At 34.2% G+C, this 115,343-nt stretch carries 110 protein-coding genes, 4 tRNA genes, 1 rRNA gene and 13 pseudogenes (2 of these 128 running past the window's edge); 71 read left to right on the top strand and 57 right to left on the bottom strand.

The features are described 5' to 3' along the window. Together thrS and nuoI are read right to left on the bottom strand one after the other, a co-directional pair. On the bottom strand, window positions 1–1,836 hold the 5' portion of the coding sequence (gene thrS, locus OM962_RS02210; protein WP_264330666.1) for a threonine--tRNA ligase. The gene continues 66 nt to the left of window position 1, outside the view; only the first 1,836 of its 1,902 coding nucleotides appear in the window; the start codon lies at window positions 1,834–1,836; the stop codon falls past the left edge of the window. Window positions 1,837–2,021: 185 nt separating this feature from the next. After that, entirely contained in the window at window positions 2,022–2,504 is a 483-nt protein-coding gene (nuoI, locus tag OM962_RS02205; RefSeq protein ID WP_039950622.1) for an NADH-quinone oxidoreductase subunit NuoI, read from the bottom strand. 181 nt (window positions 2,505–2,685) lie between these two features. Here nuoI and mnmE point away from each other — a divergent pair, with 181 nt between their 5' ends. From mnmE to OM962_RS02155, 10 genes and pseudogenes are all read left to right on the top strand, one after another. Further along, window positions 2,686–4,014: a tRNA uridine-5-carboxymethylaminomethyl(34) synthesis GTPase MnmE gene (gene mnmE / locus OM962_RS02200; protein WP_264330665.1), complete on the top strand. Its 1,329-nt coding sequence runs from the start codon at window positions 2,686–2,688 to the stop codon at window positions 4,012–4,014. 47 nt (window positions 4,015–4,061) lie between these two features. Next, window positions 4,062–4,149: transfer RNA gene (locus OM962_RS02195), tRNA-Ser, on the top strand. Window positions 4,150–4,317: 168 nt separating this feature from the next. Continuing rightward, a complete protein-coding gene (locus OM962_RS02190) occupies window positions 4,318–5,322 on the top strand; it encodes an NAD(P)/FAD-dependent oxidoreductase (RefSeq protein WP_264330664.1) in 1,005 nt (334 codons plus the stop codon). 650 nt (window positions 5,323–5,972) lie between these two features. Then, window positions 5,973–7,088 (top strand): annotated as a pseudogene (locus OM962_RS02185) (phage terminase large subunit); the annotation flags it as partial. A gap of 51 nt (window positions 7,089–7,139) precedes the next feature. Continuing rightward, a pseudogene (locus OM962_RS02180) lies at window positions 7,140–7,487 on the top strand (IS630 transposase-related protein). Window positions 7,488–7,497: 10 nt separating this feature from the next. Then, window positions 7,498–7,998, top strand: a complete 501-nt coding sequence (locus OM962_RS02175) for an IS630 family transposase (protein ID WP_319606738.1) — start codon at window positions 7,498–7,500, stop codon at window positions 7,996–7,998. 19 nt (window positions 7,999–8,017) lie between these two features. After that, on the top strand, window positions 8,018–8,326 hold the full coding sequence (terL, locus tag OM962_RS07675; protein WP_405196971.1) for a phage terminase large subunit: 309 nt from the start codon (window positions 8,018–8,020) through the stop codon (window positions 8,324–8,326). A 121-nt stretch (window positions 8,327–8,447) separates the two neighbouring features. Further along, window positions 8,448–8,651 (top strand): hypothetical protein, encoded by a 204-nt coding sequence (locus OM962_RS02170; protein ID WP_264330662.1) that lies wholly within the window; start codon window positions 8,448–8,450, stop codon window positions 8,649–8,651. Window positions 8,652–8,674: 23 nt separating this feature from the next. Beyond that, a complete protein-coding gene (locus OM962_RS02160; RefSeq protein ID WP_405196970.1) occupies window positions 8,675–9,337 on the top strand; it encodes an ankyrin repeat domain-containing protein in 663 nt (220 codons plus the stop codon). Between the two features lie 170 nt (window positions 9,338–9,507). Continuing rightward, complete coding sequence (locus OM962_RS02155) at window positions 9,508–10,749, top strand: IscS subfamily cysteine desulfurase (RefSeq protein WP_264330661.1); 1,242 nt, start codon at window positions 9,508–9,510, stop codon at window positions 10,747–10,749. Between the two features lie 43 nt (window positions 10,750–10,792). Here OM962_RS02155 and rodA read toward each other — a convergent pair whose 3' ends face one another. Continuing rightward, window positions 10,793–11,896: a rod shape-determining protein RodA gene (rodA, locus tag OM962_RS02150; RefSeq protein WP_264330660.1), complete on the bottom strand. Its 1,104-nt coding sequence runs from the start codon at window positions 11,894–11,896 to the stop codon at window positions 10,793–10,795. A 45-nt stretch (window positions 11,897–11,941) separates the two neighbouring features. Further along, window positions 11,942–13,390: a proton-conducting transporter transmembrane domain-containing protein gene (locus tag OM962_RS02145; protein WP_264330659.1), complete on the bottom strand. Its 1,449-nt coding sequence runs from the start codon at window positions 13,388–13,390 to the stop codon at window positions 11,942–11,944. Between the two features lie 64 nt (window positions 13,391–13,454). Between OM962_RS02145 and OM962_RS02140 the strand changes: the two genes are divergently transcribed. From OM962_RS02140 to OM962_RS02130, 3 genes and pseudogenes are all read left to right on the top strand, one after another. Continuing rightward, window positions 13,455–13,760: an NADH-ubiquinone oxidoreductase subunit NDUFA12 family protein gene (locus OM962_RS02140; protein WP_264330658.1), complete on the top strand. Its 306-nt coding sequence runs from the start codon at window positions 13,455–13,457 to the stop codon at window positions 13,758–13,760. 2 nt (window positions 13,761–13,762) lie between these two features. After that, entirely contained in the window at window positions 13,763–14,218 is a 456-nt protein-coding gene (gene mlaD, locus OM962_RS02135) for an outer membrane lipid asymmetry maintenance protein MlaD (protein WP_006014110.1), read from the top strand. A gap of 244 nt (window positions 14,219–14,462) precedes the next feature. Next, window positions 14,463–15,705: pseudogene (locus OM962_RS02130) on the top strand (IS256 family transposase). Here the strand turns inward: OM962_RS02130 and OM962_RS02125 are convergent. Then, window positions 15,682–16,097, bottom strand: a pseudogene (locus OM962_RS02125) (transposase); the annotation flags it as partial. The pseudogenes OM962_RS02130 and OM962_RS02125 overlap by 24 nt on opposite strands. Before the next feature lie 52 nt (window positions 16,098–16,149). Between OM962_RS02125 and OM962_RS02120 the strand changes: the two are divergent. The 20 genes and pseudogenes from OM962_RS02120 (at window position 16,150) to OM962_RS02025 (ending at window position 30,203) form a co-directional block, all read left to right on the top strand. Next, window positions 16,150–16,329, top strand: a complete 180-nt coding sequence (locus OM962_RS02120) for a transposase (protein ID WP_264330453.1) — start codon at window positions 16,150–16,152, stop codon at window positions 16,327–16,329. Then, entirely contained in the window at window positions 16,317–16,496 is a 180-nt protein-coding gene (locus tag OM962_RS02115) for an IS630 transposase-related protein (RefSeq protein ID WP_319606739.1), read from the top strand. Before OM962_RS02120 ends, OM962_RS02115 begins: the two co-directional genes overlap by 13 nt. A 10-nt stretch (window positions 16,497–16,506) precedes the next feature. Further along, the gene (locus tag OM962_RS02110; RefSeq protein WP_319606738.1) at window positions 16,507–17,007 is read left to right on the top strand and encodes an IS630 family transposase; all 501 of its coding nucleotides are present in this window, start codon (window positions 16,507–16,509) and stop codon (window positions 17,005–17,007) included. Beyond that, window positions 17,008–17,502: pseudogene (locus tag OM962_RS02105) on the top strand (hypothetical protein); the annotation flags it as partial. It abuts the gene before it with no gap. 6 nt (window positions 17,503–17,508) lie between these two features. Next, entirely contained in the window at window positions 17,509–18,066 is a 558-nt protein-coding gene (locus OM962_RS02100) for a hypothetical protein (protein ID WP_264330657.1), read from the top strand. Between the two features lie 15 nt (window positions 18,067–18,081). Continuing rightward, window positions 18,082–19,242, top strand: coding sequence for a phage tail sheath subtilisin-like domain-containing protein (locus tag OM962_RS02095; protein ID WP_264330656.1), 1,161 nt, complete (start codon window positions 18,082–18,084; stop codon window positions 19,240–19,242). A gap of 137 nt (window positions 19,243–19,379) precedes the next feature. Further along, window positions 19,380–20,399 carry an IS110 family RNA-guided transposase gene (locus OM962_RS02090; RefSeq protein ID WP_264330655.1) on the top strand — a complete coding sequence of 340 codons (1,020 nt, stop codon included), beginning with the start codon at window positions 19,380–19,382 and terminating at the stop codon, window positions 20,397–20,399. Between the two features lie 509 nt (window positions 20,400–20,908). Then, window positions 20,909–21,415: a phage major tail tube protein gene (locus OM962_RS02085; RefSeq protein ID WP_319606749.1), complete on the top strand. Its 507-nt coding sequence runs from the start codon at window positions 20,909–20,911 to the stop codon at window positions 21,413–21,415. Between the two features lie 150 nt (window positions 21,416–21,565). Continuing rightward, a complete protein-coding gene (locus OM962_RS02080) occupies window positions 21,566–22,075 on the top strand; it encodes a phage major tail tube protein (protein ID WP_319606748.1) in 510 nt (169 codons plus the stop codon). Window positions 22,076–22,136: 61 nt separating this feature from the next. Continuing rightward, entirely contained in the window at window positions 22,137–22,337 is a 201-nt protein-coding gene (locus tag OM962_RS02075) for a hypothetical protein (protein WP_264330653.1), read from the top strand. Between the two features lie 91 nt (window positions 22,338–22,428). Next, window positions 22,429–22,602 (top strand): type II toxin-antitoxin system RelE family toxin, encoded by a 174-nt coding sequence (locus tag OM962_RS02070; RefSeq protein WP_237357345.1) that lies wholly within the window; start codon window positions 22,429–22,431, stop codon window positions 22,600–22,602. 83 nt (window positions 22,603–22,685) lie between these two features. Then, window positions 22,686–22,943, top strand: a complete 258-nt coding sequence (locus OM962_RS02065) for a phage tail assembly protein (RefSeq protein ID WP_010405430.1) — start codon at window positions 22,686–22,688, stop codon at window positions 22,941–22,943. A gap of 109 nt (window positions 22,944–23,052) precedes the next feature. Beyond that, a complete protein-coding gene (locus OM962_RS02060) occupies window positions 23,053–25,326 on the top strand; it encodes a phage tail tape measure protein (RefSeq protein ID WP_264330652.1) in 2,274 nt (757 codons plus the stop codon). Further along, window positions 25,326–25,673, top strand: a complete 348-nt coding sequence (locus OM962_RS02055) for a phage tail protein (protein ID WP_039950887.1) — start codon at window positions 25,326–25,328, stop codon at window positions 25,671–25,673. The genes OM962_RS02060 and OM962_RS02055 overlap by 1 nt, the downstream gene beginning before the upstream one ends. Next, window positions 25,670–25,879 carry a tail protein X gene (locus OM962_RS02050; protein ID WP_006015620.1) on the top strand — a complete coding sequence of 70 codons (210 nt, stop codon included), beginning with the start codon at window positions 25,670–25,672 and terminating at the stop codon, window positions 25,877–25,879. Before OM962_RS02055 ends, OM962_RS02050 begins: the two co-directional genes overlap by 4 nt. Further along, window positions 25,880–26,824, top strand: coding sequence for a contractile injection system protein, VgrG/Pvc8 family (locus OM962_RS02045; protein WP_264330651.1), 945 nt, complete (start codon window positions 25,880–25,882; stop codon window positions 26,822–26,824). A gap of 52 nt (window positions 26,825–26,876) precedes the next feature. Beyond that, window positions 26,877–27,365, top strand: a complete 489-nt coding sequence (locus OM962_RS02040; RefSeq protein WP_264330650.1) for an ankyrin repeat domain-containing protein — start codon at window positions 26,877–26,879, stop codon at window positions 27,363–27,365. A gap of 163 nt (window positions 27,366–27,528) precedes the next feature. After that, a complete protein-coding gene (locus OM962_RS02035) occupies window positions 27,529–28,401 on the top strand; it encodes an IS982 family transposase (RefSeq protein WP_264330502.1) in 873 nt (290 codons plus the stop codon). Window positions 28,402–28,561: 160 nt separating this feature from the next. Then, window positions 28,562–28,948 (top strand): annotated as a pseudogene (locus OM962_RS02030) (patatin-like phospholipase family protein); the annotation flags it as partial. A gap of 235 nt (window positions 28,949–29,183) precedes the next feature. Beyond that, window positions 29,184–30,203, top strand: a complete 1,020-nt coding sequence (locus OM962_RS02025) for an IS110 family RNA-guided transposase (protein WP_264330649.1) — start codon at window positions 29,184–29,186, stop codon at window positions 30,201–30,203. Between the two features lie 468 nt (window positions 30,204–30,671). Here the strand turns inward: OM962_RS02025 and OM962_RS02020 are convergent, their stop codons facing one another. After that, window positions 30,672–31,904, bottom strand: coding sequence for an IS256 family transposase (locus OM962_RS02020; protein ID WP_264330447.1), 1,233 nt, complete (start codon window positions 31,902–31,904; stop codon window positions 30,672–30,674). A gap of 29 nt (window positions 31,905–31,933) precedes the next feature. Then, the gene (locus tag OM962_RS02015) at window positions 31,934–32,119 is read right to left on the bottom strand and encodes a hypothetical protein (RefSeq protein ID WP_264330648.1); all 186 of its coding nucleotides are present in this window, start codon (window positions 32,117–32,119) and stop codon (window positions 31,934–31,936) included. Window positions 32,120–32,213: 94 nt separating this feature from the next. On the opposite strand from OM962_RS02015, the gene OM962_RS02010 reads away from it, so the two are divergent. Together OM962_RS02010 and OM962_RS02005 are read left to right on the top strand one after the other, a co-directional pair. Further along, window positions 32,214–32,936, top strand: a complete 723-nt coding sequence (locus tag OM962_RS02010; RefSeq protein WP_017531931.1) for a Bax inhibitor-1/YccA family protein — start codon at window positions 32,214–32,216, stop codon at window positions 32,934–32,936. Further along, on the top strand, window positions 32,937–33,473 hold the full coding sequence (locus OM962_RS02005) for a cytochrome c oxidase assembly protein (RefSeq protein WP_264330647.1): 537 nt from the start codon (window positions 32,937–32,939) through the stop codon (window positions 33,471–33,473). Window positions 33,474–33,508: 35 nt separating this feature from the next. Here the strand turns inward: OM962_RS02005 and OM962_RS02000 are convergent, their stop codons facing one another. Then, entirely contained in the window at window positions 33,509–34,039 is a 531-nt protein-coding gene (locus tag OM962_RS02000) for a hypothetical protein (RefSeq protein WP_264330646.1), read from the bottom strand. A gap of 281 nt (window positions 34,040–34,320) precedes the next feature. Between OM962_RS02000 and OM962_RS01995 the strand changes: the two genes are divergently transcribed. Together OM962_RS01995 and OM962_RS01990 are read left to right on the top strand one after the other, a co-directional pair. Further along, window positions 34,321–35,298: a quinone oxidoreductase family protein gene (locus tag OM962_RS01995; protein ID WP_264330645.1), complete on the top strand. Its 978-nt coding sequence runs from the start codon at window positions 34,321–34,323 to the stop codon at window positions 35,296–35,298. A gap of 604 nt (window positions 35,299–35,902) precedes the next feature. Then, window positions 35,903–36,511 (top strand): hypothetical protein, encoded by a 609-nt coding sequence (locus OM962_RS01990; protein ID WP_264330644.1) that lies wholly within the window; start codon window positions 35,903–35,905, stop codon window positions 36,509–36,511. Window positions 36,512–36,576: 65 nt separating this feature from the next. Here the strand turns inward: OM962_RS01990 and dapA are convergent, their stop codons facing one another. The 9 genes from dapA to elbB all read right to left on the bottom strand — a co-directional run bounded on the left by dapA (window position 36,577) and on the right by elbB (window position 43,358). Then, window positions 36,577–37,464, bottom strand: coding sequence for a 4-hydroxy-tetrahydrodipicolinate synthase (gene dapA, locus OM962_RS01985; protein WP_264330643.1), 888 nt, complete (start codon window positions 37,462–37,464; stop codon window positions 36,577–36,579). Between the two features lie 9 nt (window positions 37,465–37,473). Beyond that, the gene (gene ssb, locus OM962_RS01980; protein ID WP_264330642.1) at window positions 37,474–37,956 is read right to left on the bottom strand and encodes a single-stranded DNA-binding protein; all 483 of its coding nucleotides are present in this window, start codon (window positions 37,954–37,956) and stop codon (window positions 37,474–37,476) included. Window positions 37,957–38,024: 68 nt separating this feature from the next. Then, window positions 38,025–38,098, bottom strand: a tRNA-Arg gene (locus OM962_RS01975). Window positions 38,099–38,110: 12 nt separating this feature from the next. Next, window positions 38,111–38,899, bottom strand: coding sequence for a hypothetical protein (locus OM962_RS01970; RefSeq protein WP_264330641.1), 789 nt, complete (start codon window positions 38,897–38,899; stop codon window positions 38,111–38,113). Continuing rightward, complete coding sequence (locus tag OM962_RS01965) at window positions 38,896–39,504, bottom strand: hypothetical protein (protein ID WP_264330640.1); 609 nt, start codon at window positions 39,502–39,504, stop codon at window positions 38,896–38,898. Before OM962_RS01965 ends, OM962_RS01970 begins: the two co-directional genes overlap by 4 nt. Window positions 39,505–39,508: 4 nt before the next feature. Continuing rightward, window positions 39,509–40,948, bottom strand: a complete 1,440-nt coding sequence (locus OM962_RS01960) for a hypothetical protein (protein ID WP_264331003.1) — start codon at window positions 40,946–40,948, stop codon at window positions 39,509–39,511. Between the two features lie 280 nt (window positions 40,949–41,228). Continuing rightward, window positions 41,229–42,155, bottom strand: coding sequence for a 4-hydroxy-3-methylbut-2-enyl diphosphate reductase (gene ispH / locus OM962_RS01955; RefSeq protein WP_264330639.1), 927 nt, complete (start codon window positions 42,153–42,155; stop codon window positions 41,229–41,231). 58 nt (window positions 42,156–42,213) lie between these two features. Beyond that, window positions 42,214–42,522: a hypothetical protein gene (locus tag OM962_RS01950; RefSeq protein ID WP_264330638.1), complete on the bottom strand. Its 309-nt coding sequence runs from the start codon at window positions 42,520–42,522 to the stop codon at window positions 42,214–42,216. Between the two features lie 137 nt (window positions 42,523–42,659). Continuing rightward, window positions 42,660–43,358 carry an isoprenoid biosynthesis glyoxalase ElbB gene (gene elbB, locus OM962_RS01945; RefSeq protein WP_264330637.1) on the bottom strand — a complete coding sequence of 233 codons (699 nt, stop codon included), beginning with the start codon at window positions 43,356–43,358 and terminating at the stop codon, window positions 42,660–42,662. A gap of 128 nt (window positions 43,359–43,486) precedes the next feature. Here elbB and OM962_RS01940 point away from each other — a divergent pair, with 128 nt between their 5' ends. Continuing rightward, window positions 43,487–44,560: a hypothetical protein gene (locus OM962_RS01940; protein WP_264330636.1), complete on the top strand. Its 1,074-nt coding sequence runs from the start codon at window positions 43,487–43,489 to the stop codon at window positions 44,558–44,560. Between the two features lie 561 nt (window positions 44,561–45,121). Here OM962_RS01940 and OM962_RS01935 read toward each other — a convergent pair. The 7 genes and pseudogenes from OM962_RS01935 to OM962_RS01905 all read right to left on the bottom strand — a co-directional run bounded on the left by OM962_RS01935 (window position 45,122) and on the right by OM962_RS01905 (window position 49,868). Then, window positions 45,122–45,673 (bottom strand): annotated as a pseudogene (locus OM962_RS01935) (5-formyltetrahydrofolate cyclo-ligase). Next, window positions 45,657–46,286 (bottom strand): ferredoxin reductase domain-containing protein, encoded by a 630-nt coding sequence (locus tag OM962_RS01930; RefSeq protein WP_264330635.1) that lies wholly within the window; start codon window positions 46,284–46,286, stop codon window positions 45,657–45,659. The pseudogene OM962_RS01935 and the gene OM962_RS01930 overlap by 17 nt, the downstream one beginning before the upstream one ends. Before the next feature lie 33 nt (window positions 46,287–46,319). After that, window positions 46,320–47,447, bottom strand: coding sequence for a SurA N-terminal domain-containing protein (locus tag OM962_RS01925; RefSeq protein ID WP_264330634.1), 1,128 nt, complete (start codon window positions 47,445–47,447; stop codon window positions 46,320–46,322). A 118-nt stretch (window positions 47,448–47,565) separates the two neighbouring features. Then, a tRNA-Ser gene (locus tag OM962_RS01920) sits at window positions 47,566–47,656 on the bottom strand. 339 nt (window positions 47,657–47,995) lie between these two features. Then, window positions 47,996–48,502: an inorganic diphosphatase gene (gene ppa / locus OM962_RS01915; RefSeq protein WP_264330633.1), complete on the bottom strand. Its 507-nt coding sequence runs from the start codon at window positions 48,500–48,502 to the stop codon at window positions 47,996–47,998. A gap of 59 nt (window positions 48,503–48,561) precedes the next feature. Further along, window positions 48,562–49,461: a WD1261 family protein gene (locus OM962_RS01910; RefSeq protein ID WP_458694675.1), complete on the bottom strand. Its 900-nt coding sequence runs from the start codon at window positions 49,459–49,461 to the stop codon at window positions 48,562–48,564. Window positions 49,462–49,472: 11 nt separating this feature from the next. Then, the gene (locus OM962_RS01905) at window positions 49,473–49,868 is read right to left on the bottom strand and encodes a hypothetical protein (RefSeq protein WP_264330631.1); all 396 of its coding nucleotides are present in this window, start codon (window positions 49,866–49,868) and stop codon (window positions 49,473–49,475) included. Window positions 49,869–49,978: 110 nt separating this feature from the next. On the opposite strand from OM962_RS01905, the gene OM962_RS01900 reads away from it, so the two are divergent. Next, complete coding sequence (locus OM962_RS01900) at window positions 49,979–50,851, top strand: IS982 family transposase (protein WP_264330502.1); 873 nt, start codon at window positions 49,979–49,981, stop codon at window positions 50,849–50,851. 98 nt (window positions 50,852–50,949) lie between these two features. Here the strand turns inward: OM962_RS01900 and mnmA are convergent, their stop codons facing one another. From mnmA to OM962_RS01885, 3 genes are all read right to left on the bottom strand, one after another. Next, entirely contained in the window at window positions 50,950–52,062 is a 1,113-nt protein-coding gene (gene mnmA, locus OM962_RS01895) for a tRNA 2-thiouridine(34) synthase MnmA (RefSeq protein ID WP_264330630.1), read from the bottom strand. 226 nt (window positions 52,063–52,288) lie between these two features. Further along, a complete protein-coding gene (locus tag OM962_RS01890) occupies window positions 52,289–53,356 on the bottom strand; it encodes a rod shape-determining protein (protein WP_264330629.1) in 1,068 nt (355 codons plus the stop codon). A gap of 20 nt (window positions 53,357–53,376) precedes the next feature. Further along, window positions 53,377–54,795: a gluzincin family metallopeptidase gene (locus OM962_RS01885; RefSeq protein WP_264330628.1), complete on the bottom strand. Its 1,419-nt coding sequence runs from the start codon at window positions 54,793–54,795 to the stop codon at window positions 53,377–53,379. Window positions 54,796–55,069: 274 nt separating this feature from the next. On the opposite strand from OM962_RS01885, the gene OM962_RS01880 reads away from it, so the two are divergent. The 4 genes and pseudogenes from OM962_RS01880 to tnpC (OM962_RS01865) all read left to right on the top strand — a co-directional run bounded on the left by OM962_RS01880 (window position 55,070) and on the right by tnpC (OM962_RS01865) (window position 60,315). Next, window positions 55,070–55,549 (top strand): OmpA family protein, encoded by a 480-nt coding sequence (locus OM962_RS01880; RefSeq protein ID WP_264330627.1) that lies wholly within the window; start codon window positions 55,070–55,072, stop codon window positions 55,547–55,549. A gap of 139 nt (window positions 55,550–55,688) precedes the next feature. Next, on the top strand, window positions 55,689–56,984 hold the full coding sequence (tilS, locus tag OM962_RS01875) for a tRNA lysidine(34) synthetase TilS (protein WP_264330626.1): 1,296 nt from the start codon (window positions 55,689–55,691) through the stop codon (window positions 56,982–56,984). Between the two features lie 12 nt (window positions 56,985–56,996). After that, window positions 56,997–58,826 carry an ATP-dependent zinc metalloprotease FtsH gene (gene ftsH, locus OM962_RS01870; protein ID WP_006013250.1) on the top strand — a complete coding sequence of 610 codons (1,830 nt, stop codon included), beginning with the start codon at window positions 56,997–56,999 and terminating at the stop codon, window positions 58,824–58,826. 137 nt (window positions 58,827–58,963) lie between these two features. Continuing rightward, window positions 58,964–60,315 (top strand): annotated as a pseudogene (gene tnpC / locus OM962_RS01865) (IS66 family transposase). A 96-nt stretch (window positions 60,316–60,411) separates the two neighbouring features. On the opposite strand, the gene OM962_RS01860 reads toward tnpC (OM962_RS01865), so the two are convergent. Further along, window positions 60,412–61,413, bottom strand: a complete 1,002-nt coding sequence (locus OM962_RS01860; RefSeq protein WP_264330625.1) for a hypothetical protein — start codon at window positions 61,411–61,413, stop codon at window positions 60,412–60,414. A 236-nt stretch (window positions 61,414–61,649) separates the two neighbouring features. Here OM962_RS01860 and OM962_RS01855 point away from each other — a divergent pair, with 236 nt between their 5' ends. Next, window positions 61,650–62,144 (top strand): WBM0748 family T4SS-associated protein, encoded by a 495-nt coding sequence (locus OM962_RS01855; RefSeq protein ID WP_264330624.1) that lies wholly within the window; start codon window positions 61,650–61,652, stop codon window positions 62,142–62,144. 285 nt (window positions 62,145–62,429) lie between these two features. Then, on the top strand, window positions 62,430–63,692 hold the full coding sequence (locus OM962_RS01850; RefSeq protein WP_264330623.1) for a pyruvate dehydrogenase complex dihydrolipoamide acetyltransferase: 1,263 nt from the start codon (window positions 62,430–62,432) through the stop codon (window positions 63,690–63,692). Between the two features lie 802 nt (window positions 63,693–64,494). On the opposite strand, the gene tnpC (OM962_RS01845) is transcribed toward OM962_RS01850, so the two are convergent. Together tnpC (OM962_RS01845) and OM962_RS01840 are read right to left on the bottom strand one after the other, a co-directional pair. After that, a complete protein-coding gene (gene tnpC / locus OM962_RS01845) occupies window positions 64,495–65,847 on the bottom strand; it encodes an IS66 family transposase (RefSeq protein WP_264330459.1) in 1,353 nt (450 codons plus the stop codon). 77 nt (window positions 65,848–65,924) lie between these two features. Continuing rightward, window positions 65,925–66,149 (bottom strand): hypothetical protein, encoded by a 225-nt coding sequence (locus tag OM962_RS01840; RefSeq protein ID WP_264330622.1) that lies wholly within the window; start codon window positions 66,147–66,149, stop codon window positions 65,925–65,927. A 45-nt stretch (window positions 66,150–66,194) separates the two neighbouring features. Here OM962_RS01840 and OM962_RS01835 point away from each other — a divergent pair. From OM962_RS01835 to OM962_RS01825, 3 genes and pseudogenes are all read left to right on the top strand, one after another. Further along, window positions 66,195–66,626, top strand: a pseudogene (locus OM962_RS01835) (hypothetical protein); the annotation flags it as partial. Between the two features lie 112 nt (window positions 66,627–66,738). Continuing rightward, entirely contained in the window at window positions 66,739–67,086 is a 348-nt protein-coding gene (locus tag OM962_RS01830; protein ID WP_213864026.1) for an IS630 transposase-related protein, read from the top strand. A gap of 10 nt (window positions 67,087–67,096) precedes the next feature. Further along, window positions 67,097–67,597: an IS630 family transposase gene (locus OM962_RS01825; RefSeq protein ID WP_319606747.1), complete on the top strand. Its 501-nt coding sequence runs from the start codon at window positions 67,097–67,099 to the stop codon at window positions 67,595–67,597. A 77-nt stretch (window positions 67,598–67,674) separates the two neighbouring features. Here the strand turns inward: OM962_RS01825 and ccmE are convergent, their stop codons facing one another. From ccmE to OM962_RS01785, 9 genes are read right to left on the bottom strand one after another with little or no spacing between them, the layout of a single operon-like run. Beyond that, window positions 67,675–68,076 carry a cytochrome c maturation protein CcmE gene (ccmE, locus tag OM962_RS01820; RefSeq protein WP_264330621.1) on the bottom strand — a complete coding sequence of 134 codons (402 nt, stop codon included), beginning with the start codon at window positions 68,074–68,076 and terminating at the stop codon, window positions 67,675–67,677. Beyond that, the gene (locus OM962_RS07825; protein ID WP_214303159.1) at window positions 68,060–68,197 is read right to left on the bottom strand and encodes a CcmD-like small membrane protein; all 138 of its coding nucleotides are present in this window, start codon (window positions 68,195–68,197) and stop codon (window positions 68,060–68,062) included. The genes ccmE and OM962_RS07825 overlap by 17 nt, the downstream gene beginning before the upstream one ends. Continuing rightward, entirely contained in the window at window positions 68,194–69,186 is a 993-nt protein-coding gene (locus OM962_RS01815) for a biotin--[acetyl-CoA-carboxylase] ligase (RefSeq protein ID WP_264330620.1), read from the bottom strand. Before OM962_RS01815 ends, OM962_RS07825 begins: the two co-directional genes overlap by 4 nt. Window positions 69,187–69,214: 28 nt before the next feature. Next, complete coding sequence (locus tag OM962_RS01810) at window positions 69,215–70,480, bottom strand: hypothetical protein (RefSeq protein WP_264330619.1); 1,266 nt, start codon at window positions 70,478–70,480, stop codon at window positions 69,215–69,217. A gap of 48 nt (window positions 70,481–70,528) precedes the next feature. Next, a complete protein-coding gene (locus tag OM962_RS01805) occupies window positions 70,529–71,917 on the bottom strand; it encodes an NADH-quinone oxidoreductase subunit N (RefSeq protein ID WP_264330618.1) in 1,389 nt (462 codons plus the stop codon). After that, window positions 71,914–73,356: a complex I subunit 4 family protein gene (locus OM962_RS01800; protein WP_264330617.1), complete on the bottom strand. Its 1,443-nt coding sequence runs from the start codon at window positions 73,354–73,356 to the stop codon at window positions 71,914–71,916. The genes OM962_RS01805 and OM962_RS01800 overlap by 4 nt, the downstream gene beginning before the upstream one ends. Window positions 73,357–73,359: 3 nt before the next feature. After that, window positions 73,360–75,207: an NADH-quinone oxidoreductase subunit L gene (gene nuoL, locus OM962_RS01795; RefSeq protein ID WP_264330616.1), complete on the bottom strand. Its 1,848-nt coding sequence runs from the start codon at window positions 75,205–75,207 to the stop codon at window positions 73,360–73,362. 4 nt (window positions 75,208–75,211) lie between these two features. Then, window positions 75,212–75,520 (bottom strand): NADH-quinone oxidoreductase subunit NuoK, encoded by a 309-nt coding sequence (gene nuoK, locus OM962_RS01790; protein WP_264330615.1) that lies wholly within the window; start codon window positions 75,518–75,520, stop codon window positions 75,212–75,214. Then, entirely contained in the window at window positions 75,511–76,098 is a 588-nt protein-coding gene (locus OM962_RS01785; protein WP_264330614.1) for an NADH-quinone oxidoreductase subunit J, read from the bottom strand. The genes nuoK and OM962_RS01785 overlap by 10 nt, the downstream gene beginning before the upstream one ends. Before the next feature lie 206 nt (window positions 76,099–76,304). Between OM962_RS01785 and OM962_RS01780 the strand changes: the two genes are divergently transcribed. Both OM962_RS01780 and OM962_RS01775 read left to right on the top strand, forming a co-directional pair. Further along, on the top strand, window positions 76,305–76,715 hold the full coding sequence (locus OM962_RS01780) for a WD_0964 family protein (protein WP_264330613.1): 411 nt from the start codon (window positions 76,305–76,307) through the stop codon (window positions 76,713–76,715). A 121-nt stretch (window positions 76,716–76,836) separates the two neighbouring features. Next, window positions 76,837–78,750, top strand: a complete 1,914-nt coding sequence (locus tag OM962_RS01775; protein WP_264330612.1) for an ATP-dependent helicase — start codon at window positions 76,837–76,839, stop codon at window positions 78,748–78,750. A gap of 42 nt (window positions 78,751–78,792) precedes the next feature. Here OM962_RS01775 and OM962_RS01770 read toward each other — a convergent pair whose 3' ends face one another. Beyond that, the gene (locus tag OM962_RS01770) at window positions 78,793–79,548 is read right to left on the bottom strand and encodes an alpha/beta hydrolase (RefSeq protein ID WP_264330611.1); all 756 of its coding nucleotides are present in this window, start codon (window positions 79,546–79,548) and stop codon (window positions 78,793–78,795) included. Window position 79,549: 1 nt separating this feature from the next. Continuing rightward, window positions 79,550–80,074, bottom strand: coding sequence for a c-type cytochrome (locus OM962_RS01765; protein ID WP_264330610.1), 525 nt, complete (start codon window positions 80,072–80,074; stop codon window positions 79,550–79,552). A gap of 292 nt (window positions 80,075–80,366) precedes the next feature. Here OM962_RS01765 and ruvA point away from each other — a divergent pair, with 292 nt between their 5' ends. From ruvA to OM962_RS07670, 4 genes and pseudogenes are all read left to right on the top strand, one after another. Beyond that, window positions 80,367–80,939 (top strand): Holliday junction branch migration protein RuvA, encoded by a 573-nt coding sequence (ruvA, locus tag OM962_RS01760; RefSeq protein WP_264330609.1) that lies wholly within the window; start codon window positions 80,367–80,369, stop codon window positions 80,937–80,939. Further along, window positions 80,936–81,925, top strand: coding sequence for a Holliday junction branch migration DNA helicase RuvB (ruvB, locus tag OM962_RS01755; RefSeq protein ID WP_264330608.1), 990 nt, complete (start codon window positions 80,936–80,938; stop codon window positions 81,923–81,925). The genes ruvA and ruvB overlap by 4 nt, the downstream gene beginning before the upstream one ends. Before the next feature lie 268 nt (window positions 81,926–82,193). Continuing rightward, window positions 82,194–82,805: pseudogene (locus tag OM962_RS01750) on the top strand (hypothetical protein); the annotation flags it as partial. Between the two features lie 436 nt (window positions 82,806–83,241). Then, window positions 83,242–83,595: pseudogene (locus tag OM962_RS07670) on the top strand (phage terminase large subunit); the annotation flags it as partial. Between the two features lie 9 nt (window positions 83,596–83,604). On the opposite strand, the gene OM962_RS01740 reads toward OM962_RS07670, so the two are convergent. After that, window positions 83,605–83,904, bottom strand: a complete 300-nt coding sequence (locus OM962_RS01740) for a transposase (RefSeq protein ID WP_264330606.1) — start codon at window positions 83,902–83,904, stop codon at window positions 83,605–83,607. A 212-nt stretch (window positions 83,905–84,116) separates the two neighbouring features. Beyond that, window positions 84,117–84,464, bottom strand: coding sequence for an IS630 transposase-related protein (locus OM962_RS01735; protein ID WP_213864026.1), 348 nt, complete (start codon window positions 84,462–84,464; stop codon window positions 84,117–84,119). A 47-nt stretch (window positions 84,465–84,511) separates the two neighbouring features. On the opposite strand from OM962_RS01735, the pseudogene terL (OM962_RS01730) reads away from it, so the two are divergent. Next, a pseudogene (gene terL / locus OM962_RS01730) lies at window positions 84,512–84,883 on the top strand (phage terminase large subunit); the annotation flags it as partial. Between the two features lie 36 nt (window positions 84,884–84,919). Here the strand turns inward: terL (OM962_RS01730) and OM962_RS01725 are convergent. The 4 genes from OM962_RS01725 to OM962_RS01710 all read right to left on the bottom strand — a co-directional run bounded on the left by OM962_RS01725 (window position 84,920) and on the right by OM962_RS01710 (window position 89,393). Beyond that, window positions 84,920–86,005 carry a hypothetical protein gene (locus OM962_RS01725; RefSeq protein WP_264330605.1) on the bottom strand — a complete coding sequence of 362 codons (1,086 nt, stop codon included), beginning with the start codon at window positions 86,003–86,005 and terminating at the stop codon, window positions 84,920–84,922. Then, entirely contained in the window at window positions 85,950–87,494 is a 1,545-nt protein-coding gene (locus tag OM962_RS01720; protein WP_264330604.1) for a hypothetical protein, read from the bottom strand. Before OM962_RS01720 ends, OM962_RS01725 begins: the two co-directional genes overlap by 56 nt. 21 nt (window positions 87,495–87,515) lie before the next feature. Beyond that, a complete protein-coding gene (locus tag OM962_RS01715) occupies window positions 87,516–87,695 on the bottom strand; it encodes a hypothetical protein (protein ID WP_264330603.1) in 180 nt (59 codons plus the stop codon). 276 nt (window positions 87,696–87,971) lie between these two features. Then, complete coding sequence (locus OM962_RS01710; protein WP_405196969.1) at window positions 87,972–89,393, bottom strand: DNA topoisomerase 2-like domain-containing protein; 1,422 nt, start codon at window positions 89,391–89,393, stop codon at window positions 87,972–87,974. A 591-nt stretch (window positions 89,394–89,984) separates the two neighbouring features. Between OM962_RS01710 and OM962_RS01705 the strand changes: the two genes are divergently transcribed. Then, a complete protein-coding gene (locus OM962_RS01705) occupies window positions 89,985–91,088 on the top strand; it encodes an ankyrin repeat domain-containing protein (RefSeq protein WP_264330602.1) in 1,104 nt (367 codons plus the stop codon). Here the strand turns inward: OM962_RS01705 and OM962_RS01700 are convergent. Continuing rightward, window positions 91,072–91,155 (bottom strand): annotated as a pseudogene (locus OM962_RS01700) (Rpn family recombination-promoting nuclease/putative transposase); the annotation flags it as partial. The gene OM962_RS01705 and the pseudogene OM962_RS01700 overlap by 17 nt on opposite strands. A 71-nt stretch (window positions 91,156–91,226) precedes the next feature. On the opposite strand from OM962_RS01700, the gene OM962_RS01695 reads away from it, so the two are divergent. Beyond that, window positions 91,227–92,459 carry an IS256 family transposase gene (locus OM962_RS01695; protein ID WP_264330447.1) on the top strand — a complete coding sequence of 411 codons (1,233 nt, stop codon included), beginning with the start codon at window positions 91,227–91,229 and terminating at the stop codon, window positions 92,457–92,459. Between the two features lie 134 nt (window positions 92,460–92,593). On the opposite strand, the gene OM962_RS01690 is transcribed toward OM962_RS01695, so the two are convergent. Together OM962_RS01690 and OM962_RS01685 are read right to left on the bottom strand one after the other, a co-directional pair. Beyond that, window positions 92,594–94,132: an actin-bundling T4SS effector WalE1 family protein gene (locus tag OM962_RS01690; RefSeq protein WP_264330601.1), complete on the bottom strand. Its 1,539-nt coding sequence runs from the start codon at window positions 94,130–94,132 to the stop codon at window positions 92,594–92,596. A 193-nt stretch (window positions 94,133–94,325) separates the two neighbouring features. Next, a complete protein-coding gene (locus tag OM962_RS01685; RefSeq protein WP_264330600.1) occupies window positions 94,326–96,185 on the bottom strand; it encodes a coiled-coil domain-containing protein in 1,860 nt (619 codons plus the stop codon). A gap of 129 nt (window positions 96,186–96,314) precedes the next feature. Here OM962_RS01685 and OM962_RS01680 point away from each other — a divergent pair, with 129 nt between their 5' ends. After that, a complete protein-coding gene (locus OM962_RS01680) occupies window positions 96,315–97,640 on the top strand; it encodes a phosphomannomutase/phosphoglucomutase (protein WP_264330599.1) in 1,326 nt (441 codons plus the stop codon). A 131-nt stretch (window positions 97,641–97,771) separates the two neighbouring features. Here OM962_RS01680 and OM962_RS01675 read toward each other — a convergent pair whose 3' ends face one another. From OM962_RS01675 to OM962_RS01665, 3 genes are read right to left on the bottom strand one after another with little or no spacing between them, the layout of a single operon-like run. Further along, window positions 97,772–98,359, bottom strand: coding sequence for a CvpA family protein (locus OM962_RS01675; RefSeq protein WP_264330598.1), 588 nt, complete (start codon window positions 98,357–98,359; stop codon window positions 97,772–97,774). A 57-nt stretch (window positions 98,360–98,416) separates the two neighbouring features. Next, window positions 98,417–99,013 carry a riboflavin synthase gene (locus tag OM962_RS01670; RefSeq protein ID WP_264330597.1) on the bottom strand — a complete coding sequence of 199 codons (597 nt, stop codon included), beginning with the start codon at window positions 99,011–99,013 and terminating at the stop codon, window positions 98,417–98,419. Window positions 99,014–99,053: 40 nt separating this feature from the next. Continuing rightward, the gene (locus OM962_RS01665; RefSeq protein ID WP_264330596.1) at window positions 99,054–100,436 is read right to left on the bottom strand and encodes a hypothetical protein; all 1,383 of its coding nucleotides are present in this window, start codon (window positions 100,434–100,436) and stop codon (window positions 99,054–99,056) included. Window positions 100,437–101,230: 794 nt separating this feature from the next. Here OM962_RS01665 and pheS point away from each other — a divergent pair. From pheS to OM962_RS01650, 3 genes are all read left to right on the top strand, one after another. Next, window positions 101,231–102,274, top strand: coding sequence for a phenylalanine--tRNA ligase subunit alpha (gene pheS / locus OM962_RS01660; protein WP_264330595.1), 1,044 nt, complete (start codon window positions 101,231–101,233; stop codon window positions 102,272–102,274). Next, complete coding sequence (locus OM962_RS01655) at window positions 102,275–103,510, top strand: NTP transferase domain-containing protein (protein WP_264330594.1); 1,236 nt, start codon at window positions 102,275–102,277, stop codon at window positions 103,508–103,510. A 78-nt stretch (window positions 103,511–103,588) separates the two neighbouring features. Beyond that, window positions 103,589–104,149: a P44/Msp2 family outer membrane protein gene (locus OM962_RS01650; protein ID WP_264330593.1), complete on the top strand. Its 561-nt coding sequence runs from the start codon at window positions 103,589–103,591 to the stop codon at window positions 104,147–104,149. 241 nt (window positions 104,150–104,390) lie between these two features. On the opposite strand, the gene OM962_RS01645 is transcribed toward OM962_RS01650, so the two are convergent. Then, window positions 104,391–105,263, bottom strand: coding sequence for an IS982 family transposase (locus OM962_RS01645; protein WP_264330502.1), 873 nt, complete (start codon window positions 105,261–105,263; stop codon window positions 104,391–104,393). A gap of 90 nt (window positions 105,264–105,353) precedes the next feature. Here OM962_RS01645 and OM962_RS01640 point away from each other — a divergent pair, with 90 nt between their 5' ends. The 9 genes from OM962_RS01640 (at window position 105,354) to ruvC (ending at window position 110,758) form a co-directional block, all read left to right on the top strand. Then, window positions 105,354–105,830 (top strand): outer membrane protein, encoded by a 477-nt coding sequence (locus tag OM962_RS01640; protein ID WP_264330592.1) that lies wholly within the window; start codon window positions 105,354–105,356, stop codon window positions 105,828–105,830. A 216-nt stretch (window positions 105,831–106,046) separates the two neighbouring features. Beyond that, window positions 106,047–106,349: a 50S ribosomal protein L21 gene (rplU, locus tag OM962_RS01635; RefSeq protein ID WP_015588327.1), complete on the top strand. Its 303-nt coding sequence runs from the start codon at window positions 106,047–106,049 to the stop codon at window positions 106,347–106,349. 10 nt (window positions 106,350–106,359) lie between these two features. Next, window positions 106,360–106,629 (top strand): 50S ribosomal protein L27, encoded by a 270-nt coding sequence (rpmA, locus tag OM962_RS01630; protein ID WP_006012184.1) that lies wholly within the window; start codon window positions 106,360–106,362, stop codon window positions 106,627–106,629. An 8-nt stretch (window positions 106,630–106,637) separates the two neighbouring features. Next, a tRNA-Ile gene (locus OM962_RS01625) sits at window positions 106,638–106,714 on the top strand. 39 nt (window positions 106,715–106,753) lie between these two features. After that, a complete protein-coding gene (metK, locus tag OM962_RS01620; RefSeq protein WP_264330591.1) occupies window positions 106,754–107,920 on the top strand; it encodes a methionine adenosyltransferase in 1,167 nt (388 codons plus the stop codon). Window positions 107,921–108,029: 109 nt separating this feature from the next. Next, entirely contained in the window at window positions 108,030–108,695 is a 666-nt protein-coding gene (locus tag OM962_RS01615) for a TenA family protein (RefSeq protein WP_264330590.1), read from the top strand. A 39-nt stretch (window positions 108,696–108,734) separates the two neighbouring features. Then, window positions 108,735–109,394: a TenA family protein gene (locus OM962_RS01610; RefSeq protein WP_264330589.1), complete on the top strand. Its 660-nt coding sequence runs from the start codon at window positions 108,735–108,737 to the stop codon at window positions 109,392–109,394. A 47-nt stretch (window positions 109,395–109,441) separates the two neighbouring features. Continuing rightward, window positions 109,442–110,269: a cytochrome c oxidase subunit 3 gene (locus tag OM962_RS01605; RefSeq protein ID WP_006012165.1), complete on the top strand. Its 828-nt coding sequence runs from the start codon at window positions 109,442–109,444 to the stop codon at window positions 110,267–110,269. Further along, window positions 110,270–110,758, top strand: a complete 489-nt coding sequence (gene ruvC, locus OM962_RS01600; RefSeq protein WP_006012163.1) for a crossover junction endodeoxyribonuclease RuvC — start codon at window positions 110,270–110,272, stop codon at window positions 110,756–110,758. A 25-nt stretch (window positions 110,759–110,783) separates the two neighbouring features. Here ruvC and ruvX read toward each other — a convergent pair whose 3' ends face one another. From ruvX to OM962_RS01585, 3 genes are all read right to left on the bottom strand, one after another. After that, on the bottom strand, window positions 110,784–111,251 hold the full coding sequence (gene ruvX / locus OM962_RS01595) for a Holliday junction resolvase RuvX (RefSeq protein ID WP_264330588.1): 468 nt from the start codon (window positions 111,249–111,251) through the stop codon (window positions 110,784–110,786). A 358-nt stretch (window positions 111,252–111,609) separates the two neighbouring features. Continuing rightward, window positions 111,610–113,394 carry a ribonucleoside-diphosphate reductase subunit alpha gene (locus OM962_RS01590; RefSeq protein ID WP_006012160.1) on the bottom strand — a complete coding sequence of 595 codons (1,785 nt, stop codon included), beginning with the start codon at window positions 113,392–113,394 and terminating at the stop codon, window positions 111,610–111,612. Window positions 113,395–113,442: 48 nt separating this feature from the next. Continuing rightward, a complete protein-coding gene (locus OM962_RS01585) occupies window positions 113,443–114,513 on the bottom strand; it encodes a methyltransferase domain-containing protein (RefSeq protein WP_264330587.1) in 1,071 nt (356 codons plus the stop codon). 331 nt (window positions 114,514–114,844) lie between these two features. Here OM962_RS01585 and OM962_RS01580 point away from each other — a divergent pair. After that, window positions 114,845–115,343, top strand: a 23S ribosomal RNA gene (locus OM962_RS01580) (it continues 2,266 nt past the right edge of the window).

Genomic DNA, 115,343 nt, shown 5'->3' with positions numbered 1-115,343 from the left:
TTCCGATCCTAAATTTCTCACTGACACAGTTTTATTTGTAACTTCATTTTTGCCTATGATCCATAATATAGTTACCTTACTTGAACTATGCAAACGTATCTTATAGCTAATTTTTTCATTGGTCAAATCAGTTTTGATTCTCACACCTTGTTCTTTTAAAACGTTGCTGATTTCTGTAGCATAACCGTCAGCCTCATTTGTAATGGTCAGAATAGCAAGCTGTGTTGGAGCAAGCCAAACTGGAAATTTTCCTGCATAATTTTCTATTAAAATTCCAATAAAACGCTCAAAAGTTCCAAGAATTGCCCTATGTAACATGACAGGGTGATGCTTGTGCCCGTCTGCTCCTATATAAAAAGCTCCAAGCCGCTCCGGTAAAATAAAATCAACTTGCAACGTTCCACATTGCCAATTTCTACCTATTGCATCTTTCAAAACAAACTCTAACTTTGGACCATAAAATGCACCTTCACCAGGATTAAGTTCATAACTAAGCCCTGCTTCTTTAACTGCTTCAAGCAGTGCTCTTTCAGCTCTATCCCACACTTCATCATTACCTGATCTAGTATCTGGACGGTCTGAAAATTTCACAGAAATTTCATTGAACCCAAGTTCTGAATATACTTCTTTTAAAAGGTCACAAAACTTTACAGTTTCAGAATTCACTTGTTTTTCCATACAAAAAATATGTGCATCGTCTTGCGTAAAACCACGCACTCGCATCAGTCCATGCAATGAGCCTGAGCTTTCATTTCTATGGCATGTGCCAAACTCTGCCATACGTATCGGTAAATCACGATAGCTTCTGATGTGAGAATTAAAAATCTGCACATGACAAGGGCAATTCATGGGTTTTATTGCTAGCTTTTTACTTTCAGATTCATCAATAATGAACATATTTTCACGAAACTTATCCCAATGTCCCGATTTTTCCCACAGCTCTTTGCTTACTAAAATAGGTGTTTTTACCTCAAAGTAGCCATTGTTCATTAACTTTTTTCTGATGTAAGACTCAAGAACATTATATAAAGTATATCCCTGTTCATGCCAAAAAATCTGCCCAACAGCTTCCTCTTGAATGTGAAATAAGTCCATATCCTTAGCAATTTTGCGGTGGTCGCGTTTTTCTGCTTCCTCCAGACGTTTAAGATAAGTATTTAATTCATCCTTATTTCTCCACGCGGTGCCATATATTCTTTTCAACATTGGGCCCTTAGAATTGCCACGCCAGTATGCACCTGCTACTTTCATAAGTTTAAACGCTTTAACTCTGCCAGTTGATGGTGAGTGCGGACCACGACATAGGTCTACAAAGTTGCCTTGTTTATAAACAGTTAGATTTTCGTTTTCTGGTATTGATGAGACAATATCAACCTTGTATCTTTCACCTATATCACTAAAGAAATCAATTGCCTGCTTACGAGTCCAAACTTCTCGGACGAATCTGTGGTTACTTTTTATAATTTCCTTCATTTTTTTTTCTATTGCAGTAAGATCGTCCGTGGTAAAGGTACGATCTGTAGCAAAATCATAGTAGAAACCATCTTGAATTGTTGGCCCGATAGTAATCTGAGTATTAGGAAAGAGCTCTTTTACTGCCTGCGCCATTATATGAGCAGCATCATGCCTTATTATATCTAAACCCGCTTCGTCACTCAGTTGTATTACCTCTATCTCTGTATCAGATTCAATTTCACGTGAGAGATCATACAACTCACCATTTACCTTAAAGGCAATTGCTTCTCTCAAAGCATCCGGTTGTAATATATCAAAGCCAGTGACTCTACCACTGTATTCTTTTACTTTTTGTTCGGCTAAAAAGGTAACTTTTATCATTCATTAGACCTTTTGTCATCCCAATGCTTGACACTGGGATCCATGTTTCTTTCTTTTCTAGATTCCAGCGTCACGCGCTGGAATGACACCAAAAGGTGAGCTACTGATCTTTCAGTTAAATAACAGTTGTACAAGAGATCTATTACATACTTGCTGTAAGAAATTTTAATTGTTGACATACCTAGTTAATAATACGGCCTATTCTTTTTTAACCTGAGTGCAATTGCTTCTTCCCAAACTTCACCATTACGCAATAGCTTTTCTTTATTGTACATTAGCTCCTCTCTTGTTTCAGTAGCAAATTCAAAGTTAGGACCCTCCACAATTGCATCAACTGGACATGCTTCTTGGCAAAATCCGCAATATATGCATTTTGTCATGTCAATATCATAGCGTGTGGTGCGGCGACTACCGTCTTCTCTTTCCTCTGCTTCAATAACTATTGCTTGAGCAGGGCAGATAACTTCGCATAACTTACAAGCTATGCATCGTTCTTCACCATTTGGATACCTACGCAACGCATGCTCACCACGAAACCTTGGACTTAAAGGGCCCTTCTCTATAGGATACCTCAAAGTAACCTTTGGCTTAAACATATATTTTAATGTAATAACAAACCCTTTAATTAACTCTACAAAAGACCAGTACCAAGCTAATTTCTTGAGCATAAAATATTTAAAACTTGTGTCAGTCATTATAAATCATATTATCAGTTTTCAAAATAAATATTTTTACCTGACAGTTTTTCTATACAATATGTTTACTAATACTGCATTAATATAAATTAGCAAAATAAGTCAAAATCTTTTAGATTAAGTCTTTTAAATTGCTAAGTAGTTTATATAAATAATGACAAACACAAATGAAACTATTTTCGCTTTGTCGACCGTATTTGGTAAGTCAGGAGTTGCAGTAATCAGAATTTCAGGCAACTACGCGCTTAAAGCTTTAAATCATTTTCATATTAAGAAAGAAATTAAACCAAGATTTGCTACTTTAGTTGATCTATATGATGATTCCAGTCAATTGATAGATAATGGAATAATCATCTATTTCCCTACTCCAAACAGTTTCACTGGCGAGGATGTTATAGAGTTACAAGTGCATGGAAGCAAGGCCGTCATAAAAATCATCTTGGAGGAATTATCAAAAATTTTCGTTATGGCCAGGCCTGGAGAATTCTCACTTAGGGCTTTTCTAAATGGTAAATTTGACTTAACGCAAATAGAAGGGATTGCAGACTTAATTGATGCTGAGACGAAAATGCAAGCTAAACAAGCGATTAAGCAGATATCAGGAGAATTGGAGAGACTATACAGCAATTGGAGGCAAAGATTAATAACGATACAATCCAAAATCGAAGCATATATAGACTTTCCAGAGAACATTTGGGCAGAAAAAAGTGAATTGGAAAAAATTAATAATAAAGTGCAATCTCTCGTGCAGTTGATACAAGAGCATTTAAATGATAATAGACGGGGCGAAAGGTTGCGTGAGGGTTTACATATTGTAATAACTGGTGAACCAAATGTCGGTAAATCAACTCTGTTTAATTTCTTAGCCAAGCGTGATATTGCTATTGTTTCTGAATATGCAGGCACAACAAGAGATATACTTGAAGCTCATATTGACATTGGCGGATACCCAATCATTCTCTCTGATACTGCTGGAATTCGTGAGAGTTCAGATCCAATAGAATCAGAAGGTATAAGTCGAGCGAAAAAAAGGTCTTTTGAAGCTGATTTAAGAATAGAACTATTTCCTTTTGAACAGCGTCATAATATCAATTGCAACGTTGTAAATAGCGATACTATTTATGTATTGAGCAAAGCTGACGATGTTATCAATGATCACAATATAAAAGTTAATGGCATAGATCTTTTACCCATTTCTATTCTAAAGGGAATAGGTACAAACAAATTGATCTCTCTCATAAAAGAGAAGGCAAAGGAAAAATTTGGGCATGATAGAGACACTCCTGTGATTACTCGGCAAAGACATAGGAATCACATGCAGAAAGCACTGGAACATTTACAGCGTTTTAATATCGATAATCCAATTGAGTTGATATCTGAAGACTTGAGGCTTGCTGCATTTGAACTTGGTGCAGTGATTGGAATTATTAATGTTGAGGAAATATTGGACAGTATATTTAGCAACTTTTGCGTGGGCAAGTAAAGCTTTTATAGATTGCTTAAAATCAAATATTGTGATAGAAAAGAAATGGACGGATGGCCGAGCGGTTTAAGGCACCAGTCTTGAAAACTGACGTACGTGATGAGCGTACCATGGGTTCGAATCCCATTCCGTCCGCACATCATCTCGCTACGATAGCTGATTTTTAGAGCTTATTTGGACTATGTGGTTCATAACGCTGGAAATCTTATCTAATCTAGCCACATCTTTTAAAAATACATCCCTTTGTAAATTGACCTTGTTAGCAAAGAAAGCTAATATCTATAAATAGATCACCATCTGAATATGGAAACCGATATCGTAATAATAGGTGCAGGGCCTGTTGCAATATTCACTGCTTTTCAAGCGGGAATGCTTGATATGAGATGTCATATAATAGATGTTTTGGATCAAGCAGGAGGACAATGCACAGCTCTTTACCCAGAAAAGCCAATATATGATATACCTGGTTATCCTGTAATTACTGCCCAAAAATTAATTGAGCGACTAATGGAGCAAGCTTCACCATTTGAGCCTGTTTACCATTTAAGTCAAAAAGTGGAAAAGATTTCAAATAACGAAGGTGAAAACTTTACTATCATAACGAACATAGGTACAGAGGTAAAATGCAAAGCCGTTATCATTGCTGCAGGTAATGGAATGTTTGAACCTAACCGTCCACCCTTAAGGGGTATATTAGAATATGAAAATAAATCTGTATTTTATAGTGTAAATAAAATTTCTGATTTTCAGGACAAAACTATAGTCATTGCAGGGGGGGGTGATTCTGCGGCTGATTGGACTGTAGAACTTTCTAAGGTTGCGAAGAAAATTTATGTGATACATAGGAGAAAGGAATTTCGCTGCACTCCTGAAACTAGAAATAAATTAGAATCACTTGAAAATGATGGAAAGATAGAACTGGTAGTGCCATATCAATTACACGAACTAGCAGGAGGTAATGGGCAGTTGAGAGCAGTGATAGTAAAAAACATTGCCTCTAAGGAAGAAAAAGAAATATCCGCTAATTTTTTGCTGCCATTTTTTGGACTGTCAATGAATCTTGGTCCAATAAACAATTGGGGTATACAGTTAGAACATAGCCGCATAGTTGTTAATTCAGCTACGCTTAGAACTAGTAGAGATAGAATATATGCAATCGGAGATATAGCTACTTATCCAGGCAAACTAAAATTGATACTAAATGGTTTTGCTGAGAGCGCCATGGCTTGTTATGACATATACAAAGTAATTCACAATTCTCCAGTTAATTTTCAATATTCAACTTCAAAGGGAATTCATGGAAATTAAAGAGTAAGGAGATCCATGAACCTACATGGAGTTATCTCAAGCATAAGGGAACACAAACGAAAAAGATTACTTTACAAATTTCTCCAACTCCCTTATCATGACAATAAGAGTATTTATCCTTGTTTTTGACCTGCAGGCTCAATGACAAAATTCAGTAAAAAAACTCAGGTATTTATTGGCAAATTACACAAAAATTATAGCGGCTGCATGTCTTTTTTATTTTTTCTACATTCAGCCAAAACGCGCTTTAAATAAGCGTTAGCACATTATTACAATGCCAATTTACATTATTATAGGGTCAAAACTCGTCACACGGGGATTCTTTTTCCTTTTTTTTTACTTGGTAAATTTCTTAATACTTATAACTAAAGCTTCAGGCCAGCACTTGATGCTGGAATCCAGAAATCTTTTGAGCACAAAAGTTATGCTAGGTTTTGTTGGTAAGAAACCAGTGTCAGCTACTCGGATGACACCAAAGGGGCACTTGGATAGAGGCTACTTGAATAACACCATCATAAGGTGAACCAGTGTCAAGCACTGGAATGACAAGGAAAGGGCTACTTGGATGACAAGAAAAAGGACGCTGATATGACACCAAAGAGGCTGACACCACCATAAAGTAAATTCCACTAACACTATAGGAGACTAACATGAACTTTTTAAAATTTATCGAACTATGCTTTCAAACGGTGATGCCGGGATGTGAGTATAACAATTATCAGTATATAAAAATTATAGCAGACAGGCTTGAAGCAGCAAGCACTGGTGAAGTGAAGCGAATAATATTCAATATGCCTCCGCGCTCGATGAAGTCTATGTGCGTGAGTGTTGCATGGCCCGCATGGATACTTGGTAATCAGCCAACCGCAAGAATAATAGTTGCAAGCTATTCTCAGCGGCTTAGCGAAAAGCATTCGCTTGACACCAGGTGCGTGATGCAGTCTAGTTGGTATAGAGTGCTATTTCCAGAGGTAGAACTATGCAAAGACCAGAACACTAAATATAAATTTCAAACAGTGCAGAGAGGATGTAGGATTGCAACATCTGTTGGTGGAACACTGACTGGTGAAGGTGGAGATTTTATCGTCGTGGATGATCCACTGAGTTCCTCTCAAGCTTTGAGCGAGACGTTTAGAAAACGTGCCACAAACTGGTTCGATCAGACTCTAATAACCAGGCTCAATGACAGGAAAAAAGGAGTTATCGTTGTTGTAATGCACAGACTACATCAAGAGGATTTGACTGGGCATCTTCTCTCCAAACCAAGAAATATATGGCATCATATTTGTTTGCCAATGATCTCTGAAAATAAGGAAATTATCTATTCAATCAAAAGATCAATTCTCCCTTCTCCTGTTCCTATTATTCAAGTAACTACAAATGAGTGCAAAAGCTCAACAGGCGCTACATCTTCAAGGATTTTATACTTAAAAAAGGAAGGTCAGCTGCTATATCCCCTAGATGTAGGAGAAATTGAAATGATAAAGGCTGAACTTGGGAGTTACGCTTTTGCTGCTCAATATCAACAAAATCCTCTGCCACTTTCAAGTGGTATAATTAAGCAAGAATGGTTGAAACGCTATAGAAATTTTCCTGACAATCTCTCACATATAACTCAGAGCTGGGACACTGCTGTTTCAACAAACGATTCTAGCGGCTTTAGTGTCTGCACTACCTGGACAAAGGTGAATAATAAGTTTTATTTACTCGATGTGTACCGTGCGAAGCTTGAGTATCCAAAACTTAAAGAACAAGTTCTGTCACTATAGTATTTCCTAAAGTAAATGATAAAGGTATAATAAAGTATTTGAGTTATAATGGCATATAGTGTGGATTTAAGGGAAAAGGCAGTATTGATGATAGAAAAAGGTAAGACAAAGGTTGAGGTAGCAGAGCTTATGGAGATAGGAATAGCAACTCTTGTACCGTTGGTTAAAAAAGAAAGCTGCTGGTGAAAGCCTCAAGCCATCTAAAACGGTAGCTTTATTCGAAAAATAGACCCCAAAATACTCGAAGAATATGTTACAAAGAATCCAGATCATACTCTGGCAGAGATGAAACAAAATCTTGGATTTGGAATAAACTCAATTTGGTATAGACTAAAACAGCTAAAAATTACTTTAAAAAAAAGTCACACTATATCAAGAGCGCAATCAAGAAGATAGGGAGCAATTTATTGATAAAATCTCAAAAATAGACCATTCCAGCATCTTATATATAGATGAAGCAGGAGTTGATAATAAGTTATACCGAGAATATGGACGCGCTCCAAGAGGAAAGAAAATTTATGCAGATATTCCAGGGAGAACTCGAGAGAGAATCAGTATAGTAGCCGGGTGGATTGGAAAGAGATTTATTGCACCAATGACTTTCAAAGGTGGGTGTGACAAAGAGGTATTCAATACATGGTTGGAGAAGATGTTATTACCTAAATTGCCACTTGGCACAACTATAGTTATGGATAATGCTACATTTCATAAGACCACTAAAACAAAATCATTAATAGAGTCTTTTGGCTGTCATTTGCTGTATCTTCCAACATATTCACCAGATTTGAATCCTATAGAATACTGTTGGCATACCATCAAAAGCCGCCTCAGACCTCTCATGTATAAATATACAGACTTACAGCTTTTGGTTGGTAATACCATAATGGAACTTTATCATCCATTTTAGAAAATACTATAGCTGCAAGATGGAAGCCACACTCAATTTTAATCGAAGCAAAAACAAGCGGTCAGCAATTGATTCAAGAGCTCAAGGCAATACCTATTATCGGGATAGTGCACACGGTGGCAAACTTGCTCGATTCCACCAGATTGTTCCGATAATAGAATCTGGCAAGGTTTTTCTGCCACACCAAGCAGTATGGCTCAGCGACTTTGAGTATGAGATTTTAATGTTTCCAGAAACCCGCCACGACGATCAAGTAGATAGCGCTGTGCAATACCTTCAGTGGATGAGAGATAGTAGCTTCAGGGTTGCAGCTATACGAACATTGTGATTCAAGAGGCAATAATTTGCTACCCACAATTTCGATTATAAGCTCATTTAAAATAAATATTGATTTCTTATTTTAATTATTTAAAAATTAAAATAAATTATTTAAGATTAGGGTAAAAATTATGACAATAAATTATCAGCAGTGGCGGGAAGTATTAAGTACGGTTAATAGTGATAATAAATTAGATAAAAGGAACGTAATTGAAAAAGTAAAAGAAGAGCTAAAGGCAAGCAATGAAGAGGTATTTAAACAGTGGGAAGAGAGTAATTTTTATGTAAATTATAATTTGAAGTTGGAGATAATGAATTCACATTATTACATTTAACTGCTAAGTTAGGCTATACGAGCTTGACAAAGGCTTTAATAGTAACAAAAGGGATAGATGTTAATATAAAAGATAAAAATAAAAAGACACCTTTACATTTAGCTGCTGAAAATGGTTATAAAGAGGTAGTAGATGCTCTGTTGGAAAAAGATGAAATCAGGATTAATGAACAAGAAGATAAGGAGGGATGGACACCTTTACATTTAGCTCTTATGAATGGCCATGCAGACGTGGTATACTCTCTCGTAAGAAACGGTGCGGATGTTAATATACAAGATGAATATGGAATGCCACCTGCATTTTTGGCTATTCGAAGAGATTATGTATTTACTTTGCCAAAAAAACGTGAAGGCTCCTATGTTAATGTGAAAAATCATGCTAGAACTGCTTCTAGGAATTTAGCTAAAGAGGAAAAACAACGTACATCAGCAATTGCGAAAGGTTTTTTTGCCGGTAGTACAACTGCATTATCAGGTGTTTTAATAGCGAAAGCACTTTCTGCAACTGGAATAGTTACAGCTGAGTCAAAACCCTCTACACCAATAGCAGTGGTTGCAGTTATAGCAACAGGACTAGCAGTTGGTGGTGCTACATATATGATGTTAAAGCCCAGTACTAAAGTTGATGGAGTAGCAGTCTTAATGGATGGGCGTCAAGAAGCTGCTAGCACTAGTAGGGTTACCTAGCGCGTATTCGACCTAGCTGCATAAATACTGATCATAGAAAATGACATTACAGGGACAGTGGAATAACGTAGGAGAGAGCGCTGACAACTTTCGTTTAGGCAAGATTATATCTTGAAAAAATTAAGCTTTAGTGCTACTAAATATTGTAACTTCTATGCTGAAACCTGACTATGAATATGGAAAAAATACGCAATGCTAAAATAAAATTACCAATATTTCTCGATTATCAATCTACTACTAAAGTAGATCCTCGTGTTTTGGAGGTGATGATACCTTATTTTGGTGAGTTTAGTAATGCACACTCTCGTAGTCATTCATTTGGTTGGACAGCTGAGGAAGCAGTAGAAAAAGCAAGGAAGCACATTGCTGATTTAGTGAATGCAGACAGCAAAGAAATCGTCTTTACCTCGGGTGCAACCGAATCAAATAACATGGCTATCAAAGGTGTTGCTCATTTTTATAAGAATAAGGGAAATCATATAATAACTGTCTGCACGGAGCATAAGTGCGTTTTAGATTCTTGTCGACATCTGGAAAATGAAGGCTTTAAAGTTACATATTTGTCCGTTAAGCAAAACGGAATTATAGATTTGTTGAAACTTGAGAAGGCAATCACTGATAAAACAATTCTGATTTCAGTGATGATGGCAAATAATGAAATCGGAGTAATGCAACCTGTCAAAGAAATTGGTGCAATGTGTAGAAAGCATAATATATTTTTTCATACAGACGCTGCCCAAAGCTTTGGAAAAGTTCCAATAGACGTAAATGAAATGAACATTGATCTTATGAGCCTTTCTAGCCATAAAATTTATGGACCTATGGGAATAGGTGCATTATATGTCCGTAGAAAAAATCCTCGTGTTAGGTTGACGCCACTAATTAGTGGTGGTGGACAGGAGAGAGGCATGCGCTCTGGAACAGTTCCTACTCCCCTTGCAGTTGGTTTTGGTGAAGCAGCACGTATCGCTAAAAAAGAAATGGAAATAGAAGCAAGCAAATTAGAAGAGTTGAGAGATATTTTGTACAACAAAATAAAAGAGGCATTTCCTGATGTTGTTTTAAATGGTGACTACGAAAATAGGATTCCAGGTAACCTTAACTTAAGTTTTCCTTATGTTGAGGGTGAGTCTCTTATCATGGCAATCAAGGATTTAGCAGTAAGCTCTGGTTCTGCATGCACATCTGCATCCCTTGAGCCTTCTTATGTTATAAGATCACTAAACAATGGCCACGATCTTGAGCATTCATCAATTAGATTTGGCCTTGGCCGATTTACAACTAAAGATGAAGTTCTATACGCAGCAGATCTTGTTACTAAAAATGTTGGACGGCTAAGAGAGATGAGCCCACTTTTGGAAATGGTACAAGAAGGAATAGATTTAAGCACCGTAAAATGGGATTCTCATTGAAGAACGTTAACCATTAGCAGAGTGATGGTTGTCTAAGCTCTTTCTATGGGTGAAATCGGAAACTTAGCTTTAAGTTCTTTGTAGATGCCACGGAACTAAGTAGCAATCCTATACATATTAAGCTCGCAGCAGTTGTGCTTCCGCCATAGGATAGAAATGGAAGTGGGTCACCTATTATAGGTAAGAAGCCTATTGTCATTCCAATGTTTATAAAGAAATGAGCACTAAAAAAGGCAAAAACCCCGATAGATATTAACTTAGAAAAGTAATTTTTTGACCTGTAAGCAATGGAGAATATTATAGCAAGCAATGTGGTATAGAGTAAAATCAAAGCCATGCTGCCTAAGAACCCCCATTCCTCACTAAGTACCGCAAAAGCAAAATCTGTGCGTTTCTCTGGCAAAAATCCAAGTTGAGTTTGACTCCCATTAACAAATCCCTTACCAAATAAACCTCCTGAACCAATAGCTATTTGAGATTGCTGTGCATTATAACCTATTCCAAGTGGATCTACTGATGAATCCAAAAATGATAATATCCTTTGCTTGTGATAAGGGCGCAAAAAAGGCCAAATAGCTGGTATTGCGAAAATGCCAAGAGTTCCAAAAATTATTAAATGAGGTCTTTCCATTATTGCTGTGAATATAATTGATGCTCCTATAAACAATATTATTACAGCTGTTCCTAAATTAGGTTGCTTCAATACAAGGAATACAGGTAAGAAAATAATTATAAGTGGCTTAAATAAACTTTGAAATTTCATCATTTTATACACACTTTGTTTATTAAAATAATGAGCAAGTGCAAGTATTAAGCCCACTTTTACAAATTCTGATGGTTGTAAACTAATTGACCCAATTCTTATCCATCTCGTTGCACCCATTATATGCGAGCCAAAAAAATTTACTGCTAACAGCGCAATTACTGCTGCTATGTAAAAAAAATAAGCGTGCTTCAAATAAAAATCTAGCTCTATAAATGACATAGCTATAGCAAGCAAAAGGAAGAAAGAGAATATGACCAATTGGTGAATTGCAAATGGAGCCCACTTTCCTCCAGCAGAAGAATATTGAATAACAATGCCAACGCAAAACAGAGCTATTACGTTAATGACTAATAATAAGTGAATCTTCTTCAGCTTATCCATAGCGAAAACTTTACAGACTTTTAGATACAATAAAACATAAGAAAATCAAAAAGCAAATTTATTAATTACCAACCGAATTGGACTACTATATATCCCAGTTATTACCGTTAAAATTGCCATAAATAATAGACAAAAGAGCATAAGTAATGGTACCTCATTAAGTGTCATTCCAGCGTTTGATGCTGCGCTATTTTCAAAATACATTTTCTCTACCACCCTCCACATATATATTAGTGCAAGAAAAGAGCCAGCAGCAAAAACTGCAAGGGAAATCCATGCATGAGATTCGATAATTGCTTTCATCATATACCACTTACTTACAAAGCCATTTGTCAAAGGTACACCGATTAATGCGAAACTAAGTAGAGTAAATGCAAGTGTTGTATAGGGCATTGACTTTTTTAGTCCTGATAAATTTTCTATTTTTGTCATACCAAACTTATAAGAAATACACCCTGCAGTCATGAATAAAGACGTTTTTATCATGCTATGATTTACTATGTGAAGAACTGCTGAAAACAAACCTGCTTTTGAATTTAAACCCAGCATTAAAATTATATAGCCAATCTGACTGATACTGGAGTGAGCAAACAGTCTTTTTATATCTTTTTCGATCATTGCAGATATTGATCCAAATACAACAGCACAAAGCGCAAGGATGATCATCACGTTGCTTAGTGGTAAGAAAAAATTTTGCTGAAAAACAGTGTAAAAGATTCTGATAAAAACATATATCATCACTTTGGTTACTGTACCTGAAAAAAATATGCTAATGAAGCTAGGTGCTTCACTATATGCGTTAACCAGCCATCTGCTGAGTGGAAACAGTGCCATTTTGATTGAGAGACCAACAAAAATGAATAATGTACCAAGTCTTATGATGTTATTATCGTATAATGGTACTATTCTTTCAGCCATGTCAGACATGTTGAGCGTTCCGGTCATAGAGTATAAAAGGCCGATGCCAAACAAGTAAAATGTTGCTCCTAGAGTACCACTAATGAGGTATTCAAATGCTGCAACTAAAGCTTTCTTATCCCTTCCCATTGAAACTAAAACATAAGAAGAAAGAGATGAAATTTCTAAAAAGACATAAAGATTGAATATGTCATTTGTGACTAAAATCCCAAGTAATCCACTTAGGCACAGTAGAAATAGAGAGTAAAAACCAGAGATTTTGTTTTTGCTAATCTCTTTTTCATTAATATGAAAGCTATAAAGCACACTAATCAGCGCTATAAAATTCACCAAAGTTAGAATCAAGGAGTTCAATATGTCAATTCTCAACTCTATTCCGTATGGAGGAGCCCAATCTCCAAGATAATAAGTTATAATTTCACCATTGTATGTTTTCACTAGCAACATTAATGAAATAAAGAAAGTAGCTGCCGTTGTAAAAAAAGAGATAAACCAGGACACCCTATGTTTCCTGGTAAGAAAGCAGAACATCGATGCAATTATTGGTATAATAACTTGTAGAATTGGTAATTGCATTAAACTGTTGTTAATACATCGTTAAAGTATTAGTATATATAATACTTTTTGTTTTAATACCTTTATGTTATCTAAAATTTATAATGCAGTAACAAACTTATTAAGGAGAAAAGGTAAACTTATAGGTAGGGATGAAAACGGAAATTCTTACTATGAGTCAAGTAAAGGGAAAAGATGGGTAATATATGGTAATGTTTCTGAGCCCACAACAATTCCTCCAGAATGGCATATATGGCTGCATTATACTAATAATGAAGTACCAGTTAATAATAACAAAAGAAAAACTCCTAATTTAACAGGTACGAAAGGTGCATACTACCCAAATCAAAAGGTGAAAAACTACTATGAAAGCTGGAATCCTAATAATTAAAGATGCGAAGGTCAAATATACTTGAAATAATTGCTGGATCATTTGTATTAATTTTCACTATTTTTCTTGTCTTCTTCGCTATTAATAAGCTATCTTACATAAAGAGAAACTATAAGGATTGCTATAAAATACATGGCCTTTTTACTGATGCTAACGGTGTAGGGGTTGGTGATAGTGTCAAGATCTCTGGTGTAGAAATCGGAAGCATAACTGGTGTATCGCTTGACAAAGCTACCTACATAGCACGAATCGATATGTGCATAAGCAGAGACATAAAGTTGCCAATTGATAGTTCAGCTCTAATCGCTAGCAGTGGAGTTGTTGGTAGTAAATTTGTTAATATATCACCTGGTGCAGATCCTAAATTAATTTCACACGGTGGTAAAATAGCGCATACTCAAGCTGAAGCAAATATGGGTGGAATAGTGGATAAAATTATTGGCATGTTTACAAAGTGAGAATAAGAACACATAAGCCAACTTGGCCTATGTACAATTAAGGGATTTTTCTATCAATAGCTTGAAGTTGTTCAGCGTTTGAATTATCAAGATTTCTGCTAGGTTTTACATTCCTAATAATCTCAACAAATGCTTGTACTTTCAGTATAGGAGTGTTTTTTTTACGTACTTAGGGAAGTGTTAAATAAACTGTATCAAACCGAGAAGTAAAAATAAAATAGAAACAAAAAATGGAGGTTTGACAATGAGTCAAGCAAACAGAACTACCGGTTTGGTAGACTATAAAGAATTAGAAACAAATATCTTATCGTCTATACGAGAAGGAACACCATTGACGGAAAGAGATGGTGCATTAACACCGTTTGTAAAAAGGCTACTGGAAGCGAGTCTGGAAGGTGAAATAAAAAAATCACTTGTCGGCTAAAAGCGAAGAAAATAACCGAAGAAATTCAAAGACTTTACGGACAAGTGCAGGTTCATTTGAGTTATTGACACCAAGAGATAGGGAAGGAAGCTTTGAGCCACAAGTAGTCAGAAAAAGGCAAACAAGACTACACCTCGAACTTGAAGCAAAGGTTTTAAGTACATATGCCAGTGGCATGGTATATAGAGATATAGCGTCGCATGTAGAAGAGATATAAAATATCTGTAGCAGAGATATCAAGTATTACTGATAAATTATTGCCTGTAATCAATGAGTGGCGTAGTCGTCCACTGCAATCAGTGTATCCAATAGTGTTTATGGTTTTTTAAGGTCAAAGAAGACGGTCATTGCGTAAGTAAATATATGTAGAATATATTAGCAGAATGAAAGGAAAGAAGTTTTAGGTTTTTATATAGCAGAAAGTGAGGGAGCTAACTTTTGGCTAGGGATGTTAAATGACTTAAAAGAGAAAGGAGTAGAAGATATCCTGATTGTATGTGTAGATGAGCTAAAAAGCTTTCCTAAATAAACAGTGTATTTCCTAAAGCAGAAATACAACTATGTATTGTACATCAGATAAGAAATTCACTGAAATATGCATCGAGCAAAGATGTGAAAATTTTCATGAATGATTTGAAAAAAATATACCGTGCTGCAAGTAGAGAAATTGCCGAAAATTATTTGCTTGAGCTAGAGGAAAAATGGGGAGAAAAATATACTTTAGTTTTGGGAGAATAATTGGGAAAATCTGTCTAGTTATTTTAAATATTCCGGCCCTGTAAGAAAATTAATTTATACCACAAACCCTATTGAAGGGTTACATAGACAGATCAGAAAATTTACTAAAACTAAGGGCTCATTTACTAGCACAAATGCCTTGTATGAACAGGTATATTGTGCTATAAAAAAGGTAGGAGAAAAATGGGCTATGCCTATACATGATTGGGCTTTGACTATGTCTCAACTTGATATCTTTTTTTCTTATAGAGTTGAATTAAAAATGCGGTTTGACACAGTTTATTTAACCATACGTGTCAAGTTAAAAGATTGTGAGCAAATTTAGAGAAGTTAAGGTAGATACCCTAGTTTTTCTGTACTTGTCTTTTAATGAAAATTGCAACCAAGTTATGGTAAGCTTTTTGAGAAAAATATTTAAGCTTTTAATTTTATTATTTAGTGCTAAAAATAACTCTCTAACCCGTCTTTTTAGCTCAATAAATGCCTTTGTTAAGCTAAGCTCCGTATTTTTTTCAGTTCTGTGCAACCCACTATTCCATGAAATATAAGAATTGCACACAATTTGGCATATAGCTCACATAATACTCTGTATGGCTTTCCTCTCAGCTTATCAAGCCTTATATTACTCTTATATAATTTGAACAATAATTCAATTTGCCATCTTATTCGGTAAACTACTAGTATTTGCTCAGCATTAATCTTACTTTTTGGAACATTATAGTATTTCCTAAAGTAAATGATAAAGGTATAATAAAGTATTTGAGTTATAATGGCATATAGTGTGGATTTAAGGGAAAAGGCAGTATTGATGATAGAAAAAGGTAAGACAAAGGTTGAGGTAGCAGAGCTTATGGAGATAGGAATAGCAACTCTGTACCGTTGGTTAAAAAAGAAAGCTGCTGGTGAAAGCCTCAAGCCATCTAAAACGGTAGCTTTATTCGAAAAATAGACCCCAAAATACTCGAAGAATATGTTACAAAGAATCCAGATCATACTCTGGCAGAGATGAAACAAAATCTTGGATTTGGAATAAACTCAATTTGGTATAGACTAAAACAGCTAAAAATTACTTTAAAAAAAAGTCACACTATATCAAGAGCGCAATCAAGAAGATAGGGAGCAATTTATTGATAAAATCTCAAAAATAGACCATTCCAGCATCTTATATATAGATGAAGCAGGAGTTGATAATAAGTTATACCGAGAATATGGACGCGCTCCAAGAGGAAAGAAAATTTATGCAGATATTCCAGGGAGAACTCGAGAGAGAATCAGTATAGTAGCCGGGTGGATTGGAAAGAGATTTATTGCACCAATGACTTTCAAAGGTGGGTGTGACAAAGAGGTATTCAATACATGGTTGGAGAAGATGTTATTACCTAAATTGCCACTTGGCACAACTATAGTTATGGATAATGCTACATTTCATAAGACCACTAAAACAAAATCATTAATAGAGTCTTTTGGCTGTCATTTGCTGTATCTTCCAACATATTCACCAGATTTGAATCCTATAGAATACTGTTGGCATACCATCAAAAGCCGCCTCAGACCTCTCATGTATAAATATACAGACTTACAGCTTTTGGTTGGTAATACCATAATGGAACTTTATCATCCATTTTAGAAAATACTATATTACCCGTATGCTGCACTTGGAGTAGTATTTGTAAAAAATACAACCAATGTGAACATAAATAAGACAATGGAATTTGTTGGATCATCGTATTCGAGTACGGAGTATGGGGGAGCAGGATTATTTGTGGGAACACCAGATAATACCAATTCTAATAAATCAAGAATTTCAAGAATAATATGGAAAAATGTTTACCAATACACGAGTTCTGATAGCAAATTAGCTGGATCTGGTAATGTGGAGATTCCAGCAGGAAAAACAGTTGCAATATTACTTTACACATCATCTTACCTGTATTCCAGAACACAAGTTAGTCAAGGTATGCTTGCATCAAATTATGTACACAACTATGGTCAATTTATTCAGTGGGGGATTTATAACATACGTAGCAATGTTCTAACTACAGGACTTGAAGTAGATGTGGAGAGAACGCTAAAAGCTTGGCAATGTCCAGGATTATCTAACACGTATGAGATTTGGAGGTAACAAACAATGTCTATCTACATTAGATTTGAAAATGATAAACAAGTAGAAACAACAACACTTGAAAGCAAGCCAACTGAAAATGATTGGTATGAAGCACCAGAAGATTTTGATTGGCAAAAAAGCTATTGTTTAACAGAAGGAGGCAAAATTGCTCAGCGGAATCAAGAAGATATTGAATTGGAGTTACTACAAAATGCGAAGTTTTCTGCACTTTCTAATCTTCATGCTTATTATGATAACTATACTCACCAATACGCAGGATATTCTCATCAGAAGTCTAAGTCGTACGAAATACAAGCAAAAGCCGCAGAGAACATTTTAGCAGCACCAGAATCTATAGACAAAAAAGATGCAGAAATTATAGAGCCATTAGCAAAAGTCCGAGGAATTTCAGTAGTAGAAATGGCAAGAATAATTCAGGAAAAAGCAAAAAGAGCGAAAAAAGCAATAATCAAGTGCGAAGAATTGGTGGATATAGCTGAAAGGGAAATCGGTGAAGCTAAAAGTAAGGAAGAGCTGCAAACTTTGCTAGATGATTGTAAACAAAAAATGCAAGAAAGTTGAAAAGGGGAAAAAGAAATGACAGAACAGTTTCTACATGGAGTAAATGTTATCGAGGTTACCTCAGGAGCGAGGACAGTACGAACAGCTAAATCATCGGTAATTGGAGTAATTGGTACTGCACCTGATGCTGACGGGCAAAAGTTTCCACTAAATAAACCAATATTAATAGCAGGAAGCTTAAAAGAAGCAGCAAAACTTGGTCAATCTGGGACTTTGCCTTCAGCTATTAATGCAATTTTTTCCCAAATTGGTGCAACAGTAGTAGTTATTCGAGTTGAGGAGAAAGTAGAAGAGACGCTCAGCAATGTCATTGGTGGAGTTAACGAAGAAACTGGAGAATATCAGGGAATTCAAGCGTTCTTAAGCAGTGAAAGCATAGTTCATGTTGCGCCAAGAATACTAATTGCACCTCAGTTTACTCATCAATTATCTGGAGATGCTGGAAATCCAGTGGTTAGCGCTTTAATTCCTATAGCAGAAAAGCTAAGAGCAATAATAGTAGCAGATGGACCAAATACCAATGATGAAGAAGCAATAAAATGGAGAAAAAGTGTAGGCAGCTCAAGAGTTTATGTTGTTGATCCGTGGGTTAAGGTTTTTATTGAAGGAAAAGAAGAAATTCTCCCTCCAAGTTCATTTGTAGCTGGTTTAATAGCTAAGATAGATAGCGAGCAAGGCTTCTGGCACTCACCTTCAAATAAAGAGATAAATGGTATTGTTGGAACAAGCAGGCCTATTGATTTTATGCTCGGTAATACAAACTGTAGAGCAAACCATTTAAATGAAAATGAAGTAACGACGATAATTCATCAAAATGGCTATAGGCTTTGGGGCAATAGAACATGTTCAAACGATTCGAAATGGGCTTTTCTATCAGTAAGGCGCACTGCAGATTTAATTAACGATAGTTTACTTCGAGCTCATCTCTGGGCAGTTGATCGCAATATCACAAAAACTTATATAGATGATGTGATTGAGGGGGTGAATTCTTACCTTGCAAGTTTAAAAGCGCAAGGAGCAATTATCAGTGGAAAATGTTATGCAACTCCCGAACTCAATACACCGGCAAATATTGCAAGCGGAAAAGTGTATTTTGATTTTAAGTTTACACCGCCATATCCAGCTGAGCAAATAATATTCAGATCCCATCTTGTAAATAATAGTGTAATAAGTTAGGAGAAAGCGAAGTGTTACATACTGTAATTGCTATTGAATGATGGAGAGACATACTCCATTATTTTAGTACGAAGTAACAAATTCAATAGAATTAGTTCTTCAAAAGTAATTTAAACTTTTACAGTAGGAGTAGTCTCATGAAATATTATAGCGGGTTAGATATCTCATTAAAAGAAACTTTTATAAGTATTGTTGATGAGAAAGGAAAAATTGTTAAAGAAGAAGTTGTTACAAGTGAAAGCAGTGTGATAGCTAAATTTCTGCTTAGTCAAAGCAAAGAATACGAATCCATAGGGATAGAAAGTGGACAACTGTCAATATCAATGTGCAAAGGGTTGAGGGGCTTTGGATTGCCAGTAATTTGTGTAGATGCAAGGCATATGGCAGCAGCATTGTCTGCAAGGATCAATAAGAACGATAAAAATGACGCAAGGGGTATAGCTCAAATGATGAGAGCTGGATTATATAAAGAAGTATTAGTAAAATCAGATGAGTCTTGTCAAATTAAAATAGCACTTGGAAGCAGAAGACAGTTAAAACGCAGCAGAGAGGAAATTGCTGGGACAATAAGAGGGTTATTAAAAATACATGGGATAAAAGTTAGTCAAAGTTCTAGTTCTGTAAGCTTCTCTTTAAAAGTGCAAGAAATAATCAACAACCTAGATGAGATTAGCAAAAACTCAATTGAATTATTGGTAAATAGCTTAGAAGCAATAGAAGAATCAATGAGAAAGCTTAACAAAATAATTTTAGAGCAAGGCAAAAAAGATGAGGATTGTAAATTATTAACTACTGTTCCAGGAGTTGGTATTATAGTAGCAATGACATACAAAGCTGCAATAGATAATCCATATAGGTTTGAAACATCTTATGCAGTTGGAGCCTATTTAGGGTTAAGCCCAAGACAGTATGCTTCTGGGGAGATTGATAGGCATGGAAGTATATCAAAAATGGGACCAGTAGAATGTAGGAATATGTTGTACGAAGCTGCGCAAGTCTTACTGACAATATGTAAAAGGACATTTAAATTGAGAAGCTGGGGGTTAAAGCTTCTAAAAAAGAAGGGTACGAAGAAAGCAATTATTGCTGTAGCACGAAAGTTGTCTGTAATTATGCATAGAATGTTGGTAAGCAAAACAGAGTTTTGTTGTAAATAAATGCAAGCGAGCGAATTTAGCTACATATTAGTTCAACAAGAAGAGTTAGTTGAGTGAGTTTCTTAGGAGAAAGTATATAATTTTATGTGGAGTAAAGATAGCAATGCCGATGGAAGGGATAAGCAAGATTTTTGGTTGAAGCATAGACTTCGTGTGTTACATTTTGCCGTCCGCTTCCGCCTAACAAATATAGTGCGGCTTGGCTAAAATTAAACTAGCCATATCAGACCGCGGAGAGAACCATGGAAGCAAGCTGTTTTAACTTATGTAAAATCATTAAGATTATGGAGGGAAAGAATGATACCTTAGTTTTTATAAGCTTAATGAATATGAGGATAAATACTTTAAGTATGTGTGGACGTATTTATCCTCATATTCATTAGCTGTATCAATTTAAAGATAGAATATCAGTATTGTAACTGTCAGCCTTTGACTGAATAGGATGAAGTAACGGTATCCGATTTGGGATGGTTAATAAAAAAATATTTTATATTTTAGAGTATAGAAAGATGTTGCCAAAAATTTTAAAGAACTTTAACGTATTTGTTGATGGTAGAGGTTATGCTGGGAAAATAGATGAAATAACTCTGCCGAAGCTCACTATCAAAACAGAAGAATACCGTGCAGGGGGTATGGACATACCAATTAGCATTGATATGGGCATGGAAAAACTTGAAGCTGATTTTACTTTTGCAGAGTATGATTCAGAGCTATTTAGGCTTTTCGGTTTGATAGATGGGAATTCAGTAGCTTTGACACTCAGAGGTGGAATGCAAGGGAGTGGTAGTAACGATATTAAAGCTGTAGTAATCAATCTCAGGGGAATATTCAGAGAATTTGATTTTGGTAGCTGGAAACCTGCTGAGAAAGCAACCCTTAAATGCACAGTTGCAGCTCACTATTATAAACTCACCATATCTGGTCATGAGCTTATTGAAATCGATGCTGAGAATATGATTCGTAAAATTAACGGTGTTGATCAAATGGCCTTACTGCAGACAGTTTTAGGTATTTAAGTTTTTATTTCTTATAGAAGGAAACTCATGCAAGCAATAACACTACACAGCCTAATCACAGAAGTCTTGAATGAAAAATTGTATTAGAGTTGAATTTTACATCAAAAAATATTTTCAATGATATAAAAAATTATTATTGACTTTCATGCAATTAGAGAACCCAAAATACTGAGAAATTTTAACGTATTTGTAGATGGTCGTGGTTATGCAGGAAAAATAGATGAAATTACGCTACCAAAGCTTACCATAAAAACAGAAGAGTACCGTGCTGGTGGTATGGATATTCCAATAAATATTGACATGGGCATGGAAAAGCTTGAAGCAGATTTCACTTTTGCTGAATACGATACAGAGCTCTTTCGGCTATTTGGGTTGATAAATGGAAATTCGGTATCTTTGACGCTCAGAGGTGGAATGCAAGGTAGTGGAAGTAATGATATTGGAGCAGTAATAATCAATTTAAGAGGCATTTTTAAAGAATTTGATTTTGGTAGCTGGAAACCTGCTGAAAAAGCAACGCTGAAGTGTACTGTAGCTGCTCATTATTATAAACTTACGATAGGTAGCAATGAGCTGATAGAGATCGATGCTGAAAATATGATAAGAAAGATAAATGGTGTTGATCAGATGGCCTTGCTACAAACGATTCTAGGGATCTAATATGGTTGACAAAATTACATAAAAATGTTAAAATATAAGAAGTTGTAGGTATATAGTTAATATGGATTCTAAAGCTCATACAAATTCCATAGAGCAGCTAACTGGTTTACTTGTTAGTGTAGCACAATCTCAAGACAAGTCCGTTTTAAAGTTATTAACTGAATTAATGGAAGAAGAAATTGAAGATATGGAATTATCTAAGATTGCTGACAAACGCTATAAAGAAAAGAGGGTTAAACATCAAGATGCCTTCTGGGGTTAAGTCTTACAATATAGACTATTCAGAATCTGTTATAAAGAAAGACATTCCGGCTCTTCCAGCAAAAGTAAAGTTAATGATTAAGAAGGCAATAATGGAGCGTCTAACAGTTGATCCAATTGGACTTGGAAAGCCATTAAAGCATAACTTAAGTGGACAACGTAGTTTACGGGTGAGTACCTATCGTATACTTTATTATATAGATGTACCAGAACATACAGTAGTTATTACTTCAATTGAACACAGAAAAGATTCTTATCAAAGCTAATCCTATTTATAGCACCATACAAAAAAATTAGTTATGTAAAAGCCGATATAGACTTTTATTTAATTAACTTTTTAAGGAGGAACATGCAAGCTATAACACTTAATAACCCAATAACAGTTGATGGAATTTCTGTCTCAGAACTTACTGTTAGACGTCCAAAAGTTAGAGACTATCTTGCAATTGAACGCTTAAATGGTAGTGACCTTAGTAAAGAAGTAACTTTGACTGCCAATTTGACATCAGTTGCAAAAGAAGCAATTGAAGAGTTAGATATTGCTGATTATGTGAAAATTCAAGAGGTATTAAAGGATTTTTTTTCACCGATTATCCAAAAAACTTGAGATTAGAAGTATTAATGTTCAGCTCTGTTGTAGGAGGCGGGGTTGAACAAATACTTGATATGGAGATTAATGAATTTATCTTATGGCATAAAGCAGCGAGGAAGGTACAATGTCAACATTATCTATAAAAATCGGAGCAGTTTTAGATGGCAGTTTCAGTACTGTAATAAAAGGAAGTAGCAGTCAACTTACTCATCTTGGTGAGAATATAAGAAAGCTTGACTCATCTTTAAAATCAGTATCAAAGTTTAAGCAGTTAGGTCATGATGTTTTGACTAGCAAGAGGTCATGGAAAGGCTTTGAAGATCAAGTAAAATCTTTAGCTAAACAAATGAAGGCAATAGAGAAACCGAGCAAAACTTTAAAAGCAGAATTTGACAAGGCCAAAACCTCTGCAATAAAAGCAAAAGAAGCATATTTGAAAAAGAGAGATGCTTTGCATTCATTTAATGAAGAAGTAAGAAAAAGTGGAAGAAATATTAAGTACTTAGTAAGTGACCAACATAAACTTGGCTCTTCTATTGAAGTATTAAAAGGTAAGTATGGTAAGCTTGGATCTGCAATACGTAGTCACCAAAGTTTTTTAGCAAGCAAAGCACATTTTAAGTCACAAATTATAGAGACTATTGGGCTAGGGCTAACGCTTGCAGCTCCAGTTAAAGTTGCAATTGACTTTGAAAGTGCTATGGCTGATGTTACAAAAGTGGTAGATTTTAAAAAAGGAACGGATGAAGCAACTAAATTTGCAAAGAAGTTAAAAGAGATGTCACGTACTATACCATTATCAGCCGCAGAACTGGCACAAATAGCTGCAAGTGGTGGTCAACTTGGTATCAAGAAAGAAGATCTTTTTATGTTTACAGAAACAGTGGCAAAAATGTCTACAGCATTTGATATGTCTGCAGAGCAAGCAGGTGATTCTATAGCTAAACTCTCTAACGTTTATGGAATTGATGTTAGTAAAATGGAATACGTTGGTAATGTAATCAATCACTTATCAGATAACACTGCTGCCAAAGCAAAAGATATGGTTGAAGCTCTAGCAATAGTTGGTGGTACTGCAAAACAATTTGGTCTTGACATCAAGGAAACAAGTAGTTTAGTAAATGTCTTCGTTAGTTTAGGTAAACAACCAGCAAAAGCTGCAACTGCTATAAATGCTCTACTTAGTAAACTTCAGACTGCTGAAGAACAAGGAGGGGATTTTAAAGCAGCATTAGAGCAAATGGGAATAACTGCAGAAGAAATAGTACAAAGAATAAGCGAAAACGGCGAAGAAGCATTACTCTACTTTTTTCAAGCTCTAAAGAAAATGGATAACCAGGAACGTTCTACAATCCTTATGAAACTTTTCGGTCAGGAATATCAAGATGATATTGCATTATTAGCTGGAAGTTTTAACAAATACGAAAATGCTATAAGGTTACTAGCTGACACAGAAGAGTACAAGAGCTCGTTGCAGAAAGAATTTCAAAACCGTGTAGACACCACAGCCAGTAAATTACGACTTCTTCGCAACGCAATAGCTGAAGTTGGTATGAACCTGGGTTCAGTGATGCTGCCTACTTTAAAATCTATAGCTGAATTTTTACAAGAAAAAACTAGAAGCATAGCGTTATTTGCAGAAAAATATCCAACTTTAACCAAAGCAATCATGGGTACTGTAGCAGCCTTGATAAGTTTAAAAGTTGTAGCAGTGGGACTAGGATACGGATTTACATTGCTAGGAAGTACGATTTTTAGTCTGAAAGCAAACCTACTTGGAGTATTTTCATTTTTATCAGCTACAGTTTTTCCTGCAGTAGTAACAGGACTAAGAGCAGTAACACTCGCTATAATGAGTAACCCTATAGGACTTTTAATTACTGGACTTGTCACTGGCGCAGCACTTGTTATAACTAACTGGCAAAAGGTAAAAGACTTTTTCTCTAGCTTTTGGAAATCACTCATTGAACCTATAGGAAAAGCTTTTTCATGGATAGGGGAAAGTGTATTTGGAAAAGTATTGGAAAATAGCCCACTGAAAGAATTTGAAAAAAGAAAAACTGAAATAAAAGCAGTCCATACTTCCATAAAGAGTAATATTCTCAACAGTGGAAATCCTGTGCTAGGTAACAGTATAATTAAAGAATTTTCAAAGAAAAATAAAAATAGCTTCAGAGTCAAAAGCCTTATTGAGGAGAAAGAGAGCGATAAGATATTTGCAAGGAGTAAGTTTGAAAATAAAGAACAAAATAAAACTCAGAACATCACTAATAATTACACTATCAGCATTAAAGCAGAACCTAACCAAGATGTTCGTAGTCTTGCAGATGAAGTAATAAAAAGGATAAGAGAAAAGTCACGTAATGTTTTATTTGATACGGTAGAGACATTTTATTGATGCTATCTCTTGGTCCGTATAAGTTTGCTCCCACAAGTTTAAAGTATAGCAAAGAAAATCGTTGGAGCACGATTGAGTGTATTGAAAATATGCCACTATTACAAAATATCGGTCAAGGTGTAGAAAATATAGATTTAGAAGGAATGATTTATCTGCATAATCTCAACGGGCTAAATCAATTAAAGAGTGTGAAAGAAGCTGAAAAACCACATATTTTAGTAGATAGTTTAGGTAATATTTTAGGACAATTCGTAATTACTAGGTTAGAAGAAAAGCAGATGTATTTTTTACCTAATGGACTACCAAGAAAAGTTGAATTTAGTTTGAGTTTAAAAAGCTATAGATGACTGTATACTATGTGAGTAAAGAAAATGAGATGTTAGATCTGATTTGCTGGAAACATTACGGATTTACTGATGGAGTAGTGGAATTAGTACTAGCAGAGAACTTAGGTTTGGCAGAATACGGAAGCTTTTTGCCTGCAGGATTAAAGATAAAGCTTCCTACTATTAAGAAAATAGTACAAAAGTCAAAATTAAAGGTCTGGGAATAAATGCAGCCAGATTTTATAATAGATAAATGTGAATCAATTAAAGATAGAGTTATATCATTGCACCTTACAGATGAATCAGGAATAATAGATGATGTAGTTGAAGTGTGTGTTAATTACAGGGATGAAGACATAGATATTCCGAATGAATTGAACATAGCACTAGGTTATAAGGAATTTGGAATCTTTCCAATGGATATATATACAGTCAACGAAGTGACTATACAGGGTCCACCTAAGACTCTACTAATCAAAGCTCATGCAACAAATTTAAGAATATCTTTGAAGGCAAAAGTATCAAAAAAATGGCGCCAAATTACCATAGAAAACTTAGTAAAAGAAATAGCCCAAAAACATGGATATGGATACAAAGTCGCTAAGGAATTTAAGAATGTATTGATACCCCATATTAATCAGGCAGATGAAAGTGATATAAGTCTGTTAACAAAGATCGCAACAGAGCGTGAAGCAATGGCAAAATTAGCTGGTGGGTATATATTGTTTATTTCAAAGAATATGGCAAAATCAGCCACAGGAAAAGCTTTAGGAACAACGACTATTAGACCTCAAGATACAATTAACTGGAAAGTACATTTTACCGTACGTGATAAGTATAATTCAGTAGTGGCAAAGTGGCATAGCTATGAAAAGGGCGAAACTATTAAAGAAACAGTTGGTAGTAGCGAGCCAAGTTATATTATGCTGGAACTTTACTCTAATGCAGAGTCAGCGCTGAGTGCAGCAAATGCCAAGTTGAAACAATTGAAGCGTAACAATGAAGCTTTAGATATAACTATGCCTGGTAATCCTCAAATTTTTGCAGAAGCTAAACTTAATCTTATAGACTTTAACCAAGCGGTAGATGGTGAATGGATAGTTAATAGAGCGGAGCATACTTTAAATAGCTCAGGTTACCTTACTATGTTGTCAGCATCTTTGAGTAAGTAATGTTAATAAAAAATGAGTAAATGATCTATTTAATATTAAAAAGATGTTGAATATGGATAAATTGGGTCAAGATACAAAAAACAAGCTGCATTTTTGGTGGCTTATAACAGTAATAGTATGTATTATTGCTACCTATTCCTACATGAAGGCAAAGGCTGCAGATAATTATAAAACGATATTACGCATTGCTTCTCAAAATTGTAACTTAGAGACTGTAAAATTCTTAGTAGAAAATCTATTAGATATTAATGTGCAGATCCCTAAATTAACAGCACTACATTATGCTGCAGAAGAGGGATGTGCAGAGGTTGTAAAATTCCTAGTAGAAAAAGGAGTTGATATAAATGCTACGAAATATGAAAGATGGACACCTTTACATGCAGCTACATATGAAGGCAAATTGGAGATAATTAGATTTTTATTAGACAAAGGTTCAGACCCTACCATTAGAGACACAGATGGAAAAAATCCAAGAGATGTAGCTGTATTAAGGTCAAGGCACAATAAAGATAAACCTTACCAAGTTAATATTTTCACATGAAAAAGCAAAAAATCCCAATAGCGGTAATAATAACAATAGTTCTACAGACTGTAGGATTCATATGGTGGTTGGCAAAACTTGACTTACACGCTAACTATGGATTAGAAGAGAAGAAGAAAAGAAGGTAAACTCCAGTATTTTAGAGATAATAGGAGGTTACCCAGTGAATAAGAATGTAACAGAATTATTCTGTTTTGTAGATGATTATTGTAAAATAATAGACAAAAATTTTGCAGGTAGATTATTATCCAATGGTAAAAAACCTACAAGAGTGCCAGAAATAACGCATTCCGAAATTATAACAATAATTCTGTTATATCAGCAATCTAGATATGAAAACTTTAAATCATTTTACATATGTTACTTACAGTTGCTGCATAAGTCAGACTTTTCCAGACTACCTTCTTATGATAGATTTATTGCGCTAAAACCTCGAGTTTTATGGTATTTAGCAATGTTGCTACAGTGGTTATGTGAGCAGGCAAAAAATACAGGTATTTCCTACATTGATTCAACTCCTATCACGGTCTGTCATGCAAAAAGAATATCTAAAAATAAAGTTTTTACTGGAATTGCAAAATTAAGCAAAAGCACTTATGGCTGGTTTTTTGGTTTTAAATTACATGTAGTAATCAATGAAATAGGCGAAATTCAAGGTGTTACGCTAACCAGAGGTAACATTGACGATAGAAAGCCAGTTTTAGATCTGACTAAAAAACTAACGGGTTTATTATTTGGAGATAAAGGTTATATCCAAAAAGGTCTATTTCTACAATTACTTGATAGAAATTTAAAGCTTGTTACCAAGATAAAAAAAGGGATGAAAAACGCATTAATCTCTCTAAATGAGAAGATTTTTTTAAGGAAAAGATCTATTATTGAAACAGTTTTTGGTTACCTAAAAAATAGATTAGAAATTGAGCACACTCGCCACCGATCTCCTTTTAACTTTCTGGTTCATATTTTTTCTACACTCATTTCATACTCTTTACAACGTAAAAAACCTTCCATTTCCAATTCTTTTTTTGTTCGCTAATCCATAGTTAGCGTGACTTACGTGTACACATCCATGATAAATTTATAGAAAAAAACCAAGGACTAATCGAAATAGTCTATCGACTTGAAGAGAGAGTGAAAAACCTCACTGAAGAAGTCAACGAACTTGAAGCTATTCACAAACACAAATAAATTTTACAGTGACAAAGTACATTTTATCTGTAGATGGAGGTGGCATTATAGGGATAATACCTGCCATTATTCTAGCAGAAATTGAATCTAGGACAAAAAAGCCAATTTCCCAGATTTTTGATTTAATGGCAGAAACCTCAACCGGTGGGATTATTGTTGCTGGACTTTGTAAAAGCAATAAACTTCAATACTCTGCCAATGATTTGGTTGAACTTTACCAAGAGTATGGAGCATATATCTTTCAATCATCATTTTGGAGAAAATCAATTGCTTCTTGGCTGAGTGGTTCTCAGTACTCATATAGAAATATGGAATTTATTCTCAACAAATACTTTGGTGAAAGTACTATGGCCGATGTTGCGAGTAATCTACTACTCACCAGATACCGTCTTTATTGTCAACAAATTATTTAGCTAAAAAGAATAAAAAATAACAAAAAGTTTTAATTTAGGCTGATACCTTCTATAAACTAGTGTAACTGTGTATAAGTACTTTCAGTTTGTGTGGCGTACATACTGTAATTGCTATTGAATGATGGAGAGACATACTCCATTATTTTAGCACGAAGTAACAAATTCAATGAATTAGTTCTTCAAAAATAATTTAAACTTTTACAGTAGGAGTAGTCTCATGAAACATTATAGCGGGTTAGATGTCTCACTCAAAGAAACTTTTATTAGTATCGTTGATGAGAAAGGAAAAATTGTTAAAGAAGGGGTTGTTGCAAGTGAAAGCAGTGCAATAGCTGAGTTTCTGCTTGGTCAAAACAAAAAATACGAGTCCATAGGAATAGAAAGCGGTCAATTATCAATATCGATGTGCAAAGAGTTGAGGAATCTTGGATTACCAGTAACTTGTGTAGATGCAAGGCATATGGCAGCAGCATTATCTGCGAGAATCAATAAGAATGATAAAAATGATGCAAGAGGCATAGCACAAATGATGAGAGTTGGGCTATTTAAGGAGGTATTAGTAAAATCAGACGAAGCTTGTCAGGTTAAAATAATACTTGGAAGCAGAAGACAATTAATACGTAGCAGAGAGCAAATTGCGGGAACAATAAGGGGATTACTGAAAATATACGGGATAAAAGTTAATCAACGTCTTAGTTCTGCAAATTTTGTTTTAAAAGTGCAAGAAATGGTTAACAACCTAGATGAAATTAGCCAAACCTCAATTGAATCATTAGTACATAGTTTAGAAACAATAGAAGAATCAACAAGAAAACTTGATAAAATTCTCTCAGAACAAGGCAAAAAAGATGAGGATTGTAAGTTATTAACCACGATACCAGGGGTTGGTATTATAGTAGCAATGACGTTCAAGGCTGCAATAGATAATCCACATAGGTTTGAAACATCTTATACAGTTGGAGCCTATATGGAATTAAGTCCAAGACAGTACGCTTCTGGTGAGATTGATCGACACGGAAGTATATCAAAAATGGGACCAGTGGACTGTAGGAATATGTTATATGAAGCTGCGCAGGTCTTACTGGTAAAATGTAAAAGGACATTTAAATTAAGAAGCTGGGGATTGAAGCTTAAGAAGAAAAAAGGCATGAAAAAAGCAATTGTTGCAGTAGCAAGAAAATTAGCCGTGATTATGCACAGGATGCTAATCGATAGAAAAGAGTTTTGCTATCAATAAACACTAAAGAAGTATAAAACAATAATTTTACTGAAAGTAAAGATAGCAATGCCGATGGAAGGGATAAGCAAGAGGATAAGTTGAAGCATAGACTTCGTGGCGTACATGTTGCCGTCCACTTCCGCCTAACAAGTATAGTGCGGCTTGGCTACAATATAAATTAGCCATATTAGACCGCGGAGAGAACAATGGAAGCATGCTACTTTCAACTCATGTAAAATCTATTAAGACTATAGAGGAAAAGAATGATACCTTAGTTTTTATAAGCTTAATGAATATGTGAATAAATACTTTAAGTTTGTGTGGACGTATTTATCCACATATTCATTGGCTGCATAGTTTAAAGAGATTAATTAGAAATTAGTGTTGATGTTTTTATTGCCAATAAAACCCCTTTTGATTGAATAAGATAATACAATAAAAAACAAAAAGTTGGGAACGTTCAAAAAAGTGTGTCAAACCGTATTTTTAATTCAACTCAATTTTTAATCTATCAGGAAAAAAGATATCAAGTTGAGATATAGTTAAAGCCCAATTAGGTAAAGCCATAGCCCATTTTTGCTCTACTTTTTTTATAGCACAATATACCTGTTTATACAAGGCATTTGTATTAGTAAATGAGCCTTTGGTTTTAGTAAATTTTCTAATCTGTCTGTGCAGTCCCTCAATAGGATTAGTGGTATAAATTAGCCTCCTAACAGGACCTGAATACTTAAAATAACTGGACAAATTTTCCCAATTATTCTGCCAAGATTTTATGACTAATGGATACTTTTCGCCCCATTTTTCCTCCAGTTCAAGCAAATAATTTTCGGCAATTTCTTTACTTGAAGCACGATATATTTTTTTCAAATCATTCATGAAAACTTTTACATCTTTGCTAGATACATATTTCAGTGAATTCCTTATCTGATGCACTATACATAGTTGTACTTCTGCTTTAGGAAATATACTATTTATAGCTGTAGAAAAGCTTTTTAGCCCATCAATGCAGGCAATTAGAATATCTTCTACTCCTCTTTCTTTGAGGTCATTTAGCACTCCCAACCAGAAATTAGCTCCCTCACTTTCAGCCAAATAAAAACCTAATACTTCTTTTCTGCCATTTTGATCTATGCCTAATATGTTATACATACACTTGCTTACACAATGTCCATCCTCCTTAACCTTAAAAAACATGCCATCCATGAACACTATTGGATATACTGATTGCAGTGGACGGCTGCGCCATTCATTGATTATTGGTAGCAGTTTATCAGTAATACTGGATATCTCTGCTGCTGATATTTTGTGGTCATATATTTCCTCAACGTGTGAAGCTATGTCTCTGTATCCCATGCCACTGGCGTATGTACTTAATACCTTTGCTTCAAGTTCTGGATGTAGGCTTGTTTGCCTTTTTCTAACTATTTGTGGTTCAAAACTTCCCTCCCTATCTCTTGGTGTTAGCAGCTCAAATGAGCCTCCACTCGTGCGTAAAGTTTTTGCGTTTCTCCCATTTCTTCGGTTATTTTCTTCACTTTTAGCTGACATGTGGTTTTCTATTTCACCTTCCAGACTTGCCTCTAGCAACCTTTTTATAAACGGTGTTAATGCTCCATCTTTTCCTGTCAATGGTTTTCCTTCTCGTATAGATGACAGGATATTTGTTTCTAATTCTTTATAATCTACCAACCCATTAGTTCTATTTGCTTGACTCATATCAAACCTCCATTTTTTATATCAATTTATTACTTTACTTCTCGGTTTGACACACTTTTTTGAACGTTCCCTGCAAAAACTACTTTCACCATTCCCCTTAAATCATGATAGAGGGAATGGTGAAAGTAGTTTCTATTGCCAGAGGTTGTTATAATAGTTACATGCTGCTGAAACCCGATTTGCTTATAGTTATGGAAGAAATTCTCTAATTGCATACCACACCATTCAATTGTAGTATGTCATTTTATACTTGATAAAAACGCTGTATTGTATTATAATATACCATCAAGAGATAATAAGGAGTTACATATGTCTTATATGAAAAACGAACAGGATATTCGCTCTCAGGGCGTTTATTATAGTGCTGGACTCAGGAGTTACCTAACTAAAGTATACAATTATATGGCTTTAGCTTTAGGTGTTACAGGGCTTGTTGCGTTTTTAACAGTGTTTTCTGGTCTTTTCCAGGTGATTTATTCCAATCCTGTTCTATCGCTTGTGGTAATGCTATCTCCAGTTGCATTGGTGTTTTATATGTCTTTTAGGCTTCAACACCTAAGTGCTCAGTCAACACTTACTGTATTTTTTCTATTCTCAGTTTTAATGGGAATTTCTTTATCTCATATTTTTATAATTTATACTGCAGAAAATATAGCGAGAGCATTTTTCATTACATCGATCATGTTTGGTTCTATGGCTTTATATGGTAATACTACAAAAAAAGATCTGACCAGTATGGGTTCTTTTTTGATTATGGGAATCTGGGGATTAATCATTGCATCTATAGTTAATCTGTTCCTTGGGAGTAGTCCACTCTATTTTGCAATATCATTTGTGTCAGTAATAGTGTTTACTTTAATGACCGCGTACGATGCTCAGAGAATCAAAGATGTTTATTATAGGTATAATGATGGCTCAGAGGTTGCAACTACTAAGTTGGCAGTACTTGGTGCAACTAATCTTTACTTTGACTTTATCAACATATTCCTCAATTTACTTAGGTTACTTAACTTGTTTAATAATAGGGATTAGGTGTTCTCCTTTTTAAGGGGAAATAATGAAAATTCTATAGTTTTTTTCCTAGTATCTTTAGTGGCATTGATGCTGTGTCTTGCATATGCTTCAGTGCCATTGTATAGTATCTTTTGCAAAGCTACTGGATATGGTGGCACAACGAGAAAAGCAACTAATACGACAATAAATGCAACTGACCAAAAAATCAGGGTTTACTTCAATGCTGATGTAATGTCCGGTCTGCCTTGGGAATTTAAATCAGAAACTAACTACATTGATACGAATATAGGGCAAAAAAGTTTAGTGTTTTATTATGCAGAAAATTTATCTGACCAGCCTTCGCTTGGAATGGCAGTGTATAATGTCACACCTTTTAAAGCAGGTAAGTATTTCAATAAAGTTGCATGCTTCTGCTTTGAAGAACAAATTTTGCAGCCAAAACAAAAAGCAGCTATGCCAGTATCCTTTTACATAGACCCTGAAATAATTCGTGACAATAGTACAAAAGATTTAAGTGAAATAACGCTATCGTATACGTTTTTTAAGCTTAAATAACAAACCTTTTTCTATAAATAAGTTATGCAACAGATCTATTTAATTGGGCAGAAGCGCTTATTTGTTTTTTGTACACTAAGTACTTGTGTTGCGGTTTTTGGTATTGCGAATTCCCATTCTTCACTATTTGCTTTACAAGCATTCCAGTACTCAGTTAACTCTTTATTACTTTTTACAGAGACTGGCATTTCTATGTTGGGATTTTTTTCTAATGTATGCTTAATTAGAATCTCATAGCAATTCTTGTATTCAATTGGCTTATCTCTACCATATAATTTAGCAACATAGTCTAAGGTGGTATTTCCACCGTAGTTTTCATTTGGGCTATCATTTACTCCCGCTTTTATGAGAGCCTTTAATATGTCCGGAGAATGGGTCAAAACACAGGTATGTAAATATCCTTTTTCGTTTTGCACATTAGTTTCTGCTTTTATTAAAACTTGCGCTAGATTTGTTAAAGTGTACGGTTTATAGTTAATGGCGATGGAAAAAAGACTATCTATTGGAAAGCCATCATAATCTTTCAAGTCAAATCTGTGATTAATATCAAATCCTTTTTTTCCCAAGAAGTATATAAATATTTACAATAGTCTCCTTTTTTATCTGATTTTTGCATTTTACATTTTAACCTTTCTTTTATTTTTATTATTGGTATCTAAATCGTCATCTTCATCCACTTCACACAACACATTGAATAAAACACCATAAAGCCAAGTTTCTCTGTTTGTCATAATTTGTGCCTCAAAACTATTAACAATACGCTTATGTAGTGTATAAACTCTAAATAACATTTTGCAAAATATTAATTGCTAGATAACATAATTAAAGTTTTTGTCTTACATTTATCATGGTTAGAGCTATACAAATTAAAAAAACTGGGGGGCCAGAAGTATTAGAATTTGTAGATAAGAGCATAGGTGAGCCAAAAGATGAGGAAGTCTTAATACGTCATACAACTATCGGCTTAAATCGTTATGATTTAGAACATAGAAAAGGTATGCACAAAATTAAAGATCTGCCATCAGTACTTGGAGTAGAGGCAGTAGGAGTTGTTGAAAAGCTTGGTAAAAAAATTAGTGATGGACTTAAGGTTGGAGATAGAGTTGGATATTGCACAGCTCCTCCAGGGGCATATTGTGAAAAGCGCATTGTACACCAGAAATATTTGATAAAAATTCCGAATGATATACCTGATGAAGTTGCTGCTGCAGTATTGTTTAAAGGTATGACAGCTCACTATTTAGTTAATCAATCTTATAGAATCAGGCCTGGTGCTTTTGTACTAGTTCATGGAGCTAATGGTGGTTTGGGGCAAATAATATGCCAATGGGCAAAGGATAAAAAAGGTGTAGTGATAGGTTCTATAAGCTCTGACGAAAAAATGAAGATAGCTTTACAAAGTGGCTGCACATACGCAATAAACTACAATGATAAAGACTTCGTTTCTAAAATCATGGAGATTACGAAAAATAGAGGAGTAGGTGCGGTGTATGACCCTATAGGTTACGCTACAAGCAAGCTCTCTTTTGAATCTTTAGGTAAGTTTGGCATATATGTTTCTTATGGGCAGATATCAGGTAATGCTCCTATTAATTTCTCTTTACTTAGTTCGCGTTCGTTATTTGCAGCTGGAACTTCGATATATCACTACAAGTACAATAGACTTACGTTAGTGCTTACTGCAATGGAAATTTTTGAAATGATAAGAAAAAAACTTTTAATTGTAAGAATTAATAAAAAATATAAATTTGATGAAATAATAGAGGCTCATCGTGACATGGAAAATAGAAAAGTAAGTGGGCTAAATATTATTAAAGTTTCTTAAATAACTTAGTAACCTAAAATAATTATTCATTAAGTCATATCAACAAGAATTTCACATGGTTAATTTTCTTTTTGGGAGAGTTAAAAGCATACAGCTGTAGCTAAACTGACTGAGATTTTTACCGGACTAGTTTGAAAAACTTGTCATTCTGCTACTCGTTAGTGGCATGGTAATGCAATGTTTTATCTATAGATATTATGTTCACAGTAGTTTCAAAAGAAGCTGAGTAAATAAGTTATATTTCAAATTAGATTTGGTGTCACATCTAACATTATAAGTATTATCACTTCAATAGTATATGGAGCTGTTATTTTTCTTTTAAATGAATGATTTTTTCTGTTTTACAATAGTTTTAGAGTTGAGGTTATAGTACTTAGAAAGTTTACATTGCTTTATGAATTGTCTCTGTTGTTCTGATATATCCAGTAATCATAAGTTCTCCTTTAATGGCATTTTGTTCTCATATTTTATATACCATTGCACTCTGGGACCATACATATAAGGCTAAAGTGTGCTGAAAGTCAATTAAAATTACTTAATAAATTGACTATATAAACTAAAAATGCTAGTATTATATTATTAATTTTAAATGGGAGTAAATATTATGGGCTATACAAGAACACAACTAAAACAGGCAAGGCAAGCAAGAAGTAACCTAGAAAAGAAAATTGAATCAAAACTAGAACTAGCAATAACAATAGCAATAGCAATAGCAATAGCACCAGGAATGGCAGCTGTTACCGGGTCTCTTGCAGGTTTAGCTCTAAGTTATGTTAACTTGCCACCTCTCATTGCAGGTGGAATCATTGGTTCTGCAATGTTATTAGTATGCTGTGTAATCAGTGCTTGTTCTTGCTCAAAAACTACAAATCTCAACGATATACCAGAAGGCATGTCCGAAGGACATAAACAAATTTTGAGAGAATATAGCAACAGCGCTGAATATAAAATTAAAAATTATGCACGTACTATCAGTATTATTGATGTTTCTTTTGGATTTGGAGCAGGACTAGTTGCTCTTGGTTTTACATCACCAGCAGCTATAGGTGCTTTAACTTTTGTAGTGAGTGTGATTGCTTGTATTCCTTTAAATTTCTTAATTGATAAAGCAATTGAGTGCTTTTTTCCAGAAGGAAATAAACAGCCAGGTAGCTCAGTTGATAGCGATGTGAAGATTGTTGATGGGGAGAGTATTTTAATAAACGATAGATAGAAGTTTTTGAAGAGGATTTAGCCCATTTTTTTGTGTTAAGTATAATTGAATTATCCGCTCAAGTCCTAATCCTGCATAGCTAGTTGATTTTCCCATCCAAGAATCATTTTATTAGCTTGCCTTAATGTTTCAACAGAAGGCAAGTCTTCTGTGCTGAGTGGTAGGCGGACAGTTTTGTGTTTTATAAGCCCAATATCATGCAAGAGTGCTTTAGTAGGTATTGGGTTACTGGCGGTAAATAACGCTTCACAAGTCTGTTTCCACATATCTACCTGAGAGTTTTTACTACTCAGACATTGCTTAACATATTCATGTACTATATGTGGCCAAGTGTTAGCAGCAACAGAAACCAGACCAGCCGCACCCTTAGCAGCCATATCGGGTATCATATTATCATCTCCACAAAACACCTCAATATTTGGAGCAACTTTCTTATACTGAGTTAAAGTATCAACGGTGCCACTTGAATCTTTGATAGCCCAAAATTTTTCGTAGCTGGATAAATTACGTACAGTTTCAGCGTGAAGACTCACTCCTGCTCTTGATGGAATATTGTAAAGCATTGCTGGCACATGTGCTTTTTCAAGCAGCTTTTCAAACCATAAAGTTTGCCCCATGATTCCAGGCTTTGCATAAATGGGAGTTGTCATTAGATAGCCATGAATAGGCATACCCTTGCAAAAATCAAGCCATTCAAAAGTCTGATATAGATTCACTCCTGGTACACCAATTATAATTTTCGTATTTAATTTTAGCTCACATACAAATTCAACTAAGGTGCGCTTTTCAGAATCAGTAAGTGATAAGCTTTCACCTGTGCTACCGAGCAACACTACACCATTTTTAGCTTGAGCCTGCATTGCAAGCAAGCACTGCAAACTTTGGTAATCTACGCTATCTCCATTAGAATTAAAAGGAGTAACACAAGCAGTCCATAAAAATGTAGGTTTCAATTGAAGTTATTAAAATGGTATTTCATCATCGATTAGTTCGTCTTTTATATCGTTGTCAAAACTTCCGTGTTTATCTTTTTGTCCTGTTTCATTTTGTTTGTATTCACTTGGCTTGTAATCAGAGTTTGACATACTGTTTCGTGAATCTAAAAGGGTAAGGGCACTATTAAAGTTGTATAGCACCACCTCTGTTGTGTACTTTTCAGTACCATTTTGGTCAGTCCATTTTCTAGTTCTCAGAGAGCCTTCAACGTACACTTTACTACCTTTCCGTGCAAAGTCTTTAACAATTTTTACTAGTCCTTCACTAAAAATTACAATATTATGCCATTCTGTCTTTTCAGAGCGAGTACCAGAAAATTTGTCAGTCCAACTTTCAGACGTGGCTATTGAAAAACTTGCCATCTCTTTTCCATTTTGTGTAGTCCTAATTTCAGGATCTTTTCCTAAATTACCAACTAATATGACTTTATTTATAGTACCACTAGACATAATTATGCTTTAAAACAAACATCTTTATTATCTTATGTGAGAGTATTATTGTCAAATTTAATTAAAAACGCGCTTGGAGGGATTCGAACCCACGACCTTTGCCTCCGGAGGGCAACGCTCTATCCAACTGAGCTACAAGCGCAGATGTATTAGATTATTTAATAGATAAACTATCTAAATCAAATTTTTGTTCTGGATAAAGCGTAAACATAATACCTCCATGTCCAAAATGTACATTTTTAGAATTGCTTATCCGTTCTTTTGTTATCTTTTGGTCTACAGACCATGAAAAAGTTACATAATTTTCAGTTACTGAGTGCACTTTTAAATCCTTAGTATTTATGAACAACTTTCCATTTACCCATATTTTCCATGTATCGGGGGAAAAGTATAAAATTGAATCTAAACTGACTACTTTACAATTGAAATTTTCTTCCTCTGTAACTCCTGAAGACTGTAAGTTAAACTTTTCCATCTCACTAACTATTCTATTAACCTGCTCTTCATCAAAAAAAATGCTTTTTATGCTACCATATTGCGATAAAGTACTCTCTGCTGCCTCTTTTATTATATCGTCTCGATCTATATAATAATTGTTGATAAAAAAACACTCCTTCGCACGCAAATTTGCTATATCAATGAAGTCATTTATTTCTTGATTTCCAACTTTTAAAATACTTTTTAAGTACTTCTTTTCTATAATCATTCCATTATTGGAATGATGACAGACCATTTCATCATTGCCTTGTCTTTCTATATATACACATAAATTTTCACTATTTAACCCTAATATTTTATGCTCAATAAAATCTTCATTACTAATATGCTGTTGGCAAGAATATTTTTTACAAATCCCTATATTTTCTACAAGATCTTCGCAATTGCAATATGCACTAACATTAAAAAATAGCAGCGTAAAAATAAAAAACAACTTTATATTCATCTACTTAATATGGTATACCAATCAAAAACTATACTAGCTCTCACTATCTCTATCATATTACCACTTAAAATCTGGTTTATAACTTTAGCATCTATATTTCTCTGCTTATTCAAGGTAAGAGATCTGATCATAATATAACCAGGAAGATTTGGAATAGACTGTAGAAATAAAAAAATATGCTTATCGCTAATTGAGCTTAAACTTAGAACCACTTCACTTCTTATTACTTTTGTATGTTCACTTTTATTGTGGAGTTCAGCTTCTTCAGGTATAGAAATTGATATTTCAGGTTCTAACATGTAGTGTTTTTTATATAGCTTGTTAAGCTCAAAATTTAAATTTGTAATGTATCTGCTACTATGTAAGTTTGAAGAAGAAATTCTTTTCCATAAATCTAGGTTTTTATTTAGAACGACTTCTTTCTTTTGAATTTCAATGATCTGTAAATTAATAGAGCGTATTTCCTCAGCTGCAGTTTGATTTTTATTATAAACCTTTTTGTTATAGATAATAAAACACGTTGATAACCCTATTAATACAATAGATAACAATAAGTAATATATGCACTGAATTGTAGCTTTTCTTTTTAGTTGAGAGATAGTCATCAATCTACATTGCCTCTCCTATTTCAACATCAATAGATAGATTTTTCTCTTTAGTAGTGGGTAAGCTAGAAATACTAATATCATGAGTACGGAAATTATCGTTTAAATTTTTCTGTAGTTTCTCGTATTGATAAGAAATGTCTTGACCAGATTGAAAATTAAACCTTAAAGTTGTGGTAATATAACTTTTTGCCTCATTATAATTCCACTCAAACGATTGAAGCTCTACATCTGGTACTTTTAGCTTTTCTACATACTTAACTTGTGTGAGAGGAGAGTACTCTATTTTTGATAAAATATTATTGATATTAATAAAATCGTAAACTTCATCTATCTTTTTTACATTATAGCTTTGGCTAAGTTTTATTAGTTTGTTATTTAAAGCACTCCGCTTTGCAGATAAATTATCAGCAACATTAAAATTTGAATACAAATTTCGCAAACAAAAGGCGTTAATTACAACTAAAACCAAGAGTAGGTATAGAAAAATTTGAGGAGAATTTAAATAAAGATAATTAAATAGATAAAATTCTTTAGTTTCTTTTGTGTTAAAAATATTTATTGGCTTATTCTTAAAGCTATGGAACAAAATTGTAGTATCACAAAAGCTATCTTTTTCGCATATAGCTAATTCTGCTACCAATAGTTTACCTAGCTCATATGGAGTCAATATGTTCACACTATTCTCTGAAAAATTTATAACTGATAAACTAGATTTAATAGCTTCTGATACTATGATGCAAAGGTCGATAGGGTCATTTTTTTCAAATCCAAACTTAGTTAAAGATTGAATTGTATTTTTCACTTCCTGATATATTTCACCAGCAATGATTCCTGGTAAATTATCATTAGTAAATGGTATTAAACGTGTAAATATCATTTTGTTCTCTTTAAGAACCACTTGTCTATAGCCACCTGTTTTAGTTGCAGCAACTATAATTTTCCAGTTACTAGGATCTTTGTGTAGAATCTTTTTTGCTATACTGACTAGTTCTATAGGAAACATTAATATTCCTTTAAAGTTAGAGCCTATTTCAACAAACACGTCCAACCAATATTCTATTAAATGATTTACTTTTGATGAAACAAATAGATACCACCAGTTTTGATTAAATTTATTCGGCTTTTCGACCAAGAGAATAGAATTTATATCGTTATTATGAGCAAAATGCTCTACTTTTGTTTTTGCTGATAGATAAGCACTAATCCTATTTACTCTTGGGATAGACTGTAGCAAATAGTTCTGATCAGTGTGATTGAGAACCAGATATAAGGGTGCTTTTTTATCTGATGAGAGACATGAAATTAAGTCAGAAACAGCTTTATTATTTTTGTCCTTAGCAAAATATCTTTTATTTAAAGTATCATTTTTAAAATATAGTAACATTGTGCCTTCTTTTCCTATAGAAAGCATAAACTTACTTTTGGGTTTTGACCCAAACATATTAACAAAGTGTATACTCATCTAGAATTAAAAAGGTAATTTATTGAAATTCATTAAACATTAGATGACAATATTACTTATATTATAAGTTTTTGATAAAGTTAGTAGTAATATTAACCCTTTTGTATGATGAAGGTTTTTTATATTTTAATGTTTCTGTGCTAGACACAACTTAACCTGACAAACGAGGATTAATCATATCTCAGCTTGATATTTTATTCTCCAACAGACTGAAAATTGAATTGAGCTAAAGACTTGATTTGACGCACGTTGTTGCACATTACCATTTAGTATACTTGAACTGAACATTTTCAGTGAATCCATCTGGCATGACTGAAACTTTTGTATTCATATTTATTTTTAAGTAATTTACTAGCTCATCAACTAATATATCAGGAGCAGAAGCACCTGCAGTAATTCCTATTTTTTCTGCGCCCTGCAACCAATTTTTGTTCATACATTTATAATTATCAATCAAATAGGCTCTTCTTCCTCTGGAAATACACAGGTCTAATAAACGGTTTGAATTTGAACTGTTTTTGCTTCCTACAATTAACACTACGTCTGTAATTTTAGCCAATTTTTTAACAGCGTTCTGCCTATTTTGTGTTGCATAGCATATATCTTTTAAGTCGGGGCCTGTAATGCTTGGAAATCTGAGCTTCAGTGTAGCAATAATTTCTTTGGTATCGTCAATACTTAACGTGGTTTGTGTTACATAAGATAAATTATCTGGATCTTTGATTTGTAAATTGTATACGTCTTGCATAGTTTGCACTAGAGATATAGGATTACTTACTCTTCCTATAATTCCTTTAACTTCTGGATGATTTTCATGTCCAATTAGAATTAATTCTTTACCACTATCCTCATACCTTTTTGCCTCTTTATGTACTTTGCTAACTAATGGACATGTTGCATCAATCACTTGAACACCCTTTTTTTTTGCCTCATCCTCTATACTTTTCGACACTCCATGTGCGCTAAAGATCAATATTCCTCTATTGTCTTTAATGTCTTCTATGCTGCTTACAAAAACCACTCCTTGTTTCTTGAAGTCCTCTACTATATACTTATTATGAACGATTTCGTGTAGTACATAAACTTGGCGTTCGTTTTTGTATTTCTCTAAAGTAATTGCTAATATGTCTACAGCTCTTTTAACCCCTGCGCAGAAACCGCGTGGTTCAGCTAAGATAATCTCCATTTTTTAAGTAAGTATGTAAACATTGCTAAAAAGTAAGCTCCGCTCACTATGTTTCATATCACGACTGCTTTACTATAATTTCAAATTTATCATTACCAAGATTCTTATTAATATACCAGGAACCGTCATCTTTAATTACAAATTCAGGACCCTTGAGGTCTCTTGTTATTGTCCTTCCATCTTGGTAATCCATGGCAATATGGATATCGAATGTAACGATGTCTAGATTTATTGTAGCTTTTTTCCCACTGTATGAATTTAGACTAAACTTGCCCAACATGACATCATTAATACTCACTTCTCCTGCATAAGTATCACACTGACCATCTACACAACACTCACTTTCAATATAAAAAAGGTCTGACATATTTACATCTATAAAAAAAAGAACTAAACTTACATACTAAATATAGTTTACCATTAATAAGCAATTACAGATTACTTTGGCTACAACAATAATGCAACTGGAAGTATAACATAATTAATTGTATAAGAAACTACACTTTAGAGAAATGGTTGTTTGGTTTTTTTATTAATTTTTTTCACCATACTGTCAATCATGTGTTTTATTCCTTGATATACAGAGTGTGTACTTTCATCACTACGCATATAAGCAGAGCAGGAAAATATATTATGCTTTTCGTCTTCTATTGATAGCTTTGTATCGCATGTTATATGTTCGCCGCCGAGCTTCTCTATCAACTGGTCTTTGTCGTCTCCTATAGTTACCTTAATCTTACTTTCTTCTTTACCTATCTTGCTACTTAAAATTAAAACAATAATGGCTGGAGATATACATATAGTTCCTATTGGCTTTTTTGCAACAAAGAACTCTGAGACTAATCTTTCAAACTCAGGCATTACTGTTTTATTTTCAGCTAAGTCAGATAAATTTTTCGCAACTCCATATCCACCAGGTACGACTAGCATGTCAAAATTTTCAGCTTTAGCTTCTCTTAAATCATTTATCTCACCTCTTGCAATTCTTGCTGCTTCTACAAGTACATTCCTTTTTTCTTTTACTTCTTCTTTTGTTTTGTGGTTCATAACTTGTGTGATATCAACATCAGGAGCAAAACATGTGACTTCAACTTCCTGCTGATCAAGCACAAGCAGAGTTAAGACCGCTTCTCTCACCTCTGTGCCGTCGAGGTGGCCGCATCCTGATAAAACCACAGCAGCTCTTAATTTTTTCTCACCCATAAAATACCTTGATTTCATATAATCTAGGTATTGTAATACAAATTCCATATTTGGAAAGGAGTAATTATTTTATGTCAATTATAATATAATTAATAATTAGTATATATAATTAGGTATATTTGTAGTTAATGGAGTTTGATGTGGCCCTTGAAGAAGATGATGATGAATTTTTTGACGCTCAAATTGACCATCAGGAACTAAGAAAAGCTATTTCAAATATAATAGGAGGCATTGTAAAATCTTCATCAGAGGAAAAAAAAGCGTTATTGAGTAAGATAAGTAATACAGTTGATGAAATAGATATATACGAGCTTAAATTAGTAATTAATAGCCAGGGTCTAGAAAAAGCCATAAATAAGGAATTATTTACAAAACTCATTGAAGAAGCGCTTGAAGATTTAACCCCTGAAAGTGTTAACTCAAAAATAATAGAAGAGGCATTAAAATCTGTTAATCAGCAAGCAATAAGTAATGTTATAAATAATAATAAAGGTCCGCTGGATAATCTAGTCAATTATTTTAAATCAGCATCTGCAAATGAAAAAATTGGAATGGCTTCTACCGGAATAGTATTGGGAGTAGCATTTTCTCCGCTTATTGTGCTTGCTACATTAATAGCGCTTGTAGCTATTGGAGCGCTTTATGTAGGAATAGGTATAGGAAAGGCAGGGGAAAAAATAAAAGAAGGTGCGATTGATGCAGGAAAAGCAGTGAGAGGTTCATATAAGGATTTAATAGATAAATTGCCTACAATTCAAGCAAGAGAGAATAATTTTGATAAGTTCAAAAATGACTTGTCTGAGCGTATTATAGCAATTAGTACGGCACAAAAGCGAGAAGAAGCTGGAGAAGATGAAACTAAAAACAATCTTTCTAATATGCTAGAAGTGGTAAAAATGCTTCAAAATGAAGTGCAGCAATCGGCTATAAAGAAGTTGGTAGAAGAAGGAGTTATTAAGAATTTTTCAAAAGATGATATGACCAGACTTCTGAAAAAAGGTCTTAGTACTCATCTAGATGATCAAGAAGCACTTGATGATCTTATATATAAATTTCAACCTGAAATTATGGCAATTGGTAACGGTAAAATAGAAGATGTAGAACAAAAAGTTAATGAGAAAGCTCAGAAAATAGAACCAAGCCCTAAATTAGATAGTTCAAGTGCTGAACGAGTTAGTGAAGAAGGGAAAGGAATGGATTGATACATTTGAAGAGCATTTTGATGCAAAAATGTATCTGTCTATCTTATTTTGTCACCCTGCTAATCGGACACAAAAAATTACTTCCGCATATTTTCAATCTCATTATAATTACAAATAGAGATATTTTAAGAGCTCAAAATCTATCTTTAGTCTGCAGACTTTTTAATCAAACTTATTAAAAATGTATTCTTCAGTGTATATCTGTCGTATGTGCACTGCATTTTTTTCTAATCTTTTTTACAGGGGGATTTTATGTCCAGAATTCCAGATATTTGACCTTTACTTTAGCTAATAAAAACCAACTGTTACCTACGGTTTTTATAGCTACGTTTCTCAAACAAGTTTCAAATGAATAGATTTCTTGCATAACTGGAATTCAAAAGTTGATGTCATTCTAGCGCGTGACGCTAGAATCCAGTCCTTTTGTGCAAAAAACGTTGTAAAGTAACTTAGTTGGATCCCAGTGTCAGCTACTCTGATGACAAGAAAGGGAGTACAGGTTTCAATATTTGCATGCATCTGAACAGATAAACAATTACTATCAGAAAGAGGGAGACTATGCTACTCCTTTCTATCCGCCTTCTTGAGCAATTCACTTTCAAATCTAACACATATCTCAGTGATTATAATATCCAATTTTTGATCGTGTTTTTCCACAGGTAAATTTTTACAATATTGCTTCTCATAGGCTACACCTATAAATATTTTTCCAAGTGGCCGTAATTTTTTTATCATTTCATCATACCAACCACCGCCAAAACCTAACCTATTAAAATGATCATCAAAAGCAATAACAGGAGTAATGATTGTGTCGGGAATTATATCTTCATCTGCTTTATTCTATTCCTCAAATTTTAATAACTTACTTTTATTAGGAATTGCTACTTTATAGCCTAAATCAAGCAAATGATGCATCAAAGGCACAACATTAATTTCCCCGTCTGTTGGAATGTAAGCTGCTATTGTTTTACCTTTAACGCAACTTAAGTTTTGACTAAAAAGATTAATAAGAGAATTTGCTGCATAATTAGAATAACTTTCATCAATATCTTTTCTTATGGTTCTATATTGCTTCCTTAGTTCCTCTTTGTGCTGTTTAGTGTCTTTGAACATGTTCTATCCATTTTGCAGTGAGCTTTTCTTGTAAACTATTTTGCTTCAAGCGCTCACTTAAAAAATCAAAGTCAACAAGCTCCATATCCTGGTCTTGATTACTGCAACTATAAACAAAACTTATTTCTCCTGTTTCCTTATTTATGTGTTGCTGAATACATTGAGCGCAGATTTCTTTCATCATGCACTGCATAGGAGAGTTAACAGATGATATTGCTACGTGATTTGGTTTTAGGTATGGTTTTAAAATTGTTTTTCTAGCTTCATTTATAGCTTTCATCATTTTATCAGAACCAATAGTGATGATTTTATCTATAGTGTTTAAACTAATAGTAATTTTACCTAACTTTCCTTGCTGATATGAGATTATTGCATCAACTATATTACCATGAAAGGATTTATCCTGTTCTCTGCTTGTTTCTATCAATCCTTCTTCACATGCCCAAACTGTCACGTTTGATGCACGTTCTATCAGTGCTCGTTTAAATACATCACTTAATTTCTTATAGCCAGCGAAATATAAAACCTTATGATTGTTTTCAAGACAAGCTTTGCCTATCGAAAATAACACTGCATTTCCAACTCCACCGCCAATGAGCATTATATTCTTCATAAACTTTTTATGGAGTAGCAAACCTCTCTAACTTCAATTAAACTGATAACTAACAGCTGCATTTTTACGCATATTATCCAATAACAGGTTGCTTTGTATCATAATCTTTTGTTGATACATTTCCTGTTTGATTGCTTCTATATCCATTGCATTATTTTTGATATCACATAACATCATCAACTTTGCAGTGCTATTTTCTCTTAATTCTACTATTTCATTCATATTTGTTTTACTAAATAAAATCTGTAAATCAGGATTTAAATTTCGCATTTTTATTTCAAACTCTTTTACGCTTGGCAACTTGAAATCATCTGCTAACTTGTCAAAATTTAAACAACTGACCTTTTGCTCCTTAAAATTAGAGAGTAAACTTTCTGAACCTTCAACTACAACCTGTTTCAGTTTTAAAGTACTTTTCAGCAGTGTATGATCGAGCTGTACCTTATCTATGACTTTTATAACAGAGTAACCTTCGCTTAAACTAACCGGACCTGCTACATCACTGATTTCTAATCTTTCCAAAACGTCCTTGAGAGTACCTTTTAGTTGACTTAAATTAACTGTTGCTTTGCGCATCTTTATTGAAGATTCTGGATTATTACTGGTACGTAATTTTTTTACTAAGTCTTCAGCTATCTTCTGATCGGGAATTATGAACTCCTGAAACGTAATAAGGTAATCAGACTTCTCTTTTTGCTTTCTTGCATCATCCACTTCTTGATCGCTGATATTAATAAGCGGTACAACTCCTACTTCAATAATCTTGTTCCACAGTAGCTGACACTTTACTTGTTTTTTTAGGGTATTGAGATCTATATTATGCTTTTTTACGTATTGATCAACTTCATCAGCCTTAAGTTTTAAACTTTGAGTTAAGAATAACGTGACAGCATTATTTAACTCCTCGTTACTCAATTCTATATTCATCTTCTGTGCTTCGCTGACAATGATAATTTCGTCTATTAACTGTCTTAGAATTTGAGATTTTACCTCTTTTTGATTAATCTTCTGAGTGCCAAGCAATGAATTTATGAAGTTTATACGTCTTTCGATATCTAAATTTGAAATTGGCTCACCATTTACATCTGCAACAATTTCAATCTCAGTTGCAAGTAACCTAAGCGGCAGCATTATTAATATCAAAATTAGTATTTTATGCATATAAAATTATTTAGCTAATAACTAATTCTATAATAAATACTGAATAAACGCTAGCTAACTTTTTAATAATTAAAAAAGAGGGTGAAATTACTGTAATGAATACCTAAACAATAATATACGGAAGGAGAGGGATTCGAACCCTCGATACGACTTTTCAATCGTATAACGGTTTAGCAAACCGCCGCCTTCAGCCGCTCGGCCACCCTTCCAAATTATTACTATAATATCAAGACCTTTACTGCCTGTCTAATGCTTTTAATTGCAATATTTGTATCTGTTCAGATGCATGCAAATATTGAAACCTGTACTCCCTTTCTTGTCATCAGAGTAGCTGACGCTGGGATCCAACTAAGTTACTTTACAACGTTTTTTGTGCGAAAGGACTGGATCCCAGTGTCAAGCACTGGGATGACACCATTTGTTGTAAACTCACTTTTACTCTATGGTTATACTACCTTGCCGCTATCCTGAACGGATACCAATATTTACCCATTAAAAACAACAACATTTTTCCGAATAACTGTAATTTAAGGCTAAATCAACGCAAACTAATTTCTACTTTTTTCAATGATTTTTTTTGCTTCTTCTACATCAGCCCATTCTCCAACTGTCACCGTTTTTCCCTTTTCTAAATCTTTATAATGAGAAAAGAAATGAGCTATTTTATCTAGTAAGTTTTTAGATAAATCAGAATAGTTTTTTATATTGTCATAATAGCTATCAACACTGGAGATAGGTACAGCTAATATTTTTTCATCCTCTCCTTTCTCGTCTTTGGTAAGTAATGCACCTACTGGACGCACCGATATCAAAACTCCAGGCGCTAAAGGAAATTGAGTTAGCACCAAAACATCCGCAGGGTCACCATCACCTGCGCAGGTATTTGGTATAAACCCATAATTGCAAGGATAAGTCATTGAGGTAGACAAAAATCTGTCAACTTGTAACAACCCAAGCTCTTTATTAAATTCATACTTTACAGGCTCAGCATTTGCACTTATTTCAATTACTACACTTATTGCATCTGGTTTTGTTGTTATTTTACTTAAATCCATGGATTACCTCTTAACTTAAGAATAAGCATTATACAATATGTGCTTTTAAGTTGCCACATTTATGTAGTTCTGAGCTTATTTGCATGGAGCGGTTCTAATTTTTTCTTCCGCACATCATCGACTGCTGAATGTGGTGGTTCCTGTGGTGGTTTCAATAATTGAGATAAGGCATATACTATTACGATAGTAAGCATTGCAGCAATTACTAGATTAGCAAAATTATCCTGTGGTAGGACACCTTTTATTGGATTAAATAATTTTTGCTCCATAAGGAAATAATCAGCAACATATAACCCAACAGACAATACAAACATACCTAAAATAAGTTTACAGAATGTATTTTTGTGATTTTGCTTGCTGAGGATGAAATTTGGCCTACATTCATTCTCTTCTTGTTGCACTGAGTAGTATATATTCTCAGGGCTTGTTACTAACTGTTCAAATTCATCGCTGTTTTGGTTTTTTAACAGTTGCTCTAGAGTACGTTTGATATTTTTAGGATATAGGAAATCTTGACTGTGTTGCTCTCTTTGAGCTGTAAATGTCTCCTCCAATGCACTTATATCTCTATAATTAAGTGTATACTTGGTGAATCCATTTCTATGCGGTAACTCAATTTCTTGTAATACTTGTAGTAACTTCTGAATGTAATCGTAATACAGTGGTGTATTGATTGCTTTAGCTTTCTCATTAATATATTGATTAAGTGGTAAAATATCTCGATTTTCAGTACATGTAGAAAATATACCATAACTAGAAAATAGTAATGCTATGTCTTTATCCACTTTTATATTATGTATGGAATAATAATGATTTATTACCTCTTTACATAAGCTAAACTCTTTATCAAATTCATTTGCATAGCTTATTTTGAGTAACTTTTTAATATTATTGAGTACTTGTTTCTCAAAGTCATCATTATTGTTAAATAGAGCTTCACCTTTCGGATTTGCTAGAATATTAAAAAGCTTTAGTTTTTTTGATCTTCTGTCAATCCTACTTGATCTACAATTTCCCTTAGCAGTTTCTTCGAAGTGTCACAAAGAGTAGGTATTTTTTTACTTTCAACTGCAGCATATATTTTATCAATTACTTCTTGAGTATTGAACTGAGCATTTTTTGCAAGAACTCTATAAGCTTGAACATAAATTAAAAACAATCCTTGTAGACTAAATTTTAAGTTAAAATATTTATCTAATGGCTCTTGTTCTTTTTTATTAATGAATTCGGATAGACCTATATGATTTCTGCAATCCATGCAATGATGTAAGTCAGCATGTTGAAAACTGCCCAAACGAATAAATGCGGCCTCTAGTAAATTGCCCTTACCAACAATTTTTATTAACTCTTCAACTTCTTTAACCATCCCTCTAGTCCACAATATAATAATTACCTTTATAACGCTAACTATGGATTAGAAGAGAAGAAGAAAAGAAGGTAAACTCCAGTATTTTAGAGATAATAGGAGGTTACCCAGTGAATAAGAATGTAACAGAATTATTCTGTTTTGTAGATGATTATTGTAAAATAATAGACAAAAATTTTGCAGGTAGATTATTATCCAATGGTAAAAAACCTACAAGAGTGCCAGAAATAACGCATTCCGAAATTATAACAATAATTCTGTTATATCAGCAATCTAGATATGAAAACTTTAAATCATTTTACATATGTTACTTACAGTTGCTGCATAAGTCAGACTTTTCCAGACTACCTTCTTATGATAGATTTATTGCGCTAAAACCTCGAGTTTTATGGTATTTAGCAATGTTGCTACAGTGGTTATGTGAGCAGGCAAAAAATACAGGTATTTCCTACATTGATTCAACTCCTATCACGGTCTGTCATGCAAAAAGAATATCTAAAAATAAAGTTTTTACTGGAATTGCAAAATTAAGCAAAAGCACTTATGGCTGGTTTTTTGGTTTTAAATTACATGTAGTAATCAATGAAATAGGCGAAATTCAAGGTGTTACGCTAACCAGAGGTAACATTGACGATAGAAAGCCAGTTTTAGATCTGACTAAAAAACTAACGGGTTTATTATTTGGAGATAAAGGTTATATCCAAAAAGGTCTATTTCTACAATTACTTGATAGAAATTTAAAGCTTGTTACCAAGATAAAAAAAGGGATGAAAAACGCATTAATCTCTCTAAATGAGAAGATTTTTTTAAGGAAAAGATCTATTATTGAAACAGTTTTTGGTTACCTAAAAAATAGATTAGAAATTGAGCACACTCGCCACCGATCTCCTTTTAACTTTCTGGTTCATATTTTTTCTACACTCATTTCATACTCTTTACAACGTAAAAAACCTTCCATTTCCAATTCTTTTTTTGTTCGCTAATCCATAGTTAGCGTTTTATAGTATAAAGAATATAGGATAAAACAGCAATAAATTTTATTGTATGTTTACATTCTGCATTAAAAAATTAAACCACCAAGTTAGGAGCATATCCAACCTCCACCTATAACTTGTTCGCCCTTATATGCTACACAGGCTTGACCTGGACTGATGCCAAAGTAATCGTCGTTTAAAATTACACAGGCTTTGTTCTTTTCGTCAGTTGAATATATTGTCGCTAAGCTTCCTGCATGTGATGACCTAAGCTTCACAGTTACTTCCATGCCTTCTTTTGGTTGTTCTAACCAATTTAACTCTTTGACCAATATCTTTTTTTGCATTAGAGCATTGATCGGGCCTACTACAACTTCATTATTTTCTGTATTAATTTTTATCACGTAAAGAGGCTCATTGTGTGCGATGCAGAGGCCTCTTCTCTGTCCCACTGTAAAATTTACTATGCCGCTGTGCTCACCTAGCACTTTTCCATGAATATCTACTATTTTACCTTTCTGTACAGATTGTGGAGCTAATTTAGCTATTGTTTTACTATAGCTTTCGGAAACAAAGCATATATCTTGACTATCCGGCTTTTCAGAAATTTGTAAGCCAAAATACTTTGCTAATTTTCTTATATCACTTTTATAGAATCCACCTAATGGAAATCGCAAAAGCTTTAACTGCTCCTCAGTAGTTGCAAACAAAAAATAACTTTGATCTTTACTTTTATCGATGCTTCTACACAATTTTACCTCACCATTTTCTTCTAATCTTCTTACGTAATGTCCTGTTACGAGCACATCCGCACCAAGATTTTTTGTAACTTGCAATAGATCGCGAAATTTTACTGTTTGGTTACACCTTACGCACGGTATGGGAGTTTCTCCACGCATATAGGTATTTGCAAAATCCTCTATTACTTCCTTTTTGAATATTTCCTCGTAGTTTAAAATATAGTGGGGAAAGCCAACACTTTCAGCCACGTATTTGGCATCATAAATATCCTGTCCAGCGCAGCATGCACCCTTTCTCGCATTAGCATTACCATCACTGCCATAGAGCTGAAGAGTCACACCTATCACTTCGTACCCAAGGTTATACAGCAGTGCTGCAGCAACGGAGCTATCAACTCCCCCGGACATTGCAACAATAGCCTTAGTTTGATGCGGAGCTTTATCTTTTAATAAAGGTTCAATTTCAAATTCTTTTAGCATATAATTTATAAACACAAACCTGTGTCAAGCACTGGAATCCAGTTTCTATTACACAATTTCATCGAAACAGCATACTTATTTGTAGTCAAGTTCCAGTGTCAAGCGCTGGGATGACACCCCTTCCTTCTGGAAGTTGCCTTTAAATTACTTGGTGCGTGACACTGGGATCTCATTTATATTACATAATTCCATCAAAACAATTCGATAAACTGCCTTCAAAAACAATTTAATCTTGCTTGAATAAAACATGGCCAAAATAGTCCATGTTTTCAAGTACTTTTCCGCTACCCAGGGCAACACAACAAAGTGGATCATCTGCAACACGAACTGGTAATTTTGTTGTTTCACTAATAACTTTACTCAAGTTGCGCAATAACCCACCTCCACCAGATAAAATTATTCCTCTATCAACTATATCAGAAGAAAGTTCGGGTGGAGTACTCTCCAGTGCAGTTCTAATAGCAGAAATTATCTGATGTACAGGCTCTATTAGGCTCTCTGCAACTTGATATTCTGATAAAAGCATTTCTTTTGGCATACCACTCACTAAATCCCTGCCTTTAATTATCATTCCCTCTTTGTTGTTTTCAACTGGCAGACTGGCTGAACCGACGTTTTTCTTAATTTTTTCAGCAGTTGTTTCGCCAATCAATAACTTATGATTTTCACGAATGTATGACTTTATTGCCTCATCCATAATATCACCACCTACTCTGGCAGAACGTGAATAAACAATTCCACCTAAAGAAATAATTGCAACTTCAGTTGTACCACCTCCTATGTCAACAATCATAGAACCTTCAGGTTCGGTAACTGGAAGTCCAGCCCCAATTGCTGCAGCCATTGGTTCTTCAATTAAGAATACTTCATTTGCACCAGCACTTTCTGCTGCATCTTGTATAGCACGCCTTTCAACTGGGGTAGATCCAGATGGAACACATATGATAATACTAGGCTTATTAACAGTGAATCTTGTGTTTGCGCTGCGTATGAAATATTTTAACATTTCTTCCGCGCTTTTAAAATCAGCAATAACTCCGTCTTTCAAGGGTCTTATCGCTTCTATTTCTCCAGGTGTTTTTCCGAGCATCATCTTAGCTTTTTTGCCAAAAGCATAAGGAACGTAACTTCCTTTTTCTTTTACTCTTGCTACAACTGAGGGTTCATCAAGCACTATCCCCTGACTTTTCTGATAAACTAAAGTATTTGCAGTACCAAGATCTATAGCAATATCGCTAGCAAATAAACCTTTGAAAGTAAAAAAATTTCTGATTACATTCTGAACAAAACTCATACACAACTCAAGAAAACCATTTATTGAGACAAATTATACTTTTCAGATAAGTAACTAGTGTAGCACTCAATATCTAAATCCCTACCTGTTACCTTTTTTAGCTGTTCCAAAAAGCCATAATTTGCACTATATACATTTTTAGAGAACCAATCGATAAGTAAACTGAAATCTCCTTTTACTATAGAATCTAAAAATTCGTAATGATTTTTCTTAATGAAAGAAAAAAACTGCACAGCAGCGATTAACGCTATGACTTTAATAGGAAAGTAGCCTATAACACCACTTATCCAATACTCATCTTGAAAATAAGTGTCTAGCTCATTTTTAGCTTTTACTGAAATCTTGTAATGCTTCATACCTTCCAACCATTTATCGTGTAGATCTTTAACTTCTAACGTACCATTTATTAGATCTTGTTCTAATTTAGTTCTTAGCATAATGTGAGCCAATAAACTAAATTCATCCGCATTCTTCAAAAAAGATGAAAGATTTACTTTATTGAAAATCAAATACAAATTTTCAACACTACTATTAATTTTGCCTTTTGTAGAAAGTTTCTCCTTTATGTGTGGTTGAATGAACTCAATAAATTCTCTGGATGTTCCAATGATCCTTTCCATGAATAACCCTTGAGTTTCATACATAATATGTTTTGTAATTGAGCTCTTTATAGAATTTTGCGCTAAACATTTTTGATGAATTGCATAACCAGTATGCCGTAAAAGTAAAAATAAACCATAACAAAGGTCAGATTCATCATAATCGATAGGATCGTAATAAGAAATGGAAATCTCATTTGGTGTAACACTCATTTGCTGTAAGAATAAGGAACCAAGTTCAATCTGTCTCTGAACCGTAACTTTTTGTATATTAGTAACCTTATCCTTCTTCTGCTTTTGAGTTACTTTCTCTACATTTTCACTAAAAAATTTACCTAGCTTAGGAAATATTTCCTTTATGTTCTTTTCTGTGATATTAGAGTCATAGTCAGCAAGCAATGACTCATAGTTTGAGCGCTTTAATTGCTGCGATTTTATAGAAGCTGCTTCACGAGTAAGCTTAATTAGGTTAGTAAAGCATTCTTTCAGCTTTTCTAAGTTACTAATTTCAGAATTAGTTAGCCTCCATAAGTTTTGGCATTCAATCTTAGCTTTGGACAAAGATTTTACTAAATCAACAGGAATAGCACTGCTGCTTTTGTGTATCCCCTCTATTAACTTTAGCTGCTGAATATTCGCACTCTTTTTATTCCTAAGAGCATTCGCTAATGATTCCTTTATTGCATCATGAGAGATAATTTCATGTCTGATTTCCTCTAGAAGACACATTTGCTCGATCTTATCCTCTATATCCAGTTGGCTTTTGCTTAGTAGTTTTAGTATGTTTTCGATATTCCTTACCTTATGTAATACTTCCTCTAAAAACTTATAAGATCTCATTTTTATTCATTGCTTTGAAACATCCGCTTAATATCGTAATAGATTAATAATAAAGTTAAAAGTATATTTGCTTAAAGTACAATAAAAAATTGTATTTTTATTCTTTTATTGTACTTCATTGCTAAGAATTGAGCATCTTATCAGAAAATTAATTATAAGATTGTAAAGAAAACATTTAGTATTTTATTTCCCTTGACTCTATTCTAGTATAGAGGGATTATTAGTACTAAAATTAAAATTACGCACTATATTTTAAATTTATGGAGGTTTAGTGATGTGGAGTAGACTGATTATAATGTGTTGTTTTTGTTTACTGCTTACTGGTGTAAGTTCTTGCCCTAAAAAAGGAGTAAATACGACAAATAAAATGAATGCTGTTGTTAAGCAGATAGGTGATAAAAGAGTTTTCTTTGGTTATGATGAATCTAGTATCAGTGAAGTGAGTGCAGATGCATTACTTGACGTGATGGAAGTGTTACAAAATAATCCTGACGCAAAGGTTACTTTAACTGGTCATACTGACAATCGTGGTTCTCACGAGTATAATCTTGCACTAGGAGCTAGAAGAGCAGATGCAGCTAAAAAATTTATGGTCAGCTGTACACCTTATCTAGAAAATAGAATAAAAACTGCTTCTAAAGGTGAAACTGAGCCTTTGGTTAATGTAAAAGATGATTCTAGAAATTCCAAGTATGAGAGAGAGCATGCTAAAAATCGTAGAGTAGAATTTTCATTCTCTGGGATCAAAAGTTAATCTCCTTCGCATCCCAGTGCTCAGCACTGGGATGATACAGTGTACAAATCCTTTGTACAGATTGTTAGTTTGCTTGTATTGAAGTTCCTTAGCGATATAATGTAGAGAGACATAAACTACCTAACCGTCAAGAAACATAATGCGATTGGAGCTGTCATTTCAAAATATAGTTAATAAGTTTGCTTTTCATGATAATCAAGTTGCGATTGCAGTATCAGGTGGTGTAGACAGTGTAGTTTTATTGCACTTAATGATTAATTGGGCAAAAAAAAATAAACCTTCACTTCCTACAGCATTAACAGTAAATCACGGGTTACGTTTAGAATCTCAAAAAGAAGCTGATTTTGCTGTAAGCTATGCAAAAGAACTTGGGGCAAAGGAATCGTTTATATTAAATTGGGAGAAGAAAAATATTAAAGGCAATATTCAGTTGCAGGCACGAAAAGCACGGTATAACTTATTAACAAAATGGTGTAAAAATAATAATGTTAAATATTTATTTGTTGCTCACCACAAAAATGATCAAGCAGAAACGTTCTTGTTGAGATTAGAGCGGGGTAGTGGAGTAGATGGATTATCATCAATGGACTACAAGTATTTCTTAGATGGTATTTATGTATTTAGGCCGTTGTTAAATTTTAGTCGTAGTGAAATAGAAAAGTATGCTAAACTTCACCAATTAAGATGGATCGAAGATAGAAGCAATTATGACTTAAAATACAGACGAACTTTATACCGTAACTTACTTAAAGCAAGTGATAATCAAGATGTTCTAACAGAGCGAATATGCCTTACAGCACTTCATATGAAAAGAGCTGCAAAAGCGTTGATGCACTACACACGCCTTGCACTTAATGACTGCGTTAATGTTCATGATCTTGGTTATATTGAAATTAAACTAAGTGAATTTTATCAATTGCCAGAGGAAATAGCCTTGAGGCTTCTTCTTTACTCTATAATGGCAATTGTCAACAAGCACTATAAGCCAAGGTACCGTAGCCTTATCGCAATATTTAACAAAATATCGCAAAAAGATAGTGATATTAACTGTACACTCTCTGGGTGCAAAATAAGAAAATATGGAGGGAGCATCTTGATAATGAGAGAATCATCAAAGATACAGGAAATTACTGTACACCTAACATTAAATGTCCCTATTGAATGGGACAATAGATTTAGCTGTACAATACTTAGCAATCAGAAGTATTCAGTAACTATTGCTCCGCTAAAAAAAACGCAAAAAATTCCTGAATTTCTGAAGGATTACAACTGCTGCCCTGAAGTTTTCTACTCTTTGCCTACAGTACAAAAAGATGGAAAGGTGCTTGCTTATCCTGATATAAATTATAACGGAAAAAATACCAATGACGATAAGGTTCAATGCATTATTAATAGCACGATAAAGCAAAATTTGGTAAGCTTGATTAGTATTTAATTAGAAATGTAAATGAAAAAATTTTTAGAAGGCTTATTGATCTGGTTAGTGATTATTGTTCTTATTTCAGTTGCTTGTATTCAATTTAGCGGAAGTATAGGTAAGAGTAAAACAACCATACCTTTTTCAGAATTTTTAACTAGATTAGAAGATAATGATATAGAAAATATTACAATAAGAAACCAAAGCATCGAAGGGAAGTTTAGGGATGGGTCAGCCTTTAACTCAAGTGGTGTTATATATAGTGACTTAATAAAAAGTTTGCATGATAGGAAAGTGAAGTTCTCCTTTTCAATTGGAGACTCTGCAATAGGTATAATTGGTGGATTACTTATTCAATGGGTTCCGACGCTTATCTTTATCGGTTTATTACTTTTCCTTTTTAAACAAACGCAAGCAGGAGGTAATAGAACTATAAGCTTTGGCAAATCAAAAGCTAGGCTTATGACTACTGGAAAAAAAGTGACATTTGATGATGTTGCTGGGATTGATGAAGCAAAAGAAGAGTTGGTTGAAATTGTTGATTTTCTTAAACAAAGGCAAAAATTTCAAGTGTTAGGTGGGAAGATACCAAAAGGATGTCTTTTAATTGGTTCCCCTGGAACTGGTAAAACTCTACTTGCTCGTGCAATTGCAGGTGAAGCTAATGTACCGTTTTTTAGTATTTCTGGATCTGATTTCGTTGAAATGTTTGTCGGTGTTGGTGCAAGCCGTGTCCGGGATATGTTTGATCAAGGCAAGAAAAATGCTCCTTGTATAATTTTCATAGACGAAATAGATGCAGTAGGTAGGCATCGCGGTATTGGTCTTGGTGGCGGTAACGACGAAAGGGAACAAACATTAAACCAGTTACTGGTTGAGATGGATGGTTTCGAGTCTAATGAAGGTGTGATAATAGTTGCTGCAACTAACCGTCCAGACGTCCTAGATCCAGCACTACTTAGACCTGGTCGTTTTGACCGACAGATTACTATTTCTTTACCTGATATAAATGGGCGTGAAAGAATATTAAATACGCATATAAAGAAAATATCGATAGCACCAGATGTAAACGTAAAAACAGTTGCTAGGGGAACGCCAGGTTTTTCAGGAGCTGATCTAGCAAATTTAGTGAATGAATCTGCGCTTATTGCTGCAAGAAGAAATAAGAAAATTGTTACCATGGATGATTTTGAGTATGCACGTGATAAAGTGATGATGGGTATGGAAAGAAGGTCCTTAGTCATTACAGAAGAAGAAAAAAAGCTTACTGCTTACCATGAAGCTGGTCATGCAGTAGTTGCAGTTAATATGCCTGCTTCTGATCCTATACACAAAGCAACAATTATTCCACGTGGTAGAGCACTCGGTTTAGTTATGAGACTACCAGAAACAGATAGAGTGTCCCTCACAAGAGAAAAGATGCTAGCAGATATAACTGTTGCAATGGGTGGACGTGTGGCAGAAGAGCTAATTTTTGGATATGATAAAGTTACAAGCGGCGCATCCTCAGATATAAAACTAGCATCAGATTTATCACGTGCTATGGTGACAAAATGGGGAATGAGTGACAAAATAGGGCCAATATATCACAATCGTGAACAAATCACACATGATTCTGAGACGATTTCTGAAGATACGTTAAGACTTATAGATGAGGAAATAAAGAAAGTTGTATTTTCTTGCTATGAAAAAGCAAAAGACATTTTAACCAAGCGTAGGAAAGACTTAGAGCTCATTGCTGAAAATCTACTGGAGTTTGAAACTTTAACAGGAGATGAAATAAGAGACATATTAAGTGGAAAAACAATTGTTAGAAATGAAAATGAAGGTAAAGAAGAGATAAGAAGATCCTCTCTCTAATTAGATCTGACTTTGATTTAACTGCTAAAATGTATCCGTTCAGAGGTGTGGCAAGAATAAAAAACAATTGACATAATATATTAAAGTAGTAATAACACAAAATGTTGATAGTAAAGTAAGGCTAGATGCTTCAATTGTTGATCAGTATTGTAGAGTTATGTAAAAACTTAGAGCAGAAAGTAGCAAAGATTGAAGAAAAAAATAAAATCTTAGAAATAGAGAATGCTGAACTAAGAGAGAGACTCGGCTTAAACTCAAGGAATTCATCTTTACCAAGTTCAAAAGAGCTGTACAAAATAAAAAAAGACACACCAGAAGATAAGTCAGAGGGCGGCAGGAAGATAGGTGGTCAAGTTGGACATAAGGGGAATTGCCGAGCTAAAATGGAAGCAGATGAGTGGTGAAGGTAGAGTTACCAAATAGATGCGAGTGTGGTGAAGAAATCGCAATATCGGAAAAACCATATGTCTATCAAAAAGTTGATTTACCAGAAATTAAGCCTTACGTAGTTGAGTATCAATTAGAACATGGTCGCTGTCGTAAATGCGGAAAAAGAAGGAGTAGCAAATTACCAGAAGGAGTTACACCGGATACCTTTGGTCCTAGAGTTAAGTCAGTAGTTGCATCACTAAGTGGGTTTTATAAGAATTCAAAGCGAGAAATAGCGAATATTATGAAAGACATCTTTAACATGAGTATAAGTGTTGGTAGTGTGTCCAATAGTGAAGCAAGGGTTTCGTCAAAATGTAAAGAAGCCTATGAACAAATAGAGGAAGAAATAAAAGCAAGCGAAATTTTGCATATTGATGAAACCAGTCACTACAACAAAGGCAAATTGGGATGGTGCTGGATGTTTGCCAACAATAAAGCAAGTCTTATGAAGTTAGCAGATACAAGAGGAATGAAATTTTTAAAGAATAGTGCATTTTGTGATTACAAAAACCTGGTAATTACTGACAGATATGCAGTTTACAACCACTTCAGTGATGAAAAACGACAAATTTGTTGGGCTCACTTATTGAGAAATTTCGAGAGGTTATCTCATAGTTGGAATAGTGAAGTAATGAGACTTGGCCATTGTTTAAAAGACGCAGCTAATGGATTGTTTGTATTAAAAAACGCTTTGTCAGAAAATGAAATTAGTATTTCAAAGTTCACTAAGCAAGCTAAAGAATTACGAAGATACATACAGTACTGCATGATAAAAATATCTTATATACTTGAAGCAAAAGGAGCTTCACGAACGGTAAAGGGTATTATAAAATCCGAGTCAATGATGTGGACATTTTTGGATGACCCAGAGAATATTCCATTAACGAATAACCATGTTGAGCGACAGATACGGCATTATGTTGTCTATCGTAAGAATTCATATTTTGCACAGTCAGAGCGAGGGAATAGATTTCTTGAGCGGATAATTTCGTTGTATCTGACTTGGAAACAAAAGGAATTAAACCCTTTTCAAAACCTGCTAGCTGTTGTTTCTTAAACCACACCTCTGAACGGATACACCTAAACTACAAAGCTATAATTAAACCTTTGTATTTTACCAATGAACTTCCTTGAACATTTTTCCAATTTTTTTCTAAATAACTCTTTGCCTATTTAAATAAGTATGTTCAGTATTAGAGCTTTCCAGACCGCTACTAGGAGAAAGATTAGGTTCTTGACCTTTAAACATCTCTATTAGCTTTAATACAGGAGCAGTTCCTGCTACAATAGCTCCTATAACAGCAGTAGCACCCATGATGAGAAGAATCGGTTCTGCAGTGGTGATTACACAAAGCTCAATACATAAACCAGCAATGACCATACCAACCATTGTACCAATGAAAGCACCTACAATTATGGACGAAACTACAACAATTAATTGTCCTATTTTTGAACTAAGTGGTACTTCTCTTTCACGTCTAACAAAATTTGGCCGCATTCGCCTTCCCGCTCTTTTTCTTTCTCTCATTATTGTATATTCATCCCTATTTTCGGAGAGATTTAGTGATACTTCACTTGGCTGCATTTGTTCTCCTGGTCTTCTTATATTTTCACTCCTGTTTCTAGAGAATAGTTCTCTGTCAGCTGCTCTATCAAGATCTCTGATGTTATTTAGTATCTCTTGCGTTCTTTGCCTTACTATATTTTCATCCCTGTTGCTAAGGAGAACTCTCCGAGGTTGATTTAGAACATGATCTAATCTCTCATAGTTCCTTGCCCTTCTTTCATTCACGTTTTCAAAGAAGTGGAAATTCAGAAATGTTTCTCTTTCACCTCCAACATAACCTCTTGAATTTCGCTTTGATCTTCCTCCAACATCCTTAATTTTCTTTTCAAATTTTAATAGCGACTTGTTGTTTAGTCTAACATGATTCTGAGAATCACAAGCAACGATCCAGTCTAAAATTGGCATTTTTTGACTATCAAATCCTGTACCATGTTCTATATCATCATTAATGTGTTCTTTTATTTTTTTAATTATCTCTACTGCTCTTAGCTCCATAGTTTCTATGGTACTATCTTCACTTTCTACCAGTATATTGAAAACAATTCCTAATAACTCCTGTTGTAAATCCTTTCGTTCTTTAATATTCATAATTAGCCTCAACTTTTATATGCTATTTTGCCAAAATAATTTTACCAAATAAGTAATATATATACAATAATTTTCGTTTAAAAATTTTTTTACATTGGCCTATCTAAGTTATGTTTTAGGATGTAAAAGCTTCTTACTTTAATAATTTATTAAAGTAAACCATATATGGATTGCTATTTAGGAGCAGCTGTTGTACTTTAATCAGAAGGTACAGTAATGTAAGAAGGAGGTACTTTATGTCTTTAAAAAAGAAAATTTCTGAGTTTATAGAGGAACAGCTTGATATAAAATACCATGACAATTACTTGGCTTACACTATACACAATTGGGCTGCAAGTGAAATATCTAGATCTGTTGCTCTGTGTATAATTGGTTGTGGCGATTGTGAGATTAAGTATCAAGGTATTGCTAATTCATTTAACATAACGAAAGAAGAAATTAACCAAAGTAATATAGAAAGCATAAAAAATAAGATAGAAAGTGAAGCTAGAAAAGAAGGTAGTGAATTTTCCGAGTTGATTTCTAAAATGGATCAATCGATGAAAGAACAAAGTGAAAAGTCTATTATACAGATTTTAAATTCATCTGCTGAAGAGATGTTAAGGAGTTTTTATGGTAGTTCTATACAGAGGACAGAGGATAAAGAAGTTAGTGTATCCTCTGCTTCACATGAAGAGCCTGCTACAGAAGATTCGGAAAATACTGTTAATTCTGATCTTTTATCAATTTAACCAGCTCCCTCATATAAATTTTTTCTGTACCCAAGCTATATGTTTGTGAGAGGATAGTAAGCACTACATTTTTCTATTTCCATTATAATAGGTTCGTCTATTTTCATGATGATCTTACTATTTGTACTCTGTCTAGGACTAAGCAATAGAAATAGTAGGATAACAGTAGTCAACCAAGATTCCAGCATCACGTACTAGGATGATATAAGTATCATAATTTACGATTAGATTGACATAGGGTAAAGAGTAAATTAAAAATTAAATAGATCTTTTAATGCAGAATAAATGCCTATAGAAATATTGATGCCTGCTCTTTCCCCAACAATGAGTAAAACTGGAGGAAAAATTGTAAAGTGGTGTAAAAAAGAACAAGATAAAGTTGAAATAGGTGATGTAATCGCTGAAATTGAGACTGATAAAGCCATAATGGAGTTTGAATCTGTCGATGAAGGAGTTTTAGCAAAAATTTTAGTGTCGGAAGGAACAAGTGGCGTACCTGTAAATCAACTGATAGCTCTAATGTTAGAGGAAGGGGAAGATAAAAGCGCACTTGATTTAGCTTCTGCCGTCAATACCAAGGTTGAGAAGGAGGTTGAAGCCGATTTTTCAGTATCATCCAACCCTTCGATTTCATCTAGCTCTTCAATGTCATCCCAGTGTGTGACACTGGGATCTAAAAAAGAGGATAGAGCAACAGAAAATAGAATAAAAGTAAGCCCCTTAGCTAAAAAAATAGCTCAAAATGAAGGTGTTGATATAAAGCGATTAAAAGGTACAGGTCCATATGGTCGTATCATCAAAGCTGATGTATTAGAATTTTTAGATCAAACTAAAAGCTATGAGAGATTTGAGGAAAATACAACATTTGAAGTAAGCAATATGCGCCAAGTGATAGCGCAGCGCCTAGTTGAATCTAAGCAAAATATTCCACACTTTTATTTAACTGTAGACTGCCACGTTGATAAGCTAATATCGCTCAAAAATGAGGTTAATTCAGCAAATGAAAACAATAAAGTAACAATTAATGACTTAATTATAAAAGCTGTGGCTTTCAGCATGAAAAAATTTCCTGATATAAACTCATCGTGGATAGATACTAAAATAGTAAGATACTCAAATATAGATATCTCAATTGCTGTAGCGCTTGAGGATGGACTGATTACTCCTATAGTAAAAAATGCTGATGAAAAAAGTGTTTTATCTATATCAAAAGAAGTGAAAGATTTAGTAAGTAGGACAAGATCTGGAAAACTAAAGCCTGAAGAATTTCAAGGAGGAGGATTTACTATCTCCAACTTAGGCATGTTTGGTATAAAAACTTTCAGCGCTATAATCAATCCACCGCAATCTTGCATTATGGCTGTTGGTGAATCTAAAAAACAGCCGGTTGTCATAGGTGAAAAAATAGAGATAGCAGAGATAATGACAGTTACTCTCTCTGTTGACCACAGAGCAGTTGATGGAGCACTCGGAGCAAAATTTTTAAATGCCTTTAAGTACTATATAGAAAACCCTACGGTGATGCTTCTTGAGCCTTTATTATTATAATAAAATTAATACCTCTTAATTTATACTTTTATTAATTGATAGGTTTAGAGGTAAAATATGACTGATAAAAAGATAGAAAAACGTAGTATATTTTTTGATGCTGCAAAATCAAAATTTTCAAACGATAGGTTTCAAATAGATTCCTCGTCTAATGAGTCAATGGATACCATTGATAAAAAATTTAAGTATGAAGTGAAACTTCCAGGTGTTATTCACACTACAACAAGAAAAAATAATGTTGGAAGCGGATTAAATGAGTTAGATCTAAAAAAGAAAAACGAAAACTCTTTCAAGACATCAATAAAGAATATTGAAGAATCAGATAGTAAGAGAAACCAAAGTCATTTGCTGTCTCAGGAAGACTCATTTCCAGAACTACCAGCATGTGCATATAAGCCAGCACTGCTGCCAAAACCATCAAAAGAAAAAATAAAGGAAGCTGTAGATAAAATGCGCAATAATAGAAAAGCTCATAATTCTGCAAGTGTTGAAAATGGTGTTAGTTCAGACAGGTTCAAAGTGCGCCCGTTCTTATGTAGTGATATAGATGGATATGTAGCTCCTGACAAACGTGACCGTAATATAGAAAGGTGTAGGGTTACACATGATAGCAGTAAGCTTGAAGCACAAATGGAAAGAAAGCATGGGTTTCAATCAGATCCAAGTGTTAAGCATGTAAAGGCTGATACTGTAGTATGTTCTATTACTAAAGGTCATGACAAAAAAGGCGTTAAATCTGATGTCTCATATACACAAGAGCCTACATCAGAAATGTCTAAGGGTATCCGTTCAGAGGTGTGGTTTAAGAAACAACAGCTAGCAGGTTTTGAAAAGGGTTTAATTCCTTTTGTTTCCAAGTCAGATACAACGAAATTATCCGCTCAAGAAATCTATTCCCTCGCTCTGACTGTGCAAAATATGAATTCTTACGATAGACAACATAATGCCGTATCTGTCGCTCAACATGGTTATTCGTTAATGGAATATTCTCTGGGTCATCCAAAAATGTCCACATCATTGACTCGGATTTTATAATACCCTTTACCGTTCGTGAAGCTCCTTTTGCTTCAAGTATATAAGATATTTTTATCATGCAGTACTGTATGTATCTTCGTAATTCTTTAGCTTGCTTAGTGAACTTTGAAATACTAATTTCATTTTCTGACAAAGCGTTTTTTAATACAAACAATCCATTAGCTGCGTCTTTTAAACAATGGCCAAGTCTCATTACTTCACTATTCCAACTATGAGATAACCTCTCGAAATTTCTCAATAAGTGAGCCCAACAAATTTGTCGTTTTTCATCACTGAAGTGGTTGTAAACTGCATATCTGTCAGTAATTACCAGGTTTTTGTAATCACAAAATGCACTATTCTTTAAAAATTTCATTCCTCTTGTATCTGCTAACTTCATAAGACTTGCTTTATTGTTGGCAAACATCCAGCACCATCCCAATTTGCCTTTGTTGTAGTGACTGGTTTCATCAATATGCAAAATTTCGCTTGCTTTTATTTCTTCCTCTATTTGTTCATAGGCTTCTTTACATTTTGACGAAACCCTTGCTTCACTATTGGACACACTACCAACACTTATACTCATGTTAAAGATGTCTTTCATAATATTCGCTATTTCTCGCTTTGAATTCTTATAAAACCCACTTAGTGATGCAACTACTGACTTAACTCTAGGACCAAAGGTATCCGGTGTAACTCCTTCTGGTAATTTGCTACTCCTTCTTTTTCCGCATTTACGACAGCGACCATGTTCTAATTGATACTCAACTACGTAAGGCTTAATTTCTGGTAAATCAACTTTTTGATAGACATATGGTTTTTCCGATATTGCGATTTCTTCACCACACTCGCATCTATTTGGTAACTCTACCTTCACCACCTCATCTGCTTCCATTTTAGCTCGGCAATTCCCCTTATGTCCAACTTGACCACCTATCTTCCTGCCGCCCTCTGACTTATCTTCTGGTGTGTCTTTTTTTATTTTGTACAGCTCTTTTGAACTTGGTAAAGATGAATTCCTTGAGTTTAAGCCGAGTCTCTCTCTTAGTTCAGCATTCTCTATTTCTAAGATTTTATTTTTTTCTTCAATCTTTGCTACTTTCTGCTCTAAGTTTTTACATAACTCTACAATACTGATCAACAATTGAAGCATCTAGCCTTACTTTACTATCAACATTTTGTGTTATTACTACTTTAATATATTATGTCAATTGTTTTTTATCCTTGCCACACCTCTGAACGGATACAAATGGACAGTCTATAATCCTCATTGATTACAGAGCTCTCTATGATCTTATCCATCACACAGTAAGAAATGTCTGGGTTAGCAAAATCTATTCCGTACAATCCTTTACTATCACTATTCAATAGAGACTTCTGCGAAGTATAAGCTTCAACATTATTTAATACATCCATACCAAACATATTATTAACGCGATTCACTTCTTCTTTTGTTAAATATCTATTACCATTACTACCACTTACAAAGAGAAGCAGTTATTAAAGAGAATTGATGAAAAAGGAACAACAAATTTATCGCTACTTGATACGAGAAAGAATGCCAATATTGCAGCAATAAATAGCATTAGTAACAGTCATAAAGATGGTCTTAAAGGTTTAGTAGAAGATTTTCGTGCTGTTAATAATGTACCATCTGGCTCATCAATTATTAGGGAAATAGAAACTCGTGATAACCAATTAAAAACATCCCTGATAAATGAGGTAAAAACTCGGGATGAACAGTTAAAAGTGTCTCTTATAAATGAAATAAGAAAGCGCAACATGGTTGAACCAGGGTCATTACCTTTCTTATTTGGTGTACTTGGCAGAAAAAATAATTATTTTGGCCACGGAACTTTTACGACAGAGCTTGGAAAGTGGAGTAGTGATATAACAAAAACTGACTATATGTTACAACTATAGTATTTCCTAAAGTAAATGATAAAGGTATAATAAAGTATTTGAGTTATAATGGCATATATAGTATTTCCTAAAGTAAATGATAAAGGTATAATAAAGTATTTGAGTTATAATGGCATATAGTGTGGATTTAAGGGAAAAGGCAGTATTGATGATAGAAAAAGGTAAGACAAAGGTTGAGGTAGCAGAGCTTATGGAGATAGGAATAGCAACTCTGTACCGTTGGTTAAAAAAGAAAGCTGCTGGTGAAAGCCTCAAGCCATCTAAAAACGGTAGCTTTATTCGAAAAATAGACCCCAAAATACTCGAAGAATATGTTACAAAGAATCCAGATCATACTCTGGCAGAGATGAAACAAAATCTTGGATTTGGAATAAACTCAATTTGGTATAGACTAAAACAGCTAAAAATTACTTTAAAAAAAAGTCACACTATATCAAGAGCGCAATCAAGAAGATAGGGAGCAATTTATTGATAAAATCTCAAAAATAGACCATTCCAGCATCTTATATATAGATGAAGCAGGAGTTGATAATAAGTTATACCGAGAATATGGACGCGCTCCAAGAGGAAAGAAAATTTATGCAGATATTCCAGGGAGAACTCGAGAGAGAATCAGTATAGTAGCCGGGTGGATTGGAAAGAGATTTATTGCACCAATGACTTTCAAAGGTGGGTGTGACAAAGAGGTATTCAATACATGGTTGGAGAAGATGTTATTACCTAAATTGCCACTTGGCACAACTATAGTTATGGATAATGCTACATTTCATAAGACCACTAAAACAAAATCATTAATAGAGTCTTTTGGCTGTCATTTGCTGTATCTTCCAACATATTCACCAGATTTGAATCCTATAGAATACTGTTGGCATACCATCAAAAGCCACCTCAGACCTCTCATGTATAAATATACAGACTTACAGCTTTTGGTTGGTAATACCATAATGGAACTTTATCATCCATTTTAGAAAATACTATAGTTAGGAAAGTAACAGCTTGCTAGCAGGCTGTTACTCTCTCTACATATCGTTTCAATACAGCTGAATTAGGGAATCTGTTTTAAAACTTTCGGCATATAGTTCTCATCATGTTTTGCAAACACTGTATCTGCAAGAAAAGTACTATTATCAAACATTTTACCTTGCACAACAACACCACTTTTTTCTGAAAACATCGGTGGAAGTATTCCCTGATATTTCACCATAACGCTTTTGTTAAAATCTGTCATTTGAAAAATCACTTCGCTTTCGCTCCGTATCACGCTATTTTCAACAACCATTCCACCAACACGGATTGGCTTTTGACTATTTGGTAAAACTATTGCCTCACTTACTGTATAGAAAAATGAGATATTTTCTTTGAGCGTTGTTAAAATAAAAAAAACTGCACAACTTAAAAAGCAGAAAATTCCTGAAGTTATAAGTAATCGCTTATGTTTCTTCTTCATTGTTGCTTTTAAGACTTTCTAAGTTTTTTTTACTTTTTATATAGCAAGAAACGGTAAAAATCAAATTTCCACCAATCAGTATGAAACTAATAAGGTAAGCAAAAATTACATATATATTCATAATGCACTGCCAATAAATAACTCACCTGCATCAAAATAAATTAAGCTTCCATCCTTTTGCTGCAACACTAATTTACCACTTTTGTCTATATCAGCAAAAATTCCTTCATACAATTTGTCAACTAACTTTATAGTAATTTGCTCATTCACTTTGAATGCTCTTGTGAGCCACATTTCTCTTATAGCATGAAACCCATCAAATAGCCATTGCTTTCTTAGCTTATTAAAATTTATTATTAATTTTTTTAGCAGATCTATGTTAGACACAGATCCACCATAATTGCTAATGCACGTTGTTCCTGGAAGTGGTGCATGATTGACATTAATTCCAATTCCTATAATGAGCCAATTCGAATTGGATTTTTTTTCAAGCAATATTCCGCTTATTTTCTTGCCATCGATTAGAATGTCATTTGGCCATTTATGTTGAAGATTGAGATCGTTTATGAATTGATCTCTTGTCATCCCAGTGCTTTGACACTGGGATCCAGAAGAAAAAGTATGGATTCCAGTGTCACGCACTGGAATGACACCGCAGTGGGTTTGATTATTCAAGAAATTTAACGATAATAAAGTATTCCCTACAGCAAGAGCAGTCACAAAAGTCAATTCTGTCAATTTGCTGATGTCTTTGACTTTACTCGTTAAGCCTACTGTTATCCCAGTACCATCCGATGTTATCCCAGTGCTTGACACTGGGATCCATGCTTCTTGATTCCTAGATTCCGGCGTCACGCGCTGGAATGACACCGAAAGCGGGCTTTTATCGAGATAATTGTTAAAGAGGTTTACTACCAAACTTGCATAAAAATTATCCTCGGGAGAAATCCAGCTTTTTCCAGTGCGTCCCCTACCTTCTGTTTGTTTATCGGCAATAATAATAGTTTCATTAGATATCCCTCTCTCAATTAAATCCAACGCTTCTTCGTTAGTGCTTGAAACTTCTTTGTAATGATGAATATGAAAGCCCTCAAATGTTTCAGGGATCATTTTCTTAATTCTATCAAAAACTCTCTTATCAAGAAAAACTGTTGCTACGGCTAGCAGAACTTGGTGGTACAGGTGATTGTATACTTCTATATGGAGCCCCATTTTCATTTACGTCATAGGATATTGCTTCAGGACCGCTGTTAACATTTGTTTCAGTAAGTGGAAATTCCCGTTCGTAATTAGGAGCTTCTCCTGCATTCTCAGAAAGTCTAGTATAATTTACTTCATAATCAACGCTATCAAAAATTTTTTTATTTACATCATATGAAAGCTCCTTCTTTGGTTGAAAAGACTGCACTGATGGATTATCACTTCCTAAGCTTGCTTGTAGACTCTCTGATTCTTGTATTGATGAAAACATAGAAGTATGACAACTGCTAGAGCAATTACGCATAAGAGATACCCGTCTTCGATACTCGAATATATCATGAACATTATTTAGTTCAGAAAAACACCTAACTCCTCCTGACCGTTCTTCTAATTCTTGGGTGATACTAACACTAGGAAGGCTATTGTTGGCAATTATTGAGTCCTCAAAGTCACTGCCCCAGGAAACGTCAATATCTATTGTACTAGCCTGATTAGGTTGTTGCCTTCTTTCATTTAATGCATAACTAAGCCCCAAGGCCAGTTTTGCATTATGTAAAGTCTGAGATTGTTGGGGCAAATATATTGGAAGTGACATATGTTCTTGATAATTTTTGATGGAATTACTACCATCTCCCAAATTGTTGTGCGCATCCACAACAATTGACGGCAATTCAGGAAACGATTTGAGTTGATCCATGCTATTTAGAGGCGAGGTGGGTTCTGGATATGGTGGCAACGATTCCTCTGTTTGGTTAGCTTGCTGATCAGCACCTTTAACCATAACGTTTTCAGGTTGCGGTGTTTCTGTTTCTTCCACTGGATCATCAACTGGTGGTTGTTGTGGAATAGGAATAACCGACTTTTCAGACTCTTGCGAAAGCAACGGTAGCGTAGGAGTAGGTGCATCTTTTTCTTGTACTAGACTTTGTCCTTTTTCTTCATTTTTACTTCTTGGTTCGCTACTAACCTTATTAGATTTACCCTTACTGCGTATGGCGGAAACAGTAAATACTGCTAATGTAATTACTGAAACTAATGCAGCAACTACAGAAATGGCAAAAATTGCCAGAGGAGCTGTAGAGATTACAATACCAAATTTAATTGCTAAAGCAACATAAGGGAAATATAAAACAGCTACAGTGCTCGATCCTCCTAGCAAGAGAGCGGCAATTGAAAATTTCAAAACAGTTTTAGTTCTACTCATTTTTCACCACAAAATATTAATTAATCACTAATTATAAACACTAAATTGTTAATTTGTCAATGAATTAATCAATGAGTAAAGATCTTCTACATACAATAAAAGAACGAGATTGATCAGTGAAGCCACTGAAGTGATAATGAATAGACCCTTAGAATAAGCAACCTTATTACCACTAGCTTTATCAAAATACATAACTTTCATGATATTTAAATAATAGTAGCATGATATCACACTCGCTGTTACAAGAATCAAAGACAGGCTGATAAAGCCAGAATTTATTAAACTTTTGAATATAAAAAATTTAGCGATAAAACCTGCAAGTGGAGGTATTCCCGACATCGAGAGTAATAGTATAGAAAGATGGAATGCTAAAATTGGTTGCTTTTTTCCTATACCAGATAAATTTGCAATATCACAATCATCATCGTCAATTTGTACGAGATATGAGAATAGCCCTATGCTTGTGATGATATATATCACCAGATATATTAAGGCACTATCTGTTCCTGCTTGTGTAAAAATAGAAAGTGAAGCAAATATAAAACCAATGTGACCAATTGAACTGTAAGCAAACAGCCTTTTTAAGTTTTGCTGACGCAAGGCCCCAAAAGCTGAGATAAGCACAGACAATGCTGAAACGTATAAGAAAATAGGCTGAACATAACTTTTTACATTTACTAACTCTTCATTCATCAATCGAATTAAAAATGTTACAAGTGCAGCTTTTGGGGCCGTAGAAAAAAACGCAGTTACTATGGTAGGTGCACCTTGATAGACATCTGGAGCCCACATATGAAAAGGAGCAATAGCAAGCTTGAAACACAAACCAATAAGGATAAAAACTAACCCAAAAACTATTCCATAAGTTATCTGATGGTTTTGCAAGAATGAACCGAGCTCAGAGAAATTGACTTGTCCTGTATATCCATAAAGCAGCGACATTCCATATAGCATAATGCAGGAAGATAGTGCACTAAGTGTAAAATATTTCACTCCTGCTTCACATGAATAAGCTGAATCTTTATTAAAGCTCGCAAGAACATACAAAGATATACTCATCAACTCAAAAGCTAAATAAAAAGAAATCAGACTATTTGCTGAAACCAAAGTTATCATGCCAAATAGCGCAAAAAGAATCAGTATTGAAAATTCATATTTATAGTCATATTTTGATAAATTCAGCATCAAAAGTATTAAAATTCCTGTGCTGAGAATTAACCCTTGGGCTGACCTGATGTATAAATTGAGTTTTAACAACGAATTTAAGAGAAAAATTTCATTGTTTTCTGCCGAAATAATTAAAATAATCAAAGTTACCACTGTGCAGCCAAGTGCTAATAAGTTGATAGTTCGGCGGTTAAATATAATTCCAAGCAGTAGCAACACTAACGAGGAGATAATAGAGAACGTTTCCGGCAATATCTGTATATAATTCATAGCGCATTATATTTGACTAACAAATTTGCCATACATGGCTTCAAATAATGCAGTGCAAGGGTTGGGTAGAATCCAAGCAAAATAACAAACACTGCAAGCAGAATTAAGACAGAAAATTCTATGCTATCCAAGCGATTATTTAATAATTTAGAATAGCTAACCCCCCATATTATTTGCTTACATAAATTCAGCATATAAACTGCGCTTAAAATAGTGCCAAGTGCGATAAATCCTGTAAAAAACCCTATGCTCTTAAACATTCCAACCATAGCCAAAAACTCACCTATGAACCCAGATGTTCCAGGTAGCCCTATTGAAGCCATTGAAAACAAAATGAACATAAAACCAAATTTTGGCATTGTATTTACTATGCCAAAATACTTTGCAATCTCCAAAGTTCCAGTTCGAGTATATAGCATTCCAACACACAAAAATAAAGCAGCAGAAATAAGGCCATGACTAATCATTTGAAATATGCTACCCAGTACTCCTTCCTCACAAAATGAAAAGAGGCCAGCAGTAACGATCCCCATATGTGCTATTGAAGAATAAGCTATTAACTTCTTTATATCATCTTGAGCAAACGCAACTAGAGAAGCATATATCACCGCAATAATGCTCAGCACAACAACGAAATTTGAAAAATACAAACTTGCCTGAGGAAGCATTGGAATAGAAAATCTTAAAAATCCATATCCCCCCATTTTAATAAGCAAGCCAGCTAAAACCACAGATCCAGAAGTTGGTGATTGCACATGCGCATCAGGAAGCCAAGTGTGAAATGGAAACATTGGAACCTTTATTGCAAAGGAAATAAAAAATGCAATCCACAGCAATGACTGCACTTCAAGATCAAGGCTTGGCACTAATGTGGCTAATTTTTGTATATTAAACGTCCCAAAAATGCTATAGATGTACACTAATCCAAGTAGAAATAATAATGAGCCAGTTAATGTATAAAGAAATAACTTAAACGTTGCATATACCCTGTGTTTTCCTCCCCAAATGCCAATAATAAAGAACATTGGTATTAAAACAGCTTCAAAAAACACATAAAAGCTTATAGCATTCAGTGAAACGAAAAACCCGACTACAAAACTCTCAAGCAGTAGAAATAATGCCATATAGGCTTTTAGGGTCGTATAACTCATTTTGCAGTTATAGAGTATACAAATTACAAACAAGAAAGTTGTAAGCAGAAGGAAAGGCAACGATATACCATCTATCCCTATTCCTACATTCTTGATTGGATAGCTGACAAACTGAAAGTCCGCATTGTTATAATCAAATTCTATACAAGTTACAATGCTAAGCAAAAATGGAAGTATAGTAAAAAATAGGGCAAGGAATCTTAGGTGTATAGATTGATGATTAATCCTGATCGAGGATAAAATCAACACTCCTATCAGTGGAAGCAAGAATATACTAAGTAACAACACCTTCTATTTAATTCCAATAATATATAAAGCACCGATTATTAAAGTAACAAACATAATAAATGCATAATCAAATATATAACCAGTTTGTAACTTTATAGAACTTTTTGAACATTCATTAACCAACCTTACAACACCATTTGGTCCAAATGAATCAATAGCCTTAACATCAAACTTCCATAGAAGCCTAGATATAAACCTTATCAGTGCAATTATAACAAACTCATACACCTCATCAAAGTACCATTTATTCTGCAAAAACTTAAGTAAAAATTTACTCTTAATTTGCCTAATTACTTGATATTGGTAAATTAGGTACGCAAGTGCTATTCCACTTAGGCTCGCTAAGGTTGGCAGCAGTTTTATAAAGAAATTATGAACTCCATGCTCATCAATCACCATTAAACTTGATTTCCAAAACGCATTACTAGTTATGTTCAAAATATTTGCTCCCCACACTCCAGAAAATACCGATCCAAAAGCAAGTATCAGTAATGGTATAAGCATAATCTTCGGTGCTTCATGTATATTAATTTTACTTTGTTTTTGGCTATGGAACACAAGAAGCAATAACCTCCAAGAGTAAAACGCTGTGAAGAATGCAACAACTAAGCTTATTACAAAAGCAAAGCTATCCGTGCTATAAGCATGTTCAATTATCAAATCCTTTGAGTAAAAACCTGCAAATGGAAATATTCCAGAAAGCGCAAGAGACCCAATCCACATGAGAGTGTAAGTGCAAGGGATTTTCTTCCAGCAATTTCCCATTTTCTGAATGTTTTGCTCATGATGCATTGCATGAATTACATTGCCAGCACCAAGAAATAGTAGAGCTTTAAAAAAAGCGTGTGTCATTAAATGAAAAATAGCAACATTGTAAGCAGAAAGCCCACATGCCATGAACATATAACCAAGTTGACTGCAGGTTGAATAAGCAATTATTTTTTTTATATCATTCTGAGTAATCGCAACGGTGGCTGCAAAAAAAGCAGTAAGTGCACCAACGATAACTATTAATTCTCGTGCCACATTTGATAACTCAAACAATGGAGAACATTTTGCTACTAAAAATATACCTGCTGTTACCATCGTTGCTGCGTGAATGAGTGCAGAAACAGGGGTTGGCCCTTCCATTGCATCGGGCAACCAAACATGTAAACCAAGCTGTGCAGATTTACCCATACAGCCAATAAAAAGTAATATGCATATTATATGAATTATTTTAAATTCACAGCAGAATGCCCTAATGTTCTGCGTGCCAAGAAGATCAGTTGTGTCAAAAACTTCAGTAAAATTCAAAGAGTGAAATGTATAATAAATAAGAAAGATTCCAATCAATAGTGCAAAGTCTCCTACCCTATTCACAACAAATGCTTTAATTGCTGCATTATTTGCAGAATATTTTTGGAACCAAAATCCTATGAGTAAATAAGAACACAGGCCAACCCCTTCCCAGCCAAAAAAAAGCTGCACGAAATTATCGCTTACAACCAGCACAATCATGCAAAACGTAAATAGCGATAGGTAAGAAAAAAACCTCGACTTCCCTTTGTCATGCTCCATATAACCGATAGAATAGAGGTGGACTACTAGTGAAACAGTGGTAATAACAATAAGCATTAAGGATGAGAGAGCATCCACACTAATTGCCCAATTTACTTTTAATACACTTAATGAAAATAGAGGAAATAAACTCAAGTGATAATTTTCAGAGAAGGTGAGAAAAACATACCAAGATAAAACTGCAGATATTCCAATCCCCGCCGTTGTAACTAACTGACTTTTTCTAAAAAGTGCTGCAAATAGCGAACCAAAGAGTGGCAAAAATACTATTAATTTCAGTATATCCATCATACTTTCATTCTTTCATTAAGTTCGCTTGTTCAACATCTATATTGCCACGACCTCTATAATATACAACCAATATTGCAAGCCCAACTCCTGACTCTGCTGCCGCAACAGTCAACACAAACATCACAAAAATTTGCCCAACTATATCATTCATAAAGGCAGAAAAAGCAACTAAATTGATGTTAATCGCCAGCAATAATATTTCTATTGATAACAGTATATTGATTATGCTCTTACGGTTGATGAAAATACCACACACTCCAATAGTGAACAAAATAGCAGCAACTATCAAAAAATGATTTAATCCTATTTCCATTCTACTCCTTTTCCAAATTTAGCCTTAACCAATTTTACAGATGAAGATTGTGTCAATTGCTTTAATACATTCTGTTTTTTAACTCCTTTTTTCTTGTCCTGCAAAGTAAGAGCAATTGCACCAACAATTGCAACAAGCAGCAGAATACCAGAAAGATGAAAAGCGTACATGTAGTCAGTGTAGAGCAAATTACCGATAGCTTTCACGTTATTGGCATTATAGTTTATAACATTACTTATATTCAGCGTTGAGCTGCGGATTACAAAACTGATAATCAGAAAAAACACAACACATAATATAGCACCAGGAGTGAAATGCTTCGCAAAACCCTGGCGCAACCTTATGTAGTCAATATCGAGCATCATAACTACAAAGAGGAACAACACTGCAACCGCACCGATGTATACTATCAGCACCATCATAGCGATGAATTCAGCTCCAAGGAGAATAAAAAGAACTGCAGAGTTAACGAAAGTGAAAATTAAAAACAACACTGCATGCACAGGATTCCTTACGCTAATTACACAAACAGCAGATAAAATGCTTAGAATTGCAAAAGAATAAAAGAAAAAAGGCATTGATACTTTAACTGCAACAATAGCTACTAACTTAAAGTAATTATTGCTGTAAAGTCAATATTATATTAAACGTTTGAAAACATTCTACTACAAGCTTCAGCTCCATTTTAAATAGAGCATTTTCTCAGTAATGCAATAAACACTCTTGATGGTTTTAATTTATTAACTTATAGTATATGTGTATTAATAGTTAGTGATGGCTCAAAATGTATAACATATTTGGTTACTTCAAAACTTGTGACAAGCAAAGTGAAAAATTAAATAGAGAGAGTTATCAATATACCACAAGAGATTATGTGACAATTTACTTCAATAATACACTAGCCAGTTTAGGCAGATCATGGAGAGAATTTAAAGAAAAAGCATATGGTTTTATATATGATATTGGAGCTTGGTTGAAAGAAATATATGAAAATTTCACTGAACGACCTGAAATGCATAACTTCTATATTCCAGAAAAACTTCCTATTAAAGCTGAGGAAATGATGAAGGAATTGAATCATAAGTCTAAGCCATTTCAAACTCCACCTATTCATCCAACAAGCAGAAGTTTTGATGCCAATATCTCAAATCAAGTTATTGTTACTCAGCATACACTAATTACTCAAATAAGATAGATACAAATCCCTACGCTTAAATATGTAGTACTTGAATGAGTTGACTGTTATGTTCAATAAGACCTTTACAATATTTCGATCATAGGTTTAACTTTACGAAGTTATAATCTATAGTGCTGCAATGAACGATTATCTCTCGCTGCTAAATCCAGAACAACAATCAGCTGTAACTAACATAGATGGACCAATTTTAATACTGGCAGGAGCCGGAACGGGAAAAACAAGAACGATCACTTCAAGAATAGCGCACATAATTCGAAATGGCTACGCTTACTCCGATGAGATCTTAGCAGTTACATTCACGAACAAAGCAGCAAATGAAATGATATCAAGAGTGCTTGAACTTACGGGCACAAATATACCATGGCTTGGCACCTTCCACGCAATTGCAGCAAAAATTTTACGTCATCATGCTGAAATTGTGGGCTTAAATTCCAATTTCACAATCATTGGTGTGGATGATCAATTACAGGTAATAAAAAATATTATTAATGAAATAAGCCCTGATTACCTATCAGAAAAATGTAAGACCATTATGAATATCATCCAGCAGTGGAAAGAGAAGTGTTTATTGCCGTCTGAAGTGGAAGACGTTCAATCATTTAGGCCAGTGTACGTAACTGCACTCAAAGTCTATCACCAGTATCAGGAAAGGTTAAAATTCCTTAACTCTGTCGATTTTGGTGACTTATTGCTATATAACATACAACTCTTTAATCAAAAGACCGAGGTTCTATCCTACTACCAAAACAAGTTTAAATATATCATGGTAGATGAATATCAAGATACAAATGCAATACAATATCTTTGGCTAAAATACCTTGCAAAAGAGCACTCAAATATTTGTTGTGTAGGAGATGACGATCAATCGATATACAGTTGGCGTGGTGCAGAAGTTGAAAATATTTTGAAATTTTCCGATGATTTTAAAAATGCAAAAACCGTTAAACTGGAGTGTAACTACAGGTCAACATCCCACATACTTGCAACTGCATCATATGTTATCAATCACAATAAGACTCGCTTAGAAAAAAAGTTGTGGACAACAAACATTGAAGGGGAAAAGGTAAATCTAATAAAATTATGGGACGGGAAAGCTGAAGCAAGGTTCATAAGCGAACAGATATTAAAGCTCAATAAATACAGATTTAGTGACATTGCAGTGCTCGTAAGAGCGACTTTTCAAACTAGAGTGCTCGAAGAGTATTTTATAAAATATTCAATTCCCTATAGGATTATAAGTGGCGTAAAATTCTACGAACGTCAAGAAATAAGGGATATAATTGCATATTTGAGGCTTGTTACAAATAATAATGATGATCTCGCTTTTGAAAGGATCGTAAATCGTCCCAAAAGAAGCATAGGAGCTACAACTCTAAAGAAAATATACACGACTGCTCAGGATAACAAAATTTCTTTTTTTCAGGCAGCAAAAATATTGGTTAATAGTGATCAAGTAACCGAAAGAATTAAACTCTCACTAAATGATTTTTTAAATAAAATTAAAGCTTGGGAAGAAATAGTAAGCGTAAAACCGCTGCATGAATTCGTTAAAATCGTAGCAAATCAATCAGGATATATGGAAATGCTTGAGAATGAAGGAGTGACGGGTTTAGCGCGAATAGAAAATGTTAAAGAGCTCATTGCATCTTTGAAGAATTTTGACAGCGCTATAACCTTCTTGGAGCACATTAGTTTGGTGATGGAAGTGGATAATATGAATAGCGATGACAATGTATATGTTATGACTCTTCATGCGGCTAAAGGGCTTGAATTCCCGTGCGTGTTTTTACCTGGTTGGGAAGAAGGATTATTTCCTCATCAAAGATCTTTTGAAGATAAAAGTGGTAAAGCTTTGGAAGAAGAGAGAAGACTTGCATATGTTGGCATAACCAGAGCCAAAGAAAGGTTAGTCATTTCATGTGCAGATAGGAGGGAGATTAATAATCAGTGGCAACCAATGCGCACTTCTCGATTTATTAAAGAACTGCCAAGAGAAAATGTTGAGGTGATCAAGAATAGCGCCTACTGTTGAAGCTATAACTGCAGTTCTTACGACAAACACATCTAAATTACTTCAATTATATATTTCTCCTGACAAAAATTCTCTGATGGTCTTAAATAAAATTTTCAGTGAATAATTATCAGACATGTTGTGTTTTGCTGATTTTATTAAGTGTACTTCAACGTCTGTTGATTTGATTTTTTTAGCTAAATTTAATGAAACTTGATAAGGAACATCTTGATCATTAATGCTATGCAGCAAGCGCACAGGACAGTTTACATCTATTGTTTTTTTATTTAAAAGAAGATTCTTTCTGCCGTCTTCGATCAAATTTTTAGTTATTTTGTATGCACAATGCTCCGAAGTAAAATCTATTACACCTTTAGAGCTTAGCTCTTCTTTTTGCTTGTCTGACAATTGCTTGAATATTAAATCTTCAGTGAAGTCAGGAGCAGATGATATGCCGATTAATGCTGCAATTTTTTCTGGAAATTGAAGGGCAGTGAGCAGCATCAGCCATCCTCCCATACTTGAACCTATAATTATTTGTTTATTGATAGTTAATTCACTTATCACTTTAGCACAATTTTTTTGCCAATCACTTATTGTATAATCAGCAAAATCACCACTTGAATTACCATGGCCAAAATAATCAAAGAGCACAAGTGCTATATCATTTTCTTGGCAAAATTTGTAAACGGCAGTTGCTTTAGTTCCATCCATATTGGATGCAAAACCACTAAGAAAAACTATAGAAGCCTTCTTTCCTTGTAGCTTTCGATATGCTATATGGCCATTACTTCCATCGAGTAATTTACAATAATTCATACTACTTTGGCAAGGCAACCGGACTATCGCTCATCGAACGCAAATAGCTGACTAGATCTGCAATCTCTTGTGGATTAGAAATACCTGCAAATGCCATACGTGTACCTTTTATGTAGGCTTTTGGATTTTTTAAAAAAGCAAATAACTCCTCATATTCCCATTTCCCACCTTTTTCAAGCAGTGCTTTTGAGTAATTGAACGAACTGCCAAGATGGGCCTTTTTATTTTCAACTACGTTCCACAAGTTTGGTCCTACTTTATTCATTCCACCTTTCTCAAAACTGTGGCAAGCTATACATTTTTTTGCTGCTGACTTCCCCTTTTCAAAGCTAGCATTTTTCATGAGCTCCCCAATATCAAGTGCCACTTGTTCAATCTTTTGCTGAGGCTCATTGCTGGCTGCCACTATTGTTTGGTGTTCAATTTTATAATCCTCTGGGTTATAGAGCATATCAACTACATTACTAACTATCATAATTATTAATCCAGAAAGTAAAATCGATGCTGCAATCTTATTAAGCTCCATAGTTAATTCTTATCAAGTAATGTTACTTAAATTATGCAAATATTTTCGCAAACAGCAAACAATTACCTTTATTCTACCAAAGATAGAAATTTCTATTACTTAGTTAATAGACCGCAATTCTGGTGCTGAAGTAACTCCGTGGTCCAGTCACATACTGGTCCGGAATAATATATTCAAATAGATTTCCTGCAAACCTGTCTACAATGATTGAAACTGGAACCACTTCTATAATGTTCGTTTGCTTGACCTAAGATTCAGGAGCATTTAAACTGAATTTTATAAAGTACTAGAAATGATAGGAAATCTAAGCGGAATAGTTGATGAGGTGTGTAGCGATCACATAATCCTGAATGTGAATGATGTTGGCTACATAGTATATCTTTCAGCCAAAACTTTAAGTGCTTGTTCGATTGGAAGTAGAGTAAAATTACTTATCGACACTTATGCAAATAGCAGAGAAAACGTTACTCAGCTATATGGCTTTATAAGTAAAGAAGAACAGCAGTATCTGCGTTTATTAGTTAAAGTGAGCGGTGTCAGCTATAAAACCGCAATGTCAATTTTGAGCAAATTAACTCCAGAGCAACTGTTTTTGGCAATTATAAATGAGGATAAACTAGCACTTAAGGTGAGTGGACTTGGCCTGAAACTCATAAATCGAATTATTACTGAGCTGAATGGCAAAGTAAGTAAATTAGAGACAAATAACAATCATTTTCACTCAATTAGTGAAGATGCTCTTTCAGCTTTGATCAATCTTGGATATGAAAGAACAAAAGCTTATGATACAATAAAAAAAATAGAAGATGAATCACCAAACTTGGACACTAAAGATATTATTCGTATGGCGCTTAAAACAATATGAAGTCAATATCATGTAGTAAGGAATACTCTGAAGATGTACGTAATTTAAATATCAGGCCTGAGCAACTTGATGATTTTGTCGGGCAAAAAGACTTAATACAAAATTTAAAAGTGTTTATAAATGCTGCACAGACGAGAGCTGAAGCTTTGGATCACGTATTGCTCTATGGTCCTCCAGGGCTTGGTAAAACAACTTTAGCACAAATTGTCTCTAAGGAGTTAAGGGTTAGCTTTCGTGCAACTTCTGGTCCATTGCTTAGTAAAGCTGGGGACTTAGCTGCAGTGCTCACTACTTTAAATGCAAAAGATGTTCTATTTATCGATGAGATCCATAGATTAAATCGTAGCATTGAAGAAGTTTTATATACTGCTATGGAAGATTTTTGCCTAGATATACTAGTAGGTGAGGGCCCATCTACCAGAACTTTAAGAATAGATTTACCACCATTTACACTGATTGGGGCAACAACACGGCTTGGACTGCTTTCTGCACCGCTGAGGGATCGTTTTGGTATTCCCCTGCATCTTGAGTTTTATTCTTTTGAGGAACTGGTTGATATTATAAAAAGAGGTGCAAGAGTTCTTTGTGCTGAAATCGAAAAGGATGCTGTGCAGGAAATTGCCTGCCGCGCCCGTGGTACTCCAAGAATTGCTTTGAGATTACTCAGAAGAATAAGAGATTTTGTTGAAGTAAAAGATGATAAAAAAATTACCTGTGAAATTGCCGGTTCTGCACTATCAAAATTGGGTATAGATAAAATGGGACTAAATAAATTAGATATGGATTATCTGAGATTTTTGTTTAACACCTCAGGACCTGTTGGAATTGACACCATATCTATTGCACTATCTGAAGATGTTGGCAATATTGAAGAAACAGTAGAACCTTATTTAATCAAGGTCAGTTTCGTAAAGCGCACACCAAGAGGACGTGTTTTAACTGATCAAGCAAAGGAATATCTCAGTATCAATTCAATAGTATGCTAGTATTATAATATATTTTTAGTGCATTGTATAATATTACACTAACATTATAATATTCTCTTATTATATGATTTGCAGGTGTTATAGAGGCAAATAAGAAAGTCTTCTGTTATAGTGAATATGTTCTTGAAAAATTACGTAATATATGCTAGGCTGTATATAGTATAAATGTAAAAATATCAATAACTTATTGACATTTTTTAAGATTAATACTTATTAAATACTTCATGTTGTAAGATTGGGTTATTGTGTTTTATAGACTTAAGATAAAATAGTAAAAAGCTTTCTAAACAATTATAGAAACAGTAATTCAATTAATGGAGGAAAAGCAATGAAAAATTTTTTAATCAATAACAACAAAGAGGACGGTAGCTCAATCTTCATTAATCGAATCAGGGAGCAAGATCTCTCTGCAGAGCAGAAGCTCAATGAATTAAAAGGATTCATGGAGGAGCTTGCTAGGAAAGCTGAGCTCAAGAGAATAGAGCTTGAGCGTCAGGCTGCGAGTTGCATTGATGAAACATTATCTCAAGTAGAGCTACAGATACAAGATAATGAGGATTACTTTACTGATGATAATCAAGGGGTATTCGCAAATTTCTTTGAATCCCTCTTTAATCTTTTTGAAGTAAATGTAGATCCGAAAGTCTACAAAATGCTCAAGGAGAAGAAAGAGAAAAATCTGCTTCTTTCGATAATTAAGTTTTTGCGTGATAAGCTTAAGGAATTAGTTAAAAAGATCTTCAAAAAAGATTTAGATTTAAGTTGGGATAAAAGGCTAGACAAAGAGATAAAAGAATTGCAGGAGAAATTACTCAGTGGTGGGTTATCTCCGGAAGAGGAAATAGCAATACTCGAACGTTTGCAAGCGTTGCAAAATTTAACTCCTACGACAATGTTACAAAAAATAATACAGAGTTCAAAAGTGTGATTTCTAGGAAGTTCCTGAGCTTAAAGGCAAATTGAAAGCTATTTGATTTATGGCTAACATCATAGAGGTCAACATATAGGATGAAAGACAGCATGAAGGGTTCGGAATGATTGATAGTACTCAGAATTAGATAGCAGTAATCAAAAATGCTGTCAATACTACACTGAAGAGCTGTATACGAGAAATTCACAAGTACGACTCTAGTAGTTAAACCTAAATAGGAGGGTTAAAGTTTATGATCTCTACTGAACCCCTCTTAATGAGGAGGAGAAGGTTTAAATCTTTTTGGTGAAAATGATGATACTGCTGCACTTGCATTCCACTCCTGACTTCCTCCATCTCTACCACATTACCTTCACCAAGTGCTGGAATGACACTACTTGCAAGAGTATTATACTCAAGAGAAGAGAATGAGTTATTATATCCCCTGGAGGAAGGAAGAGAAGAAGTTGAGATGATAAAAGTTGAACTCGGGAGTTACGCTTTTGCTGCTCAATATCAATAAAACCCCCTGCCGCTTTCAAGCGGTATAATTAAACAAGAGTGGCTAAAGCGCTATAAAAATTTCCCTGATAATCTCTCACATGTAACTCAAAGCTGGGACACTGCAGTTTCAACAAACGATTCCAGCGACTTTAGCGTCTGCACCACCTGGGCAAAAATAGATAATAAATTCTATCTACTTGATGTATATCAAGCAAAGCTTGAGTATCCAAAGCTTAAAGAGCAAGTTCTGTCACTATAGTATTTTCTAAAATGGATGATAAAGTTCCATTATGGTATTACCAACCAAAAGCTGTAAGTCTGTATATTTATACATGAGAGGTCTGAGGCGGCTTTTGATGGTATGCCAACAGTATTCTATAGGATTCAAATCTGGTGAATATGTTGGAAGATACAGCAAATGACAGCCAAAAGACTCTATTAATGATTTTGTTTTAGTGGTCTTATGAAATGTAGCATTATCCATAACTATAGTTGTGCCAAGTGGCAATTTAGGTAATAACATCTTCTCCAACCATGTATTGAATACCTCTTTGTCAACACCCACCTTTGAAAGTCATTGGTGCAATAAATCTCTTTCCAATCCACCCGGCTACTATACTGATTCTCTCTCGAGTTCTCCCTGGAATATCTGCATAAATTTTCTTTCCTCTTGGAGCGCGTCCATATTCTCGGTATAACTTATTATCAACTCCTGCTTCATCTATATATAAGATGCTGGAATGGTCTATTTTTGAGATTTTATCAATAAATTGCTCCCTATCTTCTTGATTGCGCTCTTGATATAGTGTGACTTTTTTTTAAAGTAATTTTTAGCTGTTTTAGTCTATACCAAATTGAGTTTATTCCAAATCCAAGATTTTGTTTCATCTCTGCCAGAGTATGATCTGGATTCTTTGTAACATATTCTTCGAGTATTTTGGGGTCTATTTTTCGAATAAAGCTACCGTTTTTAGATGGCTTGAGGCTTTCACCAGCAGCTTTCTTTTTTAACCAACGGTACAGAGTTGCTATTCCTATCTCCATAAGCTCTGCTACCTCAACCTTTGTCTTACCTTTTTCTATCATCAATACTGCCTTTTCCCTTAAATCCACACTATATGCCATTATAACTCAAATACTTTATTATACCTTTATCATTTACTTTAGGAAATACTATAGCTGCAAGATGGGCACTACATGCAATTTTGATTGAAGCAAAAACGAGTGGTCAACAATTAATACAAGAGCTAAAGGCAAATAGCGATCTACCCATTATTGAAATTGTGCCACACAATGACAAACTCACTCGATTTTATCAAATTGTTCCGATGATAGAGTCTGGCAGGGTTTTTCTGCCACAGCAAACGGTATGGCTCAATGATTTTGAGTATGAGATTTTAATGTTCCCAGAAACTCGCCACGATGATCAAGTGGATAGTACGGTGCAATATCTGCAATGGAAAAGAAAAACCACCGACAGCATCCCCAGGGTCAGGGCTTTGGCCCCAACCATAATAAAACACTTGGGTGGCTTAGAACAGTAGATTAGATTAAATTTAAATTACCTTCAAAAAAGTCTCTTACCTCCTTCTTAAATTGGCCCCGCGGAACTCCGTGCAGAGTTGGGATTCGGAATCAGAAAAATTTGAGCGTGGTAAACCTCCTTCTTCTTCAGACGGTGAATTATTGCTTTCTCTTCTCGGAAACTTTATTGGAGTACCTCCATCTTCAGGCGATGAAGACTTACGTCTCGGCAATCTTCCTCTAGTGTTCTGCGAAGAATTTTGCTGCTGCAGTGATAATTCTTCATGATCCGTATGCTCCGACATCGAGTAATAATCACTTGTTTTCTCCTCAGCTTTGGAGCTTCCCTTTCCAGCTACTGATGTACCTTTAGCAGGCCATCGCTCTTCCATAAACAACTCTACTTCCCAAGTTTCAAAAGTACGGCTAAGGTAGTATTTATCTTTGCCTTTTATAATTGGAATATGTTCTAATTTGCTTTCATCGGGATAACAGGTTGTAATTGCTTCGCGAGGGCGTGCCCTACGTTCTTTCACCTGGGAATCTACCCATTCGTCCTTTTTAGATTTCACTGCCTTTTTGACGATGTTAATGTCGATATCTTTCATTTCTACTTTTCCCCTATGATTCCAAATAAAAAGTTCTTTTAAGTTAAGTAAGGCACCACGACTTATATTAGCAACAACTGTTGTTCCTTGGTTTTTCTTACAATTAGAAAAAAATTTAAATGGAAACTCATTGAGATCACAGGCTTCTTTCTCAGTGACATAATACTCTTTTATCGTATAATCTCTTACCGCCTGTAAATATTCTTTTACACCAACACTATCATCAATTAAACTAGCAATCTTCCCATTTTCTACAATAAAGTTAGTATGATGACATTCCAAAATCTGATTATTGAAGTTAAACACATAAAGCAATGCTTTAAACAACTCTTGTTCTTCCTTTGAAAGTGATGAATCACTTTCAATTTTTTCATAAGCCTCGCCAAAATCCTCACAAATCTTTTTACAATCCTCCTTTAAATTACTGCTTTGTGATGACCAAAAGCCTATTGGCTGACTAGTCCCTGCTTGCACATTTTTAGCAGAACTTACAAAGCGCGATGATGAAGATGGCGCTGAAATACCATAACTCACTGCAGTAGAATTCAGCTGTGGCGATGGCGAAAAATTCTTTACTCGTTCCAGGAACACCCGTTATACCTAACGGCAGAGGCAGCAACACAGGAAACTTTTCCGACTCTTGCCTGGGAGAATCCTTTAATACTACATTCTGACCTCGTGTGGGAAACTCCTGTGTCGGTGATAATGATTCAGTGAAGTAAGAACTTGGACCACCACTTGGAGAAGGTGCAACAGAATCTTTAGGTTTTGGAGGTGACTCACCAATACCACTATCTCTATCTTCTTCAGATGCAAAAAACCTAGCTCCAGTTTGTTCAGGAGTTGTTCTTGGTTGTTCTGCATATGTAGGAGAAGTTACTGTTGAGGAGGATCGACTCGAGCCACGTCTCTTAAAATTCTCAAGATCGACTGCAAATTCAAAACATCCGTTTATTTGATTATATGCAATTGGAGACTGCATAATTTCAGGAAGTAACTGAGCAATTCTTTTATTAGAGATAGCATGAACTGAGTGTTCATCACTGGCAACATCTGATTTTGCAGTCTTGCCTCTGATATTATTCATAAGATTTTTATATTTTATATTAATTCTGTACACATCCTTATTCTTTAAAGATTCAAGCTGACCACTATATCCTTTTGTTAAAGGTATAAGGACAAAATCATTACCATTCTCTATTTTCTTTTTATCCGTAAAAATATCATACTCATAGGCATCAATTGATTTCCCTGTCAATTTAAAAATAAAATCGCTAAGAACATCTTTAAAATTTTCGACTTTAGGATCTTCTGCGCCTGGAGTTCCCAAATAAAGCGCTACTCGCCCTTTAACATATTCTGCCACACTCCTGACTACCTTATCACTCACATCTTTAATATATAACACATCATCTCTATATTCATAAAAGTCTGAACTCTTAATGCCACAGTTTTCTAACCTTGAGTTAAATTCTTTAATATATGCTTGCTTAAAAAATTCAAAAGTCTCTAAATCATATTCCCTCTTAAGGTATTCGTTGCTAAAAGCTATACAGGATAAATAAGACATGCCTATTGCTCCTGTTCCAACAGTTTCATCGACCCATTCATATGCTTCTTCCTCAGATATCCCTACTTCTTTTTGTAGACATGTAACCACTTTGGATCTTACAGCCCTCTTAAACTCATTAGTAAAATGAACCTTCAAGTTACGAATTACTTCATTATTTGTAGAGTCTGCAAGCTTTACTTTCACTATGCCATTATCTAAATACTCTTTATTAGGATTAGCACCTAGAACAAATGGGAAATAGTTAAAATTATAGAATTCACTTGCTATCTCTCTAGTAACATAGTGCCGCTTTATTATCTTCTCTTCCATTCTTTGCAGATATTCTCCTATATTAGTACTGCTAGCAAATAAACCAACAATCTTTTTACCTTCTACAGTAAAATTAGTACTGATTTTATCACAAGCATAATTATTTAAGTTAAACGCATTAACCAGCTCTTTTATAGCCATAACTACCTCTATTAAAAATTGTTAAGAAACCACACTACTTGCTTTTTCCTTTATCTTTATTACTACCGGCACTAGTGGCACCACTACTACCCAGTTGTGTGTTAGGCTTACTACTTTCACGTAGCCACCCTTAGTTTTTATACTTATCAGGCCCAATCCACTCAACATTTTTATCTGAAATCCACTTATTACTACCACCATTATCATTACTACCATGCATATTAACCTCTAGTAAAAATATTATGTAACTAATGTACTAAAAATAAATTATAGTGCAAGCACTTTTTTTATATTTTTTAGCATAAAACTTTATTCACTCTTTTTTCATAAAACTTAAGTTTTCTAGATTTCGCTAACACGTAGCGGAATGACGAACTGTCGACATCTATCTATATGCCCCCTGGATTCCAGTGTCACGCACTGGAATGACAAGGTTACGGGTGTCATCCCAGTGCCCAGACACTGGTATTTTCATGATTATGTCTTCCCTACTGATGGACCTTCTACACATTTCTCAACTTTTACATCATTAGTCAATCCTTTTGGTGGTTGAGCATCACTTGCAGCACTAGACTTTCCATTATTATTAGTTTCTGATGGAGCTTGCCAATTATCAATTGGATAATCGTGCTTAATATTAGCTGACGATCTTCGAGCGTTCCTTTCAGCAACTTTTTTTGCAAGCTTAGCGTAAGAGTCATCCGTTTTCTGCTTATCAGGAGACTTAGATTCTTTCCCATCAAAATTTTGCTCATTAGTAGGCTTGAGTTCCTTTTCCTTAAAATCATTAGTAGTACCACATTTATTGGTAGACGTGGTGCCTCTTCCATTAACACTAGTATTCGTATCACATTTTTCGAAATTAATATTCTTTTCTAAACCTTTAGAAGAATAAATTTTTATTCCACTTGCCACAGGCTTCTTCTCCGGAACTTTCGATGGACACACAGCTACCTTCGGTGCCTCCGGCTTCGCTTTTTTCTCTTCTTCCACTTTTGGTTTTGCTTCTTTTACCTCAAGATTCTCATTAACCTCCTTAAACATAGGAGGCATCAGACCTTTCAGAGAATTTGATAAAAGATCTAGTTCTGGTCTGCTCAGAGGGACTGGTCTTACAAATCCGGGTGAAACTTCAAAAAGGGAAACTGGGACTTTAGGTTTTTCTCTTTCATCTACCTTGATTTCTACGTTTCCATAAACTTCTTTATTTTCTTCCTTTAATGATGTTTTTTCTGCTTTTTTATCTTCTTCTGTAGATGCCTCTACTATAGCTGCTAGCTCAACTCCAAACATCTCTGCAAACATTGTAACAATCCATCCGGTAACTGCCATTTGTAACTTGAATTTTAGATTCGTCAATGCTTGTAGACGTTCGAACACCCTTGCAAACTCTTCTTCTGACAACTCACCACTGAGTAATTTCTCCTGCAATTCTTTTATCTCTTTGTCTAGCCTTTTATCCCAACTTAAATCTAAATCTTTTTTGAAGATCTTTTTAACTAATTCCTTAAGCTTATCACGCAAAAACTTAATTATCGAAAGAAGCAGATTTTTCTCTTTCTTCTCCTTGAGCATTTTGTAGACTTTCGGATCTACATTTACTTCAAAAAGATTAAAGAGGGATTCAAAGAAATTTGCGAATACCCCTTGATTATCATCAGTAAAGTAATCCTCATTATCTTGTATCTGTAGCTCTACTTGAGATAATGTTTCATCAATGCAACTCGCAGCCTGACGCTCAAGCTCTATTCTCTTGAGCTCAGCTTTCCTAGCAAGCTCCTCCATGAATCCTTTTAATTCATTGAGCTTCTGCTCTGCAGAGAGATCTTGCTCCCTGATTCGATTAATGAAGATTGAGCTACCGTCCTCTTTGTTGTTATTGATTAAAAAATTTTTCATTGCTTTTCCTCCATTAATTGAATTACTGTTTCTATAATTGTTTAGAAAGCTTTTTACTATTTTATCTTAAGTCTATAAAACACAATAACCCAATCTTACAACATGAAGTATTTAATAAGTATTAATCTTAAAAAATGTCAATAAGTTATTGATATTTTTACATTTATACTATATACAGCCTAGCATATATTACGTAATTTTTCAAGAACATATTCACTATAACAGAAGACTTTCTTATTTGCCTCTATAACACTCCCAGATAGATGAAAAGCATTATAACGTCTGTTGCAATATTATGCAATACGCTCAAAGTATACTGTAAGGCTAACCAATCCATCCCAAAACAAACTCTTCTCACGCTTGCTAGTTTTGATGCTGAAAGTGGCTGCATTATTGAAGTTATTAGTAGTATTAAGTTAATAAAACTATAGAATTGCTTTTAAAAAAAATTGAAATTAGAAATTGACAGATTTCAACAATTAAGAATCATTTTAATTGTTTTATTAAATCTTTATGTATAAAAATATTGCAAATATTATGTTTTATTTTTATTCAGTACCTTGAAAGTTTGATCTTCATTTAGGAGTATAAATGGTTTACGATAATGATAATTTATTAATTAATGCTGCAAGAAAAGGTGATCTTAGTAAGGTTGAAGAGCTTCTTAGGGAGGGGAGTAATATTAATGCTAAGAACGATGGTGGCTATACTTCTCTGCACTTAGCTGCAAGATATAGTCATTCAAATGTAGTAGAAAAGCTTTTAGATAAAGGGGCTGATATTAACGCTGAGAATAATGATGGGTTAACACCTTTAGAATTAGCAAAGAAATACGACAAGTTAGAAGTGGTAAGCTTGTTAAGGAAAAAACAGCAGGAAAAACCTGTACAGCGTAAGCGTCGTCATCATAGTGAAGAGCAAAGGTACATGAGTTCTGCTCATCTTGAACTGGAAGGCACTGGTCGTAGTGTTGAAAATGATAATCCTACAATAGAAAACAATCAAGCTACAAGTGGAATAAGCAAGCCATCTTTATGGATAAATGATTTGTTTAGTTGGACAAAAGAAAAAGGTAGTTTATTGGTATCGGGAGTAGTGAATTCAGTATGGCCTGCTTCTATGGCAAAATTATCTGAAGAAACATCTACAACCAAAAACAACTTAGAGCCAATATATTATTCACAGATCGATATAAATGGTACAATTCTACTGCTTGATACGTCTATAAGGAAAATCACAGGTCAGAAGTACATTTCCACAGTAGATCAGTCTATGTCACCATTGGAAGCACAGGGCTATGTATTAAATATTATAGAAGAATTTGAGAAAGTAGTAGAGCAAGCTGGATTAAAAAGTGGTGTATCAATACATCGATTAAATATTGATTATATGGGAATGCAAAAAGAGATTGCTAGAAAAATCATGGCTGGTAAATTTAATGAGATTTCAGGGGTTTTAAAATCATACATAGAGAAAGGATGTCCTGGTGAAGAAGCTGGTAAATTAAGTCCAAAGAAATTTGACAAGTTTATAGCTCAATTTAATAAGGGTCTGCTAAATCAATCAATAGAGCACAACGGAGATGGTAGATTAGAAGTTAATAATGTAAAAGAGCAGCAAGAACCTAAGAGTTGTTTAAATAATACTTCTATTCAAGGTCATTTGACTCGGGATAAGGTTAAATTAATTTCTTAATCTCATCTAAAGAAAGGCCTGTGATTTCGGCGATAACATCAATAGAGACACCGGCCTTGAGTGAGTTGGGAACGTTCAAAAAAGTGTGTCAAACCGAGAAGTAAAGTAATAAATTGATATAAAAAATGGAGGTTTGATATGAGTCAAGCAAATAGAACTAATGGGTTGGTAGATTATAAAGAATTAGAAACAAATATCCTGTCATCTATACGAGAAGGAAAACCATTGACAGGAAAAGATGGAGCATTAACACCGTTTATAAAAAGGTTGCTAGAGGCAAGTCTGGAAGGTGAAATAGAAAACCACATGTCAGCTAAAAGTGAAGAAAATAACCGAAGAAATGGGAGAAACGCAAAAACTTTACGCACGAGTGGAGGCTCATTTGAGCTGCTAACACCAAGAGATAGGGAGGGAAGTTTTGAACCACAAATAGTTAGAAAAAGGCAAACAAGCCTACATCCAGAACTTGAAGCAAAGGTATTAAGTACATACGCCAGTGGCATGGGATACAGAGACATAGCTTCACACGTTGAGGAAATATATGACCACAAAATATCAGCAGCAGAGATATCCAGTATTACTGATAAACTGCTACCAATAATCAATGAATGGCGCAGCCGTCCACTGCAATCAGTATATCCAATAGTGTTCATGGATGGCATGTTTTTTAAGGTTAAGGAGGATGGACATTGTGTAAGCAAGTGTATGTATAACATATTAGGCATAGATCAAAATGGCAGAAAAGAAGTATTAGGTTTTTATTTGGCTGAAAGTGAGGGAGCTAATTTCTGGTTGGGAGTGCTAAATGACCTCAAAGAAAGAGGAGTAGAAGATATTCTAATTGCCTGCATTGATGGGCTAAAAAGCTTTTCTACAGCTATAAATAGTATATTTCCTAAAGCAGAAGTACAACTATGTATAGTGCATCAGATAAGGAATTCACTGAAATATGTATCTAGCAAAGATGTAAAAGTTTTCATGAATGATTTGAAAAAAATATATCGTGCTTCAAGTAAAGAAATTGCCGAAAATTATTTGCTTGAACTGGAGGAAAAATGGGGCGAAAAGTATCCATTAGTCATAAAATCTTGGCAGAATAATTGGGAAAATTTGTCCAGTTATTTTAAGTATTCAGGTCCTGTTAGGAGGCTAATTTATACCACTAATCCTATTGAGGGACTGCACAGACAGATTAGAAAATTTACTAAAACCAAAGGCTCATTTACTAATACAAATGCCTTGTATAAACAGGTATATTGTGCTATAAAAAAAGTAGAGCAAAAATGGGCTATGGCTTTACCTAATTGGGCTTTAACTATATCTCAACTTGATATCTTTTTTCCTGATAGATTAAAAATTGAGTTGAATTAAAAATACGGTTTGACACACTTTTTTGAACGTTCCCAATTGATCATAAACAAGCGAATGTTTTTGATCAAATGAAAAAAAGATGTTACTCACTGAGTAACATCTTTTTTAAGAAGATAGATAGTTTTGTTTACTCTCTATATCTTCACTTTTGGAGCTTTATGCTCTACATCAACTTCAGCAGTTACTGTTGAAGAAGGTCCCACCAATTTGTCCAAAGAACCTGTCTTTCTTAAGTCAGCTTGGGTTTTTAACTTGCCATTTTTCTCAGTGAACATACCATGTTGCGGAGAAGAACTTGGTGAATTGAACCCACTATCAGAATTACGACGGTAACTGGCAAAGCTAGAAGTTGTAGCAGTACTGTCAGTGCTTAAAGAACCCATTGAATTGCTTCTTGGCGGTTTCTCCGGAGCAACATAAAAACGGCTATTTCCTATCTCCGCAGATTGTATCTGATCCAACTCAGAATCTTGATATCTTATATAAGTAGCTTCCTCTGGCTTTTTGCCACCTTTTAGAGATGATGACAACTTGCTCCAAAATGAAGTAAGTGCTTTTACTTCCTTATGCTCACTAGGGTTTAACAACTCCGCTTCGCTGCTAACAGTACTTATAGAACTCGTTGAACTACTACCTGATAAGCTATTTTCCAGTGAATTCATAGAACTTGCTTTATGCCTTTTTGCTGACTTATTAAGCCTTTCTAAAGTATTAAAACGAGTATGCTCTTCCTTGCATTCTCTAATAACTTCCTTAATCTCATTATGATGTTCAGAAAAAATTTCATATAGGCTGCTATTATCTTTAGCTAACAAATGTTGCAACTTCTTAGCATCTAATTTATTGATAAAATCTATTTGCTGCTTCAATCGGTTGATCAACTGGTCCTTTTTGGCACTGTGTTGACCATCAACAGAATAAGCTTTCTCTAATATTTTTTCCCCCAGCTTAGAAAATATTTTCCTAGTTAAAGCAGAGCTATTCACACCTTTGTCTTCAAAAACTTCCTTGACAAACATTTCCTTTACACTATTAAAACTTCTCGTTTTTTCTTTTGTTTTCAAAATAACAGTTTGATCTTCATTACCTATTGAATATGCGATGCCATCTAAACTAGACATGCTTGCACCACTATCACTCATCTTCCTTCCAAGGTTTTGAATGTTATCCCCCATTTTTCTTAATGTAGAGCTAGCTCTCTCTTGTGTTGCCTGTTTTACAGAACTTGCAGTTTCTTTTACCGAATTCTTGGCATATACAGCACCATCTTTGATTTTTCCGCCAATATGCTTCGCTCCTTCAACTGTTTTTTCTGCTGACCATTTGAGTCCTTTATATCCAGATTGAACTGCTTTTACAGCAACTTTCACAGCGAAATATAAGGTAAGACCAACTATAGCACCTGGTATAGCAAGTGTTGCACCAACTGCCAAAAGTGGTATCACTGCTGCAAATAATCCACTTGCTGTACCTACTACAAGGGCCTTATCTCCTTGCTTCATTTTAGAAAATTCTGTATCTCCTTTTAACAAGTCAGTAATTCTTTCCTTTAGTTTTTTAGAATCATGAACAATATCTGCACTTAATGAATCTTGCATAATTGTACTAACACCCAAATTATCTTGTTGAGCTTCAACAGGACGTGAGTTAGATTTTATTTCACTAGGTGACATTTTTAACCTCACTATTAATTAAACATACTAATATTGTATATATCTGATTCTTAAGTTAGGGTTAATTCACCTAACAATGTCCACTTGCTTTCAAATGATTTTGCTTGATGTGTTTTTTTGAAAGCACAGAAAATTAGTGATTATTGCAATATAATATCTCGTTTGGATTAGCTATAGTTGAAGCAAAAACTCATCATCCTAAAGGGGTAGATTTTTCCGTAGCCTTAGCAGGAACTGTGTTTGGATCTGATAGTTCTGTTCTGACATATTTGCCTTCTTTATTGTATAAATCAATCACTTGCTCTTCAGTTTGAACTTCCATTTCTTTAGTCTTTTTTTGATCTGTTGAAGATGATGCATCAACACCTGCATTTGTACCTTGGTCTTGTGTTTTAGGAACTGTAGTTTCGTGATCACTTGCCTCTATTCCTCTACTTTCATATTCAACTTCAGTTTGAGTTGAAGTAGCTACTTTCGTAGTTACTTCACTCATCTCATCCGCAAGTGATTTTCCAGATTTAAGTTGCCAAATTTCCCTCTCTAAATTTTCATTTCTTTTTTTTAGTTCATTGAATTCTTGAGACAATTGTTTCAGCTCTTTAGTCAATGTATTGTTTTTCTCTTTTGCTTCCGTCAATTGTTCTGCCAACTGCCTTTCATGATTATCCTTTGAACCTTCTGCCAATATTCTCTTTAGATCATTTTCCAAATTTGCATTCTTTCTTTCTAGTGCACTTAACTTGGCTTCACTTTGCTCCAATTTTTTCTGTAGTTCCTCATTTGTTCTATTTGTTGACTGAACCTCACTTTTTTTATCTTTCAATTGATTAATTAAATTTGTTATTCTAGCATTTTTATTTTTTTGACTTTGTTCTAGTGTGCTTACCTTTCGTTCTAATTGCTTAATGTCTTGATCCTTTTCAGCTAACTCTTTTTCCTTTCTTTTCAATTCATCTTTAAGTCTTGTGACTTCTTTTTCCAAATCTTGCTTTTCCTTGGTTAATTTATTTAGTTCCTCATCACCTTCTTCTGTTATCCTTGTATTATGTTTTTTTAACTTTGCGCTTTGCTCCTTGAGATATGTGTTTTCTTCCTCTAATTCCCCTATTCTATCCTGTAACTCATTTCCTTCTTGTTTGTTCTCTTCTTCATCAAACGTGTTGCTCTCAAATGTTTCATCTTCACCATTAAATTCACTACTAATAGACAAAGAACTTCTGCGTGAAGAAGGTGTACTAAGAGAAGAATACCCACTGCTACTTGGTGTAGCTGACTGCAGTGAATCTTTTGTAAATGTTTCCTCTGCTGGTGTTTGCTGATTGTTCACACTTTTGCCCATTTCATTGAAAGCTTGATGCAGAGTTTTTCCGTTGATAAAAACTTCTGTGTTTTGTTCTACTAATTCTAATATTTTCTTTTTTGTTTCTTCTGATTCTAAATCTTTGAAAATTAAATCACCAAATTTTGGCTCAGCAGTCACTCTTTTTATGCCCTTAGAATTTACTTCTACAGTCATGCTACAGTTTATGTTATTGCCTTTAGAATCCTTAGCTTGCCAGTTGATGGTCATTTTACATGAGCTTGAACCAGCAAAATTATAGTGCCTTTCGCTGCCTTTTTTGGTTGCAGTTATTTGACTATCTTTCCCCAAAGATAGGTTATAAACCTTACCTTCGTCACTGGCTCTTAAAAGGGCGCTAATCTCTATTGGTTTTTCTTTATTTTCAAACCTAATTTTAAAGTCATTATCTTTTGTTGTATATACTAAGAAATTTTCACCTGGTAAAGATTCTTCAAATTTTCTATGTGTTTCATTTATTAATTGCTCAAACTTTTGAAACTCATTTTCCCACTTTAAATTTATCTGTTTTTTAATGTCCTTATCTTTGCGTAAAGGACCAATAAAATACCAGATTAAATTTTCTTCCTCTAGTTTTTTTATAAAATCCTGAAAATTGTTGCAAGATTCAATGAAACTTAAAATATCATTTTTCTTTTGCTCATCTATATCTAAACCTTGATTTTCAGCTATAAATAAGTTTTCTTTTAGCATAATTTCTATTTTTAGAGAACTATATTATAATATTAGCATATTTTCTTAAAAAATCAACTAATCTTATAGTTAAATAAACTTGAGTATTTGGCGGGAATGTTATATATTAACCACTCCAAGAAGTGCACTATGGACAATACTATTATAAGAAAATACGATATTAGAGGTGTGGTAGGCAGAGATCTGCAAATCAGTGATGGGTATGAAATAGGTAGAAAATTCGGTCAAACTGCAGCTAACGTTTGTGTAGGCTATGACAGCAGGATAGATTCACCAAGCATAGAAAAAGAATTAATCAGAGGCTTAATTTTATCCGGCGCAAATGTTATACGAGTTGGGCTCTGTTCTTCACCTATGCTCTACGCTGCAACAATGCAGGCAGATCTTGGGATTATGATCACTGCTTCTCATAATCCCAGAGAATATAACGGCTTTAAATTTTTCAGTAGTAAAAAAGTTTACTCAGATCGAGAAATGAAGGAAATTATAGGCAGTACAATTAAAAACAGCACGAAAATTGGAAGCTTAATTAACACGAATATATATAGTGAGTACGTTAACATATTAAAAGATGCGCTCAAGAATAACGCTACACAAAAACTAAAAATAGCCTGGGATTTTGGCAATAGTCCAACAATTGTAAGGTATATTGAAAAAGTTTTACCAAGTCATATACACATCATAACCAATAATTCTATCGATGGAACGTTTCCACTGCACGACCCAGATCCCATAGAAGAGAAAAATCTTGCTCAGTTAATAGATATTGTCAAGAAAGATAAATGTGATCTTGGTATTGCACTTGATGGTGATGGTGATAGGGTACGCTTGATTGATAATAAAGGTAATGTTGTTTCCAATGATCACTTGTTTATGATTTTTGCACGTGAAGTATTGGCAGAACACCCAAAAAGCAAAGTTATTGCCAACGTAAAAATGAGTATGAAAGTGCATGATTTCGTTAGCAAATTAGGGGGGCAAGTAATTACCTGTGCCACTGGACACTCACTAGTTAAGAAAAAGATGGTAGAAGAAGGGGCAAAATTTGCCGGTGAACTCAGTGGGCATTTTTTCTTTTCTGAGCTGGGTTTCGATGATGGACTATATTCTGCTGTTAAAGTCATTAACATTTTACTTAAGAAAAACCACAGCCTATCTGAGATGATTGAAGATTTGCCAAAGTTATATATCACTCATGAAGTGAAAATTGTAGTGAAGGATGAGAAAAAATTTCAAATAATTGAGTCAGTAAAGGAGACACTAAAGCAGAAAAATATTGTATTTTCAGAGCTTGATGGTATTAAGGTAACCGATAATAAAGGTTGGTGGCTTCTTAGAGTATCAAATACGCAAAACTGCATTACAGCAAGATGTGAAGGAAATACCTTAGAAGATTTTGAACTCACTAAAAAAGTTTTGTTTTATTACATTGATGAACTAAAATTATACATTTAAATTTTTTTTGATGGTTTACTTATTCGTCAATGTTTGCAGTTTTGTTTGATTAGTCATAGGAATTGGTAACCTATGGCGAATTGCTGTGGATAATAGCTGTCTACGCTAGTTTAGCTATAGAAAATCAACACTCACTTTTCTTTATTGTTTTGAGGTTTTTCTTGATCAACCATTTCCTCACCGATCTCTTTTATTTTTAGTATCAATGATTCTGGCACATACATGTTAATTACCTCTTCTGTTGTCACAAATAAAGCCTGATAAGAGTGTGAATTTATTATCCAATTGGGCAATATGTCTTCTGCTTCTACTTTAGACTCTCCCTCTTGTTTAACGTATACTGTGTGGCAATATAAGTGCACAGCGAAAAATAGTACATAAGAAAGCAATATTCCTCTAAGTGCTCCGACAAAGATTCCAGTAACTCTATCCATTAATCCCAACCTTATAGGTGATAATATGTACATTAGCCAGTTATTCATTGTCATGAATGTAAGATTAAGTATTATAAATACAGAGATTGTAGAAAGTATGTTTTGTGTAACTTTAGAGTCAAAATACTTACTATAATTTATAATAAAAAAATCATAGTAATTAGCTGTCAAAAAGACTGATAAGAGCAAGAACATTAATGCACATAGCTCTTTTATAAAACCTCTAGTTATCGATATTATTACACACAAGACAATAATAAAGATAATTAGGCTATCGAAAAACATATTTTGTATCTATATGATTTTCAAGATATAATAGTTGTAAATAACAAAGTTGTAAAATTAATTGTGTTGATATTTTATCAGCTGGTCTAAGTACCGGGCAATCACATCAACTTCTAAATTTAGGTAATTACCTGTTTTATTATGCTGAAAAGTTGTGTTTTTCCATGTATAGGGAATTATATTCACAGTGAATTCTTGATCGACAACTGAATTTACTGTAAGGGAAACTCCATCTAGCGTTACAGAACCTTTTTTTGCAATAAATTTAATTAATTCTTGTGGGCATGATAGTCTGATTTCATGAGATTCTAAATTTTGATTGATTGTTAAAATTTCTGCTGTGTCATCCACATGACCCTGAACCAAGTGGCCGTCAATTTTGTCACTCAGTTTCATTGCTTGCTCTAGGTTTATTTTTTTTCCTGTTTTCCACATATTTAAGTTAGAAACTTTCATAGTTTCTTGAGATACTTGAACTGTGAATACATTGCTCATTATGTTGACAACAGTTAAACACACTCCGGAGCAGGATATTGAATCTCCTTTGTTTATAGAGGATAAATTTTGTGTCTCAATATGGAAGATTTGATCAGAGTTAGGGTGGATAGTGATATCAGTTATAGTGCCAATATCTTTGATAATTCCTTTAAACATGCAATAAAATAAATAATTATATCACAAAAGATCTTATTTGTTAGGTGCGCAAAGGAAGATCTTTTTTACTTATCTGCTCAATAGATTCTACAGAATATTCAGAATATAGAAAGTAAGCCAGGTTCAAAACGCACAGTGTAATTAATATTGGTAACCCTATGTTTAATGTTAGACCGATACTTTCCCTTTTTTCTGTTGGCACCAATTCCTTTAAAATTGACACTTTTCCCAGCGGCAAGTGCCATAGGCAGAGTGCTGATATAGAAGCTGCTACTAAAAATAGACAAAAATAAGTCTCTTTCGAAGAAAACATAGCTTTTAATGGTGATTTAAGACTAATATTAGTAGGCAATCGAGTTTTAGCTTCATTTGTTTTTGGTAAATGGTCTACAGCTTTGCTTGGTAAAATTTCATGAGAAACATTTTTAGGCTGTGGAGAAGGTTGGCCTGAAACTAATTTAATCAACTGCTCTTTTTTTCTATATACTTGCTTGTGTAAATACTCTTTTGGAAAAGAAGATTTGCCGGCTGTTTGTGGTATCTTCAGCATTTCTAATGCTTCTGATATCTCATCTGGTTCTAATATCTCATGTAATTGTTTATCTTGAAAATAAACAATATTAAATATTGAGTTGAAAATATTGTAAAATGTATCTGAATCTTGATTTTTATATTCACTTACTACTTCTACGAATATTTCATCGAGTTTTTTCCCCTTGTGCTCAGCCAAATTATCTATCATAGCTACTCTAGCATCAAGTTGAGCTTGTTTTATGGTTGATTGTTTTTCTTCTCTCAGTGATTCTTTAGCCTGCTTTTCGGATTTCTTTTTTCTATTAGCCTTAAAATAATCTGTGTGTGACCTAATTTGACCTATATCCCGCTCTGTTTCTTGAGGGACTAAATTTCTTGTGGTATTCTCATTTTTAGCTTTTTCTAAATGTTTTAGCTGCTCATCTAAGAATATCTCGATTTGTTGCAAGTTATCGAGATTAATGTTTTTAACGTTTGTTTGTAGTGTTATCGTTATGCCCTGCAGGAGGATTTGAGGCGGAGCATTACTTATGAATTCTTCTACAGTTTTATCACTATGAGTTTTACAGTAGTTATTATATAATTCACTGCTTTCTTTTGATACTTGTATGTTGACTATAAAATTTTTTTTCCGAGAAAGGCTGGTTTTAAAAAAGTCAATTAAATGTTTTATTTGAGGTAATATTGTATTAGGGTTTACCTCTGTCAGAAGTTTGATCTTAAATGAAAACTCTTGTGTATCACTTGTAACACTTCTTGAGCGAATCGTGCTAATCTCCAGCACTTCATTAGAAAATACTTTACTTATTTCTTTAGATCTATACTTAAAAAACTTAGGTAAATCCTCGATTTCGTATTTTTTCTTAGTTTCTATGTTACTACTATGCATGAGTAAATTTTTTAATATAAAGTAAAATAAAAAATATAATTAGTCAATAAGTTAATAGTAAAAGCACCCTTGCATAACAGCGGCGCGTTGGGTTCAATAAGCAGAAAAAGTTACTTTACAAACCTCATCAGTCTCCTTATCATGACAATAAGAGTATTTACCCTTGTTTTTAATCTCTGCAGATTTAACAACAAAATTCAGTAAAAAACTCAGGTATATATTGGCAGATTACATAAAATTATAGCGGCTGCATGTCTTTTTTATTTTTGCTACATTCAGCCAAAATGCGCTTTAAATAAGCGTTAGCACATTATTACAATGCCAATTTACATTATTATAGGGTCAAAACTCACTACTGGGGGATTCTTTTGCCTTTTTTTTCGCCTGGTAAATTTTTTAATATTCTGGATTAGTTAGGAGTCCTATAGACATGTTATTCCAGCACTTCTTACTACCTGTTATGGATCCCAGTGTCAAGCACTGGGATGACAAGAAGGAGAGCACTGGGATGACAAGAAAGAAAGCGCTGATTTCATATGTATCTGATAAAAAAGATGATGTCATGCCAGTGCCCAGACACTGGCATCCAGTTTTTTCATGATCATCAAAACGTTGTATTTTAACATAAAACGGCTACTTTTATGCTTACCAACCTAATAAAATTCCTGGATTCCAGTGTCACGCACTGGAATGACAAGAAGGAGAGTACTGGGATGACACCTTTTTATCCAAATAGTTTTATTGATGATATTAAAGATTGCACTATAATGAAAGTTTAAGCTAGCGTTTTTAAGGTGAATAAAGAGCTAATAAGTGAAATACCTTTACTTGAAGATAAGGCAGTTTCTGAAATTGAAAATGCTGCTTCTTTGCAGGATTTAGAAAAAGTTAGGTTGTCATACTTGGGGAGAAAGGGTGTAGTAAAAGCTTATTTCGATGACTTAAAGAATATAGATGATGCAGGAGAAAAACGCGACCTAGGTGCAGTGATTAATGTTTTACGCAATAAGATAGACCAGCTTATAACAAGCAAAGAAAATGAACTAAAAGATAAAGAAGTTAAGTTAAAACTGCAAAATGAAGCAGTTGATATCACACTGCCTGTCAGACCAGAAAGAATTGGCAAGATTCATCCACTGAGCAAAGTTATAAATGAAGTAAAGCTCATTTTTGCACATATGGGCTTCAAAGCAGTTGATGGTCCTGATATTGAAGATGAATTTCACGTGTTTGATGCGCTAAATACTCCAAGTCATCATCCTGCGCGAGAGGAGCAAGATACCTTCTACTTAAAGAATAAAATAAACGATAAAAGAATGGTGCTGCGCACTCATACCTCATCTGTGCAGATTAGAACTATGGAAAAGACAAAAACTTTTCCAATTAAAATAGTGGCTGCAGGCAGGGTATACAGAAATGACTTTGATGCAACTCACACTCCTATGTTTCATCAGATAGAAGGGCTTTATGTTAATGAAAATGTCAATATGGGCCAATTAAAATTTACTATTCATCGCTTCCTTAGTAAATTTTTCGGAGATAAAGGTCTAAAAATACGCTTTCGTAATAGTTTTTTTCCTTTTACTGAGCCTTCTGCAGAAGTGGACATAAGTTATAAAGGTAGTAAATGGATTGAAGTACTTGGATGTGGTATGGTGCATCCAAATGTCTTTAAAAATGTTGGAATAGAACATACTAAATACAGTGGCTTTGCATTTGGGATTGGTATAGAAAGGCTAGCAATGCTGAAATATCAAATTAGTGATCTAAGGAGCTTTTACGACAATAGAGTTAGTTGGCTCAACCATTATGGTTTTCATTTTTCGTCTTTAAGATAAGTGACAAATAAATCTTATACATTTGTTGTACTTGCTGCTGGGCATGGTAAACGAATGAATTCAAGCTTGCCTAAGGTTCTGCACAAAATAGGTAATTTCTCCATGCTTGAGCACGTCATTTACAATGCAAAGCAGCTAAATCCTGAAAAAATAGCTGTTGTAGTCGATTTGCCTTTAACTCAAAGGCTGGAATGCTTTGAGGATATAAAATTAATTACACAAGAGTCAACGCTCGGCACAGGGGATGCAGTCAAAATTGCAATGAGAAACCTGAAAGAATTATCAGACATAGTTGTTGTGCAGTATGGAGATACTCCGCTGATAAAAAGCAGCACAATAACTAAAATGATAAGCTGCTTAGGAGAGAGCAATGCTTTAGTTTGTCTTGGGTTTAAAACTGATAATAAAGGATACGGTAGACTAATTATTGAGAACGGTTCCCTAAGAGAAATAGTAGAAGTACAAAATGGTAGAAATAATGATGAGGAATTTCTTGCTAATGCTGGAATAATGGTTGCATATACAAAAGATTTACATGAATTAGTGGAGAAAATAGAGTGTAATAATCAAGCTCGCGAATATTACCTGACTGATATAGTTGCCATTGCAGTAAAGAGTAATTTAAATGTTGGCTATGTTATTGCTGATGAGGAGGAGGCAACTGGCATAAATAATAGGAATGACCTTGCAACGGCCGAGTTTTACTTTCAAGAAGAAAAAAGAAAGTTTTTCACTAACTCTGGAGTAACGCTTGTTGCTCCAGAAACTGTTTTCTTCTCTCTTGATACGCAAATTGGTATGGATTCGATTGTTTACCCATACGTTTTTTTTGGTCCTGGAGTAAAAATAGGATCTGGTGTTAGGGTTGGTCCATTTGCCAAATGTGAAAATACAACAATAGGTGATGGTGCAATCATAGGTAATTTTGTTGAAACAAAAGCAAGTGATATAGGTATAAATACTAAGATAAAGCATTTAAGTTATATAGGAAATACTCAGGTAGGGCAGGGGAGTAACATAGGTGCAGGTACCGTTATTTGTAATTATGATGGGAAAAAGAAACATAAAACAAATATTGGAAGCAATTGTTTTATTGGTGCCAATAGTTCATTAATTGCACCGCTTAATGTGCATGATGACTCTGTCATTGCAGCAGGTAGCGTTATAGTAGAGGATGTGCCAGAGAAAAGTCTTGCAATTGCAAGAGAAAGGCAAATAACTAAGAAAATAAAATAACTCTAATTTTTATTACGCGAATTATGTTATTTTTAATATATGTATTAGTATACATGTATATCAATATACATGTTAAAAATGAAAAAGTTGCTGATTTTGGTGGTCTGTTGTTTCCTGTCAGTACCGTCTTTTGGAGTTGATTGGATTAAAGATAGAATTTATACTTCTTTATCATATAGCCGGCTTGGTGTTAATTATGACGTTGGGTTTCACTATACAGATAGTGTTAAAATTTCAGTTGGCTATGTAATCAAACCTATTATTAATTCTCTAATCAAACCTACTCTTGATGAAGAATTTGGAGCAGTGGTGGGGCTTATGGCAAAGCTTCATTATCATCATAAATTTGAAAATACGGGTATTACTCCTTATATTACTGCTGGTGTTGGTGCTGTTATAGTTCGTACAATGAAGGCTAAACCTAATGTAGGTAGAGCTGATAGTATAGGTGAAAACATAAGTGCTTTACTTGGAGAGGCTTTCAAAGCTGTAGTCAATGATGAATTTTTTTCTTATCAAATAGGTTCTGGTATTAATCTTCCACTTTCTGAAAGAACAAGTGTTTTTGCTGGCTACAAATTGCAAAGGTTTCATAAAATTTTCCATGGAATTGAGCTAGGAATGAGCTTTAATTTGTAAACTCTGATTGAATATTTTTAGTAAAGGCTAGTGGGAAATTATATTGAAGCGAAAGTAAGTGATGTAGACTCAAATGATGATTGCAGCAGATAGTGAAAGATATGCCAATTTGCAATTGCAAGAGAAAGACAAATAACAAAAAAAATAAAATAATTCCAATTTTTTACTTGCAATTTATACTATTTTTAATATTTATATGCTTGTATATGCATATATTAATCTTTGGAACGCTAACTATGGATTAGCGAACAAAAAAAGAATTGGAAATGGAAGGTTTTTTACGTTGTAAAGAGTATGAAATGAGTGTAGAAAAAATATGAACCAGAAAGTTAAAAGGAGATCGGTGGCGAGTGTGCTCAATTTCTAATCTATTTTTTAGGTAACCAAAAACTGTTTCAATAATAGATCTTTTCCTTAAAAAAATCTTCTCATTTAGAGAGATTAATGCGTTTTTCATCCCTTTTTTTATCTTGGTAACAAGCTTTAAATTTCTATCAAGTAATTGTAGAAATAGACCTTTTTGGATATAACCTTTATCTCCAAATAATAAACCCGTTAGTTTTTTAGTCAGATCTAAAACTGGCTTTCTATCGTCAATGTTACCTCTGGTTAGCGTAACACCTTGAATTTCGCCTATTTCATTGATTACTACATGTAATTTAAAACCAAAAAACCAGCCATAAGTGCTTTTGCTTAATTTTGCAATTCCAGTAAAAACTTTATTTTTAGATATTCTTTTTGCATGACAGACCGTGATAGGAGTTGAATCAATGTAGGAAATACCTGTATTTTTTGCCTGCTCACATAACCACTGTAGCAACATTGCTAAATACCATAAAACTCGAGGTTTTAGCGCAATAAATCTATCATAAGAAGGTAGTCTGGAAAAGTCTGACTTATGCAGCAACTGTAAGTAACATATGTAAAATGATTTAAAGTTTTCATATCTAGATTGCTGATATAACAGAATTATTGTTATAATTTCGGAATGCGTTATTTCTGGCACTCTTGTAGGTTTTTTACCATTGGATAATAATCTACCTGCAAAATTTTTGTCTATTATTTTACAATAATCATCTACAAAACAGAATAATTCTGTTACATTCTTATTCACTGGGTAACCTCCTATTATCTCTAAAATACTGGAGTTTACCTTCTTTTCTTCTTCTCTTCTAATCCATAGTTAGCGTTTTGGAGGATAAAAATGAAAAAGTTACTTACTTTGTTGGCTTGCTGTTCTTTGTCAGCACCGTCTTTTGGAGTTGATTGGGTTAAAGATAGAACCTACACCTCTTCGTCGTATGGCATGCTTGGTATTAATTATGATCTTGGCTATCACTGTACAGATAGCATTAAAATTTCATTTGGTCCTGCAGTTAAACTTGTTATGAGTGAAGGGATTTTAGACGCGGGACTTATGGCAAAGCTTCATTATCATCATCAATTTGAAAGTACGGATATTACCCCTTATGTTACTTTTGGTGTAGGAGGTGGAGCTAAAGTATCTCAACCAGCACAGCAAGGTCAACAGCCAGACGTAAAAAAGTTTTTTTCCTACCAGATAGGTGCTGGTATTAATCTTCCACTTTCTGAGAGAACGAATGTTTTCGCTGGCTATAAACTTCACAAGTTCAGTAATTTTTCTCATGGGTTTGAACTTGGAATGAGTTTTAATTTATAAGCTCCGATTGAATGTTTTTAGTGAAAGCTTGAGTTTTTATTAACGTCGTAAAGTTTTCATGATACTAAGAGAATTTGAGAGTAGTCAAGTTTTAAAACTTGACTACTCTCCAAGGAAAAGCAGATAAAGGTAGAAGTATTTCATGTTTTTATTTATATTGACAGTATGTGTAACATCATTTACGATTAGTGTTAATAACAATAATTGATATTTGTCATGTTTGCAGTAATCGAAACTGGTGGAAAGCAGTATTTAGTAAAAAAAGGCAGCATAATTAAAGTAGAAAGATTACAAGCTGAAGAAAAAGAGGAAGTGGAAATCAATAAAGTGATTTGTGTTTCAAGTAATGGCTTATCTTGTTCATCTAATGCTGTTGTTAAAGCTGAAGTACTGGAGCAGTGTAGAGATAAAAAAATTATAATCTTTAAGAAAAAGAGAAGAAAAAATTACCGTAGGAAAAATGGTCATAGGCAGTATATTACTGTTCTTCGTATCAATGAAATTAGTCTTCAAAAGTAAGAGGTAAGATATGGCAACTAAAAAATCAGGTGGTAGTTCCTGTAATGGTAGAGATTCGGCAGGGCGTCGGCTCGGGATAAAGAAGAATGGTGAGGTTATTCCAGGTAACATAATTGTACGTCAAAGAGGTACAAAATTTCATCCTGGAAAGAATGTTGGTATGGGTAAAGATCATACGATTTTTGCTAAAACGAAAGGCTGGGTGAGTTTTAGAAAATCAGCAAATAAAAAGACGTTTATTGATGTTGTGCCTACAGATGATATGCAAGCCTTGGCTTGAATAGATACGGGTCTGTAGCTCAGGTGGTTAGAGCGCACGCCTGATAAGCGTGAGGTCGGAGGTTCAACTCTTCCCAGACCCACCATTTAAATTTGCAATAGTTTTGATATTGTGTAACTAAACGATGGTTTTACATAAGAATTCAGTAACCAGTGAATCAGTAGCAGCCGGTCATCCAGATAAAGTAGCAGACCAGATTTCAGATGCAATACTTGACGAATACCTTTTTAATGACTCTTCCTCTCGTACTGCAATAGAGACTTTAGTTACTAAAGATAATGTTATTATAGCTGGGGAAGTATTTGGGCCGAACATTGAAAATAGCAAGATTGAAAGTATTGTACGGAATACAATAAAAGATATTGGTTATGAGCATGATGGTTTCCACTGGGAAACAGTGAAAGTAAATATATTGCTACATGAACAATCAAATGACATTGCAATAGGTGTGGATCAAGGTGCTGGGGATCAGGGCATAATGTATGGCTATGCAACAATAGAGACAGAAAGCCTCATGCCGGCACCCATTTTTTATGCACACTCGATTCTGAGAAATATCATGAGTATGGTCAAAGAGGTAAAGCTTGGTCCGGATGCAAAATCGCAAATCACTTTGGCGTATGAGAATAACCTTCCAGTGCGTGCTGAAAGTATTGTTGTTTCAATACAGCATCTTGAGGATCTGAGTCAATCGAAAGTGAAGGAAATAATTTATCCTTACATAGCTTCATCTTTACCTGAAGGGTGGATGTGCCCTAAAGAAAATCTCTTAGTCAATCCAACAGGTAGATTTGTTATTGGTGGACCAGTTGGTGATTGTGGATTAACCGGACGAAAAATTATGGTTGATACTTATGGAGGCTATATTCCACACGGTGGAGGAGCGTTTTCTGGAAAAGATGCAACAAAAGTTGATAGATCCGTAGCTTATATGGCGAGATACCTTGCTAAAAATATTGTCTTTGCAGGTTTAGCTGAACGTTGTCTTGTGCAGCTTTCTTATGCAATTGGTGTCTCAAAACCTACTTCATTTTACATTGATACATTTGGCACGAATACAATAGATGAAGAGAGGATTAAAGGGTTTATTGAAGGTAACATAGATTTATCAACTAAAGGCATAATAAGACATTTATCACTTAATCGTCCTATATATAAACGTACAGCCTGCTATGGGCATTTTGGTAAAGAATCGGAAAGTGATGGTGGATTTTCTTGGGAAGGTGTGGACTTATCTACTGATTTTTGTAAAGAATTTAATATAGAAGAAGAAAAGAGAGAATGTCTTTAAACTATTAAACTCTTTTATTTCTAGCTTGATACTGATATAATAACTTATTATAAATTGTAAGTAACTTTTTAGTAACTATACTAGTTTGAGTATTTATGAGGCTTACAAGATGTCCGACAAACCAAAAGAAGAATTTTATGATATTGCTATAAAAGAATCATCTGATCTTATTGAAGAAATAAAAGAACATCCTTTCAATGTTGAATTGATAAACAATACGCTAGATTATGAAAAGTTCAAAATTTATCTTCAGCAGGATTTTTTATATTTAGTGGACTGTACTCGTGCTTTATTGATTATTGCATCTAAAGTTGATGACATTGAAATAATGAGCAGTTTGGTTAATGTAGCAAGGGGAACATTTGAGGTTCGAAAGCAGTATACTGAATATTTTGAGACTTGTGATTTATCCGATAATCATAAAAAATCAGAATCTTGTTCTGCTTTCACTGACTTTTTTATGCGTGCTGCATATCATAATTCTGTTGCTGAAGCTTTAGCAGCGTCTTGTCCTTGTTTTAATATATACCAAATTATTATAAATCATATGGTAGGAGAGGTTATGCCTAAAAAAGTTGAAGATCACAGATATCAAGGGTGGATTGATATCTATAATAACACAGTAATGAATGCTACGATTAATCAAGTTACTGACGTTGCAAATAATCTATATGCAAAGGCTGGTGATTGTGAGAGGAAAAAGATGCGTGAGTTTTTTAAGAGAGGTCTAGAGCTAGAAATATTGTTTTGGGATGAGATATATTCTCTAGCATAGTCTGTAGTATTAACACTAAATTATATTCTAGTTTATCTGATGTTCAGTGGTATAATTAAGAGCTATTATGGGTCAAATCTTTTAAAGGATATTATTGAGCATCCTTTCAATGTTGAATTAGTGAATAATACTTTAAACATAGAAAACTTCAAATTTTATATACAACAAGATGCATTCTTTTTAGCTGATTATGTTCGTACTGTTTTAATGATTGCATCAAAAATGGAGAGTTGTAATAACATTGTTCCATTGATTGGGGTGGCTAAAGGAGGAATAGAGATTATGAGAGTGTTATACGACCACTACTTTACTGTATACTCCATAAATCGTGGAGAAAAGTCGCTTGAGTGTTTCAATTTTACTAACTTTCTTTTGTCTACTTCATATAGCGATGTTTATGAAGCTGTAACAGTTCTTTACTCTTGCCATTTCATATATAAAATTGTTGTTGATAATATGAGAAATAAAATTAAAAAAAATAATAGGTATAAGAATTGGTTTGATTTTTTTAGCAGTAGCTTGATGGAATCTGGATGTGTTGCTTTGGAAGATATTGTTGACGAGTATTGTAATAAAGTAAGGGAAAGTGAAAGAACCAGAATGCTCGAATTATTTAAAATAACTGCACAATTTGAGTTAGGCTTTTGGAATAGTGCATATAATTTTTCAAAATTTGATCAAGATTTTAAGAAATATTGACAATTTTAAGCTAATTTGTATGCTTGGTACGTATTTTTGAAGATGATATGAAAAGTAAAGAACATGATTTTCATTTAGTAGATCCAAGTCCCTGGCCAATTGCTATATCAGCAGCAATTCTTGTTCTTGCACTTGGATTAGTTGGTACACTCCATAAACAAATTTCTGGAATATTTGGTTTAGTTTTGGGAATCTCTGCGGTATCAGGGGTGCTGTTTTATTGGTGGAGAGATGTAATAAGAGAAGCAATTTATGATAAATGCCATACTGCCATTGTAAAACATGGACTCAAGCTTGCAATGTACTTATTTATCCTCTCGGAAGTTGTGTTTTTTATAGCGTTCTTTTGTTCATTCTTTAAAGCCTGGCTTGATCCGATTTTTTTGTTTGAAGCGTTTTCTCCTACAAAAAAAATTGAATGGCCCCCTGAAGGGATTTTACCACCTGATCCGTGGTCGTTACCATTTATGAATACACTAATATTATTACTTTCTGGTACAACAATTACCTCAGCACATCATTTTTTACTTGAAAATGATAAAAAAAACATGATTAAAATGTTATCTATAACTATATTGCTTGGAATTTTCTTTATAATAGTGCAAGCAATTGAGTATTATGAAGCAAGTTTTTCTCTACAAGAAGCAGGAGAGAAACTTATCTATACATCCAACTTTTACATGATTACTGGTTTTCATTGTATGCATGTTATAATAGGTATAATATTTTTGTCAGTGTGTTTGTTTAGAGCTCGAAGAGATCAAATTACACCTCAAGATCATTTATGCTTTGAATTTGCCTCTTGGTATTGGCACTTTGTTGATGTAGTCTGGATATTTTTATTTGTGTTTGTTTATTGGTTAAGCCTTTATTAAGTGATTAAAATAATAGGCCTAGATCCAGGGATGAGTAAGACTGGTTGGACTATTATCAGCCTGGAAGAAAAAAATAATATTAAATTTTTGGATGGTGGCACCATATCAACTGATAGTAAGTCGGGTATAGGTGAGCGTCTACATATAATTTTTGAAGAATTAAAGAAAGTAATTTCTTTATACTCTCCAGATGAAGCTGCTGTAGAAAAAATTTTTGTTAATAAAAATCCAAAATCTTCACTAACTTTGGGATATGCAAGAGCAATTGCAATTTTAATATTACAAATGACGGATTTACCCATGAATGAATATGATGCAAACTATATAAAAAAGAGCATTACCGGAAATGGTCATGCTGATAAGGATCAGATTATATTTATGGTGAAGCAAATAGTTAAAAACTTAAATATAAAATGTCATCATACTGCTGATGCTCTTGCTACAGCAATTTGTCATGCTTATACGAGAAGTTCTTGTTTTATTGAATAGTTTTACATGAATTCAGTTAAAAAAACTATTTGATGGTATTTATCTTATCTAACGTTCGTTGCAGAATAATACATGCAGCAATTTTATCATCTATTTTTTTTGATTTTGTGATTGATATTCCAGTAATTTTTAGTGCGTGAGTTGCAAGAGATGTTGATAGACTTTCGTCTTGTAGGTATATGTGTACTTTACATTTTTTTATTATTTTATTTGCAAACTGGATTATTGCTTTACACCATTCAGTCTCTTGGTCATCTATTTTGAATGGTAGTCCTATTACCATTGATCCAGCTTCATTTTCTTTAAGTACTCTATGTAGATAACCTAAATCTTTGCTCATATTTCTTCTATAATATATACTATGAGCTGTAGCTATAAGCTGTGTTTTATCACTAAATGCTACGCCTATTCGTTTTTCTCCCATATCAAGGCACATTATACGTTTATCTCTTGGAATAGACTTTAGAAATTCATCTGGATTTCTATATAGCATCTATTAGATTTCCTTTAAAACCAAGAATAAACAAATAAGTTGTAGTGTGATATAGAACTGTAAGAACGTTCTGTAAGGCAAGGTGTCATTCGAGTAGCTGACACTGGAATCCAGGCTATTTTATCATAGACGTTGTTTTTGACATATATTCCTAAAATCCCCTGCCAATTGTATGGTCTGCAAGCACTTTTATACCTGGATCCCAGTGCTCGACACTGGGATGACAAGAGGAGGAGTGTTTGGATGTTGGTGAGGATTACTTGAATGACGGGAAAGAGAATACTGGACGACAACTGAATTGCCTTGAAAACATAACTTTTGTACAATTGTATTTTTGTGACAGTAAGGTATGTACAGTCTACTGACATGATAGGCATTCATCATAATTAATATCTGTTTTTTGCTGCAGTATTTCGCTTTTTTTGAATATATCATGAGAAATCTTGTCAGCTCTCTGCATTGATTGTGACCTGCAGTAGTATAAGCTCTTTAATCCTTTTTTCCAAGCAAGCATATGTATTTTATGTAAGTAACGTTTATGCACATTGGCAGGTAAGAACAGATTTACTGATTGAGATTGACAAATATAAGAAGTTCTATCACTTGCATGTTCTATGATCCATTGTTGATCAAGTTCGTATGCTGTTTTAAATGTCAGTTTTTCATGCTTGCTAAGAAAATCTAAATGCTGAACAGAACCCTCATTTGTTGAAATTGAGGACCATGTTTCATCATTGTCTTGATTTTTTTCTGCTAGTAGTTTTTGCAAGAATTTATTTCGTACTACAAATGAACCTGTCAATGTCTTCTGTATAAATACGTTTGCTGCATATGGCTCTATTCCAGGGGAAGTGTTGCCTGCGATAATCGAAATTGAGGCAGTTGGAGCAATAGCGAGCTTATGTGTGAACCTTTCCATTAGATCGATTTCTTTAGCGTCAAGACATGGCCCTTTTTCTTCTGCTAATTTTTTAGAAACTACATCTGCTTGCTCGCGCAAATGCTTAAATACTTTTTTATTCCATTGTTGGGCTGTTACTGATTCAAAAGGAACCATTTTACTTTGTAAAAATGAATGAAAACCCATCACGCCAAGACCGATACTACGCTCTCTTATTGCGGAATATTTTGCTCGCTGTATTTCATTTGGTGCTTGGTTTATGAAATCCTCTAATACATTATCAAGAAAACGCATTATATCTTCTATGAAAAGCTCATTATCTTTCCATTCTTCGTAGTATTCAAGATTTACGGATGATAAACAACATACAGCAGTGCGTGACTTGTTCAGGTGATCGTAACCTGTAGTTAAAGTTATTTCACTGCATAGGTTTGACATTTTGATATCTAAATTGAGCTTTTTGTAAGGTTCTGGTTTATTGTTATTTGTTGCATTAAGAAAGATAATATAAGGTTCTCCAGTTTCAATTCTTGCTGTTAATATTTTAATCCATATATCCCGTGCTTTTACTGTTGAAATAACTTTATTGTTATGAGGGCTTATTAAATTCCATTCTTGATCATCTTCAACAGCTTGCATAAACTTATCTGTTACTATTACAGCATGATGTATATTTAATGCTTTGCGATTTGGGTCACCACCAGTTGGCTTACGTAAATCTAGAAACTCTTCTATTTCTGGATGCCATACAGGAAGATAAACTGCTGAGCTTCCTCTTCTTAAGGATCCTTGGCTGATTGCAAGCGTCAGAGCATTTTGTACTACGATAAATGGCACAATTCCTGATGTTTTACCGCTACCTTTGACACTTTCACCAATTGAACGTAAATTTCCCCAATAACTACCTATTCCACCACCACGTGCAGCGAGCCAAACATTTTCATTCCATAAATCAACTATTCCCTGCAAGCTATCTTCAGTTTCGTTAAGAAAGCAGGAAATAGGCAATCCTCTCTTGGTACCACCATTACTAAGTATTGGAGTTGAAGGCATGAACCATAAATTGCTCATGTAATCATAAAGACGTTGTGCATGCTCTTTATTATCAGAGTAGTAATTGGCAATACGTATAAAGAGATCTTGATAACTTTCATTTTCTATTAAATACCTGTCCAATAGAACTGCTTTTCCAAAATCAGTTAATTTACTATCCTTTGCGTAGTTAATAGCAATGTAATTCATAAGGCTCCTTTTATGATAATATAGACATTTATTTGAGCGATTTCTCGATTAAGTTGTTAAATTTTTTTGTGGATACTGTAATGCAAACAAGATACCATCAACTTGGCTGCCATATATTTTACAGTAACTCATTTGACTTATTTGCATATTTGTTTCTTTTGCAACATGCTGAATATAATCTTCTGAGTGACGAAAATAATCTCCCTTGTTTACAAAGTCAATACCTTTACTTTCCTTTCTTCTTACTAAACATACAATAACCCCTTTTTTGTTTGTCAATCCTTTTGCTAGTTCCAATTCTGCTAGAAAATCATGTAGATAGTGTAGCACTTCAGCAAAGATAATTACATCATACTTCTGGTTCTTCTGTTGTTTAAGAAACTCTTTCATTTCTGTATGTATTAACTCATCGTAAACAGGTTTACCTTTTATAAGGCATCCTCTTGCAATATTGAGCATTCTATTTGAGATGTCAACTCCTGTTATGCGACTTCTAATATTATTTATTTTTAGGAAGTGACCACATATTCCAGTACCGCAACCAAGGTCAAGTATATTCAGTTCAGAAGTGGAGTTGTGAAAGATTTTTTTGATTATCATATGTACTAGTTCATGTCCTCTGTACTGTTTGGCAATCAACCAATGTTCAACAAAATATTCACCTGTGTAATCAAAATATTGTTTTATGAGATTTTCAGGCAATTCTACGATATCTGATGTGTTTGTTATTTTTTTTAAGTAGTAAGAAGCTTCTTTGTGACTACTATCTAATTTTAGCGTCTTTGTTAAATAATTATAAGCTTTATTAGTATTTCCTACTGCAAAATGACATCTTCCAATATTATACCAGATTATAGGTAAATTGGGGTAGAATATGCTAATTAACCAAAATCTTAACTTTGCATCTGATATATTACCTTTATAGAAGTGATATAACCCGATTTCAATGTTGGTATTTAACAGGTTTTTAGATTTTTCAAGAAACACTACAATTTCTTTATGGAGAGTATTGTATTTATCCATAATGAAATTTTTTACTTTTTTAATATTTAATAAGCCAGTGAGCTTAGATATACAATTTAAAGCAAAGTTTTTTATAAAAGATAGATTACTTTTCATACATTAGAAATACTCCAAATGTTCATTTTCATTTTTAGGTAACTAATTTTAACACATTTTATCTTACAAAATATCTTTTTCATTAATTTTTCTGTACATATCAATTTGTCGAATATTTCTCAGATTGTACTGTTTAAGATTGCTGGTATATTGTTGTTGATAATAATAGGTAAATGTTTTGTGTAAAAAGGCGTTGACATATGATTTATCAGATTGTAACATATAAAAGATTAGTTTTTAGATGTTTGAAAAGTTTTATGGTAGAGATTATTTAATCTCAATTCAATTGTAAGTTAATATTTAACTCTGCATATTCTACATATAGTCAGATAAATAAATTATTAAGAGCACTTGATGGATGCCTTGGCGTTAAGAGGCGATGAAGGACGTGGCAGGCTGCGATAAGCTGTGGGAAATTGTCAACAAATTTTGATCCGCAGATTTCCGAATGGGGAAACCCAACTAGCTTAGCTAGTTATTATATACTAAGTATATAAAGCAAACTTGGTGAACTGAAATATCTAAGTAGCCAAAGGAAAAGAAATCAACCGAGATTCTGTTAGTAGTGACGAGCGAAAGCGGAAAAGGCTAGTGATTTAAAAATAAGAATTAGAATACTCTGGAAATGGTAACCATAGAAGGTGATAGTCCTGTATAAATAGAAAGTTTTTAAATCCTTGAGTAGAGCGGGGCACGTGAAATCCTGTTTGAATATGGGGGGACCATCCTCCAAGCCTAAATACTCCTTAACGACCGATAGTGAACAAGTACCGTGAGGGAAAGGTGAAAAGAACCCCGGGAGGGGAGTGAAATAGAACCTGAAATCAAGT

Source organism: Wolbachia endosymbiont (group B) of Erebia ligea, from assembly GCF_947179575.1.
Taxonomy (GTDB): Bacteria; Pseudomonadota; Alphaproteobacteria; order Rickettsiales; family Anaplasmataceae; genus Wolbachia; species Wolbachia pipientis_C.
Note: the sequence above shows the minus strand (reverse complement) of the source record. Positions and strands in the feature narration are given on the sequence as shown.

What these genes read in the sequence shown, in the direction of transcription:
- nuoI (WP_039950622.1), bottom strand. Translation starts at nt 2,504, where the DNA reads ATGCTCAAGAAATTAGCTTGGTACTGGTCTTTTGTAGAGTTAATTAAA.
- mnmE (WP_264330665.1), top strand. Translation starts at nt 2,686, where the DNA reads ATGACAAACACAAATGAAACTATTTTCGCTTTGTCGACCGTATTTGGT.
- OM962_RS02190 (WP_264330664.1), top strand. Translation starts at nt 4,318, where the DNA reads ATGGAAACCGATATCGTAATAATAGGTGCAGGGCCTGTTGCAATATTC.
- terL (WP_405196971.1), top strand. Translation starts at nt 8,018, where the DNA reads ATGGAAGCCACACTCAATTTTAATCGAAGCAAAAACAAGCGGTCAGCA.
- OM962_RS02170 (WP_264330662.1), top strand. Translation starts at nt 8,448, where the DNA reads ATGACAATAAATTATCAGCAGTGGCGGGAAGTATTAAGTACGGTTAAT.
- OM962_RS02155 (WP_264330661.1), top strand. Translation starts at nt 9,508, where the DNA reads ATGAATATGGAAAAAATACGCAATGCTAAAATAAAATTACCAATATTT.
- rodA (WP_264330660.1), bottom strand. Translation starts at nt 11,896, where the DNA reads ATGGATAAGCTGAAGAAGATTCACTTATTATTAGTCATTAACGTAATA.
- OM962_RS02145 (WP_264330659.1), bottom strand. Translation starts at nt 13,390, where the DNA reads ATGCAATTACCAATTCTACAAGTTATTATACCAATAATTGCATCGATG.
- OM962_RS02140 (WP_264330658.1), top strand. Translation starts at nt 13,455, where the DNA reads ATGTTATCTAAAATTTATAATGCAGTAACAAACTTATTAAGGAGAAAA.
- mlaD (WP_006014110.1), top strand. Translation starts at nt 13,763, where the DNA reads ATGCGAAGGTCAAATATACTTGAAATAATTGCTGGATCATTTGTATTA.
- OM962_RS02120 (WP_264330453.1), top strand. Translation starts at nt 16,150, where the DNA reads ATGGCATATAGTGTGGATTTAAGGGAAAAGGCAGTATTGATGATAGAA.
- OM962_RS02100 (WP_264330657.1), top strand. Translation starts at nt 17,509, where the DNA reads ATGTCTATCTACATTAGATTTGAAAATGATAAACAAGTAGAAACAACA.
- OM962_RS02095 (WP_264330656.1), top strand. Translation starts at nt 18,082, where the DNA reads ATGACAGAACAGTTTCTACATGGAGTAAATGTTATCGAGGTTACCTCA.
- OM962_RS02090 (WP_264330655.1), top strand. Translation starts at nt 19,380, where the DNA reads ATGAAATATTATAGCGGGTTAGATATCTCATTAAAAGAAACTTTTATA.
- OM962_RS02085 (WP_319606749.1), top strand. Translation starts at nt 20,909, where the DNA reads ATGTTGCCAAAAATTTTAAAGAACTTTAACGTATTTGTTGATGGTAGA.
- OM962_RS02075 (WP_264330653.1), top strand. Translation starts at nt 22,137, where the DNA reads ATGGATTCTAAAGCTCATACAAATTCCATAGAGCAGCTAACTGGTTTA.
- OM962_RS02070 (WP_237357345.1), top strand. Translation starts at nt 22,429, where the DNA reads ATGGAGCGTCTAACAGTTGATCCAATTGGACTTGGAAAGCCATTAAAG.
- OM962_RS02065 (WP_010405430.1), top strand. Translation starts at nt 22,686, where the DNA reads ATGCAAGCTATAACACTTAATAACCCAATAACAGTTGATGGAATTTCT.
- OM962_RS02060 (WP_264330652.1), top strand. Translation starts at nt 23,053, where the DNA reads ATGTCAACATTATCTATAAAAATCGGAGCAGTTTTAGATGGCAGTTTC.
- OM962_RS02055 (WP_039950887.1), top strand. Translation starts at nt 25,326, where the DNA reads ATGCTATCTCTTGGTCCGTATAAGTTTGCTCCCACAAGTTTAAAGTAT.
- OM962_RS02050 (WP_006015620.1), top strand. Translation starts at nt 25,670, where the DNA reads ATGACTGTATACTATGTGAGTAAAGAAAATGAGATGTTAGATCTGATT.
- OM962_RS02045 (WP_264330651.1), top strand. Translation starts at nt 25,880, where the DNA reads ATGCAGCCAGATTTTATAATAGATAAATGTGAATCAATTAAAGATAGA.
- OM962_RS02040 (WP_264330650.1), top strand. Translation starts at nt 26,877, where the DNA reads ATGGATAAATTGGGTCAAGATACAAAAAACAAGCTGCATTTTTGGTGG.
- OM962_RS02025 (WP_264330649.1), top strand. Translation starts at nt 29,184, where the DNA reads ATGAAACATTATAGCGGGTTAGATGTCTCACTCAAAGAAACTTTTATT.
- OM962_RS02020 (WP_264330447.1), bottom strand. Translation starts at nt 31,904, where the DNA reads ATGAGTCAAGCAAATAGAACTAATGGGTTGGTAGATTATAAAGAATTA.
- OM962_RS02015 (WP_264330648.1), bottom strand. Translation starts at nt 32,119, where the DNA reads ATGCAATTAGAGAATTTCTTCCATAACTATAAGCAAATCGGGTTTCAG.
- OM962_RS02010 (WP_017531931.1), top strand. Translation starts at nt 32,214, where the DNA reads ATGTCTTATATGAAAAACGAACAGGATATTCGCTCTCAGGGCGTTTAT.
- OM962_RS01995 (WP_264330645.1), top strand. Translation starts at nt 34,321, where the DNA reads ATGGTTAGAGCTATACAAATTAAAAAAACTGGGGGGCCAGAAGTATTA.
- OM962_RS01990 (WP_264330644.1), top strand. Translation starts at nt 35,903, where the DNA reads ATGGGCTATACAAGAACACAACTAAAACAGGCAAGGCAAGCAAGAAGT.
- ssb (WP_264330642.1), bottom strand. Translation starts at nt 37,956, where the DNA reads ATGTCTAGTGGTACTATAAATAAAGTCATATTAGTTGGTAATTTAGGA.
- OM962_RS01970 (WP_264330641.1), bottom strand. Translation starts at nt 38,899, where the DNA reads ATGAATATAAAGTTGTTTTTTATTTTTACGCTGCTATTTTTTAATGTT.
- OM962_RS01965 (WP_264330640.1), bottom strand. Translation starts at nt 39,504, where the DNA reads ATGACTATCTCTCAACTAAAAAGAAAAGCTACAATTCAGTGCATATAT.
- OM962_RS01960 (WP_264331003.1), bottom strand. Translation starts at nt 40,948, where the DNA reads ATGTTTGGGTCAAAACCCAAAAGTAAGTTTATGCTTTCTATAGGAAAA.
- ispH (WP_264330639.1), bottom strand. Translation starts at nt 42,155, where the DNA reads ATGGAGATTATCTTAGCTGAACCACGCGGTTTCTGCGCAGGGGTTAAA.
- OM962_RS01950 (WP_264330638.1), bottom strand. Translation starts at nt 42,522, where the DNA reads ATGTCAGACCTTTTTTATATTGAAAGTGAGTGTTGTGTAGATGGTCAG.
- elbB (WP_264330637.1), bottom strand. Translation starts at nt 43,358, where the DNA reads ATGGGTGAGAAAAAATTAAGAGCTGCTGTGGTTTTATCAGGATGCGGC.
- OM962_RS01940 (WP_264330636.1), top strand. Translation starts at nt 43,487, where the DNA reads ATGGAGTTTGATGTGGCCCTTGAAGAAGATGATGATGAATTTTTTGAC.
- OM962_RS01930 (WP_264330635.1), bottom strand. Translation starts at nt 46,286, where the DNA reads ATGAAGAATATAATGCTCATTGGCGGTGGAGTTGGAAATGCAGTGTTA.
- OM962_RS01925 (WP_264330634.1), bottom strand. Translation starts at nt 47,447, where the DNA reads ATGCATAAAATACTAATTTTGATATTAATAATGCTGCCGCTTAGGTTA.
- ppa (WP_264330633.1), bottom strand. Translation starts at nt 48,502, where the DNA reads ATGGATTTAAGTAAAATAACAACAAAACCAGATGCAATAAGTGTAGTA.
- OM962_RS01905 (WP_264330631.1), bottom strand. Translation starts at nt 49,868, where the DNA reads ATGGTTAAAGAAGTTGAAGAGTTAATAAAAATTGTTGGTAAGGGCAAT.
- mnmA (WP_264330630.1), bottom strand. Translation starts at nt 52,062, where the DNA reads ATGCTAAAAGAATTTGAAATTGAACCTTTATTAAAAGATAAAGCTCCG.
- OM962_RS01890 (WP_264330629.1), bottom strand. Translation starts at nt 53,356, where the DNA reads ATGAGTTTTGTTCAGAATGTAATCAGAAATTTTTTTACTTTCAAAGGT.
- OM962_RS01885 (WP_264330628.1), bottom strand. Translation starts at nt 54,795, where the DNA reads ATGAGATCTTATAAGTTTTTAGAGGAAGTATTACATAAGGTAAGGAAT.
- OM962_RS01880 (WP_264330627.1), top strand. Translation starts at nt 55,070, where the DNA reads ATGTGGAGTAGACTGATTATAATGTGTTGTTTTTGTTTACTGCTTACT.
- tilS (WP_264330626.1), top strand. Translation starts at nt 55,689, where the DNA reads ATGCGATTGGAGCTGTCATTTCAAAATATAGTTAATAAGTTTGCTTTT.
- ftsH (WP_006013250.1), top strand. Translation starts at nt 56,997, where the DNA reads ATGAAAAAATTTTTAGAAGGCTTATTGATCTGGTTAGTGATTATTGTT.
- OM962_RS01860 (WP_264330625.1), bottom strand. Translation starts at nt 61,413, where the DNA reads ATGAATATTAAAGAACGAAAGGATTTACAACAGGAGTTATTAGGAATT.
- OM962_RS01855 (WP_264330624.1), top strand. Translation starts at nt 61,650, where the DNA reads ATGTCTTTAAAAAAGAAAATTTCTGAGTTTATAGAGGAACAGCTTGAT.
- OM962_RS01850 (WP_264330623.1), top strand. Translation starts at nt 62,430, where the DNA reads ATGCCTATAGAAATATTGATGCCTGCTCTTTCCCCAACAATGAGTAAA.
- OM962_RS01830 (WP_213864026.1), top strand. Translation starts at nt 66,739, where the DNA reads ATGGCATATAGTGTGGATTTAAGGGAAAAGGCAGTATTGATGATAGAA.
- ccmE (WP_264330621.1), bottom strand. Translation starts at nt 68,076, where the DNA reads ATGAAGAAGAAACATAAGCGATTACTTATAACTTCAGGAATTTTCTGC.
- OM962_RS07825 (WP_214303159.1), bottom strand. Translation starts at nt 68,197, where the DNA reads ATGAATATATATGTAATTTTTGCTTACCTTATTAGTTTCATACTGATT.
- OM962_RS01815 (WP_264330620.1), bottom strand. Translation starts at nt 69,186, where the DNA reads ATGATCCCTGAAACATTTGAGGGCTTTCATATTCATCATTACAAAGAA.
- OM962_RS01810 (WP_264330619.1), bottom strand. Translation starts at nt 70,480, where the DNA reads ATGAGTAGAACTAAAACTGTTTTGAAATTTTCAATTGCCGCTCTCTTG.
- OM962_RS01805 (WP_264330618.1), bottom strand. Translation starts at nt 71,917, where the DNA reads ATGAATTATATACAGATATTGCCGGAAACGTTCTCTATTATCTCCTCG.
- nuoL (WP_264330616.1), bottom strand. Translation starts at nt 75,207, where the DNA reads ATGATGGATATACTGAAATTAATAGTATTTTTGCCACTCTTTGGTTCG.
- nuoK (WP_264330615.1), bottom strand. Translation starts at nt 75,520, where the DNA reads ATGGAAATAGGATTAAATCATTTTTTGATAGTTGCTGCTATTTTGTTC.
- OM962_RS01785 (WP_264330614.1), bottom strand. Translation starts at nt 76,098, where the DNA reads ATGCCTTTTTTCTTTTATTCTTTTGCAATTCTAAGCATTTTATCTGCT.
- OM962_RS01780 (WP_264330613.1), top strand. Translation starts at nt 76,305, where the DNA reads ATGTATAACATATTTGGTTACTTCAAAACTTGTGACAAGCAAAGTGAA.
- OM962_RS01775 (WP_264330612.1), top strand. Translation starts at nt 76,837, where the DNA reads ATGAACGATTATCTCTCGCTGCTAAATCCAGAACAACAATCAGCTGTA.
- OM962_RS01770 (WP_264330611.1), bottom strand. Translation starts at nt 79,548, where the DNA reads ATGAATTATTGTAAATTACTCGATGGAAGTAATGGCCATATAGCATAT.
- OM962_RS01765 (WP_264330610.1), bottom strand. Translation starts at nt 80,074, where the DNA reads ATGGAGCTTAATAAGATTGCAGCATCGATTTTACTTTCTGGATTAATA.
- ruvA (WP_264330609.1), top strand. Translation starts at nt 80,367, where the DNA reads ATGATAGGAAATCTAAGCGGAATAGTTGATGAGGTGTGTAGCGATCAC.
- ruvB (WP_264330608.1), top strand. Translation starts at nt 80,936, where the DNA reads ATGAAGTCAATATCATGTAGTAAGGAATACTCTGAAGATGTACGTAAT.
- OM962_RS01735 (WP_213864026.1), bottom strand. Translation starts at nt 84,464, where the DNA reads ATGGCATATAGTGTGGATTTAAGGGAAAAGGCAGTATTGATGATAGAA.
- OM962_RS01720 (WP_264330604.1), bottom strand. Translation starts at nt 87,494, where the DNA reads ATGGCTATAAAAGAGCTGGTTAATGCGTTTAACTTAAATAATTATGCT.
- OM962_RS01715 (WP_264330603.1), bottom strand. Translation starts at nt 87,695, where the DNA reads ATGGTGGTAGTAATAAGTGGATTTCAGATAAAAATGTTGAGTGGATTG.
- OM962_RS01710 (WP_405196969.1), bottom strand. Translation starts at nt 89,393, where the DNA reads ATGAAAAATTTTTTAATCAATAACAACAAAGAGGACGGTAGCTCAATC.
- OM962_RS01705 (WP_264330602.1), top strand. Translation starts at nt 89,985, where the DNA reads ATGGTTTACGATAATGATAATTTATTAATTAATGCTGCAAGAAAAGGT.
- OM962_RS01695 (WP_264330447.1), top strand. Translation starts at nt 91,227, where the DNA reads ATGAGTCAAGCAAATAGAACTAATGGGTTGGTAGATTATAAAGAATTA.
- OM962_RS01690 (WP_264330601.1), bottom strand. Translation starts at nt 94,132, where the DNA reads ATGTCACCTAGTGAAATAAAATCTAACTCACGTCCTGTTGAAGCTCAA.
- OM962_RS01685 (WP_264330600.1), bottom strand. Translation starts at nt 96,185, where the DNA reads ATGCTAAAAGAAAACTTATTTATAGCTGAAAATCAAGGTTTAGATATA.
- OM962_RS01680 (WP_264330599.1), top strand. Translation starts at nt 96,315, where the DNA reads ATGGACAATACTATTATAAGAAAATACGATATTAGAGGTGTGGTAGGC.
- OM962_RS01675 (WP_264330598.1), bottom strand. Translation starts at nt 98,359, where the DNA reads ATGTTTTTCGATAGCCTAATTATCTTTATTATTGTCTTGTGTGTAATA.
- OM962_RS01670 (WP_264330597.1), bottom strand. Translation starts at nt 99,013, where the DNA reads ATGTTTAAAGGAATTATCAAAGATATTGGCACTATAACTGATATCACT.
- OM962_RS01665 (WP_264330596.1), bottom strand. Translation starts at nt 100,436, where the DNA reads ATGCATAGTAGTAACATAGAAACTAAGAAAAAATACGAAATCGAGGAT.
- OM962_RS01650 (WP_264330593.1), top strand. Translation starts at nt 103,589, where the DNA reads ATGAAAAAGTTGCTGATTTTGGTGGTCTGTTGTTTCCTGTCAGTACCG.
- OM962_RS01640 (WP_264330592.1), top strand. Translation starts at nt 105,354, where the DNA reads ATGAAAAAGTTACTTACTTTGTTGGCTTGCTGTTCTTTGTCAGCACCG.
- rplU (WP_015588327.1), top strand. Translation starts at nt 106,047, where the DNA reads ATGTTTGCAGTAATCGAAACTGGTGGAAAGCAGTATTTAGTAAAAAAA.
- rpmA (WP_006012184.1), top strand. Translation starts at nt 106,360, where the DNA reads ATGGCAACTAAAAAATCAGGTGGTAGTTCCTGTAATGGTAGAGATTCG.
- metK (WP_264330591.1), top strand. Translation starts at nt 106,754, where the DNA reads ATGGTTTTACATAAGAATTCAGTAACCAGTGAATCAGTAGCAGCCGGT.
- OM962_RS01615 (WP_264330590.1), top strand. Translation starts at nt 108,030, where the DNA reads ATGTCCGACAAACCAAAAGAAGAATTTTATGATATTGCTATAAAAGAA.
- OM962_RS01610 (WP_264330589.1), top strand. Translation starts at nt 108,735, where the DNA reads ATGTTCAGTGGTATAATTAAGAGCTATTATGGGTCAAATCTTTTAAAG.
- OM962_RS01605 (WP_006012165.1), top strand. Translation starts at nt 109,442, where the DNA reads ATGAAAAGTAAAGAACATGATTTTCATTTAGTAGATCCAAGTCCCTGG.
- ruvX (WP_264330588.1), bottom strand. Translation starts at nt 111,251, where the DNA reads ATGCTATATAGAAATCCAGATGAATTTCTAAAGTCTATTCCAAGAGAT.
- OM962_RS01590 (WP_006012160.1), bottom strand. Translation starts at nt 113,394, where the DNA reads ATGAATTACATTGCTATTAACTACGCAAAGGATAGTAAATTAACTGAT.
- OM962_RS01585 (WP_264330587.1), bottom strand. Translation starts at nt 114,513, where the DNA reads ATGAAAAGTAATCTATCTTTTATAAAAAACTTTGCTTTAAATTGTATA.